Raw genomic sequence first — 115,343 nt, forward strand, 5'->3', positions numbered from 1 at the left:
TCCCCGCAGGCTCTTCGCGGGTCAGGCGTTGCGCGTCCGGGGCGGCGGCGGCCAGCTACTTCGTGACCGACGCCGAACCCGGCGGCGCCCCGCCCCAGCGGGTGGCCGACGCCCTGGCGGTGTTCGCCAGCGACCAGGCCGGCGAAATCGCCGGCGGTGAGGCCGACACCACGCCGAACCCGACCAGCGTCCGCGCCGCCGTGGCGCTGGCGCCGCAACCGGTGACCTCGTCTTCGGGTCTGCCGGCGACCGCGCCGGTCGGCGATCCCTCCGCGGTCAGCAATCTCTACGCCGAGGCGCTGCGCGCGCTGGAGGCCTCCGAGCCGGGCGGCCTCGACAAGCTGCGCAAGGCCGCGAACCTTGGTCATTCGCCGGCGCAGTTCTATCTCGCCAAGCTGTATACCGACGGCGGCGCGGGCCTGAAGAAGGATCCGGTCGAGGCCCGTCGCTGGACCGAACGGGCCGCCGAGGGCGGCAACCGCGCCGCCATGCACAACCTTGGCATCGCGCTCGCCCAGGGGCAGGGCGGTCCGAAGAACCTGACCCTGGCGGCCGAGTGGTTCCGCAAGGCGGCCGATCTCGGCCTGGTCGACAGCCAGTACAATCTGGGCGTCCTCTACGAGCAGGGGCGCGGAGTCACCCAGAACGCGGCCGAGGCCTACAAGTGGTATCTGATCGCGGCCCGCAGCCGCGACGAGCTGGCGCTCGACAACGCCGCGCGGGTGCGCGCGGGCCTGTCGGCCGAGGCGCGCGCGGTCTCCGAGCGCTCGGCCCAGGGATTCCGGCCAGTGTCGCCGGCCGTGTCGGCCGCCGCGGCGCCGGCCGCCGCGAGCAACGACGTGGCCACCGCCCAGCGCGCGCTGTCGCGGCTCGCCTATTACCAGGGGCCGACCGACGGCAATGTCTCGCCGGCCCTGACCATGGCGATCGCCGCCTACCAACGGCATCAGGGCATGGCGGCGACCGGCTCGCTCGATCCCGTCACGCTTTCGCGGCTTCAGGTCTTCACGCGGTGACGCGCGCCGGGTAAGGGGCGCCCTTGGATTTCTACCTCCCCATTGCGGAAGTCTCGGTGAACGCGCCCCTGCTGATTGCGCTGGGCGCGGCGGTGGGGTTCATTTCGGGCCTGTTCGGGATCGGCGGCGGCTTCCTGATGACGCCGGTGCTGGTGTTCTTGGGCATCCCACCGGCGGTCGCCGTGGCCAGCGAGGCCAATCACGTCGCCGCCTCCTCGACCTCAAGCGTCATCTCCTACACGCGCCGCAAGGCGGTCGACTTCCGCATGGGCGGGGTGCTGGCGGCCGGGGGCGCGGTCGGGTCGCTGCTGGGCGTCGAGGTGTTCCGCTGGCTGCGGCTGCTGGGCCAGGCCGACCTCGTGGTCTCGCTGTCCTACCTGATCTTCCTGGGCGTCATCGGCGCGCTGATGCTGTGGGAGTCGCTGGGCTCGATCCTGCGTCGCCGTCGGGGCGATACGCCCAAGCCGCGCAAGGACCGCCGCCCGCCCTGGCTCTACGGCCTGCCGTTCAAGGTCCGGTTTCCGCGTTCACGGCTCTACATCAGCGTCATCCCGCCGGTCCTGCTGGGCGTGTTCGTCGGCATCCTGTCGGCGATCATGGGTGTCGGCGGCGGCTTCGTGCTGGTGCCGGCGATGGTCTACATCCTGCGCATGCCGGCCGGGGTCGTGGTCGGCACCAGCCTGTTCCAGATCATCATCACCACCTCGCTGACCAGCGTGCTGCAGGCCGGGCGCAACCAGACCGTCGACGTGGTGCTGGCGACCCTGCTGCTGATCGGCGGCGTGCTGGGCGCGCAGGTCGGGGCGCGGGCCTCGTCGCGGTTCCGCGCGGAGGAACTGCGGGCGCTGCTGGCGCTGATCGTGCTGGCGGTGGGCCTGCGGATGGGGCTGGGCCTGTTCTTCACGCCCTCCGAGCCCTTCGTGCTGATGGCGGGGAACGGCTGATGGCGATGGACGCCGCCCCGCCGCCATCCCTGCCGCCGACGCCGCCGCCGGCCGCCGTTTCGGCCGCGCTGACCACGACCAATGTCCGGGTGACCTCCAGCTTCCGCGGCGCGCGCATCGTGCTCTACGGCGCGGTGCTCGATACCAGCCAGAAGCCGAGCGACGTCGTGGTCATCGTGCGCGGGCCCGAGGCCCCGGTCCGCATGGCGCGCAAGACCCGCATCGCGGGGGTCTGGGTCAATTCGCGGCCGGTGGTGTTCGACGGCGCGCCGGGCTTCTACATGGCCGCCTCGACCCGCCCCCTGAACGAGATCGCCAGCTTCAGCACCCTGCGGCGGCTGGGCGCGGGGATCGACCACCTGCGGATCAACGCGCCGATGGAGCAGCGGATCGAGACCCGCTACGGCGTGCGCGACGTGGTGGTCAGCGGCCTGGGGGCGGACTATCTCGACTGGCGACGGGCCGTGGTGCGGCTGAAGGAGGCCAGCGGCCTCTACGCCGCCGACTCCCGCGGGGTCAGCTTCGTCGACAAGGGCCTGTTCAAGGCCGAGATCGACCTGCCGACCGGGGCGCCGATCGGGGTCTATTCGGCGGACATCTTCCTGTTCCAGGACGGCCAGCCGGTGTCGAGCCGGACCCGCGGCCTGACCGTCGAGAAGGCCGGCATCGAGCGGGCGCTTTACCTGTTCGCCCATCAAAGGCCATGGTCGTACGGCCTGGCTTCGGTGGCGATCGCCCTGGCCGCCGGCTGGGCGGCCTCGGTGGCCTTCCGGAGGAACTGACTGCTTGGAAACCGACGGCCACGTGCACGCCGAGACGTCCGCGCCGCGCCCGCTCTGGGTGATCGCGCTGCTCGGGCTGGCGCCGTTCCCGATCTCCGCCCTGACCTATGTCTACGGCGACGCCGATTTGAGCGGCCCGGGGCTGACCGTGCTGCTGACCTGGTCGGCGATCGTGCTCGGGTTCCTGGGCGGCATCCGCTGGGGGCTGGAGAGCGGGCGGGCGACCCCGCGCTGGACGCGGCTGGCGACCTCGGTGGTCTCGCCGACCGTGGCCTGGACGCTGATCTTCGCCCGCGGCTCGGTGGAGACCGCCTGGCTGCTGTGCGGTTTCCTGGCGGCGTTCATCCTGCAGTGGCTGTACGACCACGCCGCGCCGGACGTCCCGGCCCGCTATCCGCGGCTGATGACCAGCCTGACCCTGGGCGCCTGCCTGTCGCTGGGCCTGGCGCTCGAACAGGCGATGCGGCTGTAGCTAGTCTCCGGCGACGGAGCGCCAGCCGACGGCGTGCACCCGCCCGGCCCCCAACGCCCCGCACAGCGGCGGGCGCGCGAACAGTCCTGAAAACGCCTCGTCGCGGATGCTGAGGCCGCCGGCATAGGCCCCGAAGGCCGGCACGATCATCCGCGCGCCGTCGGTGACGAAGCAGCGGCGGCGCACGCTGCCGCGCGAGGCGACCACGCGGGCGCACGGGTGCAGGTGGCCGGCGACCTCGCCGTCCTGGCGGCCGGGCGTCGGCTCGTGGCGCAGCATCAGGCTCTCGAGCGCGATCTCGGCCACGACCTCGCCGGGCAGCCGGCGCGGGCCGTCGGCGTCGTGGTTGCCGACCACCCAGATCAGGCGGGTCTGGCCCGAAAGCGTGCGCAGGCCCTCGGCGTCGTCGCGGGCCAGGCGGTCCTCGGAGGCGCGGTCGTGGAAGGTGTCGCCGAGCAGCACGACGGCGGCCGGCTGGGCGGCGATCACCTCGGCCTGCAGCCGGCGCAGGGTGTCGCGGGTGTCGTAGGGCGGCAGCATCTGGCCGCGCATGGCGTAGGCCGAGCCCTTCTCCAGGTGGAGGTCGGCGACCACCAGCGTCCGCGCGGCCTCGATCCACAGCGCGCCGCTGGGGCGCAAGGTCACGGCGGCGCCGTTCAGGGCGGTGCGCAGGCCGCCGCACGGGCTGGGCGCGAAGGCGTAGGGGGCGGGGGCGGCGAGCGCGCTCACGACATGGCCTCGGCGATCAGGTCGTCCTGGGCCTCGGCCAGGATCATCTCGCCGGCGTCGCCGGGCGAGCGTTCCTTGCCGATCTCCAGCAGGATCGGCACCGAGAACGGCGACAGGTGCGCCAGCGGCGCATGGCGGATGGCGCCCTTGATCCGGGCCAGCATCTGGCCGAGCCGGGCGACGTCGATCAGGCCGGTGGCGGCGTCCTCGCGGGCGCAGCGCAGCAGCAGGTGGTCGGGTTGGTGGCGGCGCAGCACGTCGTAGATCAGGTCCGTCGAAAAGGTCACCTGGCGGCCGGTCTTCTCGTGGCCCGGGAAGCGCCGCTCGATGAGTCCGGAGATGATCGCACAGCCCTTGAAGGCGCGCTTCATCATGAAGCTTTCGGCGAGCCAGGCCTCCAGGTCGTCGCCGAGCATGTCCTCGCCGAAGAGCTCGTCGAAATCGAGGCCGTCCATCGGCTTCAGCGCCCAGATCGCCATGGCGTAGTCGTTGCAGACGAAGCCGAGCGGGGCGCAGCCCAGCCGCTCCAGCCGCCGGGTCAGCAGCATGGCCAGCGTGGTGTGGGCCAGCCGGCCCTCGAACGGATAGACCACCAGGAAGAACCGTTTCCCGCGCGGGAAGGTCTCCAGCAGCATCTCCTCGGCCGGCGGGATCAGCGACAGGTCGCGCTGGGCCTCGAGCCATTCGCGCACGTCGGGCGGCAGAACTTTCCAGTGCGCCTGGTCGAACATCAGCTCGCGCACGCGGCTCGCCAGGAAGGTCGAGAGCGCGAACTTCGAGCCGCCCCAGGAGGGCATCTTCGGGTCCTTGTTCGTCGCCGGGCTGACCAGCACCTCGGTTCCGGTGACGGCGACCAGGGCCCAGACCTGGCCGGCGAAGACGAAGGTGTCGCCGGGATCGAGCATCTCCAGCATGCCCTCCTCGACCTCACCGATCTTGCGGCCGGCGCGGCCGCGGCCCATCGAGATGCGCACCGCCAGCATGGCCGGCGAGACGATGGCCCCGACGTTGAGCCGGTGGCGCTGGGCGGTCTCGGCGTTGCGCACGGTCCAGCGGCCGTCGAGGGTCTTCACGATCCGGCGGAAGCGGTCGTAGGTCTTCAGCGCGTAGCCGCCGGTGGAGACGAAGTCGACGACCTGCTCGAAGTCCTCCCAGGGCAGGTCGCGATAGGGCCCGGCGCTGGTGATCTCGTCATAGAGGGCCACGAGGTCGAAGGGCTCGGAGCAGGCGCAGCCCATGACGTGCTGGGCCAGCACGTCGAGCGCGCCGACGCGGCTGGCCTCGCCGTCGAAGCGGTTCTCGGCGATAGCCTCGCGGGCGGCCTGGCACTCCAGCATCTCGAAGCGGTTGGCCGGCACGAACAGGGCGCGCGAGGGCTCGTCCAGGCGGTGATTCGCGCGGCCGATGCGTTGGACCATGCGGCTGGCGCCCTTGGGGCTGGCCAGCTGGATGACCAGGTCGACGTCGCCCCAGTCGATGCCGAGGTCCAGGGTCGAGGTGCAGACCACGGCCCGCAGCTCGCCGCGCGCCATCGCCGCCTCGACCTTGCGGCGTTGCTCGGCGGCCAGGCTGCCGTGGTGCAGGGCGATGGGAAGATTGTCCTCGTTCAGCCGCCAGAGCTCCTGGAAGGCGAACTCGGCCTGGAAGCGGGTGTTGACGAAGACCAGGGCGGTGCGGGCGCCCTTGATCGCCTCGTAGACCTCGTCCATCGCGTGCTTGGCGGTATGGCCGGCCCAGGGGACCCGTCCCTGCGACAGCAGCATGTCGACGATCGGCGGCGCGCCGGCCGGGCCGCGGACCAGGGCCACCTGCTCGTGGGTGTCGGCGGCGCGGCCATAGCCCATCCAGCGGCGGATGACGTCGGGATCGTCCACCGTCGCCGACAGCCCGACCCGGCGCAGATTCGGCGCGAACTGCTGAAGGCGCGCAAGATCCAGCGCCAGCAGGTCGCCGCGCTTGGAGCCGTGCAGGGTGTGGATCTCGTCGAGGATCACGCACGACAGGCTCTCGAAATAGAGCCGCGCGCCCTCCCAGGCGCAGAACAGGGCCAGCTGTTCGGGCGTGGTCAGCAGGATGTCCGGCGGCTTCACCCGCTGGCGCTGGCGGCGCGAGATCCCGGTGTCGCCGGTGCGGCTCTCGGCGACGATGGGCAGGCCCATCTGGAGGATCGGCGCCATCAGGTTGCGCTCGACGTCGACGGCCAGCGCCTTCAAGGGCGAGATGTAGAGCGTGTGGATCCCGCGCGGGGCGTTGGCCGGCGGGCGCTGGGCCAGCTCGATCAGGCTGGGCAAGAAGCCCGCCAGCGTCTTGCCGCCGCCGGTGGGGGCGATGAGCAGGGCGTCGCGGCCCTCGCGCGCCTTCGCGACCATGTCCAGCTGGTGGGCGCGCGGGCTCCAGCCGCGGGCCTCGAACCAGGCGGCGAACCTTGCGGGCAGCAGATCAGGCGGGCTCGCCGGGCTATCGGCCATGGTCCGCCTATAGCATGTTCCCGTTCCGTTTCAGCGAATTCTTGCGCCTCTGAGTCGGTAGCAGGCGCACGCGGAGGGCGTAGACTTGCGCCCGTCGCGCATAAGCTGACAGGAGCCGAGCATGTCTCAGTCGTACCCGGGTGAGTGCTTTTGCGGCGCCGTGAAGATCGAGGTCACGGGCCAACCGGCAGCCATGGGCTATTGCCATTGCAGGTCCTGCCGATCGTGGTCGGGCGGGCCGGTCAACGCCTTCAGTCTCTGGGAGCCGTCGGCGGTCAAGGTGACCGCGGGCGATGAATATGTGGCCACCTTCGCCAAGACCGAATTGAGCGAGCGAAAGTACTGCAGCAAGTGCGGCGGTCATCTGATGACCAATCATCCGCCCTTGAAGCTGGTCGATGTGTTCGCCGCGACCTTGCCGACCCTCGAATTCACGCCGGGCGTGCACGTGAACTATGCCGAGACCGTGCTGCGGATGAAGGACGGCTTGCCGAAACTGAAGGACTTCCCGGCCGAGTTCGGCGGCTCCGGCGAGGCGATCGGCGAGTAACCGCGGCCGATCGGCAGGTTTTCCACGTTCCCTTTCCGTTTCCTGCCGAAAGCGGCTAGCAAGGCGGGGTGAACGCCCCGGCTACGAGTCTGGATCTTGCGCCCGCCCTGGTGGTGCTGCCGGGGCCGCGCGCGGCTGTCGCCGATGCGACCGGCGGGCAGCCGATCCGCGCGCCGGACGCCCGTGATCTGCTCCAACGCGGCCCGGTGCTGGTGGCGCACGCCTCGATGACCGCGCGCCGGCTGGGGCTCAATGCGCCGCCGCGGATGCCCGGCCTTTTCGATGCGCTGGAGCTCTACGCTTTTACACGGCCGGCGACCTTCTGCGCGCCGTCGGCGGTGGGCCTGGCCCTGGCGCTCGGTCAGGCCGAGCCGAAGGGGGCGCAGGCGCAGGCAGAAGCCCTGCGCGCGGCCTGCACGCAGCTGCTGGCCGAAATCGCCCAGGCGCCGCAGCCGAGCCGCGAGGAAGCCCTGGCCCTGGCCGAGACCATGATGCGCGCCGGCTGGGCCTGGGGCCCTTCGGTGGTCGCCGCCCTGCGCTCGGCCCCGGTCGGCAATCAGTTCCGCACCTCGGGCATGGACGTCTGGACCCGCATCGCCGAGTGGGAGGACCAGGCGCCGCCGGGGGAGGCCAGCTCGCGGCCCATCGCGCCCGAGGACGCCGGCCAGCGGCTGGCCGAGCTGCTGCAGCGCTCGGGGCTGGACGAGACCCGCCCCGCCCAAGCCGAATACGCCCAGGAGGCGGCCTTCGCCTTCGCCCCGCGTGAGCGCGAAGGCGAGCCGCGGATGATGTTGGCCGAGGCCGGCACCGGGGTCGGCAAGACCCTCGGCTACCTGGCGCCGGCCTCGCTGTGGGCCGAGGCCAACGGGCCGTCGGTCTGGGTCTCGACCTACACCCGCGCCCTGCAGCGGCAGATCGAGCGCGAGAGCCATTCGATCTTTGCCGACCCCAAGGTGCGGGCCAAGAAGGCGGTCGTGCGCAAGGGGCGCGAGAATTATCTCTGCCTGCTGAACTTCCAGGACATGGCCAACACCGCCCAGCAGGGCGGGGCCGACTTGATCGGCATGGCGCTGACCGCGCGCTGGGCGCGGGCGACGCGCGACGGCGACATGACCGGCGGCGATTTCCCGGCCTGGCTGCCGACCCTGTTCGCGGTTCCGGCGGCGGGGCAGGCCAGCGCCGGCAACCTGGTCGACCGGCGCGGCGAGTGCGTCCACACCGGCTGCCAGCATTACCGGGCCTGCTTCGTCGAGAAGGCGATCCGCGGGTCGCGCAAGGCTGACCTGGTGATCGCCAACCACGCTCTGGTGCTGACCCAGGCGGCGTTCGACGGGGCCCGCGCGGCGCGCGGCTCCAAGGCCGACGGCGAGACCACCCAACTCAAGCGCATCGTCTTCGACGAGGGCCACCACCTGTTCGACGCCGCGGATGCGGCCTTCGCCGCAGCGCTGTCGGGGCAGGAGACCGCCGAATTGCGCCGCTGGATCCGCGGGCCGGAAGGCCGCGGCCGGCGCGGCCGCGGGCTGGAAGCGCGGCTGATGGACATGCTGGGCGACCGCGAGGACGCCCGCGAGGCGCTGATCGCGGCCATCCAGGCCGCAGCCGCCCTGCCGGGCGAGGGCTGGTCCGGGCGCATCGCGCCGCCGAACGGCGAGGTCAATCCGATCGGCCCGATCGAAGCCTTCCTGGTGGCGGTGATCGAGCAACTGCGGGCCCGCGCCGCGCCGTCCGACGTCGGCATGGAGTGTGCGGCGCGTCCGGCCCTGGATCTGGTGCGGGCCACCGCCCGCGAGGCCGCGGCCGCCCTGGCCAAGATCGAGGCCCCGCTGCTGGCCCTGGCCCGGCATCTGGAAGACCTGCTGGACGAAGAGGCCAGCCAGATCGTCACCAGCGACCGGGGTCGGATCGAAGGGGCGCTGCGCGGCCTGGACCGCCGTTGCCGGATGCTGCTGCCGGCCTGGCGCTCGATGCTGCGGGCCATCGACGAGGACGCCGAGGACGATCCGGATTTCGTCGACTGGTTCGATGCGACTTTCCTCTATGGTCGGGTGGTGGACGCCGCCTGCCGCCGCCACTGGGTCGACCCGACCGAGCCGCTGACCAATGCGGTGATCGCCCCGGCGCACGGGGTGCTGGTGACCAGCGCCACCCTGACCGATCCGACCCTGGACGACCCGTTCGCCCTGGCCGAGATGCGGACCGGCGCCGCGCGCCTGCCCGACCGGCCCAAGACCCTGAAGCTGGCCTCGCCGTTCGACTACGCCGCCAATTCGCGGGCCTATGTGGTCACCGACATCGGCCGCGACGACCCGCGCCAGGTGGCCGCGGCGATGCGCGAGCTGTTCCTGGCGGCCGGGGGCGGGGGCGTGGGCCTGTTCACCGCCATCCGCCGGTTGCGGGCGGTGCATGAGCGCATCGCCGCGCCGTTGGCCGACAAGGGATTGGCGCTCTACGCCCAGCACGTCGATCCGCTGGAGGTCGGCGCGCTGGTCGACATCTTCCGGGCCGAGGAGGATTCGTGCCTGCTGGGCACCGACGCGGTGCGCGACGGGGTCGACGTGCCGGGCCGCTCGCTGAGGCTGCTGGCCTTCGACCGGGTGCCCTGGCCGCGGCCCGACATCCTGCACAAGGCTCGCCGCGCGCGGTTCGGCGGCAAGGTCTATGACGACAACGTCGCCCGCGCCCGCATCTCCCAGGCCTTCGGCCGGCTGATCCGCCGCGCCGACGACAAGGGCGTGTTCGTGATGCTGGACGCCGCCGCCCCGACGCGGCTGTTCTCAGGCCTGCCGGAAGGCGTGCGGGTCGACCGACTGGGCCTGGTCGAGGTCATCGAGGCGGTGACGGAGTTCCTCGGGCCGGCGGCGGCGGCGGACTGACGGCTAGACGATCTAGCGAGATCGCGCCGGCGCGCGCAGCAGCTCTCCTTCGATGGCGTTGAGCAGGGGCGGGGCGGCGCGGTCGATGTTGGCGAGGATGATCGCGACGTAGCCGCGGTCCAGGTAGAGGCGCGCGCGGGTGCTGACGCCGGCGTCCAGGCCTGAGTGGCCGACGGCGAGGCCCATCGCGCCGTGGTCGATCTCGAAACCGGCGGCGTAGTTGTCCCGATCCTCGTCGGCCCAGAGGCGGCGCAGCGAAGCGGCGGAGATCAGCTTTTCCGACTGCAGCGCCAGGGCGAAGCGGTGGAGGTCGCCGACGGTGGAGTAGCCGCCGCCGGCCGGAATGCCACGGCGCAGGATGCGGATCGAGTTCTCCCGCCAGCCGAAGTCGCTGCCGGGAATGCGGGTGTAGCCGATGGCCAGGTTCTCGACCGGGTCGTCGATGAGGTAGCTGCCGGTCGCGGCCATGCCGGCCGGCGCGAAGATGTGGCGCTGGACGTAAGCGTAGTAGTCCTCGCCCGAGGCTTGGGCGATCACCGCGCCGAGCAGCAGCATGCCGGTATTGCTGTAGTTGAAGGTCTCGCCGGGGGTGGTCGTCGGCTTGGCGTCGCGGACCAGGGGCTTGAATTGGTCCAGCTCGCGAAGGCGGAAGCGGGGCTTGGTTTCGAGTTCGTCGGCGACATCGGGCATGAGGCCGCTGGTATGGGTCATCAGCTGCCAGACCGTGACCTTTCGCGCGACGTCGGGAGCGAGCCAGGAGGCGTCCAGATAGCGGTCGAGCGGGGCGTCCAGCGAGAGCTTGCCGGCCTCGACCAACTGCATGGCCGCGACGACCGTGAACATCTTGTCCATCGAGCCGATGTTGAAGCGCGTCGTCGTGGTGTTGGCCGCGTGATAGCGGCGCGAGGCCTCGCCGCAGGCCTTCTCGACCAGCACTTCGGCGCCGTCGGCGATCAGGACGGCGCCTGAGAACAGGCCGGCCGCGCAGCCCTTGTCGATGAGCTGGGTGGCGCGCGTCGTCATTTCGGCTTGGGTCACGGGCGTCGCCGGACGCACGGCCCAGGCGGGGGCCGGGGTCGGGTCGAACGCGGCGATGCGGTCGGCGGCGCCGAGCGTCAACTCGACGCCCTGGATTGCGCCATAGATGCGGTTGCGCACCGCCACCTCGATCAGGCGGGGATTTCCAGGCCGAGGACGGGCGCCGATCAGGTCCACGCCGCCGCCGTTGATCCAGCGCTGGTCGTCGAAAAAGAAGCGGAGGGCGTCGCGGGGGACGGGTTCCGCATCTCGCAGCATGAAGCGTTCAAACCCGGCTTCGCTGTTGACGGCGTCGACATAGAGCCGGCCGAAGTCGTCGGCCTTCGTCTGCGGCGGTGACGCTGCGGCGGCGACCGACGCGGCAAGGGCCGTGGTCATGGCGATAGCAATGCGCAGAACTCGCATGACGTCTCCGGCCTGGGTAGCGGTGTGGGATCATTGCAATTTAGGCGCGTGCGTCAATGGCGGCGCATCGGCCGAACCGGCGGAGCCTTGTCGTGTCATCCCGGAAAGCGCGTCAGCGCTTGTCCAGGCGCGCTTGCGGCGGCGGATGAGGCGCGGCCGCGCCGAGGTCTGTTCCATCTGGTGTTCATGGGGCCCGGTCTTGCTGCGCAAACCGGGATGAAGACGGGACGCGGTGAGCGCTACTGGCCGCCCGCGAGCCAGCCGTCTTCGCGCAGGCGGCCGACGCGGGCGCGGGAGACGGGGGCCTGCAGGTCCCCGCGCAGGGTCAGGCGCAGGTTGCGGCCGTCCTCGACGACGCCGGTGACGGCTTCACGGGCGACCCACCAGGACCGGTGGGTCTGGGCGCCTTCAAGATCCTTCAGGCCGTCCATCGCCTGGGAGAGCGACATCAGCACCAGGGCCGAGCCTTGCGGCGTGTGCACCCGGACGTAGTGGTCCTCCATCTTCAGGCACAGCACCGTGCGGCCAAGATGGGCGGGCAGCCGCTCGCGCGGGTCGGCGGAGGTCGGGTTCACGCCGCCGGCGACGCTGCGCGGACGGGTGGCCCAGAGCACGCCGGCGGTGATCAGGGTGCTGATCAGCAGGCACTGGACGTACCATTCCAGCCAGTGGACCTGGCCGACCACCGGCCAGAGCCGCACGGCCATGGCGCGGCTGAGCAGGGCGGGCAGGATGGCGAGCACCGCGACCGCCGGCGGCGTCCAGGCCCACAGCGGGACATTGCGCTGGGCCGCCCAGGCCGAGAGGCGTGGCAGGCTGAACCCGAAGGCCAGCCACCCGACCCAGAGGTTGGCGACCCAGTAGGCCATGCGCACCGGCGCCGATCCGTTGAGATAGCTGCCGAACGGACCGATGGCGCCGAGCACCAGGCCAAGCACGCTCGCCGCGGCGAAGCCCGCCGCCGTCGCCCGCCAACTCGCCCGATCGCCGCCCGTCGATTCCATGCGCTGAGCCTAGCAAAGGCGGGGCGCGGCCGCAGCCGCCGGCCCGCTCGCGAACCCGTTCGCCCGTTCACGCAGAACCGCTGGCGCAGGGCAGAGCCGGGCGGTCATCAGCGGGCTCGCAACGTCCCTTGGAGAGCGCTCGCCGATGTCCCTGCTGCCCCTGATCGCCGCCCTGGCGGCCCTGTCGTCCGGTTCGCCCGAACCGGCGTCCACCCCTGCGCCCGCCGCGGCGGCGAGGCCGAACGAGGCAGGAGGCTTCTCGCGGCTGGTCGTGCCCGACGGCCAAGGACCGGCCATCGAGGCCGGGGTGTGGGCGCCGCCCGGCGGCGGACGCGGCCTGCCGCTGGTGGTGATCTCGCACGGCAATGGCGGGGATTTCCGCAGCCATGAGGATACGGCTCAGGCCCTGGCCCGCGCCGGCTTCGTGGTCGCGGCCCTGACCCATACCGGCGACAACTGGCGCGACCAGAGCCGGGCGACCGACGTGGCCGGGCGGCCGCGGCAGCTGGCCGTGCTGATCGACTACATGCTGGGGGCCTGGGAGGGGCGAACGAGCCTCGATCCTGCGCGGGTCGGGGCGTTCGGGTTCTCGGCCGGCGGGTTCACGGTGCTGACGGCGGCGGGCGGGCAGGCCGACCTGTCGCGCATCGGCGAGCACTGCCAGGCGAACCCGGGCTTCTACGACTGCCGGCTGATCGCCGCGCGGCCGGTGGCCGTGGAGGCGCCGCGCTGGACCCACGATGCGCGCATCAAGGCGGTGGTGATCGCCGCGCCCGCCCTGGGCTTTGCGTTCAGCCGCGAGGGGCTGGCGGCGGTGCGCCAGCCGGTGCAGCTGTGGGAGGCCGGGCGAGACCAGGTGCTGCCGGCGCCGTGGTATGTCGAGCCGGTCCGCGCGGGCCTGCCGACGCCGCCGGAGTTTCATCGCGTCGAGGACGCGGGGCATTTCGACTTCCTGCGGCCCTGCACGCCGCAGCTGGCGGCCGCCGCGCCGGCGGTGTGCGCGCCGACGCCGGGGTTCGACCGGACGGCCTTCCACGAGCGGTTCAACGCCGAGGTGGTGCGGTTCCTGAAGGCGCGGCTGTGAGGTGAGGCTGCCATCCCTGGTTTTCCAGGGGTGTCATCCCGGAAAGCGCGCAGCGCTTGTCCGGGATCCATTCGCGCAGGAGGAGGCGATGGGGCTCGGCCGCGCCGGTTTCTGATCCATCCGGTGTTCATGGGTCCCGGTCTTCGGCTGCGCCGAAACCGGGATGACAGCTGGGGATACTTAGCCGATGCGGAAACTTTTGCTTGCCAGGCTTGGTGTGAGATAGTTAGCTTATGAGGAAAGTATTTTCCTGCGAGGAGCCGATCCCATGAGCCTGGTGCTGCACTTCCATCCGCTGTCGTCCTACTGCCACAAGGTGCTGATCGGGCTCTATGAACGCGGCACGCCGTTCGAGGCGCGGGTGGTCGACTTCTCGCAGCCTCAGGCGCGTGAGCAGTTCGAGGCGCTGTGGCCGACGGCGAAGATCCCGCTGCTGGTCGATGGGGACCGCGCCGTGCCGGAGACCAGCATCCAACTTGAGTATCTCGACGCCCATTATCCGGGGCCGTCGATGCTGCCGGCCGAGCCCGAGGCGCGGCTGGAGGCGCGGCTGTGGGACCGGGTGTTCGACCAGTATGTGATGACGCCGATGCAGAAGATCGTCGCCGACCGGCTGCGGGCCGAGGGCGAGAAGGATCCGCGCGGGGTGGCGAACGCCCGCGAGATGCTGGCGATGGCCTATGGCCTGATCGACGGACACATGGCGGGGCGGAGCTGGGCGGCGGGCGAGGCGTTCAGCCTGGCCGACTGCGCCGCGGCGCCGGCGCTGTTCTACGCCGGCATCGTCGCGCCGTGGGGCGAGGAGCAGGGCGCGCTTGGGGCCTATTTCGAGCGGCTGGTCGCGCGGCCGTCGGTGGCGCGGACGCTGGCCGAGGCGCGGCCGTTCTTCGAGTACTTCCCCTATCGCGAGCTGATGCCCGCGCGCTTCCTGGAGGGGGCGTGAGCGGGGGCGGCGAGGGGCTGGACCGGGTGTTCACGGCGCTGGCCGATCCGGGGCGGCGGGCGATGATCGATCGGCTGGCGGCGGGCCCGGCCTCGGCCAGCGAGCTGGCGGCGCCGACCACCCTGGCGCTGCCCTCGGTGATGAAGCACCTGGCGGTGCTGGAGGCGAGCGGCATGGTCTCCTCGCAGAAGTCCGGGCGGGTGCGGACCTACCGCCTGGCGCCGGATGCGTTCGCCGGGCTGGAGGCCTGGGTGGCGCAGCGCAAGCGGGCCTGGAACGCGCAGTTCGACAGGCTGGACGCCTATCTGGCGCAGACCAAGGATGGAGGCGGACAATGACCTCGGCGACCCATACGAGCTTCGTGATCGAGCGGCGGTTCGCGGCCCGGCCGGCGGCGGTGTTCGGGGCCTGGGCCGACCTGGAGGCCAAGAAGCGCTGGTCGGATTGCCACGTCGAGGAAGCCGAGACCGAGCTGACCATGGATTTCCGGCCCGGCGGGCGCGAGAGCTATCGCGCGCAGCTGCCCGGGGCGATCAGCCAGCGGGTCGAGAAGGTGTTCTTCGACATCGTGCCCGACGCGCGGATCGTCTTCGCCTATGACATCGAGGTCGGCGGCAAGCGGCTGTCGGCCTCGCTGGTGACGGTGGAGTTCAGCGCCGAGGGCGAGGCGACCTTCATGCGGATGACCGAGCAGCTGGCCTATTTCGACGGCCACGACGACCTGGAAGAACGCATCCACGGCACCCGCGAGGGGATCGAGCGGCTGGCGCTGGAGGTCGAGGCGGCCGGCGCCCACTGACGGCCGATCAGTGGGCCGAGCTCTTGGAGAAGATGTTGATCACCAGGACGCCGACCAGGATCAGGCCCATGCCGATCAGCGCCGGGGCATCCAGCTTCTGCTTGAACAGCACCCAGGCGATGGCGGTGATCAGCACGATGCCGACGCCCGACCAGATCGCGTAGCCGACGCCGACCGGCACCGTCTTCATCGAGTGCGACAGGCAGTAGAAGGCGATCCCGTAGCCGACCGCGGTCACCAGCGACGGGAGCAGCTGGGTGAAGCTGTCCGAGGCCTTCAGCGCGCTGGTGGCGATCACTTCTGCGACGATGGCCAGACCCAGCCAGGCGTAACCGTTCATCCCTGCTCCTCATCGAACTCGGCGCTTGTGCAGATCGCCAAGCGGGTGGAAGCATATAGCCGGTCGGGGTCACGAGCGCCCGCTCCCAAGAGGCGGGCGCCTCCAGCTTGGGAGGGCCTGCCATGGGCAGACCAGGATCCGGCGCCGCACGCGCCATCGCCCTCGTCGGCGCGGCGGGAGCCGGCAAGACAACCCTGATGGAAGCCATGCTGTTCGCGGCCGGCGCGATTCCGCGCCAGGGCGAGGTCGGCTCGGCCAGCGTCGGCGACGCCAGTCCCGAGGCGCGGGCCCGCGGGCAGTCCATCGAGTTCAACGTCGCGGGCTTCGAGTTCATGGGCGACCGCTATGCGGTGATCGACTGTCCCGGATCGCCGGAGTTCGCCGGGACCGAGGACTTCGTGCTGCCGGCGGTCGACCTGGCGATCATCGTCGCCGATCCGAACCCGACGCGCGCGCATCTGCTGCAGCCGATCTTCAAGGAGCTGGAGGCGCGGCGGGTCCCCCATGCGGTGTTCGTCAACAAGATCGACCAGGCGCGCGGCGGGCTGGACGAGCTGATGGCGGCCCTGGCCCCGGCCTCAGGGAACCGGCTGGTCGCCCGGCAGATCCCGCTGGTCGAGAAGGAGCACGTGACCGGGTTCGTCGACCTGGCGCTGGAGCGGGCCTTCGTCTACCGGCCGGGCCAGCCGAGCCGGCAGGTCGACCTCAGCGGCGACATGGCGGCGCTGGAGGCCGACGCGCGGTTCCATATGCTGGAGCAACTGGCCGACTTCGACGACGAGCTGATGGAACAGCTGCTTTCGGACCTCAGCCCCAGCCAGGACGCGGTGTTCGCCGATCTGGTGGCCGACCTGGCGCAAGGGCTGATCACGCCGGTGTTCTTCGGCTCGGCGCTGAACGGGTTCGGGATCAGGCGGCTGCTGAAGGCGCTGCGGCACGAGACGCCGGACGTGGTGGCGGCGGCCGCACGCATGGGACTGGACGGGCCCTGCGCCTACATCTTCAAGACTTCGTACGCCGGCCAGGCGGGCAAGATCGCCTACGGCCGGGTGATGCAGGGCGAGCTGGCCGACGGCCAGGAGCTGACGCTGAGCGGCGGCGACAAGGCCCGGGCCGGCGGGCTGATCACCTTCTCCTCGCCAAGCGGCAAGAAGACCGACAAGGCGCTCGAAGGCGAGGTGGTCGCGATCGGCAAGCTTGAGGCGGCGATGCCGGGCATGGTCGCCTCGATGGACGGCAAGGCCCGCAGCCTGGCGCAGCCGGCGTTCCCGCCGGCGACGCTCTACTCGATGTCGATCTCGGCCAAGGACCGCAAGGACGACGTGCGGCTGTCGGCGGCGCTGAACAAGCTGGCCGAGGAGGATCCGGCCATTGTCGTCGCCCAGGATCCGGCGACCCAGGAGACCATCGTCTCCGGCCGCGGCGAGGCGCACCTGCACGTGCTGCTGGAGCGGCTGAAGCGCAGGTTCGGGGTCGAGGCGGCGACCGGGCGGCCGAAGGTCTCCTACCAGGAATCGCTGCGCAAACCGGTCACCCAGCGCGGGCGGCACAAGAAGCAGACCGGCGGCCATGGCCAGTTCGGCGACGTGGTGCTGGAGATCAGGCCGCGGGCGCGGGGCGAGGGCTTTTCGTTCTCGCAGAAGATCACCGGCGGGGTGGTGCCCAAGCAATGGATCCCCTCGGTCGAGCAGGGCGTGCGCGACGCCATGGAACGCGGCGCCTTCGGGTTTCCGGTGACCGACGTCGAGGTGGTGCTGGTCGACGGCTCGTACCACAGCGTCGACTCCTCGGAGATGAGCTTCCGGGCGGCTGGGCGGCTGGCGATGAGCGAGGGGGTGCGGGCCGCCGCGCCCTATCTGCTGGAGCCGGTCGAGAAGCTGATCATCCACGCGCCGCAGGCCTCGACCTCGAAGATCACCCAGGCGGTGTCGGCGCGGCGCGGCCAGATCCTCGGCTTTGCGCCGCGTGAAGGCTGGAGCGGCTGGGACGAGATCGAGGTGTGCCTGCCCAGGGCCGAACGCCAGGACCTGATCCAGGAACTGCGCGGCCTGACCCAGGGGCTGGGCGAGTTCACCGCGGAATTCGACCACATGGCCGAGCTGCCCGGCAGGCTGGCCGAGCAGGTGGCCAAGGGCGAGCAGCACGCAGGGTGAGGTCAACCAAATGGTGTCATCCCGGAAAGCCCGCAGGGCTTGTCCGGGACCCATTCGCGTCGCGGCTGCGGAATGAGGCTCGGCCCAGCCAGGGATTGAACCAACGGGTGTTCATGGGGCCCGGTCTTGCTGCGCAAACCGGGACGACAGCCGGGGTCGGCTAGTGCTTGCCGCGGTCGCGGCCGAAGTTGGGTTCGGCGCTTTCCTGGCCGGCGGCGATGATGCCGCGGCGGATTTCGCGGGTGCGGGTGAAGAGGTCGTAGAGCTTGTCGGACTCGCCCCAGCGGATGGCGCGCGACAGCGCCTGGAGGTCTTCGGTGAAGCGGCCGAGGATTTCGAGCACAGCGTCCTTGTTGGCGACGAAGACGTCGCGCCACATGGTCGGGTCGGAGGCGGCGATGCGGGTGAAGTCGCGGAAGCCGCCGGCCGAGTACTTCATCACCTCGGCCTGGGTGACCTCCTCCATGTCGGCGGCGGTGCCGACGATGTTGTAGGCGATCAGGTGCGGCAGGTGGCTGGTGACGGCCAGCACCAGGTCGTGGTGGCCGGCGTCCATCTGCTCGACATTGGCGCCAAGCGCGCGCCAGAACTCGGCCAGGCGGCCGGTCGCCTCGACATAGGCCTCGTCGTCGCGGGCTTGAGGCGTGAGGATCACCCAGCGGTTCTGGAACAGCTCGGCGAGGCCGGCGTCGGGGCCCGAATGCTCGGTGCCGGCGATCGGGTGGCCGGGGATGACGAAGACGTCAGCGGGCAGGGCCTTGGCCATGGCGTCGGCGACGCTGCCCTTGACCGAGCCGACGTCGGTGACCGTGGCGCCGGGTTTCAATGCCGCGGCGGCGGCGGCGGCGGCCTCGCCCATCGCCAGCACGGGCACGGCGAGGACCACGAGGTCGGCGTCCTTGACCGCCTCTCCGATGTCGCCGGTGACCTCGTCGGCGTAGCCGAGTTCGGCGATGCGGGCGCGGTGTGTCTCGCTGGCGTCGGCGACGAAGACGTGGCCGACAGCGCCGGCCTCGCGGGCGGCGCGGATCACCGACGAGCCGATCAGACCGCAGCCGATCACCGCCATGCGCGGGTAGATCACGCTCATGCGCCGGCTCCGTTCAGAAATTCGCGCAGGGCCTCGACCACGGCGCGGTTGTGTTCTTCGAGGCCGATGGTGATGCGCAGGTGATTGGGCAGGCCGTAGCCGGCGACATTGCGGGTGATCAGGCCCCGGGCGCTGAGGAAGGCGTCGGCCTCCTTGGCGGTCTTGCCCGGCGTGGTCGGGAAGCCGACCAGCACGAAGTTGGCGGCCGAGGGCAAAGGCTCAAGACCGAGGCCGCCGAGCTGCTGGGCCAGCCAGGGGCGCCAGCGGTTCACGAGGTCGAGCGAACGGCGCTGGAAGTCATCGTCGCCGAGGGCGGCGACGGCCGCCAGCTGAGCCGGGATATTGACGTTGAACGGCAGGCGGATGCGGTCGACGGCGGCGGCCATTTCCGGCGGCATGTAGGCCCAGCCGACCCGCAGCGCGGCCAGGCCGTGCAGCTTGGAGAAGGTGCGGGTGACGACGACGTTCTCGAACTCGCGGACCATCGACATGCCGTCTTCGTAGGCCGGGTCGTCGCAGAACTCGGCATAGGCGCCGTCGAGGCAGAGCACGACGCTGGGCGGCAGGGCCGCGTGCAGGCGGCGGATCTCGGCGCCCGAATTCCAGGTGCCGGTCGGGTTGGCCGGATTGGCGACGAAGACGATGCGGGTGCGCGCATCGACCAGCTTCAGGAGCTCGTCGACGTCGATGCGGTAGCCGGGCTCGGGGGCCATGCGCACTTCCGCCTGGCAGGCCCGCGCGCCGATGGCGTAGGCGCCGAAACCGAACTCGCCCTGGACGATGTTGTCGCCCGGTTCGAGGAAGGTCTGGTTGAGCAGCTGGAAGATCTCGTCCGAGCCGCAGCCGAACAACAGGCGCTCGGGCTCCAGACCGTAGGTCGCCGCCAGCGCCTCGCGCAGGATGGTCGCGCGCCCGTCCGGATACATCTGCAGCTGGTCGAAGGCGGTGGAGAACGCCTCGCGCGCCGCGGGGCTGGAGCCGAGGATGTTCTCGTTGGCCGACAGCTTCAGCGGATGCTCGACCCCTTCGACCTTCGACTTGCCCGGCACGTAGGGGGCGATGTCGAGGATGCCCGGCTTAGGCGTCGGGCGCGGGGCGGAGGCGCGGTCGAGAACAGTGTCGGACATGGGTGCGGCAGCGGGGGTTCGGCAGCGGGGGTTCGGCGGCGACGGAGGGGAGCGCCGTCTTACACGTCGATCGGCGCCGGCGCAGCCCCGATGACGCCGGTCAGGCGGCCGGGGGCGCGGGCCAGCCGCTCGTCGCCCGGCTGATAGAAGCCCATCAGCGCGAACAGCTTCAGGCCGCCGGCTTCGGCGATCAGGTCGCCGGCGACGCCGTCGCGGCCCAGCGCGGACTCGATAGCCTGGGCCGAGCCGCCGGCGTCGGTGACCCAGTAGGTGAGGTCCGCGCCGGTGGGCTCGACCTCGACGTCGGCGACCGCCAGGGCGGTGTTCGGACCCCAGGCCGACAGGCACGGCAGGGCGGCGAACACCTTCAGCTTCGGCTCGGCCAGCAAGCGGCCCCACCAGGGGGTGTCGGACGACAGGGCGAGCACCGCGACGCCGCCGAGGGTCTTGGCGCCGGCGATGGCGTCCTCGGGGCGGGCGACCTGGCGCAGCGAGGCGGCCGCGCCGAAGCGCAGGCGCGCGCCCTCGACCGCGCGGCCGGGATCGCGGCCGCCGAAGACGCTGATGTGGAACGGGCCCTGGCGCGAGAGGCTGTCGCCGATCAGTTCGCGCCAGATGCGCACCACGAGGCCGGGGCGGGCGGCGTTGCGCGGCTTGTCGAGCAGGCTGCGGATGAGTTGGGCCTCGCGGCCGGGGCGCAGGGCGAACCTATCCGCATCGCCCGCCGCGGCCTTGGCGGCGGCGACCTCGACGGCCAGGCCCGCGCGCTCGTCGACCAGGGCCAGCAGCTGGGCGTCGATCGCGTCGATGCGGGCGCGTACGGCCTCGAGGGTCGGCGGAGCGGACTTGGGATCGGCCTTGGCCATACTTTCCCCCGAAAACGAAGGTTTGGCGCATAGGTCATCGCAGGCGAAGGCGCAATAGGCCCCTTCGCCGCAAAAAAGTTGCACTAGATACCTGTTGCCGCGCAAGGCGGCGCAGGCGGCTAGCGGGGCTTGCGGAACACCAGGACGAACTGGTCGGTCTTGCCGCGGATGGCAGGGTCGAAGACGCTGGCGGTGTGGGGATCGGCGGCGTCGGCCAGCAGCGGGCTTTCGCTCTCCAGCACGAAGCCGGCGGCCTTCAGGTCGCTTTTTACCGCCGCGGGGTCGATGCGGTGCAGGCTGTCGGCGGCGCTGATGCCCGAGCCGGGCAGGGCGGCGTGGTCGACCACCAGCAGCACGCCGCCGGGCTTCAGCGACTTGAAGAGTTCGGCGTCGACCTTGGCGGCCATCCCGGACGGGAACGGCTTCAGGTAGAGGTCGTGATAATTCTGGACGGTGACGATGGCGTCGAGGCCGTCGGGCAGGTCGAGCTGTTGGAAGCTGGCGTCGAGCGGGGTGACGTTCTTGTAGGCGTCGGCCACTTTCTTGAGGTTCTCGCCGTAGGACGCCTGGAACTTGATGAATTCGGCCGGCTGGTAGGCGTAGACGTGGCCGGTCGGCCCGACCGCAGCCGAGAGAATGCGGGTGAAGTAGCCGCCGCCGATCACGAAGTCGGCCACCTTGTCGCCGGCCTTGATGTCGGCCAGGGCCAGCAGTTCCCCGGGCTTGCGGGCGCCGTCGCGGGCGACGTCGGCGGGGGGACGCGCCGGATCGGCCAGGGCCGCGGCGATGTTGGCCGGCGGCGCGGCGAAGGCCGAGGTCGCCAGGGCCGAAGCCGATAGGCCGGCGGCGAGCACGAGGGCGAGGATGCTGGTGCGCTGGGTCATGGGGACGCCTCTCCTTTTGGCGGCAGGCTAGCTGTGCAAGGACGGTTCGGGAATATCGTTGTTATCGATTTGAGCCCGCCGACGGCTCGGCTCAGATAGGCGAGCGGGGCGGCGGGCGCCTCGCCCAAAGGGGGGATGGGCATGGGGCTGGATCGACGGAGCTTCCTGGCCGGGGCGGCGGGCGCCGGGTTGGCGCTGAGCCTCGGCGGCGCCGCGGCGGCGCAGGTCGAGGGGCTGGCGAAGATCACCGGCGGGGCGGCTCCGATCTCGCCGCAGGAACGCCTGGCGCGGATGGCCAAGGCCCAGCGGCTGATGAAGGCGCAGGGGCTGTCGGCGCTGGTAGTCGAGGCCGGCGCCTCGCTGACCTATTTCACCGGCGTGCGCTGGTGGCGCAGCGAGCGGGTGACCGCCGCGATCATCCCGGTCGAGGGCGAGACGCTGATCGTCACGCCGCACTTCGAGGAGCCGTCAGTGCGCGAGACCCTGGCGGTCCCGGCGCAGGTGCGGGTCTGGCAGGAGGATGAGGACCCGGCCCTGGTCGTCGCCGACTGGCTGAAGGCCCGGAAGCTGGCGGCCGGCAGGATCGGGGTCGAGGAGACGGTCCGCTTCTTCGTCCATGACGGCCTGGCCCGGCGGCTGCCCGATGCGACGTTCGTTTCCGGCGCCGACGTCGTGCGCGGCTGCCGGATGATCAAGTCGCCCGCCGAGCTGGCGCTGATGCAGCTGGCCGCAGACGTGACGGTCGCGGCCTACCGCTACACCCACGGCAAGGTCGAACGCGGCATGACCCAGGCCGAGGTCGGGGCGATCATGAACCAGGCCACCCGCGCATTGGGCGGGACGCCGGAGTTCGAGATGGTGCTGGTCGGCGAGGGTGCGGCTCTGCCGCATGGCTCGGAGAAGCCGCAGATCGTGCGCGAGGGCGAGATCGTGCTGATGGACTGCGGCTGCACGGTCGAGGGCTATCAGTCGGACATCTCGCGAACCTTCGTGTTCGGCGAACCGACAGGCGCCCAGCGCAAGGTCTGGAACGAGGTGGCGCGCGGCCAGCAGATCGCGTTCGAAACCGCGCAGGTCGGCGTCGCAGCCGGCGCCGTCGACGATGCGGTGCGCCGCTACTACGAGAGCCTGGGCTATGGGCCTGGCTACGGCCTGCCGGGCCTGTCCCACCGGACCGGGCACGGCATCGGTATGGAGGGCCACGAGCCGATCAACTTCGTGCGCGGCGAGGCGACCAGGTTGGCGCCGGGCATGTGCCTGTCCAACGAGCCGGGGCTCTATCTGCCCGGCCGGTTCGGGGTGCGGCTGGAGGACTGCCTCCATATGACCGAGCAGGGGCCGCGCTGGTTCTCCACGCCGCCGACCTCGATCGACCGGCCGATGGGCTGACAACCTGCTGACAGGTTCTGGCGCCGGAAGCGGCGATGATGCGTTTCGTCATCGCGCGTCTGGAGTATCGCCATGGGCAAGCACATCGCCTTCATCGTCATCGACTTCGCCGATTGGGAGCACGCGCAGCTGAGCGCAGCGGCGCGGACCTATTTCGACGGAGCGACCTCGTTCCATACGCCGGGCGGACGGCCGGTCACCTCGATGGGCGGCATGACCATCGATCCGGGCGCGGCGATCGAGGATCTGCGGCCCGAGGCCTATGACGCGCTGGTGGTGATCGGCTCGGACGGCTGGACCGGCGCCGATGCGCCCGACATCGCCCCGGTGCTGCAGGCCGCGGACGCGGCCGGCAAGGTGGTGGGGGCGATCTGCGCAGGGACCGTGGCGGCGGCCCGCGCCGGCCTGCTGGACAGTCGACGGCACACCTCGAACGCGCTCGACTTCATGCGCCATTACACGCCGGGCTATCGGGCCTGGGACCTCTATGTCGACAGCCCCGCGGCGGTGCGCGACGGCACGCTGGTGACGGCCGCCGGCTCGGCGCCGGTGACCTTCACGATCGAGGTGCTGGGGGCGCTGCATCCGGAGCGGGCCGAGAGCCTGGCGCAGTTCCGGGCGATGTGCGCGGCGGAGCTGGCGGGGTAGGTTCTGCCTGTCATCCCGGTTTGCGCAGCAAGACCGGGACCCGTGAACAGCGGATGGGCGAGGTTTCGCCGCGCGTCGCCCCATTCGGCCCGCGCGGCGCGAATGGGTCCCGGAAAAGCCCTTTGGGCTTTCCGGGATGACACGGGGCGGGAGGGATGCGGTGAGGCGTCAGTACACCTTCGGCGCCGGGCCGATGGCGACCGGGCCGAGGGTGGTCTGGCCGGCCTGGAAGGTGACGTTGGCGCGGGCGACGTCGTCGTTGCCCTGGCGGGCGGCGGCGACCGCCGAGGCGGCCATGGCGGCCTCCGGACGAATGACCCCGGTCTCGGCCATGGCGCCGAGCGCCTTGGGCGCTTCGCGCAGGGTGACGTCGAGCGTGCCGTTCAGGCGGCCGTCATAGCCGACGCTGAGCACGCCGGACTGGGCGCCGATCACCGCCTCGCCCGCGGTGATCCCGGCCTGGCGCACCGTCATGCGGCCGCCCGCCGTGGTCCAGGCGCGGACCGCTTCGGGCCAGTTCGCGCCCTTGAAGGCGCTGATCTTGGAGAGCAGCGAGTCCCAGGAGATCGAGATCGGCTTGTCGCCGGCGATGTGGGCGAACAGGCCCGAGAGCCGGGCCTTGCCGGCGTCGACCTTGAAGAACACCGCGGCCTGGTCGTCGGGGCCGGGGCGGAAGTGGAACTCGACCTTGTCGGCGGCCGACAGCGCGAACGGCTGGGCGCCGGGCGTCGGCGTGAAGGCGAGCTTGGTCCCCTCGAACGAGAAGCGCGGCAGCGGCTGGTCGAGGCCCGCGAGGCTGGCATGGATCACCTCGCCCTTGACCTCGACCGGGCCGCCGACCGGGCGGGTGAAGGTCAGGCCCTGGGGCGCGGCCAGCACCCAGGACGACAGGCCGTGCATGAAGGCCTGGGCCTCGAGCTTGGGGGCGGCCAGCGCCCAGCCGGACGGCTCGCGGACCTTGGCGTCGTCGAGCTGGATGTTGAGCCGGAACGGGTAGCCGTAGATCCGCTGGTTGCTCCAGGCGACGTCGTAGCCGGCCTTGCGCAATTGCTCGGCGCCGGCCTCCAGGCGCTTGGCCGCCTCGCCGCGCGCATAGACCCAGGCGCCGCTCCAGGCGAGCGCGGCCGCGCCGGCGAGGATGAACGGGATATAGAGCGCCGCGCGTCGGGGTTTGCGGTGGTGCGCCGGATCGGGCACACGGGTGGAAGGCGGAGCGGGATTGTCGCGGCGGGCCATGTCGGTTGAGCGTTGGGTCTTCGGTTACGGGTCGCTGATGTGGCGTCCGGGGTTCGAGTTCGTCGAGCGCCAGAGCGCCACCCTACACGGGCGGCGTCGCGCCTTCTGCATCTATTCGGTGCACCATCGCGGCACCTACCAGCGGCCGGGCCTGGTGCTGGGCCTGGCGCCGGGCGGCGCGGTGCGCGGGGCGGCCTATCGGGTCGCCGAGGAGCACTGGCCGGCGACCTACGAGTACCTGCGCGAGCGCGAACAGCCGACCGAGACCTATGTCGAGGCCAAGGCCAACATCCGGCTGGCGAACGGCCACAGGGTCGAGACCCTGGTCTTTCTGTCGGACGTGCACCATCCGCAGTGGGCCGGGGCGCTGTCGCTGGAGAAGCAGGCCGAGCTGATCGCCGGGGCCCATGGGCTGTCCGGGCGCAATGTCGACTACCTGCGCGACCTGGTCGTCCACCTCTGCGAGATGGGGGTGCACGACCCGGTGATGGAGAAGCTGCTGGGCATGGTCGAGGCGCGAGAGCTGGCGGCGCGGTGAGGATATTCCCTCCCGTTCATGAGGAGGGAAATCGCGTCACAGCTCCAGCAGCGCGTTCGAGGCGGTTTCGGTGCGCTCCTGCAGGGTGCGCATGAACTCGGCGCGCTTCAGGCCCGGCTGGATCGGTTCCAGGTATTCGAAGACGATGGTGCCCGGCTTGCGGGTGAAGCCGTGCTTGGGCCAGTGGACGCCGGCGTTGGTGGCGATCGGGTGCACGGGCACGTCGATCTCGCGGTAGAGGGCGGCGATGCCGGGCTTGTAGTCGGGCGCGGCGCCCGGCGCGGTGCGGGTGCCCTCTGGCGCGATGATCACCTGGCGGTGTTCGGCGAAGCGTTCCTGGGCGTCCTTGACCAGCTTGCGCAGGGCCGCGGAGTGGCCCTCGCGGTCGACGACGATCATCTTGGCCTTGAGCGCGTACCAGCTGAAGAACGGGATCCACATCAGCTCCTTCTTCATGACGAAGCAGGCGTCCGGCATGAAGGCGAACTGAGCGAAGACGTCGAACATGCACTGGTGCTTGGGGGCCAGCAGGGCCGCGCCGGTCGGCATGTGCTGGCGGCCGCGGACCTCGACCTTGATGTCGCAGACCACCCGCAGCAGGACGATGATGCCCTTGGCCCACATGCGCATCATGCCGGTGCACCAGCTGCGCGGGGCGGGCAGGACGACGATCGCGCAGCCGACCGCGACGAGGACGGACCACAGGTAGAACAGGAAGGCGAAGGCCAGGGAGCGCAGGGTCGTCAAAAAGGTCAGCCTTTCTTCGGCGGGGCCGGTTCGTTGCGGGGGCCCAGGCCCAGCACCGCCTCGCGGCCCAGGATCGCCAGATACTTGCAGTACTCGGTCACCATCAGCCGCGCAGCCCCGCTGGTCCGCCACCAGCGGCCGGCGTTCATCACCGAGGTCGCGACAGGGTAGGGGGTCAGGCGCTTGTCGGGCATGGCGCCGCGCAGTTCGAGCATGGCGCGCGGCATGTGGTAGTCGGCGGTGACCACGATCAGGCTGTCATAGCGCATGGCCCGCGCCCATTCCTGGGTCTCGCGGGCGTTGCCGAGGGTGTTGGCGGCGTCGAAGCCGAGGTCGACGCAGCAGTCGTACAGCCGGCGCACCGCGCGGCTGACCACGCGGATATCCTCGCGCGAGGCCTCGCGGCTGACGCCGGAGACCAGCATGCGGCGGGCCTTGCCGTCGGCCAGCAGCTCGACCGCCGCGCCGATGCGTTCGTTGGAGCCGGCCCCGGTCAGGGCGACGACGCCGTCGGCGGCCGCCGGCTCGGGGGCCGGCGTCGAGCGCTCCACCCGCTCGGCGAAGGCGAGCAGTCCGGCCGCCCAGATGGCGGCGGCGACGAGGAGGGCGAAGAGGCCTTTCACGCCAGGTCCCTGACCATCGCCTGGGCGGTGAAGCGCGCGGCCAGCGCCGCCACGCCGCCGGCCACCAGCGGCGCGGGCAGGACGAACAGCAGGTCGATCCAGGCGATCGGCAGCACCGGCGACAATCCTTGGCCTCCCCCGGCCAGACGCAATACGGCGCCCATGATCGCCGCGCCGCCGGCTCCGAACAAGCCCGCCAGGGCGGCCATGCGCGCGAAGCGGGCCTGGAACAGGCGGGCGATGAAGCTGTCCTCGGCGCCGGAGAGATGCAGCACCTCGACCACCTCCCGGCGGGCCGCGAGCCCTGCGCGGGTGGCGAAGGCGACGACCGCCGCGGCGGCCACGGCGATCAGGCCGAACACCGCCAACCCGGCCCAGCGGGCGGTGCGGGCCGAGCGCTGAATGTCGGCCATCCAGACGGAGTGATCATCGACGACGGCGTCGAGGCCCTGGGCCTTGAGCGCCTGGTCGAGGGCGGCGGCGCTGGCCGGCTGCTCTCGGGTGAGCTGGACGGCCACCAGCCGCGGCACCGGCAGGTCGGAGAGGTCGGCGTCGCCGAGCCATGGGGCGATCAGCGCCTCGGCCTTCTCGCGCTCGATGGCGCGGGCCTCGGCGACGCCGTCGACCCCGGCCAGGGTCTCGGCGGCTCGGGCCGCCGCGCCGTCGGGCGTCTCGTTGGCCTTGGGGCGCACGATGATCGTCGCCTGGCCTTCGAGCTGGTCGGTCCAGTCGCGAGCGGCGCGGTCGGCGGCGAGCACCGCCAGCAGGGTGAGGCAGGCCAGGAAGCAGAGCACCGCCACCACGAAGGTCAGCGACCCGTCGCGGGCGTCGGATTCCGGCAGGAACGGGGCGGGCCGCCAGCGGGCGACGTCGAAGTCGCTCATCGGCGGGCTCCCTGCGCGACCAGGCGGCCGTGCTCCAGGTGCAGCACCGGCATGCCGGAACGGGCGACCAGGTCCTGATCGTGCGTGGCGAACAGCACCGTGGCGCCCAGGCGGTTCAGCTCGACGAACAGCTTGAGGATGCGCAGCGCCATGTCGGGGTCGACATTGCCGGTCGGCTCGTCGGCCAGAAGAATCTCGGGGCGGTTGACCACGGCGCGGGCGATGGCCAGGCGCTGGCGCTCGCCGCCGGCCAGGGTGGCGGGCATGGCGTGCATCCGATCCTTGAGACCGACCCAGGCCAGAAGTTCGGCGACGTCGTCGCGATAGGTGTCCGGCTTGCGCCCCTCGATCCGCAGCGGCAGGGCGGTGTTGTCGAACACCGAGAGGTGATCGAGCAGCTTGAACTCCTGGTACACCACCCCGATGCGGCGGCGCAGGAAAGGCTGGGCCTCGCGCGCGATGGTCGAGACGTCCTGGCCGAACAGGTGCATGAGTCCCTTGGACGGCTTGGCCGCCAGGAACAAAAGCTTCAACAGCGAGGTCTTGCCCGCTCCCGAGGCGCCGGTCACGAAGTGGAACGACCCCGGCTCCAGCGAGAAGGTCAGGTCCTTCAAAGTCTCGGGGGCGCGACCATAGCGCATCGACACATCATCGAAGCGGACAACGGCGTGATCGGCGTCGGTGGCGCCTGTGGCGTTCGGGTTTCTGGACATGGGGGCCGAAATCGGCGACCTCGGTGGAGGTTGCTGGAGCGTCCGATTCGGCTGTCATGATACTGACCTGTCCAGACTGCGCCACCAGCTATTTCGTGGACGATTCCAAGATCCCCGCGGATGGCCGGTTGGTGAAGTGCGCCAGTTGCGGCGCGCGCTGGACTGCGACCCCTGCGCTCCCCGAAAAATCGCTGGAGCTGGAAACCTCCGAGGAGGAAGGCGCGGTGGCGCGCGAACCGGCGCCCGAGCCGGAGGCGGTCGCCGACAAGCCGGTCCGCGAACTGAGCGGCGATGAACTGCCGCGGGCGTTCCGCGCCAAGGCCGACACCGACCGGCGCGTGCGCGAGGCGGCGGCCACCGGCGTCATCTGGGCAGGCATGGCCGCGGCGCTGGTGGTGATGATCGCGCTGGCGATCATCTTCCGGGTCGACGTGGTGCGACTTTGGCCGCGGGCGGCCAGCGCCTATGCCGGCGTCGGCCTGCCGGTGAACAGCCTGGGGCTGGTGATCGAGGGCGTGCGCTTCGAGCCGTCGCTGCAGGAGGGCCACGCAGCGCTGTCGGTGTCGGGCATGATCCGCAACATCGAGAACGAGCCGGTGGTGACCCCCCCGCTGCGCATCAGCCTGCTCAACGCCGAGGGCGAGGCCGTGGCCACCAAGATCGCCCGCCCGGCCGACGCGCGCATCCCGCCCGGAGAGACCCGTCACTTCGCGATCGCGCTGCTCGACCCGCCAGCCAGCGCCAAGGAGCTGGAGGTGGCGTTCGCGCCGCGCGAGCCGGTGAACCTCAACGTCAAGCAGAGCGACCCGACGCCGGCCGCCCCGAAGGCGGCCGGCCCGGCCCTGCGTCCCGCCGCCGAGCCGCCAGCGCCCGCGCTCGCGCCGGTCGAAGCCCAGCCGCTGCCCCCGGGCAGCCCAGACGCCCTTCCGTCCCATGACTGATCCTGTCGCCCAGCCCGCTCCCACCGTCCTGCTGACCGAGCAGGAGGTGGCCGGCCGCGTCGAGGCGCTGGCCCGCCAGATCGCCCCGGCGATCGATGACGAGACGGTGGCCGTCTGCCTGCTGACCGGCGGGCTGTGGTTCGCCTCGGACCTGACCCGGGCGCTGGCGCGGGCCGGCCGCTTCGTGCGCTTCGATGCCCTTTGGCTGGCCTCCTACGGCGACGAGCGCGCCAGTCTGGGGCGCTGCGAGGTGCGCGCCGACCTGCAACGGCCGCTGGCCGGGCGCACGGCGCTGGTCATCGACGACGTCATCGATACCGGCCTGTCGCTGTCGGAAGCGCACCGGCTAGTGCGCGACGCCGGCGCCAGCCGCGTGCTGACCGCGGTGTTCGCCAGCAAGCCCTGGCCGACGCCGCGGGCGATCACCCCGGACTTCGTGGCCTGGGAGGCGCCGGCCAGGTTCCTGGTCGGTTACGGCATGGACGCGGCCGGCGCGCTGCGCGGCCTGCCCTATATCGGGGCGATGGACTAGAGCGCGACAGCTTCAAGTGGAAGCCGGTTGAAACGCCCGTCGCGCTCTCAATTTTTGAAGATAGACCCTTTTTATCCGGTTCAGGTGATCCACCTGAACCGGAAAGGGTCTAGGCGGCGCTGGCGGCCAGCACGGCCGCCTGATCGGCGCGCGCGCACCAGGCCGCGACCGTGAACATCAGCTCGGCTGGCTGGATCGGCTTGGGGTGCACGTCGTCGAAGCCCTGGGCGATCAGCCGCTCGCACTCGTCCGACATCGCGTCGGCGGTCAGCGCCAGGACCGGAACGCCGCGGTTTCCGGCCTCTCCGGCACGGATGCAGCGCAGGGCCTCGATGCCGTCCATGCGCGGCATGTGGACGTCCATCAGCACCACGTCGACATGGCCGGCGCGCAGCACGTCCAAGCCGTCGAGCCCGTCGTCGGCGAGGCTGACCACCGCGCCGGCGGCCTCGAGGATGGCGCGGGCGACGGCCTGATTGACCTTGTTGTCGTCGACGACCAGCACCTGGCGGCCTTCGAGGCTGACGGTCTCGTGCGCGGCCTCGGCCGGGGCGGGCGGCGCGCCGGCCGCGAGCGGCAGGGCGACACGGAAGGTCGAGCCGGAGCCCGGCTCGCTGTCGACGCGGATCGACCCGCCCATCATCTCGGCCAGCTGTCGGCAGATCGAGAGGCCAAGCCCCGTGCCGCCGTAGCGTCGGGTGGTCGAGACCTCGGCCTGGGAGAAGGCCTGGAACAGGTTGTCGAGCTGGTCGCGGCGCATGCCGACGCCGGTGTCGGCGACGACGATCTCGATCCCCTGGGGGGCGAGGGGCGCGATACGGACGGCGACCGTGCCCTGCTCGGTGAACTTCAGGGCGTTGGAGATCAGGTTCAGCAGGATCTGGCGCACGCGCACCGGGTCGCCGACCAGCCAGGTCGGCGCGGCCGGATCAATGTCGAAGGTCAGCTCAAGGCCTTTCTGACGGGCGGTTTCGCTCCACAGCAGGAAGGTCTGGCGGCCCATCTTCTCGAGGTCGAAGCCGACGCTCTCGAGGTTGAGCTTGCCGGCCTCGATCTTGGAGAGGTCGAGGATGTCGTTGAGGATCGCCATCAGCCCGTCGCCCGACTGGACGATCATGTCGAGATAGTCGGCTTGCCGGCGGCTGAGCTTGGTGGTCGCCAAGGCGTGGGCCATGCCGAGCACGCCGTTCATCGGGGTGCGCAGCTCATGGCTCATCATCGCCAGGAAGGCCGACTTGGCGCGGTTGGCCTCCTGGGCCTCGGCCTGGGCCTTTTCCAACGCCACGGCGTTGGCGCGCAGCGCGCGCGACACATGGATCACGCAGATCGCCAGGGCGACCAGGGCGCCGGCGGCGAAGACCGCGCCGCGGCCGCTGAAATCCCCCGAGGTCAGGGGGGCGATCGCCAGGGCGGCGGCCGGAAAAGGCACGATGGCGAGAAACGCCGCGCGGCTGAGAGCGGCGTATTTCAGCCCTTCGAGAAGGATGCCGAACATCACCAGCAGGGCGCCGAAGCGGGCGGCCTCCGAGCCGTAGATCCAGCAGCCGACGGCCATGCCGGTCCAGATGAGGCTGAAGGTGACCGCGGGGGCCAGCCGTTCCCAGCGGGTCTTGCTGCGATCCTTACGGACGTTGCGGGTGAAGCTGAGGTGACTGGCCAGCAGGACCAGTTCGAGGACGGCGCTGACGGCGATCCAGGCGCAGACCGCCTTCCAGCCGAACTGGTAGCCGAGCAGCGCCCCCACCAGGGTAGCGAGGACCAGACGGCTGATACGGCTGCGCTTGCTCTGAGCGAGCGTCGCGCCGTCCTCGCCGTCGTCCAGCATCTCCTTCAGAGCCACGTTCCGACCCGCACCCGCCCCAAGTCCCGCGACAATGTGCAGCACGGAGTTTCAAGATAGGGTTAGCGCGCGGGTTACTGCCAGGGGGCGGGGGCCTCTCTGGCGAGCATGTCCTCGTAGCTCGGGCGCGGGCGCACGACGGCGTAGGCGCCGCCCTTGACCAGCACTTCGGGGACCAGCAGGCGGCTGTTGTACTCGCTGGACATCACCGCTCCGTAGGCGCCGGCGCTGAGGAAGGCGACGAGGTCGCCGGCCTGCAGCGGCGGCATGGCCCGCTCGCGCGTGAAGGTGTCGCCGGTCTCGCAGATCGGGCCCACGACGTCGTAGACGACGGGCTCGCCCGCGCGCGGGCGGACCGGGACGATCTCGTGATAGGCGTCGTACATCGCCGGGCGGATCAGGTCGTTCATCGCCGCGTCGAGGACGACGAACTTCTTGCCTTCCGGGCGTTCGTGGATGTGCTGGACCCGGGCCAGCAGCACGCCGGCGTTGGCTGCGATCATGCGGCCGGGCTCGAAGGCGTAGCCGACGTCCAGGCCGTTCATGGTCTTGGCGATCATGCGGGCGTAGTCGGCCGGCGAGGGGGGCTCGGGCTGGTTGAAATAGGGCACGCCGAGACCGCCGCCGAGGTCGAGGCGCTTGACCGACAGGCCCTCGCCGCGCAGGCGCTCGACCAGGCCGCGCATCTTGGCGAACGCCTGGGCCATCGGTTCCAGGTCGGTGATCTGGCTGCCGATGTGGCAGGTGACGCCGACGGGCCTAAGACCCGCATCGTTCGAGGCGTTGGCGTAGAGCCGCTCGGCCTCGGAGAACGAGACGCCGAACTTGTTGTCGGACTTGCCGGTCGAGATCTTGGCGTGGCCGCCGGCCGAGACGTCCGGATTGACGCGGATGGCGATGGTGGCGCGGGTCCCTAGAGACTGGGCGACCTGGCTGGCCAGGCGCATCTCGGGCTCGGACTCGACGTTGATCTCGCCGACCCCGGCCTTGAGCGCGAAGGCAAGCTCGCCCTCGGTCTTGCCGACGCCGGAGAAGACGATCTTTTCGGCCGGGACGCCGGCGGCCAGGGCGCGGCGGACCTCGCCCTCGGACACCGTGTCGGCGCCGGCGCCGAGCTTGGCCAGGGTACGCAGCACGGCCAGGTTGGAGTTGGCCTTGACCGCGAAGGCGATCAGCGGATCGCCGCCGTCGTCGCCCTTGATGCCCTCGGCGACCAGGGCGTCGCGCAGCACCGTATAGTGCCGCTCGAAGGTGGCGCTGGAATAGACATAGACCGGGGTGCCGACCGCCGAAGCGATGTCGGCCAGGGACACGCCCTCACAGAAGAGCTCGCCGCCCTTCAGCTCAAAATGATTCATCTGGGGTTCGCGTACGGATCGGGCAGGGCGCCCTGCGGGGCGCTGGCGGTCGGGTTCTGGGCGGAGTCGATCGGCAGGGTGCGCGGCGGCGCTGGGCGGTCGTCGCGGGTGCGCGGATCGACGGTGCGGACCGCGCGGGCCGGGTCGGCGCCGGCGTCGGCGCCCGAGCCCTTGCCGAACATCGGACCGGGACGTTCGAGCTCGCCCATCTTGCCGCAGCCAGCCAGGGCGGCCGCGCCGATCAGGGCGATCGCAGCGAGGGGGTGAAGTTTCATCCGAGCTTCTCCTTCCAACGCGCGACCTGGGCGCGGACCTGCTCCGGCGAGGTTCCGCCGTAGCTCATGCGGCTGGCGGCCGACGCCTGAGGCGTCAGCACGTCGTAGACGGCCGCGGTGATCCGCGGCTCGATGGCCTGCAGTTCGGCGAGCGGCAGGCCGGGCAGATCGACGCCCAGGCCCTCAGCCTTCTTCACCGCAGCCCCGGTGACATGGTGGGCGTCGCGGAACGGCATGTCGAGGGTCCGCACCAACCAGTCGGCCAGATCGGTGGCGGTCGAGAAGCCGGCGCCGGCGGCGGCGGCCATGCGCTCGGCGTTCGGTTCCAGGTCGGCGACCATGCCGGCCATGGCGGCCAGCGACAGTTGGAGCGCGTCGAAGGCCTCGAAGGTCGGGACCTTGTCCTCCTGCATGTCCTTCGAATAGGTCAGCGGCAGGCCCTTCATGACCACGGTCAGCTGGGTCAGCGAGCCGAGCACGCGGCCGACCTTGGCGCGGATCAGCTCGGCGGCGTCGGGGTTCTTCTTCTGCGGCATGATCGACGAGCCGGTGGTGAAGGCGTCGGTCAGCTTCACGAAGCCGAACTGTGGCGTCATCCAGATCACGATCTCTTCGGCCAGGCGCGACAGGTGCACGGCGCAGAGGCTGGCGGCCGAGAGGCTTTCGAGGGCGAAGTCGCGGTCCGAGACGCTGTCCAGCGAGTTGGCGGTCGGGGCGGCGAAGCCGAGCGCCTGGGCGGTCGCGTGGCGGTCGATCGGGAACGGCGAGCCGGCGAGGGCGGCCGCCCCCAGCGGGCATTCGTTCATCCGCGCGCGGGCGTCGGCGAAGCGCGAGGCGTCGCGGCCGAACATCTCGACATAGGCCATCAGGTGATGGCCGAAGGTCACCGGCTGGGCCGGCTGCAGGTGGGTGAAGCCCGGCATCAGGGTGGCGGCGTGCGGCTCGGCCTTGGCGACCAGGGCGCGCTGCAGCGCCTGGACCTGGCGGACGGTGCGGTCGCAGGCGTCGCGGACCCAGAGGCGGAAGTCGAGCGCCACCTGGTCGTTGCGCGAGCGGGCGGTGTGCAGCCGGCCGGCCGCGGGGCCGATCAGCTCGCGCAGCCGCGCCTCGACGTTCATGTGGATGTCTTCGTATTCGTCGCGGAACGGGAAGGTCCCGGCGGCGATCTCGGCCTCGATCGCCTGCAGCCCGCCCTGGATGGCGGCTTCGTCCTCGCTTGAAATCACGCCTTGCTTGAGCAACATCGCCGCGTGCGCGCGGGATCCGGCCAGGTCCTGGGCCGCGAGCCGCTTGTCGAACCCGATGGAGACGTTGATCGCCTGCATCAATTCGGCCGGCTTGGACGAGAACCGTCCGCCCCACATGGCCTGGCCCCCGTCTTGGGGCGCTTGCGCCGGGTGTCCGGCGCCAGTCGAGGAAGAGTGCGTCATATGAACGAGAAGTCTGCCGAGAAAGCCGCTGGGGAACCCAAGGCCTTCCCGTTGAAATGGGCGCTTCGGGGCGTCGCCGTCGCTGGCGTCGCCGCGGTTGTCTACATCATCGTCCAGGCTTCCATAAACCCCCAGCGGGAAACCGACCTGAAGTCTCTGGCCAAGGGCGAGATGGCCAAGTTCGATGTCCCGCTGGAAGCGGCCGCGCCGCCGGCCGCCAGCTTCCTGGACGCCGATGGCGCGCCCAAGCGCATCGCCGACTTCCGGGGGCAGGTGACGGTGGTCAATCTCTGGGCCACCTGGTGCGCCCCGTGCGTGATCGAAATGCCGACCCTGGCCAAGCTGGCCGCCAGCTATGAGGGCAAGCCGGTGCAGGTGGTGGCGATCAGCGTCGACCGTCCGCAGGACGCCGACAAGGCCCGCGCCTTCATCGCCAAGCACGCGCCGCTTGCCTTCTATCACGACCCCAAGATGGCCCTGCCGTTCGCCTTCAAGCCGCCGGCCGCGGGCATGCCGACGACGGTGATCTATGGCGCCGACGGGGTGGAGCGCGGCCGGCTGGCGGGCGACGCCGACTGGTCCGGCAAGGACGCCAAGGCCCTGATCGACAAGGTTCTGGCGGAAAATTGACCGGCGTTCTCTGTTGACCGCCCAGCCTGGCCGTGTGCAAAAATTTGGCCCGCAATCCGGACTTGGGCCTGCAGACGTTCATTCCCCGCCCTTGCGGATCGAACCAGCCTTCCCAGACTTGAGATTGTTTCAGGGCGCGCGTCGAGCGTGCCTTGTTTGGAACGCTAGTCAGGGAGACGAAAGCGTTATGGCCACCGGGACGGTCAAGTGGTTCAACACCACCAAAGGTTACGGCTTCATCCAGCCGGATAATGGCGGCAAGGACGTCTTCGTCCATGTCTCCGCGGTCGAACGTGCGGGCCTGCGCAGCCTGAACGAGGGCCAGAAGCTCGAGTTCGTCGAGCGGGAGGAGCGCGGCAAGATCGCGGCGGTCGACCTGAAGCCGCTCTAGCGTCCATACAGAACTCAGGCGACGAGCGCCGGTCTGCGAGGGCCGGCGCTCGTTTCGTTCAGGCCACTTCCTTCTGGCGCGCCCGCTGGCCGGCCTCGGGGTCGGTCATCACCCGCAGGAGATTGACCAGGGAGGACCTGGCTTCCTGCGGCAGGCGCTCGAAGGCGCTCAACAACTCAAGCGCGCCTGGCGTGCGCATTCGGCTGAGAAGGTCGACGTCGCCTTCGCCGGCCGGGGTGTCCAGAACGTCCATCAGGTCCACAACCCGGCATCGCAACGCCCGCGCAATCTGAACGAGCCGGGAGAACGAGATCCGGTTGGCGCCGTTCTCGTATTTCTGGATCTGCTGGAAGCTTACGCCGCACTGTTCGGCAAGCGCCTCTTGCGACATGCCGATCGTCCTTCGACGGATCCTGACCGCGGCGCCGAGGGCCACGTCCATCGGATCGGGGGTCTTGTTGGAAGGTTCAGCAGACATTGTGGTCTCCTCACCCAAAGGTCCGCCGCCGGAGTGAAGGCCCCGAGGTTCGCTTTTGGATTCAAGGAAGTTAAGGCCCATAATTCTCCTTTGAAAAGAGTACTGTTGGCGCTCAGGCCGACGATTGCCGAGCATGCTCAGCGAACGCGTTTTGCGGCTTTCGAATACTCGCGGTCCGAAAGCTTTGTTCTGCGAATAAATCGATGCGTGCAAGCGGCCGAGAGGCGAGAATTCGGCCAATTTCGCCTCAGGATCGCTGTTCACCTAGACCAAACGCGGTTGCAGGACGGCGACGGCTAGGTTGAGCGCGTTCGCGGGTCGCGCCGGATATTTCACCTTACGGCTGAGTTCGGCGACGATTTGAAGCAGGGCCGTAGCGCCGTCCCCAGCTGCCGGAAGGGTTGTAGCTCTGGCGAATTCCGCAATTTGCAGACAGCCGTCGCTAGCGCGCGATTTCGCTACTACTATGGCGGGTGACGGCGGCGGCGCAGGTTCTGTACGTGGGCTGGCCGCAAGCGGCGCGGGGCGGCGCGATTTACTCATCCGGTGAAATGACCATACTCGGGCCATGTCCAAGTCTGGCTCGAGATGACGAGAGTCCCTGTCGCGTGCGTCCTCGCCCTGCTGCTGGCGGGATGCGTCTCCAACAAGATCGACGTGGTCGAGAGCGGCGTGCGGCCGGATCTGCGCGCGCGCGGCCTGGCGTTCGCGCCCGAGAGCCAGGGCGCCGGTCCGATGGCGAAGACGCTGCAGGCCGAGGGCCTGGCGGTGCGCGAGGCGCCGGGCGAGGGCTACCTGGTCGAGCTGAGCTACAGCGAGCGGCCGCAGAAGGTCGGCGCCTATGCCGGGCCGCGCCCGGCCGCCGACGCCACGCCGGACGCCTGGGTGGCCGCGCCGGAAAAGCGCCGGTGGTGGTCGCCGCGCAGCCGCCAGCTCTGCACGCTGACCGCGCGGGTCCTGGAGGCGGCGAGCGGGGCGGAGGCCTATCGCGTGCGCGCCAGCGCCATGGGGCGCGCGCCCGATTGCGGCGAGGCCGAGGCCGGCCTCAACGCGGCGGTGGCGGGGCGGCTCGCGCCGAGCTCCTGATCTAGGCGTTCGCCAGCGGCAGGCGCACCGTGAAGCTGGCGCCCTGGCCTTGCGTGCTGGCGCAGTCGATGCGCCCGCCGTGCCGCTGGACCACGGCATGGACGAAGGAGAGGCCGAGGCCGACGCCGTCGATCCGCTCGCCGCCCTTGGGACGGACCCGATGGAAGCGCTTGAACAGGTTGGCCAGCTGGGCCGGGCTCATGCCCTCGCCCTGGTCGGCGACGGTGCAGACCGCCTGCCCGTCCTCGATCCGCACCGCGCAGTCCACCCGCGCGCCGGCCGGTGAATATTTGATGGCGTTGTCGACCAGGTTGATGAGGGCGCGGGTCAGCAGGGCGCGGTCGCCCTCGACCAGCACTTCGCCGTCGGTCTCGGCGGCGACGACCGCGATCTGGCGGGCCGAGGACTGCGGCCAGAGGTCGTCGACCGCGTCGAGCAGCACCTCGCCGAGATCGAGCACCTCGGCGGCGTAGGCGTCGGCCTCGGCGCGGGCGAGGTTCACGAAGTTGTCGGCCAGGGACAGGGTGCGCCGCGCGTAGCCGGCGATGCGGTCGGCGACCGGGGCGGCGACGGCGGCCTTGGCCTCGGAACTGCCGAGCAGGGTGAGGATCGAGACCTGCGGCGAGCGCATGTCGTGGGTCAGCAGTTCGAGGATGTGCTCGCGCTGGCGGCCGGCGTCCTTGAGCGCGGTGACGTCGGTGAAACGGACGATCCAGCCGACCTGGTCGCCGCCGGCCTCGCTGAGCGGGGTGCGGCGGATTGCGAAGCTGCGACCGTCGGGGACGGTGAGCTCGGCGTCGGCGGCCTGGCTCGCCAGGTCGAGGGCCCCGGCTTCGGGCGAGAGGCTGGCGACCAGTTGGGCCACCGGACGGCCCGCCGGGTCGTCGCCGAACAGGGCCTCGGCCTCGCGGTTGGCGATCAGCACCTGGCCGGCCAGATCGGTGACCAGGGTCGCGTCGGGCAGGCCCTGCAGGGCGTCGAGCACCTGGCGGCGCAGGTCGCGTGCCCGGTCGATGGCCGCGTGCATAAGCGCCACCTGGCGGTCGATGACGTCGGTGGGCGGGCCGCCTCGGCGCTGGGCCAGGGCCGAGAGCAGGTCGGGCTCCTGCGAGAAGGCGCGCAGCTCCCGCAGCATGTAGGCGCTGGTCGCCTCAAGCCGCCGCCAGCTCCATAGCGGGTAGAGCAGGATCAGCCCGGCCAGGGCTGCGGTGGGCGGCGCCCAGACCTGCGCCTGCAGCAACAGCACGGCGCTGGCGACGATGGTCGCGGCCACCAATGCGCCGCCGAGCAGCAGGTTGGCGCGTGGCCGCAGCAGCAGGAACCCGGCCAGGGCCAGGACCAGCGGGATCAGCGAGAAGGCCAGCAGTTGACCGGGCCCGGCCGGGGTGATGGCGCGTCCGGTCAGCAGGGTGTCGAGCAGGTTGGCCTGCAGCTCGATGCCCGACATGATCTCGGTGCGGTGCGAGAGCGGTGTGGCGTAGCGGTCGCCCAGCCCGTCGGCGGTGGCGCCGACCAGGACGAGCTTGTCGCGCAGGAATTCGGCGGGGGTCGCGCCGTTGACGACGTCGATGAAGGAGACGGTCCGGAAGTGACCGGGCGGGCCGGCGAACGAGACCAGCAGCGGCGCTTCGCGAAGCAACGGCGCGCGGGCCGGGCCGGACGCGGCGCCGGCGCTGGCCGGTCTAGGGGTCCCCTCGGCGGCGGCCTGCATGAAAGCCATCAGATGCGGCCAGGCGCGGGTCCCGTCGCGCTCGACCATGTAGGTGCGGCGGATGACGCCGTCGCTGTCGAAGTCGACATTGACCTGGCCGAGGCCGGCGGCGCGGGCCGCGAGCGGGGCGATCGGCGCCAGCACCTCGTAGGGCGCGCCGTCCGGTCCAGGGACGTCAAAGGTCAGGGGCAGGAAGACCGGCGGGCCGGCCGCCAGAGCGCCGGCGAGGGCCTCGTCGGCGCCGGGCGTCGGGTCCGGCTCGACCAGCAGGACGTCGTAGGCGACCGCGCGCGGGCCGTATCGGGCCAGGGATTCGAGCAGGGCCTGGTGGCGGCCGCGCGGCCAGGGCCAGCGGCCGAGCTCGGCGAGGCTGCGGTTGTCGATCGCGACGACCACGATGTCCTCGTGCGGCGCGCGCACGCCCCAGCCCGACACGGTGTCGAAGACCACGTTGTCGGCGCGCTCAGTCGCGCGGGTCAGCACCAGGGCGACGACCATGGCCGATACGGCCAGCGCCACCAGCACCCACTCGGCGATCACCCGCCGGCGTGCGGACCAGGCCCCAAGCTTGCCGGCGCGTGCGCTCAACGGCCGATTTCGAACCGCTCGAGGGGCGTCCATTTCTCGTAGTAGCCCCCGCCGGCGAAGGTCCGCGACATCACGCGCCAGTTGTACACGCCGGGGGCCAGGTCGGTGACGGTCAATTCCTGCATGGTCAGGCCGGCCTCGTCGACGACCGGCGCCTCGGCGCCCTCGCGCAGGAGCTGGAGCCGGTAGGTGCGCTCGCCCAGGCCGCCGGCCTGCCAGCGGAATTTGTAGCGGCGCACGCCGCCGTCGCGCGAGGCTACCGGGGCTTCGGCCCGCAGCGTGTTCAGGCGCCGCTCGAAGGCGTAGGTGGCCGGCAGACCAAGCAGGCCGTTGTCGTCCAGCGCAGCCAGGCGCAGGAAGTAGACTCCGTCCGGCAACTCGCCGAGCGCGATCTCCTGGCCCCTTGCGGCGGTCTCCTCCAGCACCTCGACGAAGCCGGCGTCGACGGCCAGGCGTACCTGGTAGCCGGCCGCAGCCGTGGGCGCGACGAGCTGGAAGCGCACGGTCTGCTCGTCCTGGATCCGGCCGGGTTGGGCGAGGCCAGGGGGCGGGGCGAGCTGGATCGGGTCGGAGACGCCGTCGGCGGTGGCGACCGCGCCATAGGCGGCCGCGACGTCGGCCCCGTCATGGTCCGCGCTGACCGCGACCAGCCCCTCGATGACTTCGGTGCTGGCCCGACCCGCCTGTTCGTCGTAGGCGACGCGAAACTCGGTGCCGCGCACCGCCGACACCGACATCGGCGTACGCACGGTGTAGCTGTCGCGCGGATCGCGCAGCGGGGTGACGTCGGACTCCAGCCGACCGCCCTGGACCTGCAGGTCGCGGCGCACGACCCCGGTCATCTCCACCAGAGTCATCCTGCCCAGCTGCACGCGGCTCTGGGACGGCAGCGACAGGTGCGTGCCGTCGGGCAGGTCGAGCCGCAGGAAGGCGTTCGGCCCAGTGGCGACGACAGCGCCCTCCTTGAGCATCATGCCGGTGGAGACGGGCAGGGTGCGGCCGCCCGCGGTGACCGTGACTGCCCCGCGGAAGCCAGCAACGCGGGCTTCGATCGGCGTGACCTTCAGCAGCCGGGCCGGGACCTTCAGCCGGCTGCCGACTTTCAGCCGCCGCGGATCGGCGATGCGGTTGAGCCGCTGGACGGCGCGGTAGTCGCCGCCGGCGAAGTAGCGGCGCCCCAGCTCATAGAGCGTGTCGCCCGGCTGGACGACGTAGCTCTCCACCGGTTCAGCCGAAAGGGCCGGCGCGGCGGCGAGCGCCTGCAGCGCCAGTCCGGCGATCGCCGCCCGCTTCCAGCTCATTCCTCGGCCTCTTCCGGCGCGTCCTCGGTGAGCCGCTCGAGCCGGTAGCCGTAGCTGTACACCGGGGCGAGGCGGTAGCCGTTCTGCGGGCGCAGCTCGAGCTTGCTGCGGATGCGCGAGATATGCATGTCGAGCGTGCGGGTCGGCAGGTCGGGGTTGCGCCCCCAGATCGCCTCGAGGATGTGGCCGCGCGACAGCGCCCGATGGACGTTGCGGAACATGAGCAGGGCCAGACCGAATTCCTTGGCGGTCAGGGGCACGGGCTCGCCGTCGCGGGTCACCTGTTCGGCGGGGAGATTGAAGCGGTACTCGCCGTGCGTCTCGACCCCGCCGGTCGCGCGATCGGGATAGCTGCGGCGGAGCAGGGCGTTGACGCGGGCCAGCAGCACGCCCGACTGGACCGGCTTAACCACATAGTCGTCGGCGCCGCCGTTCAGGCCGGCGACGACGTCGGCCTCGGACGAGCGGCTGGTCAGCAGCAGGATCGGCGGGCACGGGGTGAGGTTCTTGTGCGCCCACGTCACGACGTCCAGCCCGCTCATGTCGGGCAGGTTCCAGTCGAGGACAAGCAGGTCGAAGGTCTCGCGACGCAGAGCCGCGATCAGCGGCGTCGCCAGTTGAAAGCACTGGCAGTTGTGCCCGCCGCTCACCAACAGGCGAGCGATCGCCTCTCTCTGGGCGTCGTCGTCTTCCAACGCCGCAATTCTCATACGCATGCTCGATCGGGATCGTCATCGACGCCGCAGGGAGCCGGCGCCGACAGAAGAACTACAGCCATGGTCCGGCTAGGGGCGGTAAACAAGTGTAAATGCGCCGGAAGTTTACACCTATCGGCTAGGGGCCTGGACTACCCATGGGGCGAGTTTCATCTGCCCTCGCGTGGTCCCATGAGTATCGCCGCCTATATCTCCGGCCTGTTGTTCGTCTGGCTTTTCATGGTGTTGTCGCTCGGATTCGCTCTCAAGCGGTGTCTCGCCAGCGGCCGTCCAGTGGACAATCCCTGACATGTCCGCTTTCGTGGGCGCCCCCCATCCCGGCCTCTCGCAGCAGGATCAACTGACCTACTGGCTGCTGCGGCTGAGCGAGTCGCTGCATCGGCTCAACGAAGGGCTGCTGTGGGCCGGTGCTTCCCCGGGCGAGTTCGGGCGCTTGATGACGGCTCCGCAGTTCGAGGCGAGCCCGCTGGCCATGGATGTCGCCCACGCCTCGCGCGCCATGCGCCGCTTCGCTGACCTGATGTTCGTGTCGGACCCGCACCGAGCGCCAGACAACGATCGTTCGGTCTGGGAGGACCTGATGCTGGCGCTGCGGGTGCTGCTGGCGACCTGCACCGAAGACAGCGAGCTATGGATACTCGATCCCGACGAGACGCTCAGCCCGGTCCTGACCCGCGAACTGCGGGCCACGGTCTATGCGGTCGAACGCCTCTGCGGTCATTTCGAGCGCGTGCACTAGGAGCCTTCCGCTCACGAGGGACCATCGCGAGCGGCATCGACCCAGCACGTCGGTCCGATCAGATCGGATTTTGTTCTAGACCCTGTCCCGGTCGGCTTGAATCAAGCCGGTCGGGATGAACAGGGTCGATTCCTTGAGTTTAGAGCCCTTCTTACCCACTCACGATGATCCATCGCGAGTGGGAAGGGCTCTAGGCGGCGGTCACCGGCGGCAGACGGTAGTCGCCTTCCAGCATCGCGGCCTTGGGCAGATAGGCGCGCATGAACAGGGCGAAGGGCGCGTCGGGCGCCGGCAGCCAGTTGCTTTCGCGTCCCTCGCCCGGGTGGGCGTGGCCGATCCAGATGTCGAGCGACCCGTCGTCGTTGTAGGTCAGGCCTGGCGTGCGGTCGCCGATCGCGTAGCGGTCGAGCGGGTTGTCGGCGAAGAAGAACTGCCCGTCGGGCGTCGCCTCGTAGAGGCTCAGCGACCAGAAGCTGTCCACCGCCGGCAGCCGGTCGGCCGGGAAGTGCAGGCGCCAGTCCTTGGCGCCGTCATAGAGACCGCGGCTTTCGCCCTTGCCGCGCATGTACATCGCCTCGACCGGCGGCAGGGCGGCGAGACCGGCCAGGGCCACCGCGGCGCGGTATCCGTAGCTCTGGCCGAAGTCGCCGAGGTCGGAACGCGGATAGGACCAACCGTCGACCCAGTTGACGCCGCCGATGCCGGAGGTGCGGACCATGGTGCGGGCCTGGGCGATGCCGGCCTCGATCGCTGCGGCCTGGTCGGCGCTGAAGCGGGCGGGGTCGAAGTCGCCTTGGCCCAGCCCGAGCGGTGCGATCCGCCGCAGCAGCGCCAGGTCGGTGACCGGCGGCGGGTTGGCGACCAGCAGGGCGTCGAGGCTGGCGAAGTACTCGTTCCATGGCGCGCTGCGGCGGGCGTGGACCGGCGCTTCGGAGGATTCTGGGCCCTGCAGCGAAATGCCGGCCTGGACGGCGCGGGCGGCCTCCAGATCGAACGGACCGTCGACCAGGATGCGGGCCAGGGCCCAGACATGGTCGGTCGGCGAGCGCAGGGTGTTGGGCCCCTCGCTGGTGTCGCGGGGGCCGATCAGGCGGAAGGTCACGGCGTCGGGGCCGGTGGTGCGGGTGCCGAGGATCGCGAAGTTGTTGGTGTAGGCGTCCATCAGCGCCAGCGACAGATAGCGTTGGCCGCTGGCCGGCAGGGAGATGGTGACCGGGCCGGCGCTGAGGTCGATCTGGGCGCTGGTGTAGAGGGTGTCGTTATTGGGCGTGGTCACCGCCCGCATCTTGTGATTGGCCAGGTTGCGCATGTGGCCGAAGGTGTTCAGCGATCCACCGAAGCCGGCGCGGCTGGCGCGGGTGGCGGCGACCTCGATGAGCGGCAGGCCATAGATCCAGGCCTCGCAGGCGGCCTCGCGCAGGCGGTCTAGGTCGCTGGTCGACGAGGAAGCTTGGACGCCCGACATCGTTGGATTCTCCCTGGCCGCGCGGTGTTTGACAGCGGCGGCCCTGCGGCTGGGCGACCGGGCCGCGCAAACTGCCCGCGGCGTTGCGGACTGGCAATGTGCGGAAGCGGGCCGCTAGGCTTTACGCAGCCAGAAGGAGGCCCCGTAGAGGTTCAGGCCTTCAAGCGGGCCGCCGCGGAACAGATCGGCGGCGTAGTCGGCGAGGGCCGCGTCCTGGCCGGCGTACCAGCAGGGGAACAGGATCTCGAAGGCGTCCGAGCCGAACAGCAGCGCCGCGGCGAGCAGGTACTGCTCGTTCCACAACCGAGCGACATGGCCGCCGATGTAGTCGTCCGGCAGATAGATGTCGTGGATCTGGACGATCACGCCCGGCTTCAGGCGCGGCAGGATGTCGAGGAAGAAGGCGGTGACGTCCGAGCCCTGGAAGGCGCGGTGGGACGAATCCAGGAAGAAGACGTCGCCGGGATCGAGGACGTCGAACATCGCCGGATCGCAGGTTTCCAGCGGCTTGCGCAGGACCTGGTCGCAGAGCGCGTCGATCTCGTTGCGGGGCTGCGGATCGATCGAGATCAGCTTGGTCTGCAGGCCGTAGCGGCGGACGGCGCGGTGCGCGAACTTGGTCGAGACGCCCGAACCGACCTCGACGAACCGCTTCGGGTTGGTTTGCCGCAGCATGTTGGTCAGGATCATGCCGTCCAGCGGCGGGAACCAGCCGTTCATCCAGAACGGCTGGGTGGAGTCGTAGTGGCCGTTCCAGGCGATGTCGGCGAAGTCGGCCTGGATCTCGGCGATGGCGGCGAACTGGCGCGCATAATCGGTGCGCCGCCCGTCAATCAACTCCAACAGTCGCGGGTGCGGAGGCCGCCCGGCGCCGTAACGCACGGTGGCGCGGTAGGGATAGTCGGAGAGCTTGAACTCGTGCACCGCCCGTTCGGTGGCGAAGGCGATATCGGCCGGCGGGGTCGTCGGCGGGCCGTGCACGGCGCGGCCATAGGCTTCGGCGGCCTCGTCGGAAGCCCCCACCCGATGCAGGGCGGCGGCCAGGTCCCCCCAGGCCTTGGGCGGCGTGTCCGGATCGGCGGTCGCCTGGCGCAGCAGTTCGATCCCCTCGTCGCGCCGGCCGAGCTTGAACAGGGTGACGCCCAGGAATCGCTGGGCGTGGGGATGGTCGGGCGTCTCGGCCAGCATCTGGCGGAAGATCTGCTCGGCGTGGTGCAGGAAGTGCTCGCGGAGCCGCAGTATCCCGAGTTGCAGCAGACGCTCCAACCTTGGGATATCCGACGCGGCCATGCTCAAGTCCTTCGCCGTTCCAGCTCCTGCTCCCAGCGCAGGGCGTCGGCGACGATGACCGACAGTTCGTCGAAGCGCGGGCGCCAGGCGAACTCGGTCCTGATGCGCGCGTTGTCGGCGATGACCGAGCCGAGGTCTCCCGGCCGGCGTCCACCGACGACGTAGGGGATCTGGCGGCCGGCCGCGGCGCTGACCGCGCCGACCACGTCGAGCACCGAATGGCCGCGGCCGTAGCCGCAGTTGAGCACGTGGCTGGCGCCGGGATCGTCGAGCAGACGCTGCAGCGCCAGGATGTGGACCGCGGCCAGGTCGCTGACATGGATGTAGTCGCGCACGCCGGTGCCGTCGGGGGTGGCGAAGTCGTCGCCGTGGACGATGAGGGCTTCGCGCTTGCCTACCGCGACCTCGACCGCCGCCTTCATCAGGTGGGTGGCGCCGATGCCGGACGGACCGGCGCGGCCGTGGGCGTCCGCGCCGGCGACATTGAAGTAGCGCAGCGCGCAATAGTTGAAGTCCGCGTTCGCCACGGCGATATCGGCCAGCATCCGCTCGGTCATGAGCTTTGAACGGCCGTAGGGCGTTTCGGGTTCGACGCGGTCGCGCTCGGTGACCGGTCGCTCGGGGGTGACGCCGTAGACCGCCGCGGTCGAGGAAAAGACGAAGTGGCGGACGCCTTCGCCGATGACGCTTTCCAGCAGCGAGCGGCTGGCTGCGGTGTTGTTGCGATAGTACTTCAGCGGATCGGCGACGGACTCAGGCGCGACCGTGGAGCCGGCGAAGTGCAGGACCCCGGCGATCGCGTGCTCGCGGATGGTCCGGCGCACCAGGGCGTCGTCGTCGATGGCGCCCTGGACGAAGACCGCGCGCGGGTCCACGGCCCAGCGGAAGCCGGTGACCAGATTGTCGATGACGACGGTGGGATAGCCGGCGTCGAGCAGTTCAAGAACCGCGTGGCTGCCGATGTAGCCGGCGCCGCCCGTGACCAGGATGGCGGGCTTGGCCCCGCCGATCTCAATCGCCATTGACCTTCCTCCCCAGGGCGCGGATCTCCGCCTCGACCGTAGCGCCCCACACGTTCCAGCGGAGGCGGTCCTCGAACGCCGCCCGAGCGGCGCGGGTCATGGCGAGGTAGCGGGCCTCGTCGGCCCAGATTTCGCGGATGCCGGCGACATAGTCCTCGACCTCCGCGTCGGCTGCGAACAGCAGGCCGTTGGAGCCGTGCTTGACGATCGCCCCGACGCCGCCGGTGTCGCGCGCGAGAGAGGGCAGGCTGAAGGCGCAGGCCTCGCAGTAGACGAGGCCGAACGCCTCCTGCTGGCTGGGCATGAACAGGAAGGACGAGGTGCGGAACAGCTTCTCCAGCAGCGCCGCCTGCTCGGGCTCGGTCTTGCTCAGATGGCCGTGGTGGACCACGCCCGGGACGCCGAAGGTCTCGGCCGGCTTGCAGCCGACGATGTGAAGTTCCGCGTCGCCGATGTGCCGGCGCAGGTCCTTGAACACCTTCAGCACCAGCGCCCCGCCCTTGCGAGGCCAGTCGTAGCCGACAAAGAGAAGCTTCAGCTTGTCGCCCTTCGTGACACGCTCGTAGGCGGCCGGCTCGACGTCGAAGTTGGCGCCGAGCGGGGCGATCCTGAACCGCTCGGTCGGGACCTGGTAGTACTCGGCCGCCGAGCGCGCCGCCCAGTCGGAGGTCAGCATGATCGGCTGGTTGCGGTTGATCAGGCGACGCTGCAGCGCGTTGCCGATGCGCCGGCTACGGCCGTTCAGCGGGCGGTACTTGGGATAATAGTCGACCAGCGGCCCGAACAGCGCGTCGGCGACGTGCAGCACCGGCCATTTGGGGTCGATGTAGGCGACCTTGTGAGCCGCGCCGATGGAGATCACGGCGTCGGCGTCAGCCTCGGTCAGGCGCTTGTCGAGCCAGTGGCCGAACGCGCGGGTCACCACCGGCTCGCGCGACACCAGCACCCCGATCGCCGCCAGGCTGGAGGCGTAGCGCAGGCTTTCATCGACCCGCGGGGTGTCGATCACGGTGAGGTCGTTGAACCGCCGGCTCAGTTCGCGCAGCGCATAGTAGGGTATGCCGCTCCAGGACGAGCGGTTGAAGGGACTGCCTAGCGAGACAAAGGCGATACGCACAATGACTCCCGCTCACCAGCACATTGGCGCTAGGCCGATGGCTACCAAAGGTATTTGAATAGTGTAGTTCGAATTCTGCACGTTTTCACCGCGAAGTTGGATCATGCCGAACCTGATTTCCGTCGTCATACCCGCGTACAACGCCACCCCGACGCTCGCCGAGACGTTGCGGTCGGCGCTGCGGCAGACCCATGCGGAACTCGAAGTGATCGTCGTCGACGACGGCTCCAAGGACGGAACGCGGGCGATGGCGGAGTCCTTCGCGGCCGAGGATCCCAGGGTGCGGGTGATCTCCAAGGCGAACGCGGGCGTGGCCGCCGCGCGCAACACCGGCATCGATGCGGCGCGGGGCGACTTCATCGCGCCGCTGGACGCTGACGACCTGTGGCATCCGGACAAGCTGCGGCTGCAGCTCGAGCGGTTCACGAACGGGCCGCCCAGTCTGGGCCTGGTCTACAACTGGTATCGCCGGATCGATACGTCCGGCCGGATCATCGACATCTCGGCCGCGCCGGTGGTGGAGGGCTGGGTGCTTTACCGGCACCTGGACTGGAACTTCGTGTCCAACGGCAGCACGCCGCTGATCCGGCGCAGCGCCCTGGGCGACGTGCGTTACGACCCTGGGCTCAACGCCGTCGGCGCCCAGGGGTGCGAAGACTATCTGATCCAGCTGCAGATCGCGTTGAACCACCAGTTCGCCTGCGTGCCGGCCTATCTGACCGGATACCGCCGGACCGACGGGGCGATGACCGAGGACGTCGGGCGGATGATCCGCTCGCACATCCAGATGTACCGGGTGCTGTGGCCGGACCTGGACGACACGGCCCGCAGGCTCGCACGGCGGCGGATGGCGGGCTTCTTCGCCGAGTACGCGCGCAACCGCGCCCGCCGCGGCCTGGCCCGCGAGGCGATCGGCGCCGTGGGCCAGGCGTTCGCGCACGACCCGCTCGGCGCTCCGCTCAAGCTGGCCGAGCAGGCGCGACTGACGTTCGTCTATCTCAGCCGAGGCCAGGGCGGGCGCGCGGACCGACCGATCGATCCACGCCACTTCGACGCCTATTCCGACAGCGAGATCGACACGCCCTGGGATGCGAGGCGCCGGCTTCAACGGTTCAAGAGCCTGGCTGCGCTCGACGCCGCGTACGATCCGGGCATGGTGGAGCGTCCCGCTAGTTAGGGTCCATGAGCAGCGGCGCGGGCGCGAGAGCCGGCGTGGTCTTCTGCTGGCCGATCTGCAGCTTGAACCATTCGAGCGTGCGACGGATGCCGTCCTCGTAGGGAATGTCCGCGGACCAGCCCGGAAGGATCTGGTTCATCCGCGTCAGGTCCGGCCGGCGATTGGTCGGGTCCTGAGGGACCGGCGGCATGAACTCGATCGACGTGCCGGGCACCAGCTTGGTGATGTATTCGGCGACCTCAAGCACCGAGATCTCGCGGTCGTTGCCGACGTTGAGCGGGCCCGGATAGCTGATCTGATCACGCCAGAAATAGCGTTCCAGCGCGTCGATGATGTCATCGACATAGCCCCAGCTGCGCGATTGCAGGCCGTCGCCGTAGACGGTGAGCTTGCCGGTGGTCAGGGCCTGACCGAGGAAGTTGGACACCGCGCGGCCGTCGTCGATCCGCGTGCGCGGGCCATAGACGTTGAACAGGCGCACGATGCGGATGTCGATGCCGTAGACGCGGCGGCATTCGAACAGCAGGGACTCGGTGCACCGCTTGCTCTCGTCGTACGACGAACGCGGGCCGGTGCAGTCGACCGAGCCGCGGTAGTGCTCGGGCTGGGGCGAGATCAGCGGGTCGCCATAGACCTCGGACGTGGAGGCGAAGGAGAAGCGCCCGCCGTTGGCCAGCAGGTTGCGCAGGTTCATGGCGCCGCCGAGGTTGGCCTGGATGACGCCGACCGGGTCGCGCATGTACCACGGCGGCGAGGCCGGCGAAGCGAGGTGGATGATTTCGTCGAAGCGTTCCGACGTCGAGAACTGCTCGGCGGGCGCGACCTCGATGTGCAGGCGCGGGTCGGATATATGCTTAAGGTTGTCCCTCGTGCCGGTCCAGAGATTGTCCACCACGAGAATGCGGTCGACATCGGACCTCAACAGGAGGCGATCGATCAGGTGCGAGCCAAGGAAGCCACAGCCACCGGCGACGAGTACTGCCTTTCCCACATTCACCCCCAGTTGTGAACGGTACAGCCAAGCACCACCCAGAAGAAATCTGGCTCGACGACCTGCTGGTGAGGGCAGTCGACGTCCCGAAAACGGGGTGGGCGAAAGTTACGCGATAATCCGAGACTTATAGGCTGTACATTAGTCGATTTACGTTCGGATACATCCCGAAAAAACGTCATTCTCCATTTTGGAGAATTCCGCGCGAATGCACACCATATGCGGCAGGGGTTTCTGAGCGGTTACAGTCTAGGTCGACTCCGTACGCCGCCCGTGGGGGCCGAGTGCCTCGAATTTTCTTGGCTGCGGGGCAGGCAAGCGTCGCCTTGCGACGTCGCCGCCGCCCCGGCGCTGAACTGCGGTCTGTCGTATTCTAAATATTCCATAGCAGAGATTGCTAAAACAGCGCGAGGTTGTGCGCGTGATGGTTGTATTGGGTGATGCTTATCGTAAGAATGACGTGCGGCGTACAGTCAAGGTCGGGAATTCGGGTGAAATTATCGCTGAGGTTGTCAATTGTAACTACAGTATAGATCGCGATGAATTTCATTATTCGTCATAATTTTCTATAACCAAGCTTACGTTTTGGCCCATTTCTCTTGACCTTGTGCTGAGTGCGTATCGATATGGCGGCCGAAGCGATCGTCAGCGCGGTAGGGACGCCCGCCGAGTTGCGCTTCACGGAGTTGGTCGTCCGGGGCTGGGTGAGGCTCCTTCCAGCGACCACGACCGGCGGCCAGGGCGCGGCCAGGCCAGGTAGGCGCGCGCCGTCGTGTGTGACGGACGCTGCGCGTCGGCGACGCCCGTCATCTGAAGACGCGCAGAGGTGCTGCGCATTTCCGACGTGCGCATGGGGGGTGGAGGACACCGATGAGCACGCCCCTGCAACGCGCCCGGATCGAGCCGATCACCGACAATCTGCCGCGGCCGACCTGGTCGGTGATGATCCCGACCTACAACTGCGCCGGCTATCTGGGCGAGACCTTGAGCAGCGTGCTCGATCAGGCGCCGCGGCGCGCGGACGAGATGCAGATCGAGGTGGTTGACGACGGTTCGACCGACGATCCTGAAGCGGTCGTGCGGGCCGTCGCCGGCGATCGGGTGGTCTTTCACCGCCAACCGCAGAATGTCGGGCACATCCTCAACTTCGCGACCTGCCTGAGCCGCGCCCGGGGGCGCTATGTCCACCTGCTGCACGGCGACGACCGCGTCGAGCCGGGCTTCTATGCGGCGATGCAGAAGGGGTTCGAGAGTTCGCCGGAGATCGGGGCCGCCTTCTGTCGGCATCGCTACATCGATGGCGACGGGCGCGAGCTCTCCGTTCCCGAGGCTGAGCAACCACGGGCCGGTCCGCTGACCGGCGGCGTCGAGCGGCTGGCCGAGGAGCAGCGGATCATGACCCCGTCGATCACCGTGCGGCGGGATGTCTATGAAGAGCTTGGCGGCTTCGACCCGCGGCTGGTCTGCTCCGAGGATTGGGAGATGTGGGTGCGCATCGCCGCGCGTCGCCCGGTCTGGTACGAGCCCAAGGTGCTGGCGGGCTACCGCATGCATGAGAACTCGAACACCGGCCGCCATTACCGACTCGCGCAGGAGCTGGGCTACACCCGACGCGCCATCGAGATCTTCAGCGAGTACCTGCCGCCGCCGCGGGCGCGGGCCATCACCCAGCGGGCTCGGTTGACCTATGCCGACACCGCCCTCAACAATGCGCGCAGGTTCGCGCGGAGCGGGGATCGGCAAGGAACGTGCGCGCATCTGCTGGCGGCGATCAGGCTAAGCGCGACCCCGACCGTACTGCGGCGGGCGGCCGCGATCGCATTGACCCTCACCTTCATCGCCCGGGGCGCCCACGGCGTCTGATCCGCATCGGGCTGTCCGGGTGCGGGGCGGTCAGCGCGCGCTACTACGCGCCGGCGCTGCTGGCGCTGGAGGCGGCGGGGGAGGCGCGGCTGGTCGCCGTTTTCGACCCCGATCCGACGGCGATGCAGGCGGTCTGCGCGCGACTGCCTGACGCGCGCACCTGCGCCAGCTACGAGGATCTGCTGACGGCCGAGCTTGATCTGATCCTGGTGGCCTCGCCGCCCCGGCGCCATGCCGAGCAGACCATCGCCGCGCTGGCTCGCGGGCTGGCGGTTCATTGCGAGAAGCCGCTGGCGATGTCGGGGGACGAGGCGGCCCGCATGGTCGCCGCCGCGCAGGCCGCGGGCCGGCCGTTGACCGAGGGGCTGGTGCGTCGCCGCTTCCCTTCGGTGCAGGCCATCGCCGATCTTCTGCGCCGCGGGGTGATCGGGGACCTGGCGACCGTGGACGTCTTCGAGGGCGGCCCGTTCGACTGGCCGGTCAGTTCGCCAGCCTATTTCAGCCGCGCCGAGAGCGGCGGCGGGGTGCTGCGGGACCTCGGTCCGCACGTGTTCGACCTGCTGATCGGCTGGCTCGGGGAGCCGCAACTGATCGAATGCCGGGACGACGCCCGCGGCGGCGTCGAGGCCAATGCGCGGGTCGTGCTGGATTTCGGCGGCGTGCGGGCGAAGATCCGCCTCAGTCGAGATTGGGCGCGGCCCAACCGCTTCGTCTTTCAGGGTTCGGCCGGCAGGATCATCTGGACGCCGTACGAGACCGATCGGTTGGCGCTGGAGCTCGACGGTCAGGTCGCCGCGTTGATCCTGGAGAAAGGCGGCGACTTCCAGGACGCCTTCACGGCACAGCTGCGGGCGGCGATCTCCGGCGTGCCGGAAGCGGGCCGCGGACAGGAGCCCGGTCTCGCGGCTCTGGGGACAATCGATCTGTGCTACGCGCGGCGCCAGCCGATGGCTGAGCCTTGGATCGACGTCGGCGCAGCGCCATGACCCGGATCGCGATCCTGGGCGCCAACGGCTTTGTCGGCAACCGCGCCGTCGAAATGCTGCATCTGTCGGGGCGGCAGGTGCTCCCGATCGTCCGCCGGGCCAGCGCCGCGGCGCTTCCGCGCCGGTTCGACCTGGACGTCCGGGTGGCCGATGCGGGCGACCGCGCAACCCTGGCCGCCGCGTTGCGCGGCTGCGACGTCGTCGTCTCGGCGGTGGCCGGCGACCCGCAGGCCATCGTCGGCGCCGTCGAGCCGGTCTATCGGGCCGCGCAGGACGCCGGGGTCTCGCGGCTGATCTATCTGAGCAGCGCCTCGGTCCATGGTCAGGCGCCTGCCGCCGGCGCCGACGAGGACAGCGCGCTCAGCGACCGCCAGCCGATGGCCTACAACAACGCCAAGGTCCGGGCCGAACGCCTGCTGGCCGAGCTCTCGCGTGACGGCGGAGTCGAAACGGTGGTGCTGCGTCCGGGCATCGTGTTCGGGCCACGATCGCAATGGGTGGGAGGCTGGGCCGACGAGCTGCTGTCCGGCGAGGCCTATGTGGTCGCCGGCGCGCGCGGGGCTTGCAACTCCATCTATGTCGACAATCTTGTCCACGCGATCGGCCTGGCGGCGACATCGGATCGGGCGGCCGGACGGACCTACCTGCTGGGCGACCGCGAGCAGCCCAGCTGGCGCGACCTCTACGGGCCGATCGCTGCGGCCCTGGGCGTCGACTTCGACGCGCTGCCGGACATGCCGGCATCCGCCGCCCCCGGCCCGGCGGCGCCCTCGCGGCTGGAGCAGCTGCGCCGCTCGCCGCTGGTCAAGGGCCTGGCCGGCGGTCTGCCGCGGCCGGTCCGCGTCGGGATCGGGGCTGGGCTCAAGTCGTACCGCGCGCGCGCCGCCCTGGCCGCGCCGGCGCGGGCGGGGCCCGAGGTCTCGCTGGAACGGGCCTTGCTACAGACCGGCTCGGTCTGGATTTCCTGGACTCGTGCCGAGGTGGAACTTGGTTACGTTCCCGTCGTATCGTTCGGGGAAGGGCTTCGTCGTTCCATCGCGTGGCTCGAGTCCGCAGGTTATCCAGTTGTGTCGTAAGAGGACAGGGTGGGGCGATGACAGCCAGAGTAGCGGTGATCATACCGACCTATAATCACGCACATTACCTGGCTGCGGCGATCGACAGCGCGCTGGCGCAGACCGTGCCGCCGGCCGAGGTGATCGTCGTTGACGACGGCTCGCGCGACGATCCGGCGGCGGTGACGGCGCGCTATCCGACGGTCAAGTTGATCAGGCAGGAGAACCAGGGCCTGTCGGCGGCGCGCAACACAGGCATGCGGGCGGCCGACAGCGAGTACCTGGTTTTTCTCGACGCCGACGACCAGCTGCTGCCTGACGCCCTGGCCAAGCAGCTCGAGCTGTTCGCCCAGCATCCCGACTGCGGGATGGTCTACGGCTCCTATTGCTATGTCGATGCGGTGACCCGCGAGATCACTCCCGCGCCGCTGTTCCCGCCGGGCGAGGATCCGTTTGCGACCTTCCTGCGCTGCAACTGCATCGGCATGCACGCGACGGTCATGTATCGCGCCGACCGGCTGGAGGCGGTGGGGGCGTTCGACGCCTCGCTGCGCGCCTGCGAGGACTACGACGCCTATCTGCGCATGTCGCGCAACTACGCGATCGCCGCGCGGCCGGAGATGATGGCCGAGTACTGGCAGCACGATCAGAACATGTCGCGCGACACCGCGATGATGCTGCGCTCGGTGCTCGGGGTCGTGCGCCGTTATCGGGCCGCAGCCGACGAGCGGCCGGAATGGCGCGCGGCGGTGCGCGAGGGCGAGGCCCGCTGGATCCGGTTCTATTCCGACACCTGGCTGATGAACCTGCTGGAGAACCGCAAGGCGGCCGGGCTGGTCCCGCTGATGCGGCAGGCCGTCGGGATCACCCAGATTTCGCCGCGCGCCCTGCCGGCCAGCGCCGCGCGTATGGCCATCGCCAACACCCGCCGCGGCGTGCAGTCGGCGCGATCGGCGCTGCGCCGCCGCCTGGCGCAGCGGGCGGGAGGTCCGAATGGCCCCGCCTAGGGTCAGCGTCATCATCATCGTCTACAACGGCGAGACCTATCTGGCTGAAGCGATCGACAGCGTGCTGGCCCAGACCTGGCCGGATTACGAACTGCTGGTCGTCGACGACGGCTCAGATGACGGCAGCCGCGAGCTGACGCAGAGCTATGTGGACGCCCATCCGGACCGCGTGCGGCTGCTGCGTCACCCAGGCGGCGTCAATCGCGGGATGAGCGCGACGCGCAATCTCGGTCTGACCCACGCCAAGGGCGAGTTGGTCGCCTTTCTCGACGCCGACGACATCTGGGCGCCCGGCAAGTTGGCCGAACAGGTCGCGATCCTGGACCGCGAGCCCGAGGCCGGCATGGTCTATGGACGGGCGCTGATCTGGCACGCCTGGATGCCGGACGCCGCCGAAGACGACTTCGTCTACGACCTGGGCGTCGAACCGGACCGGCTCTACCGGCCGCCGCACCTGTTCCATCTGCAGCTGAAGAACGTCTACCAGACGCCGACCTCCAGCGGCTCGCTGCTGCGCAAGTCGCTGGTCGACGGGGTCGGCGGCTTCGAGGCCGCGTTCAAGGGCATGTTCGAGGACCAGGTGTTTTACGCCAAGGCCCTGCTGGCCGCGCCGACCTATGTCGCCGACGCGGTGTGGTTCAAGTATCGGCAGCATCTGCAGAGCGCGACGGCCGAATCCGCCGCGGCGGGCGCCGACGACCGGGCGCGGCTGCGCTATCTCGGCTGGCTGTCGCGCTACCTGGCGGCGCAGCGGGCCGACCCGCAGGCGCGGCAGGCCGTGCGGAGCACGATCGCCGACCTGCGGCTGAGGATGGCTAAGAACGTGGTGCGGCGTCTGCTCGGCAAGGCGCCCCGCTGATGGCCGAAGTCTCGGTGATCACGCCGTTCCTCAACGCCGAGGCCTATATCGAGCAGGCGATCGCCTCGGTGCAGGCCCAGACCTTCGCCGACTGGGAGCTGCTGCTGGTGGACGACGGCTCCAGCGACGCCAGCCCGCAGATGGCGGCCGCCGCGGCCGCCGCCGACGGACGGATCCGGGTCCTGGCGCCCGATCTGGCGCGGCGCGGCGCGGCCGCGGCGCGCAACCGCGGCATGGACGCTGCGCGCGGGCGCTTCGTCGCCTTCCTGGACGCCGACGACCTGTTCGAGCCGACCAAACTGGCCTTCGAGCTCGCCGTGCTGGAGCGCGCGCCGCAGGCGGCGTGGATGTACGGGCCGACCCTGTGGTGGTGGGAGGGCGAAAACCCCCGCACCTGGACCGAGTCCATGCGCCGTTTCGCCGGCCGGACGCATCCGGGTCCGTCGCTGTTCAACACGGTGCTGCTGGGCCAGCAGGGCGATGTCCCGTGCACCTGCGCAGTGCTGATCCGCCGCTCGGCGATCGAGGAGGTCGGCGGCTTCGAAGAGCGGTTCGCGCTGTACGAGGACCAGAGCCTCTGGGCCAAGCTGCTGCTGCGCCATCCGGTCTATGTCGCCGACCAATTCCAGTCCCGCTATCGCCAGCATCCGGAGTCGACCTCGAACAAGGCCAGCGAGGGCGGCGACTATGATCGCTTTCGGCCGCATGCGGCGCGGATCGCGTTCCTGACCTGGGCGGCCGAGCATGCCCGCGAGCATGGGCTGATGACGCCGCAGACCGAGCGGGCCTTTCGGCTGGCCTTCGCGCCCTACGACCTGCCGGATTGGCGGCTCGGACCTGGCGATCGCCTGGCCCTGGCGGCGCGGCGGGCGACCGACGCCGCAGTGCGGGCGCGCCGCGCCGTAAGGCGATCCGTGCGCGGCGTGGTCGGCCGTTAGACCCGGCGCGAACCGCTAAGATAGAAGCCGAGACCCGAGAGGTAGCCGCGGATCTCCAGGTCCAGGAACCGGTCGCGCGGTTGCGAGCGGCGGAGCGCCCGGCGGCCGTAGCGCACCGGCAGGCTCAGGAAGGCGCGGCGCAGGTCGCCGAGGCGGCCCGTTCGCTCGAACTGGACGAGAAGCGCCGCCGAATGCCCGCGCATGTAGCTGAACAACTGGCGGGCCAGGCCGTCGTCGGATTCACGATGGTAGTGGAAGGCGACTGAGGACGGCTCGTAGCGGCAGACATAGCCGTTGGCGAGCAGCCGGTGCCAGAACTCGGAATCGCCCGAGCAGCCGGCGCGGCCCACATCCAGCCGCTCGTCGAACAGGCCGGCCGTGGCGAAGACCTGGCGACGGAACGCCATGCTGGCCCCCGCGCCGATCTCCCAGGCCGGAAAGGCCCGCCGCTCGGCCTGGAAGGCTTCGGGGGTGTAGTCCCGAGGCTCGTAGCCGCGCGCGAAGCTCCAGTAGGTCTCGAAGTGCAGCTGGGCGGGCGTGGCCAGCTCGGCCGGCAGCACCAGTCCGGTCACCGCCCCGATCTCGGGCGCGTCGAAGGCCGCGCCTAGGTTCTGCAGCCAGTTCGGGTGAAGCAGCACGTCGTCGTCAGTGTAGGCGACAATCTCGCCGCGCGCGGTCGCCGCGCCGGTGTTGCGGGCGTAGTCGAGGCCCGGCCGGTCCTCGCGGACATAGACCACCCCGGCGTCCAGGGCGGCTGCGCGGGTGGCCTCGCCGCTCGAGGCGTTGTCGACCACGATCACTTCCAGCGGGCGCAGGGTCTGGGCCGGCAGCGAGGCCAGGCAGCGGCGCAGTTCCTCGGGGCGGTCGCGCGTGCAGATCACGACGCTCACCGACGGCGGCTGCGGCGAGAGACTCAGCCGGATTCGGCGCTTGGCCGGGGCGGTGCGGCGCATGACGCCGTCGCTGCCGGTCAGCGCCTGGGCGACGGGCAGGCCCGCGTCCCAGAAGACGGTCATGGCGGCGGCCGGATCCGGCTCGGCAGACAGCGGGCGATGACTGACGCCCGGCGTCGCCACGCCGGGGCCGATCGGGTCGGCGGGGGGCGGGCTGGTCACCATCGGCGGCCGGTCAGGTCAGACGGCGACGGCGGGCATCGGCTCGGCGCGCCATTCGAACCGCGGCCGCAGCACGCCTTCCCATTCGCCGTACCAGCCGTAGCGGTCGACGTCGCTGTCGAGCAGCTCGAACAGCATCACGTCGGGAAGGTCGAGCACCTCTTCGTCGCCCTGTCGCAGGATCAGGTTGAGGCGATATTCGTCGGCGTTCAGCATGTCCCCGGGGATCAGGCAGCTGATCCGATGACGGCCGGGGGTCTGGGCCCAGGTCGACTGCGGGCTGGCGACGTCGAACACCACCACGCCGCTCTGGTTCAGCACGCGGATGTCGAAGCGCAGCGGCTGGGAGCCGCCCATCCATTCGTAGTCGAAGGCGATCTGGAATGGCGTGTGAACGTCGATGAGGTGCGGATGGGCCTCGTCGAGCGACAGGGCCTGGATCGCGTGCAGCTTGGCCGAGCCGCCGGTCGGCGCGGTCTCGGGCGTCCAATGCCGAAGGCCCGACGGCCCTTCGGCGCCGGCGCGCAAGTAGGAGGAAAGGACGTCGTGGGTGCGCCCGTCGGCCGTGACCTTGCCGCCCTGCAGCAGGATCGAGCGCGGGCAGAGCGACTGAATGGCGGTGATGTTGTGGCTGACGAACAGCACCGTGCGGCCGTCGTGCGCCAGCTCGCCCATGCGGGCCAGGCACTTCTGCTGGAAGCCGATGTCGCCGACGGCGAGGACCTCGTCGATCAGCAGGATGTCGGTCTCCAGGTGCGCGGCGACCGCGAAGGCCAGGCGCGTGTACATGCCGCTGGAGTAGCGCTTGACTGGGGTGTCGATGAAATCGGCGACCTCGGCGAAGGCGACAATCTCGTCGAACCGGCGGGCGATCTGCTGGCGCGACATGCCCAGGATGGCGCCGTTGAGAAAGACGTTGTCGCGGCCCGAGAGTTCGGGGTGGAAGCCGGTGCCGACCTCGAGCAGCGAACCCACGTGACCGCGGAAGCGGACCTCGCCGGTAGTCGGTTCGGTGATCCGCGACAGGATCTTCAGGAGCGTGCTCTTGCCGGCCCCGTTCTTGCCGATCACCCCGACGATCTCGCCGCGGGCGATGTCGAAGGACACGCCGTTGAGCGCCCAGAAATCCTCAGGCCGGGGACGCCGCTCGCCGCGCAGCAGCTGGGGTACGCGCCGAACGCCCTCGGAAATCGTATAGCGCAGATTGGTCGAGCCGGCTCCGCCCAGGCTATAGCGCTTGGTGAGCTCGTCGACCCTGATCGCCCATGGCCGTTCGTTCTTCATATGATGTCCGCGAAGCTGCTCTCGATCCTTCGGAAGACGAAGAGGCCGACGATCAGCATGACCAACGCGCTGGCGGTGGACATGGCGACCAGATCGAACGGGAAGGGCCCGGTGTTCAGCATCGCCCAGCGATAGCCTTCGACGACGCCGGTCATCGGGTTGAGGCCGAGCAGCGGGCGCCAGGCCTCGGGCGCCATGCTGGACGGATAGGCGACCGGGGTGGCGAACATCCAGAGCTGCACCATCAGCGGCATCATCTGCCGCACGTCACGGAACCGCACGTTGACCGCCGCCAGCCCCGCGCCGACGCCGACGGTGGCGACGATGGCCAGCAGGGTGAAGGGAATGACGAACACCACCTTCCAGGTCGGCCAGACCCCGTAGAAGGCCAGCAGGGCGAGCAGGAACGCGAAGGCGACGGCCAGGTCGGCCAGGCCGCGCACGACCGCGGCGATCGGCAGGATCAGGCGCGGGAAGTAGACCTTCTCGATGAGCTGGGTGTTGCCGATCAGGCTATTCACCGCCCCGCTCACCGCCTGGCTGAAATAGGTCCAGATCACCAGGGCGGTGAAGCTGAACAGCGGGTAGGGGATGCCGTCCGACGGCAGCTTGGCCAGCTTTCCGAACACGACGGTGAAGACCAGCATCGTCGCCAGCGGCTGGATGATCGCCCAGGCGCCGCCGAGGATGGTCTGCTGGTAGCGGACCTTGAGGTCGCGCCAGACGAGGAACATCAACAGGTCGCGATAGAGCAGCAGTTCGCCGAGATTGAGCGCCCGCCAGCCGCTGGTGGGGCGCACCACGGTTTCCCGCAGGATGTGCGGGGGCGAAGCCTCGTGGTCCGGGAGTGCGGCGCTGTCGGCCATGTGGTTACGAGCTCCCTCGCGGTTCCCGAGCATTGGCCGACCCGAGCGCCCGCATCAAGACTCCATTTGCCGAGGCATTGATCACATCCGATGCTTAGGGAGTGTTAATATTGAAGCGCAATGGTCAATTGCTGTTTCGCTATTGTTGATTGTCTCCCGCCACTTTTGAGGAATGCTGTGTTGATCGACAGCCGCCGGCGCCGTGCCTTGATGTCGAAAATCGACCGCCGTATCGGCGCAGGGCTGTTCCTGAGGTTCCTGAGCACCGAGCCGGTCAGCCGGCGGTTCGGCTATGACCGCGGCACGCCGATCGATCGGTACTACATCGAGAATTTCCTGGCCCGCCAGGCCGGCGAGATCCGCGGGCGGGCGCTGGAGATCGGGGACGCGGCCTACTGCCGTCGCTTCGGCGGCGAGCAGGTGACGCGCCAGGAGGTGCTGCACGTCAAGGCGGGCAATCCGGAAGCGACCATCGTCGGCGACCTGGCCGAGCCGGGGGTGCTGCCGGACAGCGGGCTGGACTGCATCGTGCTGACCCAGACCCTGCACCTGATCTACGACATGAAGGCTGCGGTCGAGGGCATGCGGCGCGGGCTGAAGCCGGGCGGGGTCGCGCTGGTGACGGTGCCGGGGATCAGCCCGGTGGCCGAGGACCAATGGGGCACGACCTGGTACTGGTCGCTGACGACGCTGTCGGCCAAGCGGCTGTTCGGGGAAGTCTTCGGGCCCGAGAACGTCGAGGTCGAGACCTTCGGCAACGCCTTCGCGGCCACGGCCTTCCTGCAAGGGCTGGCCCATGAGCAGGTCAGCAAGCGCAAGCTCGACGAGGTCGACGACGGCTATCCGGTGACCATCACGATCAAGGCCCGACGCGCGGCCTAGAGCAATTTCCGATCTGATCAGATCGGAAATTGCTCAGGACTCTTTAAGTTTCGAGCATTTTCTTCGCCGAACCGCTAGCCACTTCGGCGGAAAATGCTCTAGGCGTTGAGCGCCGCGCTCAGCCGGCTGGCCGGCCAGTCGCCGACCTGCAGCCTGGGCAGCCGCAGGTGGTTGGCGCCCTTGCGCACCACATCGGCGTCGGTGGTGACGGCGACCACGAATCCGGCCTCGCGCACCACGTCTACGGTCACGTCGCTGTAGTCGCCGAAAGGGTAGGCGAAGGTCGAGGGCGTCGCGCCCAACAGCTCGGCGCAGACCTCGCGGCTGGTTTCGATTTCCGTCCGCTGGTCCTCGCGGCTGAGCTCGCTGAGCGCCGGGTGGTTGACCGAATGGGCGCCGAAGCTGATCACGCCTTCGGCGGCCAGGGCCTGAACCTCCTGGCGGGTCATGCTGCGGTGGCTCGAGCGTCCGGCCTGCGGCATGCCGTGGCGGCTGGCGAGGTCGGCCAGCAGCGCCCGGCGTTCGACCGGGTCGAGCAGGCGCATCGCCTGCCACAGCGCCTTGTAGGCCGCCTGGCGTTGCGGATTGGGAGCGTGAAGGTCACCGGCCGGACCGAGATCGAACGCATGGCGCCGCCCTTCGATCTCGACCTCCATGGACGTGACCGGGGCGCCGACGACGATGCGCTCCAGGTCGTCCCACCAGAACTCGTGGTCGGCGGAGATGGCGCTGGTGGTCAGGAAGACCGTGGCCGGCAGACCGTGGGCGGCCAGCAGCGGCGCGGCGTTGAGGCCGTTGCAGGCGTAGCCGTCGTCGAAGGTGATGGCGACCGCGTCGCGGGGCAGGTCGCCGCGGGCGTGGCGCTCGGCGAACTCGACCAGCGGCAGCACCGTGCGCCGGCGCTTGAGCCAGGCGAGCTGCTCGTCGAAATGGGCCGGGGTGACCGCCAGTTCCCAGGGATCGTACCCCGGCTCGTTGACGCGGTGGTACATCAGGATCGCCGGGCCGGCGGGCAGGCCGAGCATGCGGCGGCTGGCGGCCTTGAGGCGGCTCCCGGCCTTGCGGGCGATACGTCTGATCCTGGACATCCGAGGCCATTTCCCAGCACAGCAATGCTTGCCGGGCGGATTAAACGCCCAAATGCCTTAGTTGAGAATGAAGTTCGCGCCGGCCTTGCGCCGCGCGCCAAAGAAAAACGGCCCGGAGCGTGAGCCCCGGGCCGTTCCCTAGTCGGTCGATGAGGCTCGCTTAGGCGAACTGGTTCATCGTGTTGTGGACGCCGCCGGCCTTCAGCGCGGCTTCGCCGGCGAAGTATTCCTTGTGATCGTCACCGATGTCCGAGCCGGACATGTTCTGGTGCTTCACGCAGGCGATGCCTTGGCGGATTTCCTGACGCTGGACGCCCTTCACGTAGCCCAGCATGCCTTGCGAACCGAAGTACTCCTTGGCCAGGTTGTCGGTCGACAGGGCCGCGGTGTGGTAGGTCGGCAGGGTGATCAGGTGGTGGAAGATGCCCGCGCGCTTGGCGCCGTCCGCCTGGAAGGTGCGGATGCGTTCGTCGGCTTCGGCCGCCAGTTCGGTGGCGTCGTAGTCCACGCTCATCAGGCCCGCGCGGTCGTAGGACGAGACGTCCTTACCGGCCGCCTTCCACGCGTCGTACACTTGCTGACGGAAGTTCAGGGTCCAGTTGAACGACGGGCTGTTGTTGTAGACCAGCTTGGCGTTCGGGATGACGGCGCGGACGCGGTCCATCATGCCGGCGATCTGCTCGACGTGCGGCTTTTCGGTTTCGATCCACAGCAGGTCGGCGCCGTTCTGCAGCGAGGTGATCGAGTCCAGGACGCAGCGGTCTTCGCCGGTGCCTTCGCGGAACTGGAACAGGTTGCTCGGCAGGCGCTTCGGACGCAGCAGCTTGCCTTCGCGGTTGATGATCACGTCGCCGTTCTTCAGGTCGGCGGGGGCGATCTCTTCGCAGTCCAGGAAGCTGTTGTACTGGTCGCCCAGGTCGCCCGGGGTGTGGCTGACGGCGATCTGCTTGGTCAGGCCGGCGCCCAGCGAGTCGGTGCGGGTCACGATGACGCCGTCGTCGACGCCCAGCTCGAGGAAGGCGTAGCGGCAGGCGCGGACCTTGGCGAGGAAGTCTTCGTGCGGAACGGTGACCTTACCGTCCTGGTGGCCGCACTGCTTTTCGTCCGAGACCTGGTTTTCGATCTGCAGGGCGCAGGCGCCGGCTTCGATCATCTTCTTGGCCAGCAGGTAGGTCGCTTCGGCGTTGCCGAAACCGGCGTCGATGTCGGCGATGACCGGCACGACGTGGGTCTGGTAGTTGTCGACCGCGTCGATGATCGACTGCTCCTTGGCCTTGTCGCCGGCGGCGCGCGCGGCGTCGAGGTCGCGGAACATGCCGCCCAGCTCACGGGCGTCGGCTTGGCGCAGGAAGGTGTAGAGTTCTTCGATCAGGGCCGGGACCGAGGTCTTCTCGTGCATCGACTGGTCCGGCAGCGGGCCGAACTCCGAACGCAGGGCGGCGACCATCCAGCCCGACAGGTAGAGGTAGCGGCGGTCGGTGGTGCCGAAGTGCTTCTTGATCGAGATCAGCTTCTGCTGGCCGATGAAGCCGTGCCAGCAGCCCAGCGACTGGGTGTACTTGCCGGCGTCCAGGTCGTAGGCGGCCATGTCCTTACGCATGATCGCGGCGTTGTACTTGGCGATCTCCAGGCCGGTCTTGAAGCGGTTCTGCAGACGCATGCGGGCCACCGACTCGGCGTTGATGCCGTCCCAGGTGCCGTTCTTGCTTTCGATGAGCTGGCTCATCTCGATGATGTGGTCTTGATAAGACATGTGCCTCTTCCGCGATCAGCCGGGGGAACTCGGCCCGGTGCTGGCGGTCACCTAGGGCGGTCGCCCGGCGGTGTGGAGTCGCTGCGAGGTGCGGATGTAAGACTTTACGGACGATCTCTGTAATGCTGTAATGTCTCGACAAGCCCCGGAGTAAGAAGTGGCCGCTGAACGGCGCCTGTATGTCGGTCCGAGCCTGCGCCGCCTGCGCCGGGACCACGGCCTGACCCAGGCGGACATGGCCGCGGACCTGGAAGTCTCGCCCTCGTACATCGCGCTGCTGGAGCGCAACCATCGCCCGCTCAGCGCTGAAATGCTGCTGCGGCTGTCGCAGACCTACAAGATGGACATGGCCGCCCTGGCCGGCGACGGCGGGTCGGACGACGTGGCGCGGCTGCAGGCGGTGCTGAAGGATCCGATGTTCGGCGACATCGACCTGCCGACGCTGGAGAGCACTGACGTCACCACCAACTTCCCGGGCATCACCGAGGCGCTGCTGCGGCTCTACACCGCCTACAAGGAAGAACAGCTGGCCCTGGCCGACCGCAGCGCCGAGGGGCCGGCCGGCGACGCCGCCCAGGGCCCGGACGCGGCCGACCCTGTGGCGGAGTCCCGGCGGTTCCTGGCCGCGCGACGCAACTGCTTTCCGGTGCTGGACGACGCGGCCGAGCGTCTGGCCCAGCAGGTCGCCGCCCATGACAGCATCGCCGCCTATCTGAAGGCGCGGCACAATCTGCGGGTCCGGCGCATCCCGTCGAGCTTCATGGTCGGGTCGATCCGCCGGCTCGACTGGCACCGCAAGGAGCTGCTGCTCGACGACTCGCTCGACACCGCCAGCCAGGTGTTCCAGCTGGCCCTGCAACTGGCCTATCTGGAGATGCGCGAGGACGTCGACGCGGTGGCGGCCGAGGGGACCTTCGCCAGCGAGAGCGGCGAGCGGCTGACCCGCCGGGCGCTGGCCAGCTATGCGGCAGCCGCGATCCTGATGCCCTATACCGCCTTCGCCAAGGCGGTCGAGGCGCGGCGCTACGACGTCGAGGCCCTGGGCCGCCAGTTCGGGGCCAGCTTCGAGCAGACCGCTCACCGCCTGACCACCCTGCAGAAGCCCGGCCACGAGCGGGTGCCGTTCTTCTTCATCCGCGTCGACCCGGCCGGCAACGTCTCGAAGCGCCTGGATGGGGCGGGCTTTCCGTTCGCGCGCCACGGCGGCGGCTGTCCGCTGTGGTCGGTGCACCAGGCGTTCAAGACCCCGCGCGAAATCGTCACCCAGTGGCTGGAGCTGCCGGACGGCGAGCGGTTCTTTTCGATGGCCCGCACCGTCACCGCCGGCGGCGGCGCATTCGGCACCCCACGGGTCGAGCGGGCCATCGCGCTCGGCTGCTCGGCCGAGCACGCTCACCGGCTGATCTACACCCAGGACCGTCCGGGACCGGAAAGCGCCACGCCGATCGGGGTCACCTGCCGACTCTGCCATCGCACCGAGTGCACGGCGCGTTCGGCGCCGCCGATCGGCCGGCAGATCCTGGCCGACGACATCCGCCGCACGAGCGCGCCGTTCGGCTTTTCCGACGCTTAGGGCAAATTCTGCCCCTGGCGCGCCAAAGCGTCGCCCCTCGCGAACAAAACGCTTCAAACCGGCGCGCTTCCGTGCAGTAAAGCGCCGGAATGGTCCGGCGCGCTGCACTGCGGCGAAGCCCAGGGACGCTTTTAGTTGGGGACACGGGTCGCATGAACATCAGCAAATCCCTCACGGTCGACGACACGCTGCACGCCTTTGTGGAAGGCGAGCTGCTGCCGGGGACGGGCGTAGCTCCGGACGCCTTCTGGGCCGCGCTGGAAAAGGTGCTGGCCGACTTCACCCCGCGCAACGCGGCCATGCTGCAGCGCCGCGACGAGCTGCAGGCGCAGATCGACAGCTGGTGGCGCGAGCGTCGCGGCAAGCCGCTGGACGTGGCCGAGGAAACCGCCTTCCTGCGTGAGATCGGCTACCTGCTGCCCGAGCCGGCGCCCTTCGAGATCAGCACCGGCAACGTCGATCCGGAGATCGCCTCGATCGCCGGTCCGCAGCTGGTGGTTCCGGTCTCGAATGGCCGCTTCGCGCTCAACGCCGCCAATGCGCGGTGGGGCAGCCTCTATGACGCGCTATACGGCACCGATGCGCTCGAACCGCCGACCGGCGGCAAGGGCTATGATCCGGTGCGCGGGGCCAAGGTGGTGGCGTTCGCCCGGAGCTTCCTGGACCGCGTGGCGCCGCTGGCCTCGGGCTCGCATGCGGACGCCGCGGCCTATGTGGTGGCCGGGCAAGGGCTGGTCGTGCGCCTGAAGGACGGCCAGGAGGTCGCACTGGCGACCCCGGCCCAGTTCGTGGGCTATCGTGGCGAGGCGGCCGCGCCGGCCGGCGTGCTGCTGGCCCACAACAGCCTGCATCTCGAGATACTGATCGACCGCGCCCATAACATCGGCAAGGACGACGCCGCGGGCGTCTCCGACGTGCTGGTCGAGGCCGCCCTGACCGCCATCCAGGACTGCGAGGATTCCGTCGCCGCCGTCGACGCCGAGGACAAGACCAACGTCTATCGCAACTGGCTGGGCTTGATGCGGGGCGACCTGACCTCGACCTTCACCAAGGGCGGCCAGACCGAGACCCGCCGCCTGGAAGAGGACCGCACCTATACCGCCGCGAACGGCGGCGCGCTGACCCTGCGCGGCCGCAGCCTGATGCTGGTGCGCAATGTCGGCCACCACATGCTGACCGACGCCGTGACCTTCAACGGCGAGCCGGTGTTCGAGACCGCGGTCGACGCCCTGGTCACCGTCGCCGCCGCCCTGCATGACCTGAAAGGCGCGCGCCGCAACAGCAAGGCCGGTTCGGTCTATGTGGTGAAGCCGAAGATGCACGGCCCCGATGAGGTCGCGCTGGCCGTGCGCCTGTTCGACATGGTCGAGGACGCGCTCGGCCTGGAGCGCAACACCGTGAAGCTGGGCGTCATGGACGAGGAGCGCCGCACCAGCGCCAACCTGGCCGCCTGCATCCACGCCGCGCGGGACCGCATCGTTTTCATCAACACCGGTTTCCTCGACCGCACGGGCGACGAGATCCACACGGCGATGGAAGCGGGCCCGGTGGTCCGCAAGGACGCCATCAAGGCCGAACCCTGGCTGCCGGCCTACGAAAAGCGCAACGTCGAGATCGGCCTGGCCACGGGCTTCCCGGGCCGCGCCCAGATCGGCAAGGGCATGTGGGCGGCGCCCGACATGATGAAGGACATGCTGGCCGCCAAGGTCGGCCACCCGAAGGCCGGCGCCAACACCGCCTGGGTGCCGTCGCCGACGGCCGCGGTGCTGCACGCGCTGCACTATCACGAGGTCGACGTGCCAGCTCTACAGGCCGCGATGCTCAAGTCGGCGACCAAGACCGGGACCGACGAGCTGCTGACCCCGCCGCTGGCGAAGTCCAACTGGAACGCTGCCGACATCCAGCAGGAGCTGGACAACAACGCCCAGGGCATCCTCGGTTACGTGGTCCGATGGATCGACCAGGGCGTCGGCTGCTCGAAGGTGCCGGACATCCATGACGTCGGGCTGATGGAAGACCGCGCCACCCTGCGGATCTCCAGCCAGCACATCGCCAACTGGCTGCACCACGGGATCTGCACCGAGGCGCAGGTGCGCGAGACCTTCGCTCGGATGGCCAAGGTGGTCGACGCGCAGAACGCTGGCGACGCCGCCTATCAGGCGATGAGCCCCGACCTGGACGCCAGCATCGCCTATCAGGCCGCGCTGGAGCTGGTGTTCGAGGGACGCGTGCAGCCGAACGGCTACACCGAGCATGTCCTGACCCGCCGCCGCCGCGAGCGTAAGGCGCAGCTGGCCGAAGCCTGACGCCGGCCAGGCCGGGATCGTGCTGCGATCCCGGCCGCCCGTCGTTGCGGACGAGGAGAGGTCACGCGGGGACCAGGCGGCCTCTTGCTGGTCATCCGGGGCTCTGCATGCTTAAGTTGTCCCGGGGTGGGCGTGGAGACCTAGCGAGATGGCTGCGAGCGGACCTGTGGCTAACGAGCCCGAGGCCGGCGGCTTGCCCGTTGGGCGCGTTGCGTCGGAATTCCACTATCCGAATTTCGACTGGCTGCGGATCATCGCAGCGACCTCGGTGCTGTTCTCCCACGCCTTCCTGCTGGCGGAGGGAACCGAGGCCAACGAGCCGTTCTATCGGCTGACCGGATCCATCGCAGGCATCTACGGGGTCTGCGTATTCTTCGTCATCAGCGGGTTCCTGATCACCCGGAGCGCCTTTAACAGCAGGACGCTGCAGGCCTATGTCGTGGCCAGGGTGCTGCGCATCTATCCCGGGCTGGCGGTGTGCGCTCTGGCGACCAGCATCATTCTCGGGGTCAGCTTCACCAGCATGGATCCGGTCCGCTTCTTCGCGGACCTCGTCCCGCTGAAGTATACGATCAAGACCATCCTGCATCCCGGCACGCCGTACGACCTGCACAGCGTGGCGTTCTATGCGGACGATCGGGCGCTGGGACGGACCTTTAACGGCTCGCTTTGGACGATCCCGCAGGAGTTGATCTGCTACGTCGTGATCGGGCTGTTGCTGGCGCTTCGCCTGTTGCGCTGGCCGGTGCTGGCGGCGCTTCTGCTTCTGACATTGCCGATGGTCGGTCCATGGCGGGTCGACAGCGCGCCCAGGCCTTTCGACGACTTCCTGCTGGTGGGATCGTCCTTTTTCGCCGGGGCCCTGGTGTTCTTCGTCTGGCGTAGAGCCGAGCGCCTGCCAGCCTGGCCGCTGCTGGCCTGCGGGGCGGTCCTCGTCGCCGCGGTAGCCACGAACCACGCCTACGACCTGTTTCCGATTTACGGCGCCTACCCCTTGCTGATGCTGGCGACCGCGCGGCGCTTCTGCCTGCCCGACCTCAAGCGGTTCGGCGATGTTTCCTACGGCATGTACCTATACGGATGGCCGGTCCAGCAGACGTTCGTGGCCCTTGCCGGCGGCGTCGGCGCCATTTCCTGGCATGCGCTTTTCGCAGTGAGCACCCTGGCGGCGGGGGTGATGGGCTATGCATCCTGGCACCTGCTCGAGAAGCGTGCGCTACAGTGGAAGTCGCGGCTGGCCGGCCGGCGCGGGCGCCTTGTCGACCTCCGGCCGCAGGGGGCGAGGTCACAGTCCAGCCCATAGGGCTGGACCGCGGCGCTCAGGATTTGAGTTCGGCCAGATAGAGATGCGTCTCGTTGCGCAGCGAGAGCTCGCCGAACCGCGCAAGCGCCTTCTCGACCTCGGCCAACAGGCGTTCGCGTCGGTCCTGCGGGATCACATTGTAGTCGGATCGGGTGCGCAACTGTCTCACAAAGCCGGCGGCGGTGACGCGCTCGGACCAGGCGTAGGCTTTGCAGGTCACTGGTCCGAATAGGCCCGAAGCATCGAAGAGCGTGCGAACGGGGCCCTCCGGCAGGTACCAGGCTTGCGGCGGGGGGCGCCAAAGGTCCGGCGCGATCTCCGCATAGATGGGCTCGAGCACCTTCAAGGCCTCCGGTGGCGGAGGCAGTGGAACGTGCCCGAAGATCGCCAGCCACCCGCCTGGCTGCAGGGCTGTCGCCGCCTTGGGAAAGCTGACGTTCGGGTCGATCCAGTGCCACGCCTGCGCGGAGGCGACGAGCCGATAGCGCGCCGGCTCGGGAGCGAAACTCTCGAACCGATCGACGTGAAAATCGACGCCGGTCAGGCGCGTCTGCGCAAGGGCGATCAGGTCGGCGCCGGGATCGACGGCCACAACCTGCCAACCGCGGGCGAGCAAGCCGCTGGTCGCCTGGCCGCTGCCGCAACCGACCTCCAGGACCCACTGGCCAGCGTCGCCGACGACGTCCGCCAGATCATCGAACAGTTCGTCGGGATAGAGCGGGCGCACGGCGTCGTACTCGGCCGCCACCGCGTCGAAGGTATCCCGTTGATCGCTCAAAACCGCCCCGCACGCAAAAGATGTAGTGCGCTCAGGCAAGCAGAGGAATCCGGCGTCTGCAATGGGCCGCGTCTGTTTCGGCAGCGGCGTCCTTCAGTGATGGAAGGTGCACGCGGCGATCATGCGTCGCGAGCGATAGCCCAAACCGGCACACCGCCGGCGCGTCGAACGTCAGCGATGGGGCGGCTCCAGCCGCCGGAGACTAGCCGGCGCGGCCCATCATGCGAGCGAGATCGAAGACCGGATAGTCGGGGCGATACTCGCCCTTCAACACGGCGCATATGTAGCGGCCGGCGTTGCGCACATATTCCTGCTGGCTCTGAGCGGCGCGCTCAAGGGCGGGCAGTGCGGGCCGGGCCGTCTCGCCGAGCGCGGTGAGGGCGTTCAGCGCCTGCAGTTGGACCTGCCAAGGCTGAGGCTCGCCCGTGAGGGCGGCGAGGATGCTCACCGCTTCGGTGTCGCCCAGGCCGGCCGCGGCCTCGGCGGCGACTACGCGAACCTGGGCGAGCGGCTCTTCGTGCATGGCCGCGGCGAGCGGCGCGCGGGCCTTCGCAGCCTCGCCGCCCAGGATCAGCAGGCCCGTCGCGGCCCAGTAGCGCATCACAGGGTTTGGGTCGGCGAGCGCCTTGCGCAGCACTGGCAGGTTCTCTGGCCGTCCGCGGGCCGCCAGGCCGGCCAGCGCCATGACCTTGGCTAGCGGATAGGTCGCGCTACGGCTTGCCTCATAGCCCTCCGGCGCCATGCCCTCGGGAATGAAACCATTGTCGACGATGGCCAACATGTGGCGATCGAGAGCCGTGCGCAGGACGGCGAGCTGGCCCTTGGCGGCCGGATCGGCGGCGAGATTGCGGACCTGATCGCGGTCGCTCGAAAGGTCGTAGAGTTCCTCGAACGGCTTGGCCTGGAAGAAACGGCTCTGGTCGGCGTTCAGCGACCCGGCGCGGTAGGCGCGCTCCCAGTCCTGATAGCCTTTGGCCAGCCACTCGAAGGCGCCGTGCATGCCCCAGGGGCGGTGGGGCATGTAGTTGCGGATATAGCGCCAGCGGCCGTCGGTGACCGTGCGCACGAGGTCGTAGCGTTCGTCCATGCGTCCGCGCATGCCGAAGGCGTAGCGCTTGGCCGGTCGGGCGCGATGGCCGAGGAAGGCCGAACCCTGCATCTCCCGGGGCGGCTCGATCCCGGCCAGGGACAGCAGGGTCGGAGCGAGGTCGATGAAGCTGACCGGCTCGTCCACCTTGGAACCGGGCGGGCGCTTGCCGAGGTGCGCCCACTTCGGCGGCAGGTAGATGATCAGCGCGCAGCGCAGGCCCTCGTCGTAGCAGTAGCGCTTGCTGCGCGGCAGCGAGCCGCCGTTGTCGGAGTAGTAGAAGACGACGGTGTCGTCCGCGAGGCCGTCGGCCTGCAACTCCGCCAGACGTTCGGCCAGCTGGCCGTCCATCCGTTCCATGAGATTGTAGTAGCTGGCGAAATCACCGCGGATCGCCGGGGTGTCGGGCAGGTAGGCCGGGACGCGCACTTGCGCGGGCTTCACCGCGCCCTCGGTCGGCCTCAGGAACAGGCGCGACTCGTGCGTGGTCTCGTAGTTGAACACCGCCATGAACGGCTTGCCGGCCGGGCGGTCACGCCAGTGGGCCTTGGCGCCCGAGGCGTCCCAGATCGCGGCGGGATCGACATCGCTGTTGTAGTCGGTCTTGGCGTTGTTTGCGCAGTAGTAGCCGGCGGCGCGCAGCAGCTCCGGGTAGGTCTTCAGGTCACGGGGCAGGGACGCTCGGGCGCGCATGTGGTCGGCCGGCGCGCAGGATTCCGGATAGAGGCCGGTCAGGATGCCGAAGCGCGATGGCGCGCAGACCGGGGCGTTGGCGTAGGCGTTGCGATAGAGCAGGCCCCTTGCGGCCAAGGCGTCGATGGTCGGCGTGCGGGCCAGAGGATCGCCATAGGCGCCGATCAGCGGATTGTTGTCCTCGCTCACCAGCCAGAGGATGTTCGGGCGCGCTGCGGGCGCCGCCAACGCCGGGCCGGCCGCCGCCGCAGCAGCTGCTGTCGCAAGCGCGCTTCGTCTGGTGAGCCTGTTCGTCACTTCTTTCCCTCGTCCTTGGCCAGGGCGTCGGCATAGGTCTCGAACTTGGCCAGTCCTGCGGCGCGATCGTAGAGGATCATGGCAGGTCCGCGCGGCTCTACCGTCTCGTTTGGCAACAGAGCCTGCAGCTTCCTGACGATGGGGGCGTATTTCGCTTCCCCGGCGAGGTTCCGCAGCTCCCTGGGGTCGGCGACCATGTCGTAGAGCGAGGCGCCGAGGCGGCCGCCTTCCCATTCGGTGTAGCGCCAGCGGTCGGTACGCACGCTGCGCCCGCCCTGGACCTGGGAGTAGGCGGGACGGTCCCAGGCCGCCTTGCGCGGCGCAGCCAGCAGCGGCGTGAGGCTGACGCCCTCCAGGCCGCCCTTCGCGGGGAGTCCGGCCAGCTCGACCAGGGTCGGATAGATGTCCAGAAGTTCGACCGGCTTGGGCGAGGCCGCGCCGTTTCCCCGGGCGCCGGGCGAGCGGATGATCAGCGGCGTGCGCAGCGAAGACTCCCAGAGGGCGTTCTTCTGCCACTGTCCGTGTTCGCCCAGCATGTAGCCATGGTCGCTCATGAAGACGACGATGGTGTTGTCCTTCAGGCCCAGCCGGTCGAGGGCGTCGAGCACGAGGCCCACCTGGGCGTCCATGAAGGTGGTCGAAGCGTAATAGGCCTGCATCATCCTGCGCCGCTCGGCCTCGGGCGCGTCGTAGTTGGCCGGCCACATGTTCGAGGTCACCAGCGGGCGAACCGCGGCATGTTCGGGCGGGGCGTCCTCGATCCGGATCTTCTCGGGCGGGTAGAGGTCGAAATAGGCCTTGGGCGCGACGTCCGGGACATGCGGGCGGTAGAAGCCGGCGGCGATGAAGAACGGCCCATCCTTGGCCTTCTCGAGCATCTTGACCGTTTCGTCGGCGATCTTGCCGTCGGTCTGCTCGGCGTCCTTGCCCTCGTCGTCCAGATAGGCCCAGGCCGCGCCGTAGGGGATGCCAGGGGTCAGGTTCTTGAGCCGGCCGGCGATTTCGGCGTCCTTGTCGCGGCCACGCGGATTGACGACCTCGGTCCAGGACGGCGCGTCGTCGGGACCGCTGGTTCCGATGTGGGTGGGCACGCCCTGGTGAAAGATCTTCCCGACTCGACCGGCATAGTAGCCCTGCTGGCGGAAGTACTGCGGCAGCGTGACCACGTCGGGCAGGGCGGCGCGGAAGTCGGTCTTGAGGTCGAATACCCGCGTGGCGTTGGGGCGGCGGCCGGTCAGGAACGACGAGCGGCTCTGGGCGCATTGCGGGAACTGGGTGTAGGCGCGCTCGAACAGCACGCCTTCGCGCGCCAGCCGGTCGAGATTGGGCGTCTTCACCTCTGGAAAGCCGTAGCCGCCGAACCGCGCGCCGAGGTCGTCGCTCATGATCAGCAGCACGTTCATCGGCCGCTGGACGGCAGGGACGGATGCTGTCGCAGCGGGCGCCGGGGCCGCCGCGACGGGCGGGGCGATGGCGAGCGACAGGCCCGCGCTCAGGGCGAGCAGCGAGGTCTGAGCAAGGCGAAATACGGACGGCATGTGACTCCCTAGCCCGCTGCGGCGGCGAAATCCAAGTGGCTTGACAACGATTACATGATTGTCAAATAGACAACGTTGTCAAGAACGACCGCGACCGTTTGGACGGTCAGTGGGCGCATGCAGCCTTGGAGGGGAAGCGCGTGGCGAAGGATCTCACACACCAGTTTGCTCGTGGCCGGACGGCCGCATGGATGGCCGGGGCGGCGCTCTGCGCCCTGGCGGGCGCCGCATCGGCGCAGCCGGTCGGAGGCGGCGTGGAAATCGAGGAAGTGCTGGTGACGGCGCAGAAGCGCACCGAGCGCTTGTTGGACGTGCCGGTGGCGGTGACGGCGGTCAGCGGCGAGGCGTTGGCGGCCAAGAACATCACCGATACGGCGTCACTGGTGCGGGCGGCGCCGTCGCTAACCTTCCAGGCGGGCAGCACGCCGGCCAACAGCTCGTTCCGGATTCGCGGGATCGGCACCTCGCTGTTCGGGCAGGGGGTCGAATCCTCGGTTTCGTTGGTGATCGACGGCGTCGTAATGGCCCGCCCGGCCCAGAGCCTCACCGATTTCGCCGACCTTGAGCGGGTGGAGGTGCTCCGCGGACCGCAGGGCACGCTGTTCGGCAAGAACGCGACCGCCGGCGTCGTGCAATTGGTGACCGCGCGGCCGAGTCACGAGTTCGGAGGCAACGCCGAGGCGACGATCGCCACCCATGACGAATACCGCATCAAGGCCAGCGTGACCGGTCCGATCTCGGACACGCTCGCAGGGCGGATCTCGGCCTATTACAACGACGTCGGGGGCTATATCAGCAATGTCCGGACGGGCGCGGACGAGGGCGGGTTCGAGAGCTTCGGCGTTCGCGGCAAGCTGGAATGGGAGCCGACGGAACAACTCAGCCTGTTGCTGACCGGCGACTATCGGATGTTCGTCGGCACCATCGGACGGCCAGTGCTGGTCTCGACCCCGAACCCGGTCATGGCCCAGCTCATCGCACCCATCGTCGCCTCGCCCAGCAATCGCTCGATCAGCTCCGACGTCCAGACGCTGTCGAAGACCAACCAGGCGATGGTCTCCCTCGAGGCGAACTACGATCTGGGCTGGGGCGCGCTGACCTCGCTTAGCGCCTATCAGCAGTACAAGGAGCACGGCCAGATCGACGTCGATGGCCTCTACACGCCGCGGCCGATCTATCTCGGGTCGCAGCCGAGCAACGGCAACTCGCGCTTCAGCGTCAATGACGGCCCGATCGACATCGGCAACTTCAGCCAGGAACTGCGGATCGCCAACAATCCCGGCCAGCGGCTGTCGTACGTCGCTGGCCTCTATTATTCGGACGTCCTGATCCATCGCGACTTCAAGCGCGCGATCGACACCTGCACGGGAACGGGCCTGGTGCTCGGTCAGCCGTGCGCGACCTATGTCACGCGCTCGGGCTATCACAGCGCCAAGCTCAAGAGCGAGCACATCTCCGCCTTTGGCCAGGCCGAGTTCGAGTTGGTCGAGAACCTGAAGCTCATCGCCGGCGCGCGCGTGCAGCGCGAGGAAGTGACGGTGATCGGCAACCGGCCGGGGTTGCAGCTGAACCCCGGCGACCTGCCTCTGCAGGGACCGACTGGAACCCGTTCGATCGGTACCCGGACCGCAGACGATACGGCGATGACCGGCAAGATCGGGCTGCAGTATCGGTTGAGCCCAGACATGCAGGCCTATGCGACCTATGCGCGGGGCTACAAGGGGCTGGGCCTGGGCACCGAGCTGACCGAGGACTTCGTCAACGACCCGCCAGTGATGCCCGAGCATGTCGACGCCTACGAGGCGGGCCTGAAGGGGCGGCTGCCGGAAGCGGGCCTGACGTTCAGCCTGGCCATCTACTACGCCAAGTATACGGACCTGCAGATTCAGGCGAACCGCTCCGATCCGACGACGGGGGTGATCCAGTACGTGCAGACCAATGCCGGATCCTCGACGACCAAGGGGTTCGAGTTGGAGGGCGACTGGCGGCCGAACGAGAACTTCTCGCTGTCGGGATCGCTGACCTACACCAAGGCCTTGATCGAGGTGGACGGTCTGAACTGTCCGCTGCAGTTCCAGGCGGGCGCGCCGGTGCTGACGGGAGATTTCCCGACCAACACCTGCTATCGCGCCCGCCTGCCGAACGCCGCCGGCGTGCTGGTGACCGGGGCGCCGAGGCAGGACATCCGGGACGGGCGCCTGCCCAGCACGCCTGAATGGCGTCTGAGTCTGTCGCCCAGGTACGAACGGGAGTTCGCCGGGAGCGACTGGTCGGGTTTCGTGCAGGCGGACGTTACCTACCAGACCGAGCAGCAGTTCGCGGTCGAGCAGGACCCGCTGCTGCGGCAGGACGCCTACACCATGGTCAATCTGAGCTTCGGGGTGCGCGACGTGGTTCGCGGACTGAGCGCCACCCTGTTCGTACGCAACCTGCTGGACGAGACCTATTACGTCGGCATGGCCCACAGCACGACCTTGGCGAGCCCGCAGTTCCCGAATGAGGTTACGGCCTACATCCCGCGCGACGCCGAGCGGCTTTACGGCGTGACACTGGGCATGAAGTTCTAGGGTTTCCCCGCCTGGCGGGCGCTTTCCGAAGCGCCCGCCATTTTTCTCAGTCGCGGACCACACAGCGAAAGCCGATGTGGCCGGTGGACGAGTCGATCGCCTGCGGGTGGCGCGCCGCCGGCCGATAACGCTGGCAGTAGGATTCCGCGCACAGGTGCGAGCCGCCCTTGATGACCTTTCGGGGGATCATGACCTGGGGCGTCGCCGGATCGTAGCTCGCCTCCATGGCCCCGCCCTTCGGGACGCAGCAAGGGCTTGCCGCCACCAGGTCGCCAGCGTCGGCGTACCAGTCGCAGGTCCACTCCCAGACATTGCCGATCATGTCGGACAGCCCATAGCCGTTGGGCGGGAAGCTGCCGACGGGAGAGGTTCGCTCCCAACCATCGAGCTTGGAGTTGCGCCAAGGGAACTCGCCCTGCCAGTAGTTGGCGAGCATGGCTCCGCCGGGGGCCAGCTCGTCGCCCCAAGCGAACTCTGAGGCCTGGCCGCCGCGGGCGGCGAACTCCCATTCGGCTTCCGTGGGCAGCGACTTGCCAGCCCATTCGGCGTAGGCGGCGGCGTCTTCGTAGGCGACGTGGACAACCGGGTGATCGTCGAGCGCCATCGGGCCCGGCCGCCCCAGCGGCCGGCGCCAGAAGGCTCCGAACTTGAACTCCCACCATTGGCTCGGGTCCCCCGTCCAGACCGGCCCGGCGGTCGGCTGGAAGACGAGCGAGCCGGCGCGCGCCATCTCGGGCGGCATGCCCGGATAATCCTTCGGATCGGGCGGGATCTCGGCCAGGGTGCGGTGGCCCGTGGCGCGGACGAAGGCGGCGAACTGCCGGTTGGTCACCGGGGTTTCGTCGATCCAGAACGGGTCGACGCGGACCGGCCGCAGCGGGCGCTCCTCGGGGTAGAACCGCTCCGAACCCATGACGAACTCACCGCCGCTCAGGCGGCGCATGCCCCGCAGCACGCTCATGGCGCGGTCCGTTGCATGGTCGAGCCGCGCTCGATCAGCTCGAAGTCGAGGACGACGTGGTGCGGTGCTCGGCCATCCTCAGGCTCAAGCAGCAGGTCGACGGCGGTGCTGGCCATTTCGCGCAATGGACGGCGAATGGTCGTCAATTCCGGCCAGACCAGCTTGGCGTAGGGCATGTCGTCGAAACCGGCCACGGAGAGATCCTCGGGCACCCGAAGCCCGAGGCGCGCTGCTGCGACCATGACGCCGAGCGCCATGCCGTCATTGGCCGCGAAGATCGCGCTTGGCCGTACCGGGCCGCCGAGGAGTTGGCGCGCAGCGACCTCGCCGCTCTTGAAGCTGAAGTCGCCTTCGGCCTCGAGGTCTGGGCGCAGCGGGATGCCCGCCGTCTCAAGCGCCGCACGATAGCCGATGCGGCGATAGGTCGAGGCGCGTCGATCGCCGCCGGAGATGAATCCGATGTCCCGGTGTCCGAGCGCGATGAGCCGCGAGGTCATCTGTTTGGCGGCCAGTTTGTCGTCGAGGCCGACGCTTGAGGCGATGGGATCGCCGCCGTCCGGCGAGATCAGCGCGTAGCGGAGAGCGCGCTCGCGAAGCGCCTCCAGGAGGGGAGGGTGGAAAGAGAGCGGCGGGAGCACGATGACGCCGTCGACGCGGGCGTTTTGCAGTCGGGCGGCGACCTCGGTCTCGGAGCCGGGGACGACCTCTTCGACGATCAGCTGATAGCCGGCCTCGCGGCAACGGCGGATGGCCCCGGTCTGGGCCCTGGCGAAGTTGTCGAGGCCGCCGCCGCCGAACACCAGGGCCAACAGGTAGGAGCGTTTGCTGGCGAGCTGCCGCGCCGAAACGTTCGGCGCGTAGTTGAGCATGGTCATCGCCTTGTGAACCGCCTCGCGGCGCTCGGCCGTGACGCTGGGTTCGTTGTTGACGACACGGGCCACGGTCTTGAACGAGACCCCGGCCAGCTTGGCGACCTCCTTGATCGTGGGCCTGCGGGCGGGCGTCGAGGTCTGGCTCATGGGTCTCTTGTCGGCTGCCTTCAGGTTCTGAGTATTCGAGCTTTCGGGCATTGCAAGGCAATGCGGCGGCGTGCGGGCGGTTGATGCTGATATGAGGCCCAAGTCCACAAAAAATTGACAACGTTGTCTATTGGGCGGCATACCCAAGGTTCACGAGTTAGTCGGGACAATCGAGCATGATCTCCACCTTCGTCCGTGCGGGAGCTGCGGCTCTGGCCGCGGTTTCGATGCCGCTGGCGGCGCAGGCCGCGAAGCCGGCAGCGCAGCCAAACATCGTCTTCATCCTGGTGGACGACCTGCGGTTCGACGCGATGGGGTTCCTGACGCCGGGGCTGAAGACCCCGAACATCGACTACCTGGCCAAGAACGGGGTCTATTTCCCCAACGCTGTGGTGACCTCGTCGCTGTGCTCGCCCAGCCGGGCGACGATCCTGACCGGCCAGACGACCCGCAATCACCGCATCGTCGACAACAACAACGCGTCCGAGGCGGGGCTGACCTTCTTCCCGAAGTACCTGCAGGAGGCCGGCTACCAGACCGCCTTCTTCGGCAAGTGGCACATGGGGCAGGCCTCGGACGGCCCGCGCCCGGGCTTCGACCACTGGGTCAGTTTCAAGGGGCAGGGGACCTACTTCCCGACCGACGGTCTGACGCCGCAGGAGGTGGCGGACGGCAAGCGCCAGACGCTGAACGTCGACGGCAAGACCGTGGCGCAGACGAACTACATCACCGACGAACTGACCGACTATGAGCTCGAGTGGTTGGACAAGGGCCGCGACAAGACCAAGCCGTTCTTCATCTACATGTCCCACAAGGCCGTGCATTCCGACGCCAAGCCGGCGCCGCGCCATGCGGACCAATACAAGGACTTCGCCGTCACGCTGCCGGCCAGCGCCGCCGACACGCCGGAAAACCGGACCGGCAAGCCGATGTGGGTGCAGAACCAGCGCAACAGCTGGCACGGCGTCGATTTCGCCTACCACTCCAGCCGCGATGTCGCCGACTACTTCCGCGACTACTACCGCACGCTCAGCGCCGTGGACGACAGCGTCGGGCGCACGCTGGACTATCTGCGCAAGCATGACCTGGAGAAGAACACCCTGGTGGTGTTCATGAGCGACAACGGCTTCCTGATGGGCGAGCACGGGCTGATCGACAAACGCAACGCCTACGAGCCGTCGGTAAAGGTCCCGATGGTCGCCTTCGCGCCGGGAATGCTGCCCAAGGGCGTCGTCAACGAAACACGGGTGCGCAACCTGGACCTGGCCCCGACCTTCCTGGACGTGGCCGGGGTGAAGCCGCCGCCCCAGTTCGAGGGGCGCAGCGTCCTGCCGGTCGCCACCGGCGAGGTCGCGGCCAAGGACTGGGTCGAGGACGATTTCGTCTATGAATACTACTGGGAATGGACCTTCCCGCAGACCCCGACCACGTTCGCCATCGAGCGCGGCAAGCTGAAGTACATCCAGTACCACGGCATCTGGGACCTGGAGGAGCTGTACGATCTCTCCAAGGACCCGGGCGAGATGACCAACCTCATCGATGACCCGGCCTATCTGCAGGCCAAGATCGACCTGCGCGCCCGGCTGTTCGCCAAGCTCGCCAACGACAAGGGCGAGCACGTCGTGCCCTACACCGACCGCTACAGCTCGGGCCTGGTCTGGCGCGACAAGGACGGTTCGAGGGCCGCCGACTTCCCGCCGCAGTGGCAGGTCGTCCCCGATCGTCCCGACCGGCTGAACGGCGTCTTCCCCGACAGCCCCGGCAAGGCCGCCGCCGACAAGGCGGGGCGCCCCTACCTGTGGCGTCCAGGGAGATGATGGGGCGCTGGATGGCCGGCGCGGCTCTGGGGTTGGCGGCCTGGTCGATGGCGGGCGCGAGTCCGGCCCAGCCGGCCGCTGAAGGACGCTGCGCCGGGGTGGCTCCGCAGGAAGCGCAGATCGAGGGCGCGGAGGCCTTCGTCTATGCCGACGCTGGCAGGCCGCTGAAGATCCACGTGCTGCGCCCGCAGAACGGAGTCGGGCCGCGGCCGGCGGCGCTGTTCTTCTTCGGCGGCGGCTGGCGGCAGGGGCAGGTGTCGCAGTTCGTCGGTCAGGCCCGCGCCTTGCAATCCCGCAGCTATGTCGTGGCGCTCGCCGACTACCGTGTCTTCTGCCGCGACGAGACCACTCCGACCGATGCCGTGGCGGACGCGGGCCAAGCCTATCGATGGCTGCTGGCCCATGGCGAGGACCTGAGCATCGACAAGGGCCGGGTGGTGCTGGCCGGCGGCTCGGCCGGCGGGCACCTGGCGCTGATGACGGCGCTGCGCGCGCCCGCCGATGCGCGGCCCTCGGCGCTGGTTCTGTTCAACCCGGCGGTCGACCTTACCGGCGGCCTGATCCGCGTCGGAACCGGCCTTTCCGAGCCGGACGCGCGGGCGATCTCACCGGCCCTGATGGACCTGCAATCGCTGCCGCGCATGGCCATCTTCCACGGCGAGGACGACAAGCTGGTTCCGATCGCCTCGGTGCGAGCGTTCTGCGCGCGGGCGAGCGTCGCGGGCAAGGATTGCCAGCTCACCGCCTATGCCGGCCAGGGCCACGGCTTCTTCAACCGCCGCACCGCCGACGAAGGGCTCGGGGTGTCGCCCTACGAGGCGACGTTGGACCGGATGCTGGCCTTCCTGGGCGAGAAGGACGGCTAACGCCGCGGCGCTGCATTCCGGTGTCCGGCGTCTTCCCGGGGGCGCACTCGGCCCACGTCGCGCATGTATTGTCGGGCCAATTTAAGGTTGGCCGGCCAGGTCGCTGATTTCTCCACTGCGCGAGTCCGCCCCCCAACTTGGCGTGGAGCCAGACCCGGGTTTCACCTGATTTGCGTGCGACGCCGATTTGGTGACCCTGTGGGCGGAACGGGCCTCGATGGGGCCTTCAGTCAGCTTGGGGCAAACCAATCCAGGTCATGGAGGCCATCAACAACGGGATGCCGCTCAAGCAAGGCGCGTCCCCCTTCTGCGCTCGGTGTTTGCAGCAGGCTGGAGTGTGAGAGCCGCCACAACTCGAATGACGCCATCCGCCTGCTCGCGCCCAGCATCAGGCGATGGAAAGTCGAATGGAGCGAAGTATGCAACGCACATTAGAGCTCGCGAGGAGCTTGGCCCTCGGGGCATTGTTCGCTTTCGCCATGGCGACGCAGGCGACCGCGCTTGAGCAGCCGGACACGATCACCGTCTTCGTCGCCAAGAAGATCGTCACCATGAATCCCGGCCAGCCGACGGCGACGGCTGTGGCGATCCGCGGGCGCGAAATCTTGAGCGTTGGATCGCTGGAAGATCTCCAGCCCTGGTTGAAGCAGCACCCTCATCGCATCGACGTGACGTTTCAGGACAAGGTGCTGATGCCGGGCCTTATCGACCCGCACCTGCATCCCATTCTGGGCGCAATCGCATTCGAGACGACGTGGATCACCCCTGAGCCCTGGAACATCATGGGGCGAAAGACGCCGGCCACCAACGGTCAGGCCGCCTATCACATGTCCACACCAACGGCGACGGGGGCGCCAGGTTGGTCCTGGATACCCTGCAGAAGCTGCAGGACGAGAAGCCGCGCGCAGACCCGCGCTTTACGATCGAACATTATGGCTACGCTGACGACGGCACCTCTCGCCGCGTTTCGAAACTGGGCGCGCAGGTGTCCGCCAATCCGTTCTACCTATATGATCTCGGGGACCGCTATGCGGAAAGAGGCTTGGGCGCAGACCGCGCCGCGCACATTGCGCCGCTTGGCGGCCTGGTCAGGCGCGGCGTGCCGGTAGCGTTGCACTCCGACTTCCCGATGGCGCCGGCCGAACCGCTATTCCTCGCCTGGACCGCCGTCTCGCGGGAAACGATGTCCGGCAAGGTCTTCGGTCCAACGGAGCGATTGACCCTCGACCAGGCCCTCCGCGCCGTCACCATCGACGCCGCCTACATGATCGGCATGGAGACCGCACTGGGCAGCATTGAAGCTGGCAAGCTGGCCGACTTCGCGGTTCTCGACAGAGACCCCTATGAAGCGGGGGTAAGCGGCCTGCGCGACATAAAGGTCTGGGGGACGGTCTTCGAAGGCAAGCCGTTCCGGGCCAAGCCGGCTGCGAACTGAACCACCCCGACGAACGGGACGAACAAGGCCGCCGGCCTTTTGCAGCACCCGCCGACCACGGCTCAGATCAACCCGCGACGGGATCAAGCCTCTACTTGGCGTCGCGGGATCGGGCCTGAATGAACTCGACGATCAGGCGGCGCAGTTCTTCGGGCTGCTCGTTGATCATGTTGTGGCCGCAGGCCGGCAGGCCCGCGAGCCAGGTGTTTGGGCGCGTCTCGGCGATCTTGTAGGCGTTCGCCGGCACGGCGACGCGGTCTAGAACGCAGGTGATCGCAAGCATCGGCGCAGTTCCGCCCATGCTCCAGGCTTCCTTTGGCGTCGCCTCGCTGGCCTTGACCTGAGCGGCTGCAATCGCCGGAAACTGTCCTTCGTCGGCGTCCTTTGCCGCAAGGTGCTCGTTCCCGGGCGCGTACATCAGTTTCGCCTGCAGCGACAGCCATTCGGACTTGGGCACGGTCGGGTCGGTATAGCGCTTGTAGAGCGCGACCGTCTCTGCGGAGGGTTGAACCTCGCCGCCGGCCCCGACCAGAATGATCGTCGCAACGCGGTCCGGCCTTGTCTGGGACGCGGCGCGCATGACCCTGTTTCCATAGGTCTTGCCGGCAAGATGCACCTTCTGCACGCCGAGCGCGTCGGCGATCGCCCAGACATCGTTGCCGTAGCCGACGAGCGTCAAGTCGTCGAGCGAGCCCCTACTCGCGCCAATTCCACGGTAGTTGTAGACGACCGTGCGAATGCCAGTGGAGGTAGAAATGGCCTTGGCGAGGTCCATCAATTGCGACGCGGGCCGTCCATTGCCGGCAGCCATGATCAGGGTTTCCGGTCCCGCGCCAAAGACAAACGCTTCGATGGTTTGACCATGCGCAGAGATCAACCGCCGGGCGTCGTCGGCCGCGCTCGCGTGACTGGCTGACGCGATCGCGTATGCGCCGACGGCCGCCGCGACCGCGGCGATCCATCGTAAAGCTCTTACGTTCATCCGCTTCGCCTTCCACGGGGCGATGTGTCCCGCATCTCGCGAACGCTGCCCTTGCTCCGGTGCCTCAGGCCGCGCGGTAGATGCTCTTTCCTTCCTTGATCGTCTCGACGACCTTGAGCTTGATCAACTCCTCGGGTTTCACGGCGAGCGGGTTGGCGCTCAGGATCACGAAGTCGGCGAGCTTGCCGGGCTCGATCGTCCCCTTGCTTGCCTCCTCGAAGTACTGGGTGGCCGGCCAGATCGTCATGGCCTTGAGCGCCGTCAGCGTATCGACCCGCTCCTCGGGCCCGAGCACATAGCCCGAGCGTGTCACCCGGGTGACCGTCGCCGACAGCACGCGGATCGCGTCTGGGTTGGCGACTGGCGCGTCGTGGTGGGTTGTGAAGATCATGCCGAGTTTTCGGGCCGAGTTGCAGGGCGAGATGCGCTCGGCCCGCTCCGGACCCAGAACCGAGCTGCGATGCCAGTCGCCCCAGTAATAGGTGTGCATCGGGAAGAAGGAGGGCAGGATGGCGAGCTCCTTCAGTTTCGGCAACTGGTCGAGCCTCGCAGTCTGGCCATGCACCAGGACTGCGCGCCGGTCGCCGCGACCGTGCTTCGCGGTCGCCGCGTCGACAGCCTCGATCAGCCACTCTACCGCCGCGTCGCCGTTGGCGTGGGTGATGATCTGCCAGCCGTTTGCGAAAGCCAGATCGACGGCGTCGTCGATCTGCTTCTTGGTGATAGCCGCGTAGCCGCGATAGTCCGGGCCCTTTCCCTGCGGCGGCTTGTAGTAGGGCTGCGAGAGATACGCAGTCTTGCCTTGTGGCGAGCCATCGATGGTCGCCTTCGCGCCGCCGATGCGGACGCGGTTCTTGTAATTGCGCGAGGGCGCGATCTCCTTGATCGATTGAAAGACGTCGGGATAGACGACGACGTCGACATCGAGCAGCCCGGCCTCGCCCGCCTTCGCGAGCATGGTCGCGCTACCCGGCATGGCCCGGCCTTCCTGGACGGTCGTATAGCCGAAGGAGGCGTAGAACGCCGCGCCGGCCTTGATCATTTCGAGATAGGCTTGCGCGTCGAGACGGCCCAGGAGCTTCCCGGCCGCACCGAAGAACGCCGCCTCCTCGCAGACGCCGCTTGGTGTTGATCCATCGGTCTCGCGACGGAACGCGCCCCCATCCGGATCGGGCGTGTCCTTCGTTACGCCCGCCTGATCGAGCGCCTTGCTATTCAGGACCCCGAGATGGCCGGACTGATGGATGATCAGGACCGGCGTTTCCGACGAAACCGCGTCGAGGTCGGCGCGGGTCGGATGGCGCTGCTCAGCGAGTTGTGAGTCATCGTAGCCGAAGCCGACAATGACGCCGTAGCGTTCGATAACCTTGCCGTTCTCGGCGATCCAGGCGCGTAGGATGCGTTGAAGCGCGGGGATGTCGCCGCCCTCGCCGTCGGGCGGCGGCAGAAGGTTCGCTGAAAGCGCCTGCAGACCGACCATGACGACATGGCCATGCGGATCAACAAAGCCCGGCAGCATTGTCTTGCCCATGAGGTCGATGGTTGTGATCGGCCCCTTCGCTTGGCTTTCGACGTCAGCGCGCGCGCCGACGGCCACGATCTTGCCGTCTTGCACGAGCACCGCTTCAGCTGTCGGCTGAGAGTCATTGATCGTCACGATTGGGCCGCCGACATAAAGCGTGGCGGCGCCCTCCGTCGCCGCCTGCGCGTCGCTGCAAAGGAAGCTAGGCGCCGCGCCGGCTGCACCGGCCAAGGTGACGCCAGCGATCGTATGTTTCAGAGCTGCGCGGCGCGAGATGGCTTGGGTGAGCGCATTGGCCAATGGGCTGCAGGCGATACACATAAGTTTGCTCCACCTAACTTGTTCGAGGTGATCACAGCGGTCTTCGGCGTCCGGCTTGCAACGCCGTCGTCGGCAGTCGAGGCAGGCCCGCAATCGCTAGAATCCGCAGAATCCATCGGCCCTCGGGATCCCGCGCCGGAAGGCCGTAGAGGTCCCGATCGACGAACGGGAACCGCCTTGACCGTCAGTCTCTGGCGAACGCTCCTGCGGCCTCCAATTCCAGGTCGAGGTACTGCTTCTTTTCCACGGTCACGCCGACGCCGATGATCTTCCCGGCGTGTAAGGGCCCCAGTCCGCCTTTGAATCCCGCGCGTCGAGCTTGATGCTGCCGGTAAACTGCTTGGCCATGATCAGAGATATCCGCGTTCTAAAGGGCGCCCGTGCGCCAGCAACGCGCATGTTCGTGCCCGCTGGCGCGGGACGACATCGGCGGAAACCCTAAGGCGCGAACGCGAGCCAACCTAGGTATGCGCCGCAGTCCTGGGCGCGAGGCGGTAGGCGCCGTTTAGGGGCGGGGCGCCCCCGGCGCGGCGTCGCCGGTCTGGCGCCAATACGGGGGCTCGGATAGGCCACGGGCGGCCTCAAGTTCAGTTCGACGGTCGGCGTTGTTCGCTCCGTGTCCGCTTTGGCCTGCCCGCCGAGGTTCGCTTAGCGCGGCCACAGCTTCCGGGCCGCAGTTCCAAAGTTCCCGAGTTGGTATATGGCGACGCCACGGGCCTTGAAGCTGAACGGCTGAAATGGCTCGGCCTTCAGTTGCTTTGCGAAGGCTTCCGTGGCGACTCCCACCGTTACATGCGGCATGTAGGCGCCTCCGCTGGATTTGGGCACGAAGCCAGCGACCCATCCGATCGTCTCGTCGTTGGCATCGGAGCCAACAAAGGCAGCCGCCGTTCCGACGTCCACGGAGTAGGGCTGCACTGCATCGACCACTCTCTGGTGCAGTCGCAGGAGTTCGGGTGATCGCTCCACCGTCACCGCCGTGACAGCGACGCCGCCCCAGATCACATAGTCGAGCCCGGTCGCCTGCATACGGGCTTCGGTCGGATGCTCAGTCGCAAGAACCCTGCCCACCGCAGCGGTGACGGTGTCGAAGTCCCCCTGCCGAACGAAGCGCTGCAGCAAGGTGACGTGCGGCGCGTGCAGGGCGTCCAGTTCGTAGCCCTTCGGGTAATTTCCGCGGAGCCGGCCGTTGAGCATGTTGGCGGCGTCGATCATCGTCTGATCTGGCTCAAGCAGCACATCGATCGCGATGACCTGATCGTCTGCCGAGGCGGCCGCCGCTACGCCGCCAGGCGCACTGGCCGCGACAAAGCCGAACGCCAGCGCAAATAGGCGCGAAAGGTTCACGTGCACGGCCTCTGCCTAGGACTGGGCGAAGAGATCCTCGGTTGTCAGGATTGGGAGTGCAATCCGGGCAAACCCTTGGCGGGCTCGACAAGTGGACGGCGGCCTCCTGGATATCGTCGCGCTAATCGGACACGCCCCGATTACTCGTGGGGCCGCCGACTGGGCGACCAAAAGCTTGCGCTTTATCAATTGATAGTTTGCCGGCTGAGCGTAGCTATGATCGATGCAGGAGGCACCTGAGGGTCCGAAACTGTGATCATCAGTCCGATCCTCGATGAGATCAGCGACGCGATCTACGCCCTCGATTCCGATTGGCGATTCATTTTCTTCAACAAGCAGGCCGAGCGGTTCTTCGGGCGCGAGCGGAAAGATGTCCTAGGGCGCTCAGTCTGGGATTGCTTCCCCGCGGCGAGGGGAACCGAGTTCGCAGATCTGCTCGAGAGGGTCATGCTGAGCCGCGAGCCGGCGCACCTCGATGTGCTCAGTCCCAGCACTGGCCGCTGGACCGACACCCGCATTTTCCCGCTTGCCGAGGGCGGCATCGTCGCAAACTGGCGCGACATCACTTCGGAAAAGCAGCAGCAGGCCGATTTGGCCGAGGCGGTCGAGGCCCGCGAACGCGCCATGCGGGAGCTCCGCACGGTGATCAACCATGTGCCGGCGATGATCGCCTACTGGGACAGCGACCTGAAATGCACGTACGCCAATGAGAGCTACGTAGAGTGGTTCGGCCGATCCCCTGAGGAAATGATCGGGCTGTCGATCCAGGAATTGATGGGCGAGTCCCTGTTCCTGAAGAACGAGCCCTACATCCGCGCCGCGCTACAGGGGCGCCGCCAGGCCTTTGAACGAACGCTCACCAAACCATCGGGCGAAGTCGCCCACACCTGGGCGCAATACATCCCCGACCGGGATGATCACGGCCGGGTCCGCGGCTTCTACGCCATGGTCACAGACGTGACGCCGCTAAAGCTGGCCGAGGAGAGCCTCCGCGCCACCAACTCGGAACTCCAGCTTGCCCGGGACGAGGCGCAGGCCGCCACGGCTGTGAAGAGTTTCTTCCTCTCCAATATGAGCCACGAGCTTAGAAACCCGCTGACGGCCATCATCGGCTACGCCGAACTCCTGGCGAAGAAAGGCTCCCTGGATGAGACGCAGCGGAAGTACCTGACCCGCCTTCAGGACGCTAGCGCCGCCCTGCTGACGACGGTCAACGACGTCCTCGACTTCTCCAAGCTGGAAGCCGGCGAAGTGGTGATCGAGCGGCGCGCCGTCGACCCGCTCGCCATCGGGCTGGCTGCGCTGGAAATGTTCGAGCCGCAGATGGAGCGCAAGGGGCTGACGTGGAGCTTTGAGGCGGCGGACGCGCCTGTCCTTGTGATCGCCGATGAAACGCGCCTTCGCCAGATCCTCGCCAACCTGATCGGCAATGCCGTGAAGTTCACTGCGGTAGGCAGCGTGGCGGTGCGCTGCCTTTATGATCGCACGTCCCGCCAGTTGCGTTACGAGGTGATCGACACCGCAGGTGGACGCCTCGACAAGCCGAACCCACGGCGGAACCGGCCTTGGCCTGGCCATTTGCAAGGGCCTGGCCGAAGCCATGGGCGGCAAGGTGGGCGTGCTTAGCGTCGTCGGCGAAGGGAGCTGCTTCTGGGTGCAGGTTCCCTGCGAGCCAACCAGCCTAGAGGCCCTGGAACGGGTGGATCTCGAGGACCCGCTTCCCCATGCCGACGCCTTGCGGGGGCTGCGCGTGCTCGTCGTCGACGACGAGGCGGCGAACCGGGAACTGGTGCGTCACATGGTCGAGCCGCTCGGTGTCCTGGTCACTGAAGCGGACGGCGGCGCCGAGGCGGTGGCCGCCGCGCGCTCCGACACGTTCGACATCATCCTCATGGACGTACGGATGCCGAACATCGACGGCCCCGCTGCGGCCCAACTCATCCGCTCCGGGGCCGCGGGCAAAGCCACGCCTCCCATCGTGGCTTTCACGGCCGACGTCGGCGGCGACACGCCGCCGCCCTGGCGCGGATGTTTTGACGCGATGCTCGCCAAGCCGATCGTCGGCAGAGACCTGATTTCGCTCCTCATCGAACACCGCCCGAAGTCCTCGGCTGCAAAGACCTAGGGCTGCCTGGCCGTGTCGGCGGATCGGAGACGGCCTCCCTTCACGGCCACTCGTGACCCGCGCCCAAGAGCGCCTACCGCGACGCGCAAACGTCGCTTCGTAGAGCGGTAGTGTTGCCGGCCGAGCTTTGCTACTCGTCGACCAATGGAATGGTCGGATCTCCGAGCGCGACGCTCCACGCTTCCAGGGTCGGTTGATACGGCGCCCGCAGCGTGGGTTGAGCGGTGGAGCCGAGCGAAGCCTCTCATCGCCTCACAATCGGACGAGTGTCCCAATGGCGACGAAGCCTTAGGGCCCAGGCCGGCGCGGGCGCCTTGATCGGGTCACCCGGGGCCGAGGCGCTGTTGCGGCGCGCCGTCGAGTCGGCGCCCGGCGATGTTCAGGCGCATGTGGATCTCGCCTCGTTGCTCACGCGCCTCGGGCGAGCGAGCGAGGCGGTCGGCATCCTGGAAGAGGCGCTGATCCGACAGCCGGCGGCCGTCTGGCCGCTTTCTCTGAAGGCGGCGGTTCTCGAAGGCGACGGTCGGATCGATGAGGCCCTCGACGCGCACCGGGCGGTGTTGGCGCGCGCGTCACGGGCGGCGCTTCCCTGGACGAACTACGGCCGGGCCTTGGCCGCAGTCGGAGATCTGCAGGCGGCGATCGAGGCGTACCGACAGTCGCTGGCGCTTGAGCCGAGCCAAGGGTTTGCTTGGTGGGGTCTGGCCAATCTCCGGACGCTTCGGCTGGATTCGCAGGACGTGACGCGCATGGAGCGGGCACTGCCCGGGGTCGCCGACAGTCTCAGCCGCACGCAACTGCACTACGCGCTCGGCAAGGCCCTGGGGGACCTGGAACTGTTCGCCTCGTCGTTCGAGCATTACGAGGCTGGAAACCGGCTGCGGGGGGGCTTCACCCGCTACGCCTCGGATTCGCTGGGCGAGGCGGTCCGCCAGACTGAGGCGGTCTTCACGTCAGCCTTCCTTGAGGCGCGGCGAGGACAGGGGGCCGAAGCGTCTGATCCGATCTTCATCGTCGGCATGCCGCGATCGGGCTCCACCCTCGTCGAACAGATCCTCGCCAGCCATCCGCTGGTCGAAGGCCTGGGGGAACTGGCCGACCTCGACGAGGCGGCCGCTGCGCTCGGCCAACCCGAGACGCTCAGGACGCTCGACGCCGCCGCGGCAAAGGCGCTCGGTGAAGGCTATCTCGCCGCGGCCGGTCGCCGCCGGCGGACGGCGCGGCCCTTCTTCACCGACAAGATGCCGGCGAACTGGCGACACGTGGGCCTCATCCAGCTCATCCTGCCGAACGCGAAGATCATCGACGTTCGCCGCGAGCCGATGGCATGCTGCTTCTCCAGCTTCACGACCTACTTCAATCGGCAGACCAGCTTTCCGGCAACGCTCGCCGAGCTCGGCCAGTACTACCGCGGCTATGTCCGTGCGATGGATCACTTCGACGAGGTCCTGCCTGGGCGGATCCACCGCCTGCAGTACGAGCGACTGATCGACGACCTGGAGGGCGAGACGCGGCGCCTGCTGGATCACCTGGGCCTGCCGTTCGCGACCGAGTGCCTGCGCTTTCACGAAAATCCGCGCGCTGTTCAGACGCCGAGCGCTCAACAGGTTCGACGGCCGATCAATCGTGATGGTCTCGATCGCTGGCGCAGCTACGAGCCATGGCTCGAGCCACTCAGGCGCAGCCTGGAAGCGCCGTCGCCCGAATCGCCGTGAAGGCCGGCTCGGCCGCCGCCCCTTAAGCCGGGGAGCCGCGGACGCCCACGGCTGTGCAATTTTCAGTTGTTTACAATCTAGCCGATTGGTCGGGCTGCACGGCGCGATCTTGCGAATATTGCTCGTCTTTATTGTCTTCGCATCACACTGTTACGAGTGAATTGGGCGACGTCGGCGTCTTGAGTAGATGAAAATTCACGCTCTCCGTTAGTTATTCATACACCCTCGAGCTACAGCTTTCCGCCAACATACTACCGTAGATTGGTGTAGCGGCGGTTTGCTGTTGACGCGCCTGCGCCCTTGGCGCCGGCCGTCGATGGCGCGCGCGTGGGGGCGTTCATGACCAGTGGTGAGACGGCTGCTAGGGTCCGTAACCTTCGTTTCCGGAGGGGGCATCGGCATCTGCTCTGTGGGGTCTCGGTCAGTGTGCTGGCGCTGGCGAGCCTGCCGGCGGCGGCCCAGGACGCCGCCCGATACTGGGACGCAAACGGCGCCATGCCGGGCAGCGGCGGCAGCGGAAACTGGAACACGACAAGCGCGCTCTGGAGCGGGAACAGCAGCGACGTTCTCGGCCCATATCAGGCTTGGAATAACGCCGGGCTCGACAACGCCTTCTTCGGCGCCCCTGCCGCCGGAACGACCGCGACCGTCGGCACGCTCGCGCTGACCCAGCCGATCACCGTCCACAACATGACCTTCCAGTCACTCAACGGCTGGGTCTTGAACGGCGGAACGCTTACGCTCGGCGGGATCACGCCGACGATCAGCAACGCCGGCACGGTGACGATCAACTCCGCCATCGCCGGCGTCGCGGGCCTGACGAAGGCGGGGGCGGGCCTGCTCACCCTGAACGGCGCGAACACGTTCAGCGGCGGGATCACGCTGAGCGGCGGCGCGCTTACGGTCGACAATGACGCGGCGCTCGGCGCGCTCGCCAACGCGATCGACGTCACCGCGAACTCGACGCTCAGGATCAACGGAGGCTCCACCGCCCGCTCGATCAACATCGCTGGGGGCCGGGTCCTCACCGTTGGGGGCGTGGGCGTCGGCAGCGCCCTGTTCACTGGCGGCGGCGGCCTGGACCTCAGCAACGCGACACGCCTTACGAACGACGCCAACACCTACACGGGCTCGACGATATTCCGTGGGATCAATGGAGTGGGCAATATCTACTTCTCGTCCGTCCGGAACCTCGGCGAAGCGAGTGCGCTGGGGGCGCCGACGGACGCCGCCGCTGGGACGATCGTCTTTCAGCAGTCGAGCCAGTATTCCGACAATATCATCTATACTGGCGATGGCGACACTTCGGACCGCAACTGGGACTTCAACGGAAACAGCGCGTGGTTCAATAACGAAGGAACCGGCGCGCTCGATCTCACGGGAGCCGTAGACATCTCGGTGGGCGGCGGCTTTCGAGCCATTGGCGGAGATTTCGACCTCAGCGGGGTCCTGAGCGGCGGCGCCTTTAGTTTCAGCTCCTCCGCCGGTCGGAAGATCACGGTCTCGGGCGTTGCGAACACCTTCACAGGCGCAGCCTCGATCGGCGGCTTCGTCGAGGTCGCAAGTCTCGCCAACACGGGGACTGCGAGTTCGCTGGGCGCGGGCTCGTCCATTGGTCTCAATGTCGGCACGTTGAGCTATACCGGGACCGCGGCGTCCAGCGACCGCACCTGGACGATCAGCGGCGCCAGCAACCTCCTCAATAACGGAACCGGCGCCTTGGCGCTTGGCGGCGGCCTGTCGTTCGTGGCGGGGGGCGTGGTCGACACCTTGACCCTCGGTGGTTCGTTCGCCGGTGAGAACACATATTCCGGCGCGATCTCCGGCGCGGGCAACATCGTCAGCGACGGCGCCGGAACCTGGGTCCTGGGTGGGGCGAACACCTACGCCGGCACGACCACCGTCACCTCGGGCACGCTACGCGCAGGCCATGCATCCGCGTTCGGGACGACCGGCAAGATGACCGTCAACGGCGGCGTCCTGGACCTGAACGACTACAGCCTGACCACGTCCGAGCTTCATGGGACCGGCGGCTCGATCACCCTAGGCGCGAACCCCCTGACGACCCTCGCTGTCGATGGCGCACTGGCTAGCGATTTCGCCGGAGCTATCGCCGGCGCAGGCGGTTTGACCAAGCTCGGGACGAGCACGCTGACACTCACCGGCGCCAATACCTACACCGGACCGACGACCATCGGCGGCGGTACGCTCGCCCTGAACTTCGCCGGCGCCGGAGCGCCCGCAAGCAACATCATCGCGGGCGGGTCAGCGCTCAAACTCAGCGGCGGAAAACTGCAGGTGATCGGCGCGGCGGGCGTCACCAACGACCAGACCTTCGCCAGCACGACGGTCAGCGCGGGCGCCAACACCATTCTCGCGGAGTCGGGCGCTGGCGGGACCACGAACCTCCACCTGGGCGCGATCTCGCGCACCAGCGGCCTGGTGAACTTCATCCTGCCCGCCAATGGCGCCATCACGACCGCGAGCGCCAGTCTGGGGGGATGGGCGACGGTCAATGGGACCGACTATGCGAAGGTGGTGGGCGGCAAGATCCTGCCGTTCGCCGAGGCCGACTACACGGACAAGGACGAGGTCGCGACCTGGCTCGATGGCGAGTTCATCTCCGATAGCGATGGAGATGGCCAGGGCTATTCCGGCACGCTCACCGGCAGCATGCAACTGGGCGGCCTGCAGTTCACCGAGGCCGCCGCCTCGAACGTCAACGTGGCCGCGGGGCAAACCCTCGGCGTCGACGGGGCGATCATTGTGGCGCCCTCGGTTGGGACCTTCGGCCAGACGATCAGCGGCGGCAGTCTGCGCGGCGCGGCGGGCGGCGTGCTTGGCGTCCAGCAGAATGGCGGCGGTCTCTTCACCATTGGTTCCACCATTGTCGACAACGGTGGTCCGACAGGCTTCACCAAGGGCGGGGCCGGCCGCGTTCTGCTCACCGGGACCAACACCTATTCCGGCGTCACGACCCTCAGCGCCGGACGGCTGGAGATCACCAGCCTCGCCGACGGCGGGGCGGTCAGCAGCATCGGCCAATCATCCGCTGCTTCGGCCAATCTGGTTCTCCAGGGCGGGACGCTCGCCTGGGTCGGCGGGGCGGACGCCGCAACCAACCGGGGCTTCACCCTTGTGAACGGCGGCGCAGGCGACCCAAGGATTGAGGTCAGCGCCCCCCGCACCGTCGAATTTTCCGGGCTGGTGACAAGTCTCGACGATGCCGGCCTGACCAAGTCCGGCGGCGGGACGCTCGTGCTCTCCAACGCCGCCAACGACTATATCGGCGTCACCAGGATCATGGGCCTCGGCGGAAGCGGCGCCCTTGCGGTCAACACGCTGGCCGATGGCGGCGAGGTGAGCGGTATCGGCCGGTCGTCGGCAGCCTCATCCAACCTCGTGTTGGAGACGGGTGGCGAGCTTCGCTACACCGGCGGCACAGACAGCACCGACCGTGGCTTCACCCTCGACAACGGCGGGAAAATCGGGGTGTCGCAAGCCGCGGCGACGCTGACCATCAGTGGTGTGGCGGTTGGGAGCGGCGCCCTGCACAAGGAGGGCGCCGGCACGCTCGTGCTGGGGGGCGCCAATACCTATTCCGGGCCCACCCTCGTTAACGCGGGCGTTCTGCGAGCAGGTTCGACGCAGGCGTTTGGCGGCCCCAGCCTCATGACGCTCGCCAATACGACGGGCGTGGTTCTCGACCTTGCCGGATTCAGCAACAAGGTGGGCGGCCTATCGGGCGGCGGCGCGGCCGGCGGCAACGTCACCCTCGGCGCCGCCACGCTCACCATCGGCGGCGCGAACGCTGTTTTCGACGGCACGATCGCCGGAAGCGGCGGCCTGCGTAAGGAGAACACCAGTTCGCAGACGCTCGCGAACTGCGCCAGCACCTATACCGGGCCGACGACCTTGGCGGGCGGAACGCTGTCGGTCGCCTGTCTCGCCAACGGTGGGCAGGCGAGCAGCATTGGCGCGTCGGGGCCTGCATCGGCGAACCTGACCTTCAACGGCGGTACGCTGCTCTACACTGGCGGAACGGTCGCCATCGACCGCGGCATGCTCCTGCAAGGGAATGGCGCTCTTAACGTCCAGAGCGCGGGCGCGACGCTCGAAATCGGCGGAACGATTACCGGCGCGGGCAACTTCGCGAAGTACGGCGACGGCACGTTGGTGTTGTCAGGCGCCAACACCTATGCGGGTGGAACGAACGTCTACGGCGGGACGCTCCGTGTCCTTTCGCAGGGCGCCCTCGGCGCCGGCGGCGTGCGGATGGGGCTGGCCGGTACGCGGTTGGACCTGTCGGCGGTAGCCGGTGCGGCGGTCTCCGTTGGCTGGATCGACGACAGCGCCGTCAACGCTGACGCCGCGAGCGTCGGTGACATCGACCTGGGCGCCACCACGCTCACGATCACCCCTGGGGGGAGCGCCCTCGGCGTCGGAGGCTCGGCGAGCTATGCCGGCGTCCTCAGCGGGACGGGCGGGATCGTCAAGGCCGGGGGGGGCATCCAACAGTTCTCCGGCTGCAACAACGCCTACACCGGCGCGACGACGATCAGCGGCGGAGTGCTTGCCGTTGACTGTCTGGTCGACGGCGCAACCGCCAGCAGCATCGGCGCCTCCTCCTCCGACGCGGCCAGTCTGGTCCTCAACGGCGGCACGCTGCGCTACGTCGGAACGGGCCATTCGACCGACCGCCTGTTCACGCTCGGCGCCTCGACGACCAGCGCCATCGACGCCTCGGGAACCGGCGCGGTAGTGTTCTCCAACACCGCACCGATCGCCTTCGGCAGCGCGAACAGCGCTCAGACGGTGACCCTGACGGGGACAAGCACAGCGGACAACAAGCTGGGCCTCCAGCTTACCGACAACGGGACGGGCAGGACTGGGCTCTCCAAGACCGGCCTGGGCGTCTGGATCCTCACCAATCCGGGCAGCACCTATACCGGCGTCACGTCGATCACCGGCGGCGTGTTGGGGGTGGACAAGCTCACGGATGGCGGCGCGGCCAGCAGCCTGGGCCAATCCTCCAACCTCGCTTCGAACCTGGTGATCGGCGGCGGCGCCACGCTGCGCTACACCGGCGCCGGCGATACGACGGACCGCCGCTTCACGCTCGGCGTCGGAACGACCGCCATCGAGTCCTCGGGCTCCGGCGCGGTGGTGTTCGGCAACACCGCGGCCGTCTCCTATAGCGGCAATGGCCTGCGCGTCGTTTCGCTGGGCGGCGCCAACGCCGACGAGAACATCATGGGCGCGGCCATCGGTAACCAGACCGCCGCCAATGTCAGCTCGCTGGCCAAGAACGGCGCGGGCAAGTGGATCCTGACCGGGAACAACACCTATACCGGCGTCACCAACATCAATAGCGGGATCCTGGTCCTCGGCGCCGGCGGGACGACCGGTTCCATCGCCAGCCAGACCGTCAACAACTTCGGCGTGCTGGGCTTCGACCGCTCCGACGCCCTGACCTATGGCGGCGTCATCTCGCAAAGCGGCTCGGTCGAGCAGCTGGGCGCAGGCAAGACGACCCTCACCGGAACCAACATCTATACGGGCGGAACGACGATCAGCGCCGGCGCGCTGGAGCTGGGCGCGGGCGGCGCCACCGGCTCGATCCTCGGCGACGTCTCGAACGATGGCGTCTTCATCTTCAATCGAAGCAACACCTACGCCTTCACCGGCCTGGTTTCGGGCTCCGGCGAACTGCGGCAAGCCGGCTCCGGGACCACCGTGCTCTCCGCCGACAACAGCTATGTGGGCGCGACCGACGTCATGGCCGGCACGCTGCGGATCAACGGCGACCAGTCGGCGGCCACGGGCCTGACGACAGTGTTCGGCGGCGCGACGCTCGGCGGGGCGGGCGTCATCGGCGGCGACGTGCTGGTGCAGAACGGCGGCGCGATCTCGCCGGGCAACAGCCCGGGCACGCTGACCATCAACGGCGACCTGACGCTGAACGGCGGCTCGGTGCTGAACATGGAGTTCGGCCAGGCCAACGTGGTCGGCGGCCCGCTCAACGACCGGATCGTCGTGAACGGCGATCTGACCCTCGACGGCGTGATCAACGTCTCCGTGCCGACCGGCGGCGCCTTCACCGCCGGGGTCTATCGGGTGATCGACTACACCGGCGGCCTGACCGACAACGGGCTGACCGTCGGGACCCTGCCGGGCGGCGCTAGCGCCACGGTCCAGACCGCGGTGGCGGGCCAGGTCAATCTGGTCAACGGCGCAGGCCAGACCCTGTACTTCTGGGACGGCCCGGCCGGCGCCAAGAACGACAGCGTCATCACCGGCGGGACCGGAACCTGGCGTCTGGGCGGCGGGGCCAACGACTGGGCCAACGCGGCCGGCTCGGCGAACAGCGACTTCGCGCCCGACGCCTTCGCGGTGTTCCAGGGGGCCGCTGGGACGGTGACAGTGGACAGCGCCGGCGGCGTGGTCGGGGTCTCCGGGATCCAATTCGCGGTCGACGGTTATGTTGTGAGCGGCGGCGGCTTGACGCTGGCCGCGGCCGAGACGCCGATCCGGGTTGGCGATCTCACGCCTGCGGGCGCGGGCATGACCGCGACGATCAACTCCGTGCTCTCGGGCGCGGGGCGCCTGGTCAAGGTCGATGCCGGGACCCTGGTTCTCACCGAAACCAACACCTACACCGGCGGTACGCTGGTCAACGAAGGCGTGCTGCGGATTTCGCAGGAAGCCAGCCTCGGTGCGGGCGGACTTACCCTGGACGGCGGGACGCTGCGGATCGACTCGGGCAGCCTGGGACGGGGGATAACCCTGGGCGCGTCCGGGGGCACGATCACACCCAGCGTGAGCACGACGGTCTCGGGCGCCATCACGGGCGTCGGCAAGCTCACCAAGAGCGGGACGGGGATCCTTCGTCTGACCGGGACCAACACCTATTCTGGGGGCACGACGATCTCGGGCGGGGCGCTGACCCTCGGCGACGGGGCCGCGGCGGGTTCGATCACAGGCGACGTCCTCAACAACGCGCAGCTGATTTTCAACAGTCCGGGCGAGCAGACCTTCGACGGGGTCATCTCCGGCAGCGGCCAGGTGCGCAAGTCCGGCGCCGGCACGGAGATTCTCACCGGGGCCAACACCTATGCCGGCGCCACGACAGTGTCGGCCGGGACGCTGCTGATCAACGGCGACCAATCGACGGCGACCGGCCTGACCACCGTGAGCGCGGGAACGCTGGGCGGTTCGGGAACCATCGGCGGGGACGTCACGGTCGCGGCGGCGGCCGCGCTCGCCCCGGGCGGCGCGGCCGGGATGCCGGGCACGCTGACCATCAAGGGCGATCTCGCCCTGGCGGACGCCACGACCAGCCTGAACTACGAGTTCGGCCAGGCCAACCTGCCGGGCGGAACGTTCAACGACCTGATCAAGGTCGGCGGCGACGCCTCGCTTGGCGGGGCGACGATCAATGTGACGTCCAGCGCCCCGAGCTTCGGCCCGGGCCTCTATCGGGTGATCGACTACACCGGGACCCGGACCGGCTCCCTGACCCTGGGCGCGCAGCCCGCGGGCGCGAGCTTCTCGGTCCAGACCTCGGTCGACAAGCAGGTGAACCTCGTCAACACAGCCGGCCTGACCCTCAACATCTGGGACGGCGACGCCGGCGGGCGTAACGACGGCGACATCGCCGGCGGCGCCGGAACCTGGCAAGGCGGGACCGGCAACGACAACTGGACGCTCGCTGACGGCTCGGTCAACGCGCCGTTCGCCGACAGCTCCTACGCCGTCTTCACGAAGACCGGGGGCGTCGTGACGGTCGACGCCGCTTCCGGCGGTCCGATCAATGTCTCGGGCATGCAGTTCGCGGCGAGCGGCTACGAACTGACCGGCGACCAGATCAACCTGACCGCGGCGGAGTCGAACATCTGGGTCGGGGACGGCACGTCCAACAGCGCGGCCATCTCCACGGTCATCAACGCCGATATCGGCGGCGCGGGCGGGTTGGTCAAAACCGACGCCGGTACGCTCCGCCTGTTCGGCGCCAACACCTATGCCGGCGAAACCAAGGTCAACGGCGGTGTGCTGGAGATCGGCGGCGACCAGTCGGGCGCGACGGGGGCGACCTTTGTGTCCAGCGGCGGCGTGCTACAGGGCGACGGGACCATCGGCGGCGACGTGACGGTGAACGCCGGCGGGACGCTGGCGCCCGGCGCGGCCTACGGGCGGCTGACCATCAACGGCGACCTGATCCTGACCGCAGACGCCGTCCTGGCCATGGAGCTGGGGCAGGCGGGCACGCCCGGCGGGGCGCTGAACGACCTGGTCGTGGTCGGCGGCGATCTCACCCTCGACGGCGTCCTGAACGTGACCGAGAGCGTCGGCGGCGCGTTCGGCCCGGGCGTCTACCGGCTGATCGACTATGCGGGCGCGCTCACCGACAACACGCTGAATATCGGCGCCCTGCCGTCGGACTACGGGACCATCCAGACCTCGATCGCCCGGCAGGTGAACCTGGTCGTGAGCGCGACCCCGCCCGGGCCGGGCCCCGGTCCGGGCCCTGGACCCGGCACGGGCGAGCCGGGAGGTCCAGGAGAGCCGGCCTCGCCGTACAATTTCTGGGACGGCGACCAGGGCGCGGCCGGCGACAAGGTCGTGAGCGGAGGCGACGGGATCTGGCGGGCGTCGCCGGCGAACTGGACGACGTCGACCGGCGTGGCCAACGGCGCCTTCACCCCGGCGAGCTTCGCGGTCTTCGCAGCGCAGGCGGGCACGGTCACGGTCGACGGTTCCGAAGGGCCGATCCGTGTCAGCGGCATGCAGTTCGCTTCGGACGGCTACCAACTGGCGGGCGACGCCGTCTCGCTGGAAGCCGGCGAGGCGATCGTGCGGGTGGGTGACGGCACTGCCCTCGGCGGCGCCTTCTCGGCGTCCATCGGCGCGGCGCTCACCGGCGCCGGCCAACTGCACAAGACCGACGCGGGCACGCTCGTCCTGACCGGCGAGAGCGACTACGCCGGCGGCACGCGGATCAGCGGCGGGACCTTGCAGCTTGGCGACGGCGGAAAGGGCGGCTCGATCGCCGGAGGCGTCCGTAACGATGGGCGCCTGGTCTTCAACCGCGCCGACGACCTGGCGTTTACAGGCGTGATCAGCGGCGGCGGCGTGATCGCCCAGATCGGCGCGGGCGTGACCGCCCTCAGCGCCGACAGCTCGGCGTTCGGCGGCCGGACCGAGGTCCGCGCCGGGACCCTGGCGGTGGACGGCAAGCTCGGCGGCGGCGTCGAGGTCTTCGACGGCGGCCGGCTGGCCGGGCATGGCGAGGTGGGTTCGCTGCTCAACCAGGCCGGCGGGATCGTCGCGCCTGGCGGGTTCGGCGTCCTCACCGTGGTCGGCGACTACGAAGGGCGGGGCGGGACCCTGCAGATCGACGCGGTGCTCGGCGGCGACGACTCCCAGGTCGATCGCCTGCGGGTGCGCGGCGCCACGTCGGGCTCGACGCTGGTCGAGGTCGCCAATCGCGGCGGCCTCGGGGCGCCGACCTCGAACGGCATCCTCGTCGTCGACGTCGACGGCGCGTCGGACGGGGTCTTCGCCGTCGCAAAGGGCGACTTCCGCCTGGGCGGTGAGAACGCGCTCGTGGCGGGGGCCTACGCCTATGTCCTCCGAAAGGACCAACAAGGCGGCGACTGGAAGCTGCGCTCAAGCGTGAACGAAGTCACAGGGCCGCCGCGGCCGGTCGATCCGGACCGGCCGGTCGGCGAACCGGGCGCGCCAGTCGACCCAGGGCAGCCGCAGGTAACGCTCTATCAGCCAGGCGCGCCGGTCTACGAGGCCTACGCCCAGACGCTTCAGATCCTGAACGGCCTCTCGACCATGCGTCAGCGCGTCGGAGCGCGGCAATGGTCGGGTGAAGCCGGCATGGGCGTCTGGGGCCGGATGGAAGGCGGGCGCGTGAACATCGAACCCGCGGTCTCCACGACGAACGCCAAGCTGGAAACCGACCGCTGGAAGGTGCAGTTCGGGATCGATCAGGCGCTGGCCGAGGATCTGGCGGGCGGCAGCCTGGTCGGGGGGCTCACCGCACACTATGGCGAGGCAAGCACCTCGGTCGCCTCGCCCTTCGGCGGCGGATCGCTGGAGGCGAAGGCGCTCGGGTTCGGCGCGACCCTGACCTGGACCGATGCGCACGGCGCCTATGTGGACGCCCAGGCGCAGGCAAACTGGTTCGAAACCGACCTGCGCTCGAACATCCTCGGCGACCGCGCCGAGAACGCCGAAGGCAGCGGCTACGCTCTTTCGGTGGAAGCCGGCAGGACTGTAGCGGCGGGACGCGCCTTCAGCTTCACGCCCCAGGCCCAGATCACCTACTCCACGGTGGACTTCGACAGTTTCGTCGATCCGCTGGGGGCGAGGGTGGCCGCCGATCAAGGCGACAGCCTTCTGGCCCGCGTCGGTCTCGCGCTCGACCGCGACTGGAAGGTCACGAACTCGGGCGGAGAGGGGCGTGTCTACGGCCTTGCAAACCTCACCCACGAGTTCCTCGACGGCTCGCGGGTGGATGTGTCGGGGGCGCGGCTCGTCAATCGCGCCGAGCGGACCTGGGGCGGCGTGGCCGTCGGCGCCAGCTACGGCTGGGGCGCGGGCCGCTACCTCGTCTATGGAGAGGCCTCGGCCGAGACCCCGCTTTCTGGGTTTGGCGACAGCTATGCGCTCACCGGCACAGCCGGCATCCGCATCCGGTTCTAGGGGATCGAGAGGCGGCCGCGCGCCGCCTCTCGGCGCCTTTGCGACGCCAGACAGCTTGGAGTCGGCCGAATTTCCGGCTTCAGAAGCGTCCGGGAAAAGGGGTGCGCGGAGGTTGAGCCGGCCCAAATTCGCCGACACAGAGCCTTGCTCAGGAGGCGAGCCAAGAGTCGCTTCCAAGCGCAGGATAGGCGCCGCGATCGGCGCTTGGGCCGAAGCCATCATCAAACTGTTACGCAGAGCGTCTTTAGGAGCGCAGCCTGCATTTGCCGGGGGCTGCCCGGGCCTGCAGCCCAATGGAGAACCGGCGGTCGCATCCCATGAACGGCGAGCGGGACATCATTACGGCTTGGATCGCCCGGGAAATCGTCCCCCACGAAGGCGCCATGCGCAAGTGGCTGGCGCGGCGCTGGCGCGGCGCGGTCGATGCGGAGGACGTCATCCAGGAAGCCTATTGTCGCCTCGCCGGACTGGCGCAGGTCGACCATATCGACAATCCGGCCGCCTATTTTCACCGCACCGTCCATACCGCGGCCACCGACATGGCGCGGCGGGCCGGCGGAAATAACCTCGTCTCGGTGAGCCAAGACGACTGGTTTGGCGTCATCGATAACAGGCCCCTGCAGGATCGCACGCTGGAGGCGAGCGAGGAGCTGCGGCGGGTGAACATGCTGCTGTCGAACCTTTCCGACACCTGCCGACGGGTCATCGAGCTGCGGCGCATAGAGGGGCTGACCCGCAAGGAGACCTCCGAGCGGTTGGGTGTGAGCGAAAACGAGGTGAAGAATCTGTTGGTGCGCGGGCTGCAGAAGGTCCTGAAGTCGATGGCCGAACAGGACGCCGAGGGCGAAGGCGAGGCGAGCGCCCCACGGAGGGTGCAGGCGAATGGCTAGCGCAGCTTCAGCGGGCGTCATCGACGAGCAGGCCGCGCAGTGGGCGGTCGAGGCCGCGTGCGGCGAGCTTACGGCGCAAGCGCGCGCCGAGCTGGAGGCGTGGCTGGCGGCGGACCGGCGCCACCGCGGCGCCTATGCGCGGGCGCGGGCGGTGTTCATGGCCATGGAAGACGCCGTCGTCGGCGCCCGGCCCCCGGCAAGGGCGCAGCAGCCGGTGCTGGTGCATGAGGCGCCGGGGCCGCGCGCCATGAGGCCTGCGCGCCGGCGCAGAGGGAGAATGTTCGGCGCGGCGCTGGCCGCCTCGCTTGCCGTGGTGGTGGCGGTCGGGGCGCTGGTCGCCGCGCGTCCTCTGTCGGTCGGTCCGGCTGCCGAGCAGGTCGTCCGGCTGCAGGACGGCTCGGTCGCAACGCTGCAGGGCGATGCGCGGATCGACGTGGCGCTGTCGCCGGACGCCCGGCGCATCACCCTGCTGAGCGGCAGCGCCACCTTCCGGGTGGCCAAGGACCTGGCTCGCCCGTTCGTGGTGCGGGCCGGCGAGGTGAGCGCCCAGGCGACAGGGACGGTCTACTCGGTGGGACGGGTCGGCGAGCGGGGCGGAACGGTGAAGGTGCTGGAAGGCAGCGTGCTGGTCTGGCCCGGCGAGGCGCGGGAAGCGGCGGCGCTGCTGCGCGCCGGCCAGTCGCTGACCCTCGACCCGCCAGCGCCCGCGGCGCGGCCCCGGGTGGAGAAGGTGGCGAGCCGGGCGCCGGCGCGGCCAGCCGCGCCGGTGCAGATCGCCCTCGACGACACGCCGATCGCAGAGGCGGCGGCGCGCTTCAACCGCATCAACAGGACCAAGATCGTGCTGGCCGACCCGGAGATCGGCGACATCCGCATCGTCGGCCTGTTCAAGGCGGACGATCCAGAAGAGTTCGCGCGCATGGCGGCGGCGGTGTCGGGGGGCGAGGTCGAGCGCGGCGACGGGACGATCGTAATAAAACTGAGATAAATCAGAGCAGAACATTTCACAGATCTGGCCCGATCCAAATCCGGGAGAGCCCCTGTCGAGAGATTGAAAGACGTCAATCTTCGGGGGTCCACTAAGTGCGTTCCATGTTCCAGTCGACTGCTTCCGCCGCCGCGGTCGCAGCGATGCTCTGCGTTCCGGCTTTGGCTCAGGCCCAGACGCGCAACTTCGATGTGGCGGCGCAGCCCGCCTCGAGCGGCATCCAGGAATTCGCCCGCCAGGCGGGAATCCGGATCATCGCCACGGCCGCCGACACCCGCGAGCGCCGGACCAACGCGGTGCAGGGCAGCCTCGACACCCGCACGGCGATGGAGCGGCTGCTGTCGGGCACCGGGCTTTCGGTGCGCAGCTTCGACGGCTCCACCGCGGTGCTGAGCGCCGCCGACGGGCGCAGCGAGGCGGACGCCGAGGTCGAGACGCTGGTCGTCACCGGCAGCCGCATCGCCCGCCCGGAGCTGGACTCGTCCATGCCGGTCAGCGTCGTTTCGTTCGACGCGGCCAAGGATTTCGGCCGGTTCACCGCCTACGACGCGCTGAAGCAGGTGCCGGCCGTCGCGCCGGGCCTGGGCGAATGGAGCTCGCGCAGCCAAGCCTATGACAAGGGCGTCGCCAACATCAATCTGCGCAACATGGGCGCGAACCGATCGCTGGTGGTGGTCGACGGACACCGCTGGGTCTCGGGCGGCGCGCGTACGATGGCGGTCGACCTCAACACCATTCCGTCGGCGCTGATCGAGCGGTTCGAGGTCGTCACCGGCGGGGCGGCGGCGATCTACGGCGCGGACGCGGTGACCGGCGCGGTCAACGTCATCATGAAGAAGCAGATGGACGGCGTTTCGGCCTCGGCGACGGCCGGGGTCTCCGAAGACGGCGACGCCGAACAGTACCAATTCTCCGCGGCGACGGGCTTCAAGTTCGCGGGCGACCGCGCCCGCGTCGTGATCGGCGGCAACTACATCTATACCTCGCCGGTGCTGGCCACGGACCGCTACCCGAAGAACTGGGCCTATCAGGTCAATCCGGATAACACCGGGCCGAACGACGGCATCCCCGACAACATCATCGTCGACACCAAGCAGTTCTACCGGTCGAACTACTCGACCTTCTGCCTCTTCGACCGCCAGGGATGCGGCACGACGCGGAACGGGGACTGGTACCAGCTGATCAACGGCCAGGTGGTGCAGATCCCGCGCGACTCCTATCGCGTCATCACCACCGGCGAGCTGGGCACCCAGGCGGGCGGGCCGGACACCGCCTTCGGAACCCTGACCAACATCACCATTCGCGATGAGTCCAAGAAGGCGTCGGCCTACGCCAACCTGTCCTACGACCTGACGCCGGACATCGTCTGGAACACCTCGTTCGGCCTGGCCCAGAGCTGGGTCAGCGGCAGCAGCTCATGGCCGCACTATCGCGACGATTTCCGGCCGACCAACTGGTGGGGGATCAATCCAGCGACCGGAGCGGGCCACTCGGGGGAAATCGCGCGGCTGACCGATCCCTTTCTGCCGGAATCGCTGCGCCAGTTCATGGTGGCCAATGGCCTGACCTCGATCCCCCTGAACCGCCAATACACCAACCTGCCGATCCAGCAGGAGATCCACGACCGCACGGCCTTCACCCTGGGCTCCGACATCGGCGGCCCGCTGACCGGGCGGCTGAACTGGCAGGCCTTCGCCCGCTACGGCCAGGTGAAGGACGAGGTCCGCTACACCAACATGCTCGGCAAGCGCGAGTGGCTGTACGGGCGCGACGCGATCATGCTGGACGGGCAGGTCGTCTGCGCCGACGCCGGCGCACGCGCGGCCGGGTGCGTGCCCTTCGACTTCTACACCACCGACGCGCCCAGCCAGGCCTGGGTGGACTATGCGATGTACGACCGCCACGAGCGGACGAAGAACCGTATGCTGAACGCCGGGGTCGGCGTCGACGGCAGCCTGTTCACGCTGCCGGCCGGCGAGGTGCTGGTGGCCGCCGGGCTTGAGTGGCGGCAGGAGAAGCTCAGCACACGCGATGATCCTGATGCCGCCAAGCTCAGCAACATCATCTGGGCGCCGGGCATGGACCACTCGGTGCACCCGTCGATGGACGCCACCCGCAACGTTTCGGAAGCCTACGCAGAGCTGGTTGTCCCGGTGCTCAGCGACGTTCCGTTCGCGCGCAAGCTCACGGTCGAAGGGGCCTATCGCTACTCCCACTATAACGACAACCCGTCGACGGACACCTGGAAGGTCGGGTTCAACTGGGCGCCCATCGCCGGCCTCACCGTGCGTGGGGCCAAGTCGTACAGCGTGCGCGTGCCCAACTTCGGCGAGCTCTTCTCGCCTGTCGGCGTGCAGAACCTGGGCAATATTTCCGACCCCTGTGAAGCACGGCTCATCACCCAGGACAAAGACCGGGCGGCCAATTGCGCCGCCACGGTGCCAGGGTGGACCGGGCCGCTGCCCGACGCCAACCTCAACGCCCCAAGGATCTTCACCGGCGGCAATCCGAACCTGACGCCGGAGACTGGCGACACGCATTCGTTCGGCGTCGTCCTGCAGCCGAGCTTCGTCCCCGGCTTCGACCTCACGGTCGACTATTGGGCGATCGACATCGAGAATGTCGTCACCTCGATCGCGTACACCACCATCATGAACAACTGCGTGGACGCTAGCGGGGGCCCGGACATGGGCTACTGCCGGTTCGTGCATCGCCACGCGACCAGCGGACCGGGCCATCTGGCCGGCCAGGTGGACTATGTGGAGGCGCAGTTCGCCAATCTGGCCGCCCGCCGCTCGCGCGGGATCGACTATTCCGCCAACTACCGCGTTCCGGTCGGCGACGGCACGCTGCGGCTCAGCTTTATGGGATCGCAGCTGCTCGAACAGACCACGGTCGCCCAGTCCGGCGGCGCGGGCAGCGATGCGGCCGGGCAATGGAACAATCCCAAGTTCAAGGGCACGCTGACGGCCGGATACGAGATCGGGCGGTTCAGGCTCGGCGTGAACACCACCTACACCTCGGCCAGCCGCTTCAACATCAACGACCAGTCGGACGAGACGCGGGAGAGGTCCGAAGTCCCCGCGTACTTCAATCACAACCTGAGTCTGACGTTCAGCCCGACGGATCAGTACAGCGTCCAGTTCGGGGTGCGGAACTTCACCAACAACAGGATCGACCATCCGGTCCTGCAGTGGACCTACGCCGGCCCCAACCAGACTGAAGGAAACGCACAAGGCGTCGCCTTCATGGACGCGGTCGGCCGCTACTTCTACCTCACCCTCAAGGCGGATTTCTGACCATGCGGACGCTTATCTCGATCATCGCTTCCGCCGTGGTGCTGATGCCGGGCGTGGTGGCGCACGCAGCCGAGGCCAGCCGGCCGATCGTCATCGCTCACCGCGGAGGCGCGTTGCTGATGCCGGAAAACACCTTGCCGGCCTTCGATCACGCCATCGCGCTCGGCGCCGAAATGCTTGAGTTCGACATGGTGGTGACCGCCGACGACCAGCTCGTTGTGCAGCATGATCCCACGGTCAACGCGACCTACTGCACGCCCGAGCCCGGCTCCGGCGTCTCGCCGGGGCCTATCCGGTCGATGAAGCTGGCGGACGTGCTCAAGTTCGACTGCGGTTCGAAACACCGGGCCATCTATCCGACCCAGAAGCCGGTCCCCGGGGCGCGCATGCCGACGCCTGACGCGGTGTTCGCCCGCTACAAAGACACACCGGCGCTGTTTTTCGGCGAGACCAAGATGCCCAAGCCGGCGGAGGGGCAAGTCGATCCGGTGGCGTTCGCTCGCCTGGTCGAGGCCGCCGTTCGCAAGCACGGCCTGGAAGACCGCTTTATCCTTCAGTCCTTCGACTGGAGGACGTTGGAGGCGATGCACGACATCAATCCGCGCATCCGCACCTGCCTGCTGGGCGCCAAGGCCGAAAAGGGCGCGTATCTGCCGCTGCTTCGCCAGCATCACGCCAGTTGCCTCACCTTGAGCTCGAGGGTCACGGACGCCGCTGAGGTGAAGCAGCTGCGCGACGCCGGGGTGATGGTGATCTCCGATGTCGTCGATGACGAAGCCGGCTGGCGCATCAATCGCGAGCTAGGCATGAGCGCGATCTTCACGAATGACCCTGCGGGCCTAGTCGCATTCCTCAAGCGCTCGCCCAATTGACCCACGACGCGCAGGGTCGATCTGCCCCGGCCTCCGTCTTGAGGGGCCCGAAGCGGAGCTCTGGCGCCGGCTATTTCTCGTCAGGACTTCAGCTTGATCTTCCTTTCAACCTGGGCGTCGGCCTTCTCGGCCTTTTTCCGCAGCTCGAAGACCTGACGCATGTGGAGCAGATCGTGCTCGCTGAGCCGTTTTTCGGCCGCTACGAACTGCTCTTGTTCCTCCTCACGGATGTGATGCAGATACTCCTCCTTGAGCCCGGCGAAGCGCCGCAGCCAGCCGGAAGAGGACATGTCGCGCGCAGCTAGGTCGGCGAGCATGTCCTCGATCTCCTTGTGCTCGGAGATCGCATGACGGGCGAAGTCGGTTGTCTGCGGGTCGCGCAGGACGCTCGACCACAGCGCCTGCTCTTCGGCCGCCGCGTGAGCCTTGAGTTCGTGGACGAGCTCCTCGAAGAGCTTGCGGCGCGTGGCCGAGGCGCCTTGCGTCTCCTCGATCATCGCCAGCAAGGCGCGGTGGCGATCGTGATCCGCCACGAGTCGGCCAAAGACGTCAGGATCACCACGGAAGGCGGTTCGAGGCGTGCTGCCGATGCGTACGGCCAGATCCGGAGCGATCGCCTTGGCCTTGGCGATGGCTGAAGCCTTCGCCTGCGCCTCAGAATCTCGCCTGCTCGCCTGCGCCATGCTCGCATCTCCTTAGGGCTCGCCCGAAACATCGGGCTACTTGGGCGACTTGGGCTACGCGGACGAGGGCCAAAGGTTCCTGCCGTGCTCGGGGGCGAGCGCCGCGGCCGCCCCCTCCGTCGGGGCTGATGCGGATGCGCGCTCACCGGGCGGAAGGGTGAGCGTGAAGCGGCCGCCCCCGACCACGACATCAGCGGGATTCGAAACCTCGGCCTTAGCTCGGGGTTATCGTCGAGCCGGCGGCCCTGAGGACGCTGGTTCCGGGGTCGCAAGACCCGCCGCCAGGAGACCGCATGCCACTCGACGCCACGCCGCCCAAATCCGATCCCCGTGTCGCCACCGGTGTTCCGGGTCTAGACGAGATCCTGGGGGGCGGATTGACACGCGACCGCATATACTTGGTTGAAGGCACGCCGGGCTCGGGCAAGACAACCCTGGCCCTTCAGTTCCTGCTGAAGGGGCGAGAGCTCAACGAGAGCGGGCTCTACATCACGCTATCGGAGACCGAGGCCGAGCTTCGCGCCGCCGCCGCCAGTCATGGCTGGTCGCTGGAGGGCATAGATCTCTTCGAACTGGTCAGCGAAGAAGGCCTCGATCCCGACAGTGAGCAGTCCGTGCTGCATCCTTCCGATGTTGAGCTCGGCGAGACCACACGCGGCGTGATGGCGCAGGTGGAAAAGACCAAGCCTATGCGCGTGGTGTTCGACAGTCTGTCTGAAATGCGCCTGCTCGCGCAGAATCCCCTGCGTCACCGCCGCCAGATTCTGGCCCTCAAGCATTTCTTCTCGACGCGCAAGTGCACGGTCCTCCTGCTCGACGACCAGACGTCCGAGGACGGCGACCTGCAACTGCACAGCATCGCCCATGGCGTCGTCAGTTTGGAGCGGACGGCGCAGGAATACGGCTCTCAACGCCGGCGGATGGAGGTCGTGAAGATGCGCGGCATCAAGTACCGCGGCGGCTTTCATGACTTCGAGCTGGACACCGGAGGCATCAGGGTTTTCGAGCGTCTAGTGGCCGCCCACCATGCCGCGGTCTTTGAGGAGGAGGTGGTCTCCACTGGCGCGCCCCGACTCGACGAGTTGATGGGCGGCGGGCTGTCGCGGGGCACCAACACCCTGATCAGCGGTCCTTCCGGGGTGGGCAAGACGACGACCGCCGTGCGTTGCGCGCTGAGCGCCCTCGAGCGCGGGGAGAAGGTGGCTTACTACCTGTTCGACGAAGGTCTGCCGACCTTGTTGGCGCGCTCGAAAGCCATGGGCATGGAGTTGCAGCCATACTTGGATAAGGGCCAGCTGGAGCTGCGCGCCGTCGATCCGGCAGAGCTCTCGCCAGGTGAATTCGCCTTCCTTGTCCGTGACGCCGTTGAGCGTGTCGGCGTGGGCACGGTCGTGATCGACAGCCTCAACGCTTACATGCAAGCCATGCCCGGCCAGAAGTTCTTGCTTCTGCAGATGCACGAGCTCCTCACCTATTTGAACCAGCAAGGCGTGGTCACCCTGCTCATCCTCGCGCAGCACGGCTTCATAGGCGAAGTCCACAGCGACATTGATCTCAGCTATCTCAGCGACAGCATCTTGCTGTTCCGGTTCTTTGAGGCCGCCGGGTCGGTGCGCACCGCCATCTCCGCAGTCAAGAGCCGGACGACCGCGCACGAGAAGATCATCCGCGAAATCCGCCTGACGAGCGAAGGGATCGAAATCGGCGAAGCTCTGACCGACTTTCAGGGCGTGATGTCGGGTCTGCCGTCCTACGAGGGCAAGGTCGCGATGCTTGGCGCGGAGGCGCCGGTCGCGAATGGATGAGCGGATTCTGATCCTCGCCCCCCGGGGCCGCGACGCGCCCGTGATCGCTGAGACCGTGGCCGTTCTTGGCCACAAGACGCTGATCTGCTCCGACGTGAACGCCTTGACCGCGGCGCTCCAAGGCAAGGCCGGCGCCGCCATCCTTACAGAGGAGGCGCTTGCTGAGCAGGGGAGCTCGGTATTGACGGATTGGCTGTCGGCCCAGCCGCCATGGTCGGACTTTCCCTTCATTGTCCTCGTCACCAAGCAACCTGGACGGCGGACCCAAGCCGACGCCGAACGGCTGCAGGGCATGGGAAACATCGTGCTGCTGGAACGGCCCATCAATGCCGAGACCTTGGTCAGCGCGGCACGATCGGCTGTTCGCGCGCGCCGGCGGCAGTATCTGGCGCGGGACGATCTAGAAAATCGAACCAAGGCGGAAGAGCAGTTGCGCTTCGCCTTGGAGGCTGGCCAGCTCGGCGCTTGGGATCTGGATCTGGAAAGCCACGTCCTCACCACCTCTCCCATAGCCAGGGCTCATTTTGGACGCGCATCGGATCAGGCCATGACCTTGGCCGACGTTGTGGCGGCCGTGCATCCTGAAGACGCCTCTCGACGTCGCGCTAACCTCGATTTCTCCATTACGGAGGGCGGCGACTATCAGGTCGAATATCGCGTGATCTGGCCTGACGGGTCTATTCACTGGCTTCAGGTGCGAGGCCGCCCCAATGACCCGGCGCCGGGCAAGCCCCGGCGGATGTCGGGCGTGACGCTGGACGTAACGGCGCGCAAGGCCGCCGAAGCGGCGTTGATCCTAATGAACGAGACTCTCGAGCGGCGGATCGCCGAGAGCATTCGCGAGCTCAAGCGCTCCAATTCGCGGCTGGTCAACGAGATCAGTGCACGTGAGCAAGCCCAGGCCGCTCTGATCCAAGCTCAAAAAATGGATGCGATCGGCCAGCTGACCGGGGGCATCGCTCACGACTTCAACAACCTGCTGACCGCGATTGTCGGCAATGTCGACATGATCGAGCGGCGCAGCGACGACCCGCGCATCGCGCGCATGGCGGCCAATGCCCGTGAAGGCGTCGAGCGCGCCACCAAACTGACGGCCCAGCTGCTCGCTTTCTCGCGCAGCCAACAGCTCGATCTGCAGGCCGTGGAGGTCGACGCCCTGATCGCTGGGATGGACGATCTGCTCACACGAACCCTGGGGCATAAGGTGGAGGTGCGAACCGATCTGCGCGCGGGCACGATGCGCGCCACCGCCGATCCCAACCAGCTGGAACTGGCGATCCTCAACCTGGCGATCAACGCCCGCGACGCGATGGGCGAGGGGGGCGTGGTGACCTTAGGGAGCCGCCTGGCCGATGACTGGCACGAGGGTCTGCAGCCGGGTCGGCACGTGGTCATTTCAGTACGCGACACCGGTCACGGCATTCCAGCGGATGTGATGCACAAGGTGTTTGATCCCTTCTTCACGACAAAGAGCGTCGGCAAGGGTACGGGTCTGGGGCTGAGCCAAGTCTATGGCATCGCCACCCAGTCGGGCGGTACCGTGCGCATCGACAGCACCGTCGGCGTCGGTACGGTGATCGAGATCTGGCTGCCGGTCAGCGATGCGGCAGAGCGGCTGCGGCCAAGCGAAATGCCGGTGAATGAGACGCCGCTGAGCCAGGGCGAACGAGTCCTTGTGGTAGATGACGATCCTGGGGTTAGGCACTTCATCGTCCAGTGCCTGAAGTCGCTCGGGTACGCGGTCACCGAGGCGGCCAGCGGCAAGGAAGGGCTCAATCGCCTCGACGCTGATCGCCCCGATCTGTTGGTGGTGGACTTCGCCATGCCTGGCATGACCGGCGCGCAACTGGCCGCTCAAGCCCGTCTGGGGGCCCCCGACTTGGCCGTGCTCCTCGTGACCGGTTATGCGGACGCCCGCGCAATCAAGGATCTCGTTAGCTCCGAGGAGGTTCTACGGAAGCCGTTCAAGGTCAGCGAACTGGCGATCGGTGTGAGGCGCGCTCTGGAGGAAGCCGGCGTGGTGGAGGCCTAGGTCGCCATGCAATGCCTGAAGCGGCCGAGCGCAGGGTTCGTTCAATTGCAGCTCCGCGCGCCGCCAAGACCGGACGCCTAATCGCAAGATGACGCGCGACCTCTTGGTCGGGAGCGGGCCACATTTTGCGTCAGGCCATTTCGCGCATCATCACAGCTTCAAGCTTCTTGATGGACGGCACCGTGAAACGACGCCCCAGTGAACCGTCGCGAAGGTAGATTTGAACATCCGAGTGCTCCCCGGCCTCTGCGAGGCCCTGCGCCAACCTGATCGCAGCGCTCTCCGCGGAAGCCCCGCTCTTGAAAAAGAGATCGTTCTCGACGGCGTCGCTGCGCACCATCCAGCCACCTTCGGCTGGGACGATTTCAATGGTTTTCATTGATACCTCCAAGCTGAACGGCTCCATGATTTAGAAGCCGGACAACTGCCGTCAAGGAGTGGCCATTCGTCAGGTCGAGCGGGATGCTCAGGGCCTCAGTCCCGACGCCGATCATGTAGGCCGCGAACGAATCCGCTAGCTGTCCGGCTTGCGGACCCGCCACAGGTCGCGGCCCTGGCCGCCGAGGCCGGGCGGCTGAGCCGCGAGGTCGGCGCCCCGAGCGCGCGGGGCTAGTCCGGAACGCTGGCCTTGCTGACCATGATGGTGACCGTCACGCGGCGCGCCTCACTGGCGCTCTTCGGCGGATCGGGATCATCGACGATCGAGGACTCGCCGAGCGCGGTCGAGGGCACGAACTGGCCCGGCAGCACGCCGGCGTTCTCAAGCAGGTAGGTCTTCACGGCGGCTGCGCGGCGGGCGCTGAGGCGCTTGTTGGCGGCCGCATCGCCGGTGGGATCGGCGCGGCCGACGATGGCCAGCCGGTAGCCGCTGGGGATCGCCTTGGCCTTGGCGGCGATGGCCTGCAGCTCGTTCTTGCCCTCGGCGGTCAGGGCCGCGCTGCCGACGCCGAAATAGACGTTAGCGCGACCGGCGGCGACCAGGTTGCCGATGTTGTTGAGTCGCGCCTCCTGCTGGGCGACCGTCTCCTCGGTCTCGGCCAGGCCCGCCTGGATCTGCTGGGCGGTCTTCAGGTCGGAGGTCTTGAAGGTGATCGCGTCGGCGCTGACTTCCTGGCCCGTGGAAACGCCGGTGACCTCGATCGCCAGCCCGCGGATCAGGTCGCTGGCCTGCCGGTCCTCGCGGCGCAGGATGCCCGCGCCCTGGGTGCCTTCGATGCGGGTGCCGGCGCTCAGGTTGACCTGTCGGTCGCCGGCCGGCGTGCGCACCACGATCCGGTTGTCCTTGTGCGAGACGATCATGCCATTGAAGGTCTCCGGGCCGGCGGCCTGGCCGAACGAGGCGGCTGGGGCGACCAGCAGGGCGGCCCCTGCCATGAGAGCTGCAGCTTTGCGGATCATCGCACTTCTCCATGCCTGCAAAGCGCAGGTTGGAGCTGTGCTAGCGCTAGGCTCGCGCCCGCGACATCGGATGAACACCTGAGCCGGCCAGGGGGTCGCCCTGAGCCAGCGCAGACGCTCAGCCCCTCAGAACTTGTAGTCGACGCCGATGCGCAGAAGGTTGGCGTGGGTGGGCCTCGGTCCCCGAGCCGCTGGCTTGGCCGAGCAGCGGGCGCAGGGGGCACATCGACCAGTCGAGCCCGCAGGACACCTCGATGCAATCCTGGCTGCCAGCGCTGCGACGTCGCCTAAACAGGCTGAGGTCGAATTTCGCTAATGATTTGGGCGGCTTCCTCGACGCCGCCTTCTTGCGAAATTAGCCACGCAACCTCCTTGGCTCGGCTCTGGATCTCTGCTCGATCCGCCTCGATGACGGCGCTCGCCAACCTTTCCGGCGTGAGCCTACGGCGGTCCAGCGCTCGTGGCCCAAGACCGACGCTTTCGATCTGACGAGCCCAGAACGGCTGATCGGCCATGAACGGGCAGGCGATTATCGGCTTTCCAGCACGCAACGAGCTCGCGGTCGTACCAGCCCCGCCGTGATGAAGGGTCGAGTTGACCCGCTCGAAGAGCCAATCATACGGCGCTTGTTCGGTGAACAGGCAGGTCTCTGACAAACCGCGATCCACCAGGGAGCCGCCTGCTCCGACGAGCAGCCCTCGTTTCCCAGCACGGGCCAGTCCCTCAGTCACGGTCGTGGTCAACTGCACTGGGTCGAGACCTGGCAGGCTACCAAATCCCACCGCGACCGGCGGATCGCCTGCCTCCAGGAAAGAGCGCAGCCGCTCCGGCGGTTCATACTGCGGTGTGTCGAGGAACCAGAAGCCTGTCACATGGACCGATGGCGGGAAGTCGGACGGTCGAGACAAGAGGTGACGGCTGTAGGCGTACAGCGTGGTTGCAGGCTTCGGAGGCTTTCCGCGGGGCGGGAGCATAAGGGTGTGTTCACGCCAATCCCGGATGGGCTTGGCGAATAGGACGTCGGCGCTGTTCGTCATCAGGCCATGACTCGCTCGATTGAGCGGCCCCAGGTTGGCGAACGGAAGCATAGGACTGGGATAGGCACGGGTCGGCGTGAAGCCAGGAATAGGCGAAGCCAGTACGAACGGCTTACCGAGCGCTCCGGCGATATGGGGCATCGCGATCGACTTGGGATGGGCGACGATGACGTCCGGCTGAAACGCGCGGGCGACGGCCCACTCCCTCTGCATCAGATCCTGCATGAGCGGTCCGACGTATTTCAGAAGCTTGAATCCAGCGCTGAAGCCCTGTCCTGCGGCCACCGCCGCCTTGCCCTCGGGGCTGTCGAGCAGATCCAGAAACCCGCCTGGCAGTTCGGCGAAGTCGATGTTGCGAGCCGCAGCCAAGGGGGCGAACTGTGATGGCGCGCCGAGTTGCACCTCATGCCCCTTCGCCTTCAGTGCGCAGGCCAAGGCGATGAAGGGCTGAACGTCGCCGCGGGTCCCGAGGGTGTGGAGCGAAATACGCATGGGCTCTCCCATCACCCCTAGCGGGCGACGAGGGCGCGAGATAAACAGACCGTTGGTCGGTTTTCAAGCGGGGGCGACACCGTGAGCGCACGCACCAAACAGCAGCGAGGCCGGGACCGTCGCGACCAACTTCTGGACTGCGCCGAAGATCTGTTCTTCACGAAGGGCTACGAGGCGGCCAGCATTCAGGACCTGATGCAGGCCGCTGGCGTCTCGAAGGGGGCCGTATATCACCACTTCATCTCGAAGGAGGAAGTGCTGGAGGCGATCAGCGTCAGGCTCGCCGAGGCCGCAGCCGCAAGCGTGGCAAACATAGCATCGGACCCGTCGCTAAACGCCGTCGACAAGCTTAACTGCATCTTTCAGGCGCTCCGGAGCCGCAAGGCAGTCGAATGGCCGAGGTTTGCCGGGAGCTACGAGGGGCTCTTCGCCCCCGGCAACGTCGCGCTTTTCCACCGGATCAACCGCGCAATGAACCAGGTCATGACGCCGCTTTTTGCCAGGGTCCTGGCGGAAGGCGTCACCCAGGGGCTTTTTCGGATTGCGGACCCCCAGGCCGTCGCAGAAATGATCCTGGCTGTGCAAGGCGCGATGCACCCAGCTTTGGTGGAGGCAGCCGCCAGCGACGGAGGCGTCTCGGGCGCAGCGGGCGCCGCCCTCGTTCAGACTCGCATGGCGCAGATCGGGATAGCGATAGATCGGTTGCTAGGACTTACAGACCGTACGATCCACTTCGCGGAAGCTAGCGGGAACTCGGCGAGTCTCTAGAGGAATCGAAGCGGGCTATCCAAACGTCGGCTGCGGCTGGAAGGCGGACGTTGGGTCGCAGTGCGCGCCGCCTCCGATCCCCTCTTGTTCTTTTGTCACAAGAGCCGTTTCAGGGGGGCACGTCAGGACCGCCCATCGCGCGCCGCTAGAAGACGCTGGCGCGCTAGCAGTTCTTCGCCAATCACCCCGAATGGCGCGACACCACGCCGGTCACCGGCCGCTTTCACTGGAAGTGGTACTACGCCATGCATCAGGTCGGGGACGAGGCGGTGGCCGAGCAGGTTGCGGACTATCGGGCCCACCTTCTGGCCCGCCAGAACCTGAGCGAGAAAGTCGGCTGGATGCTGCCCAGCGTCGGCGCGCAGGTTCTACTTCACAGGATCGCCGACACCGATCTGGTGGCGCAGCTGGCCTACCAGGACAGCATCGCCGCCTTCCACGAACGGCTGCGACGGTTCTTCTATCCCTATCTGTTCACAGATCGGCCGTTCACCCGCGCCGATTTCGACCGCCTGCCGAACTATGAGGCGCGGACAGCGACCGGCAGCCTGCCGTCGCTGTCACTCGGAGCCTTGGTCGCCGGCGCCTTGCTGGCCTGCGCCGGCGCCGCGGTGGCGGTACGAGGGATCGTGCGACGGAGATGAGAGCCGGGGCAGCGCGCGGCTCCGTCCCGATCGGCATAAGGGCGAACGGGCCAACACGACTTCGGCGATCAGTGAAGCCGCACGAGCGTGGGGGAGCGGCGGCGAGAGTCTGCTTCCCGCCCTGGCCGCCCGACCGGTCGACGGCCCGAAAGCAGACGCACCATGCGTCAGGCACGGGTAGGAAGCGGACGTGCGCGAGATCGCGCGTATATGTTGCCGGCATGGCCGACGTCCTCCCCAGTATCGATCTCAGCGACAGGGAGCTCCGAGAGGTCACGCGGTACGCTGCGGCTTGTGCACGGCCGGCATTGGCGATCTTCGAGCATGCCCGCCCGCGCGACGAGC

The 115,343-nt window shown here is 68.7% G+C and carries 92 protein-coding genes and 1 pseudogene (1 of these 93 running past the window's edge); 48 read left to right on the plus strand and 45 right to left on the minus strand.

The genetic code is table 11. From position 1 onward, the window contains the following. The 4 genes from OUA97_RS08465 to OUA97_RS08480 all read left to right on the plus strand — a co-directional run. Positions 1 to 1,016: SEL1-like repeat protein (locus tag OUA97_RS08465; RefSeq protein WP_267231419.1), on the plus strand; the 1,016-nt coding region annotated here is incomplete at its 5' end. A gap of 23 nt (positions 1,017 to 1,039) precedes the next feature. Further along, a complete protein-coding gene (locus tag OUA97_RS08470) occupies positions 1,040 to 1,960 on the plus strand; it encodes a sulfite exporter TauE/SafE family protein (protein WP_267231420.1) in 921 nt (306 codons plus the stop codon). After that, entirely contained in the window at positions 1,960 to 2,742 is a 783-nt protein-coding gene (locus tag OUA97_RS08475) for a TIGR02186 family protein (RefSeq protein WP_267231421.1), read from the plus strand. The genes OUA97_RS08470 and OUA97_RS08475 overlap by 1 nt, the downstream gene beginning before the upstream one ends. Positions 2,743 to 2,746: 4 nt before the next feature. Beyond that, positions 2,747 to 3,214, plus strand: coding sequence for a DUF3429 domain-containing protein (locus OUA97_RS08480; protein WP_267231422.1), 468 nt, complete (start codon positions 2,747 to 2,749; stop codon positions 3,212 to 3,214). Here the strand turns inward: OUA97_RS08480 and pdeM are convergent, their stop codons facing one another. Both pdeM and OUA97_RS08490 read right to left on the minus strand, forming a co-directional pair. After that, a complete protein-coding gene (gene pdeM, locus OUA97_RS08485; RefSeq protein WP_267231423.1) occupies positions 3,215 to 3,943 on the minus strand; it encodes a ligase-associated DNA damage response endonuclease PdeM in 729 nt (242 codons plus the stop codon). Then, positions 3,940 to 6,411, minus strand: a complete 2,472-nt coding sequence (locus OUA97_RS08490; protein ID WP_267231424.1) for a ligase-associated DNA damage response DEXH box helicase — start codon at positions 6,409 to 6,411, stop codon at positions 3,940 to 3,942. The genes pdeM and OUA97_RS08490 overlap by 4 nt, the downstream gene beginning before the upstream one ends. A 121-nt stretch (positions 6,412 to 6,532) precedes the next feature. Here OUA97_RS08490 and OUA97_RS08495 point away from each other — a divergent pair, with 121 nt between their 5' ends. Together OUA97_RS08495 and OUA97_RS08500 are read left to right on the plus strand one after the other, a co-directional pair. Then, the gene (locus OUA97_RS08495) at positions 6,533 to 6,961 is read left to right on the plus strand and encodes a GFA family protein (protein ID WP_267231425.1); all 429 of its coding nucleotides are present in this window, start codon (positions 6,533 to 6,535) and stop codon (positions 6,959 to 6,961) included. 68 nt (positions 6,962 to 7,029) lie between these two features. Next, positions 7,030 to 9,837, plus strand: coding sequence for an ATP-dependent DNA helicase (locus OUA97_RS08500; RefSeq protein ID WP_267231426.1), 2,808 nt, complete (start codon positions 7,030 to 7,032; stop codon positions 9,835 to 9,837). A 12-nt stretch (positions 9,838 to 9,849) separates the two neighbouring features. Here the strand turns inward: OUA97_RS08500 and OUA97_RS08505 are convergent, their stop codons facing one another. Together OUA97_RS08505 and OUA97_RS08510 are read right to left on the minus strand one after the other, a co-directional pair. Continuing rightward, positions 9,850 to 11,253, minus strand: coding sequence for a serine hydrolase domain-containing protein (locus OUA97_RS08505; protein WP_267231427.1), 1,404 nt, complete (start codon positions 11,251 to 11,253; stop codon positions 9,850 to 9,852). A 266-nt stretch (positions 11,254 to 11,519) separates the two neighbouring features. Further along, complete coding sequence (locus tag OUA97_RS08510; protein WP_267231428.1) at positions 11,520 to 12,284, minus strand: LytTR family DNA-binding domain-containing protein; 765 nt, start codon at positions 12,282 to 12,284, stop codon at positions 11,520 to 11,522. A 145-nt stretch (positions 12,285 to 12,429) separates the two neighbouring features. Between OUA97_RS08510 and OUA97_RS08515 the strand changes: the two genes are divergently transcribed. The 4 genes from OUA97_RS08515 (at position 12,430) to OUA97_RS08530 (ending at position 15,110) form a co-directional block, all read left to right on the plus strand. Beyond that, positions 12,430 to 13,368 (plus strand): alpha/beta hydrolase family protein, encoded by a 939-nt coding sequence (locus OUA97_RS08515; RefSeq protein WP_267231429.1) that lies wholly within the window; start codon positions 12,430 to 12,432, stop codon positions 13,366 to 13,368. Positions 13,369 to 13,636: 268 nt separating this feature from the next. Continuing rightward, complete coding sequence (locus OUA97_RS08520; RefSeq protein WP_267231430.1) at positions 13,637 to 14,311, plus strand: glutathione S-transferase family protein; 675 nt, start codon at positions 13,637 to 13,639, stop codon at positions 14,309 to 14,311. Beyond that, positions 14,308 to 14,649, plus strand: coding sequence for an ArsR/SmtB family transcription factor (locus OUA97_RS08525; protein ID WP_267231431.1), 342 nt, complete (start codon positions 14,308 to 14,310; stop codon positions 14,647 to 14,649). Before OUA97_RS08520 ends, OUA97_RS08525 begins: the two co-directional genes overlap by 4 nt. Then, the gene (locus OUA97_RS08530) at positions 14,646 to 15,110 is read left to right on the plus strand and encodes an SRPBCC family protein (RefSeq protein WP_267231432.1); all 465 of its coding nucleotides are present in this window, start codon (positions 14,646 to 14,648) and stop codon (positions 15,108 to 15,110) included. The genes OUA97_RS08525 and OUA97_RS08530 overlap by 4 nt, the downstream gene beginning before the upstream one ends. Before the next feature lie 7 nt (positions 15,111 to 15,117). Here OUA97_RS08530 and OUA97_RS08535 read toward each other — a convergent pair whose 3' ends face one another. Next, entirely contained in the window at positions 15,118 to 15,450 is a 333-nt protein-coding gene (locus OUA97_RS08535; protein ID WP_267231433.1) for a DMT family transporter, read from the minus strand. A 122-nt stretch (positions 15,451 to 15,572) separates the two neighbouring features. Here OUA97_RS08535 and OUA97_RS08540 point away from each other — a divergent pair, with 122 nt between their 5' ends. Continuing rightward, the gene (locus tag OUA97_RS08540) at positions 15,573 to 17,603 is read left to right on the plus strand and encodes an elongation factor G (RefSeq protein ID WP_267231434.1); all 2,031 of its coding nucleotides are present in this window, start codon (positions 15,573 to 15,575) and stop codon (positions 17,601 to 17,603) included. Between the two features lie 160 nt (positions 17,604 to 17,763). Here the strand turns inward: OUA97_RS08540 and OUA97_RS08545 are convergent, their stop codons facing one another. The 4 genes from OUA97_RS08545 to OUA97_RS08560 form a co-directional block, all read right to left on the minus strand. Further along, positions 17,764 to 18,693 carry a prephenate/arogenate dehydrogenase family protein gene (locus tag OUA97_RS08545; RefSeq protein WP_267231436.1) on the minus strand — a complete coding sequence of 310 codons (930 nt, stop codon included), beginning with the start codon at positions 18,691 to 18,693 and terminating at the stop codon, positions 17,764 to 17,766. Continuing rightward, positions 18,690 to 19,820 carry a histidinol-phosphate transaminase gene (gene hisC, locus OUA97_RS08550; RefSeq protein ID WP_267231437.1) on the minus strand — a complete coding sequence of 377 codons (1,131 nt, stop codon included), beginning with the start codon at positions 19,818 to 19,820 and terminating at the stop codon, positions 18,690 to 18,692. Before hisC ends, OUA97_RS08545 begins: the two co-directional genes overlap by 4 nt. A gap of 59 nt (positions 19,821 to 19,879) precedes the next feature. Then, a complete protein-coding gene (locus OUA97_RS08555; RefSeq protein WP_267231438.1) occupies positions 19,880 to 20,686 on the minus strand; it encodes a chorismate mutase in 807 nt (268 codons plus the stop codon). A 119-nt stretch (positions 20,687 to 20,805) separates the two neighbouring features. After that, a complete protein-coding gene (locus OUA97_RS08560) occupies positions 20,806 to 21,570 on the minus strand; it encodes a class I SAM-dependent methyltransferase (RefSeq protein WP_267231439.1) in 765 nt (254 codons plus the stop codon). Between the two features lie 141 nt (positions 21,571 to 21,711). Between OUA97_RS08560 and OUA97_RS08565 the strand changes: the two genes are divergently transcribed. Both OUA97_RS08565 and OUA97_RS08570 read left to right on the plus strand, forming a co-directional pair. Continuing rightward, positions 21,712 to 22,959 (plus strand): M24 family metallopeptidase, encoded by a 1,248-nt coding sequence (locus OUA97_RS08565; protein WP_267231440.1) that lies wholly within the window; start codon positions 21,712 to 21,714, stop codon positions 22,957 to 22,959. Between the two features lie 72 nt (positions 22,960 to 23,031). Then, the gene (locus OUA97_RS08570; RefSeq protein WP_267231441.1) at positions 23,032 to 23,607 is read left to right on the plus strand and encodes a DJ-1/PfpI family protein; all 576 of its coding nucleotides are present in this window, start codon (positions 23,032 to 23,034) and stop codon (positions 23,605 to 23,607) included. A 168-nt stretch (positions 23,608 to 23,775) separates the two neighbouring features. Here the strand turns inward: OUA97_RS08570 and OUA97_RS08575 are convergent, their stop codons facing one another. Continuing rightward, positions 23,776 to 24,843 carry a DUF2125 domain-containing protein gene (locus OUA97_RS08575; protein WP_267231442.1) on the minus strand — a complete coding sequence of 356 codons (1,068 nt, stop codon included), beginning with the start codon at positions 24,841 to 24,843 and terminating at the stop codon, positions 23,776 to 23,778. Here OUA97_RS08575 and OUA97_RS08580 point away from each other — a divergent pair. Further along, complete coding sequence (locus OUA97_RS08580) at positions 24,842 to 25,381, plus strand: gamma-glutamylcyclotransferase (protein WP_267231443.1); 540 nt, start codon at positions 24,842 to 24,844, stop codon at positions 25,379 to 25,381. The two genes, OUA97_RS08575 and OUA97_RS08580, sit on opposite strands and share 2 nt — an antisense overlap. Before the next feature lie 36 nt (positions 25,382 to 25,417). On the opposite strand, the gene OUA97_RS08585 is transcribed toward OUA97_RS08580, so the two are convergent. The 4 genes from OUA97_RS08585 to ftsE are packed head-to-tail and all read right to left on the minus strand — an operon-like array spanning position 25,418 to position 28,348. After that, the gene (locus OUA97_RS08585; protein ID WP_267231444.1) at positions 25,418 to 26,128 is read right to left on the minus strand and encodes a lysophospholipid acyltransferase family protein; all 711 of its coding nucleotides are present in this window, start codon (positions 26,126 to 26,128) and stop codon (positions 25,418 to 25,420) included. Between the two features lie 5 nt (positions 26,129 to 26,133). Then, positions 26,134 to 26,751, minus strand: a complete 618-nt coding sequence (locus OUA97_RS08590) for a YdcF family protein (RefSeq protein ID WP_267231445.1) — start codon at positions 26,749 to 26,751, stop codon at positions 26,134 to 26,136. Continuing rightward, positions 26,748 to 27,635, minus strand: a complete 888-nt coding sequence (locus OUA97_RS08595) for a cell division protein FtsX (RefSeq protein ID WP_267231446.1) — start codon at positions 27,633 to 27,635, stop codon at positions 26,748 to 26,750. The genes OUA97_RS08590 and OUA97_RS08595 overlap by 4 nt, the downstream gene beginning before the upstream one ends. Beyond that, positions 27,632 to 28,348, minus strand: coding sequence for a cell division ATP-binding protein FtsE (gene ftsE, locus OUA97_RS08600; RefSeq protein ID WP_267231447.1), 717 nt, complete (start codon positions 28,346 to 28,348; stop codon positions 27,632 to 27,634). Before ftsE ends, OUA97_RS08595 begins: the two co-directional genes overlap by 4 nt. Before the next feature lie 56 nt (positions 28,349 to 28,404). Between ftsE and OUA97_RS08605 the strand changes: the two genes are divergently transcribed. Together OUA97_RS08605 and OUA97_RS08610 are read left to right on the plus strand one after the other, a co-directional pair. After that, a complete protein-coding gene (locus OUA97_RS08605; RefSeq protein WP_267231448.1) occupies positions 28,405 to 29,289 on the plus strand; it encodes a DUF3426 domain-containing protein in 885 nt (294 codons plus the stop codon). Next, the gene (locus OUA97_RS08610; RefSeq protein ID WP_267231449.1) at positions 29,282 to 29,821 is read left to right on the plus strand and encodes a phosphoribosyltransferase; all 540 of its coding nucleotides are present in this window, start codon (positions 29,282 to 29,284) and stop codon (positions 29,819 to 29,821) included. Before OUA97_RS08605 ends, OUA97_RS08610 begins: the two co-directional genes overlap by 8 nt. 109 nt (positions 29,822 to 29,930) lie before the next feature. Here the strand turns inward: OUA97_RS08610 and OUA97_RS08615 are convergent, their stop codons facing one another. The 4 genes from OUA97_RS08615 to argH all read right to left on the minus strand — a co-directional run bounded on the left by OUA97_RS08615 (position 29,931) and on the right by argH (position 34,724). Beyond that, complete coding sequence (locus OUA97_RS08615; protein ID WP_267231450.1) at positions 29,931 to 31,661, minus strand: ATP-binding protein; 1,731 nt, start codon at positions 31,659 to 31,661, stop codon at positions 29,931 to 29,933. A gap of 74 nt (positions 31,662 to 31,735) precedes the next feature. After that, positions 31,736 to 33,019: a diaminopimelate decarboxylase gene (lysA, locus tag OUA97_RS08620; protein WP_267231451.1), complete on the minus strand. Its 1,284-nt coding sequence runs from the start codon at positions 33,017 to 33,019 to the stop codon at positions 31,736 to 31,738. Further along, entirely contained in the window at positions 33,016 to 33,294 is a 279-nt protein-coding gene (locus OUA97_RS08625) for a hypothetical protein (RefSeq protein WP_267231452.1), read from the minus strand. The genes lysA and OUA97_RS08625 overlap by 4 nt, the downstream gene beginning before the upstream one ends. Beyond that, the gene (gene argH / locus OUA97_RS08630; RefSeq protein WP_267231453.1) at positions 33,291 to 34,724 is read right to left on the minus strand and encodes an argininosuccinate lyase; all 1,434 of its coding nucleotides are present in this window, start codon (positions 34,722 to 34,724) and stop codon (positions 33,291 to 33,293) included. The genes OUA97_RS08625 and argH overlap by 4 nt, the downstream gene beginning before the upstream one ends. Between argH and OUA97_RS08635 the strand changes: the two genes are divergently transcribed. Both OUA97_RS08635 and OUA97_RS08640 read left to right on the plus strand, forming a co-directional pair. Further along, positions 34,725 to 35,354, plus strand: coding sequence for a TlpA family protein disulfide reductase (locus OUA97_RS08635; protein ID WP_267231454.1), 630 nt, complete (start codon positions 34,725 to 34,727; stop codon positions 35,352 to 35,354). It begins immediately after the preceding gene. Positions 35,355 to 35,541: 187 nt separating this feature from the next. Continuing rightward, on the plus strand, positions 35,542 to 35,745 hold the full coding sequence (locus tag OUA97_RS08640) for a cold-shock protein (protein ID WP_183772915.1): 204 nt from the start codon (positions 35,542 to 35,544) through the stop codon (positions 35,743 to 35,745). Between the two features lie 58 nt (positions 35,746 to 35,803). Here the strand turns inward: OUA97_RS08640 and OUA97_RS08645 are convergent, their stop codons facing one another. Beyond that, positions 35,804 to 36,463 carry a helix-turn-helix domain-containing protein gene (locus OUA97_RS08645; protein WP_267231455.1) on the minus strand — a complete coding sequence of 220 codons (660 nt, stop codon included), beginning with the start codon at positions 36,461 to 36,463 and terminating at the stop codon, positions 35,804 to 35,806. A gap of 348 nt (positions 36,464 to 36,811) precedes the next feature. Here OUA97_RS08645 and OUA97_RS08650 point away from each other — a divergent pair, with 348 nt between their 5' ends. Next, positions 36,812 to 37,309, plus strand: coding sequence for a hypothetical protein (locus OUA97_RS08650; RefSeq protein WP_267231456.1), 498 nt, complete (start codon positions 36,812 to 36,814; stop codon positions 37,307 to 37,309). Position 37,310: 1 nt separating this feature from the next. Here OUA97_RS08650 and OUA97_RS08655 read toward each other — a convergent pair whose 3' ends face one another. Genes OUA97_RS08655 through OUA97_RS08665 form a run of 3 tightly spaced genes read right to left on the minus strand, consistent with a single transcriptional unit; the run spans position 37,311 to position 41,625 of the window. Further along, positions 37,311 to 39,608, minus strand: a complete 2,298-nt coding sequence (locus OUA97_RS08655; protein ID WP_267231457.1) for a CHASE2 domain-containing protein — start codon at positions 39,606 to 39,608, stop codon at positions 37,311 to 37,313. Continuing rightward, positions 39,605 to 40,909, minus strand: coding sequence for a FecR domain-containing protein (locus OUA97_RS08660; protein ID WP_267231458.1), 1,305 nt, complete (start codon positions 40,907 to 40,909; stop codon positions 39,605 to 39,607). The genes OUA97_RS08655 and OUA97_RS08660 overlap by 4 nt, the downstream gene beginning before the upstream one ends. Further along, on the minus strand, positions 40,906 to 41,625 hold the full coding sequence (locus tag OUA97_RS08665) for a response regulator transcription factor (protein ID WP_267231459.1): 720 nt from the start codon (positions 41,623 to 41,625) through the stop codon (positions 40,906 to 40,908). Before OUA97_RS08665 ends, OUA97_RS08660 begins: the two co-directional genes overlap by 4 nt. 289 nt (positions 41,626 to 41,914) lie before the next feature. Between OUA97_RS08665 and OUA97_RS08670 the strand changes: the two genes are divergently transcribed. Further along, on the plus strand, positions 41,915 to 42,364 hold the full coding sequence (locus tag OUA97_RS08670; protein ID WP_267231460.1) for a hypothetical protein: 450 nt from the start codon (positions 41,915 to 41,917) through the stop codon (positions 42,362 to 42,364). Between the two features lie 190 nt (positions 42,365 to 42,554). Here the strand turns inward: OUA97_RS08670 and OUA97_RS08675 are convergent, their stop codons facing one another. From OUA97_RS08675 to OUA97_RS08690, 4 genes are all read right to left on the minus strand, one after another. Beyond that, a complete protein-coding gene (locus OUA97_RS08675) occupies positions 42,555 to 43,829 on the minus strand; it encodes a DUF1254 domain-containing protein (protein ID WP_267231461.1) in 1,275 nt (424 codons plus the stop codon). Positions 43,830 to 43,943: 114 nt separating this feature from the next. Then, complete coding sequence (locus tag OUA97_RS08680; RefSeq protein WP_267231462.1) at positions 43,944 to 45,119, minus strand: class I SAM-dependent methyltransferase; 1,176 nt, start codon at positions 45,117 to 45,119, stop codon at positions 43,944 to 43,946. 2 nt (positions 45,120 to 45,121) lie between these two features. Beyond that, positions 45,122 to 46,141 carry a UDP-glucose 4-epimerase GalE gene (gene galE / locus OUA97_RS08685; protein ID WP_267231463.1) on the minus strand — a complete coding sequence of 340 codons (1,020 nt, stop codon included), beginning with the start codon at positions 46,139 to 46,141 and terminating at the stop codon, positions 45,122 to 45,124. Continuing rightward, entirely contained in the window at positions 46,131 to 47,258 is a 1,128-nt protein-coding gene (locus OUA97_RS08690; RefSeq protein WP_267231464.1) for a glycosyltransferase family 4 protein, read from the minus strand. The genes galE and OUA97_RS08690 overlap by 11 nt, the downstream gene beginning before the upstream one ends. Positions 47,259 to 47,361: 103 nt before the next feature. Here OUA97_RS08690 and OUA97_RS08695 point away from each other — a divergent pair, with 103 nt between their 5' ends. Then, positions 47,362 to 48,435: a glycosyltransferase family 2 protein gene (locus tag OUA97_RS08695; protein WP_267231465.1), complete on the plus strand. Its 1,074-nt coding sequence runs from the start codon at positions 47,362 to 47,364 to the stop codon at positions 48,433 to 48,435. Here OUA97_RS08695 and OUA97_RS08700 read toward each other — a convergent pair. Beyond that, positions 48,428 to 49,426 carry an NAD-dependent epimerase/dehydratase family protein gene (locus OUA97_RS08700; protein WP_267231467.1) on the minus strand — a complete coding sequence of 333 codons (999 nt, stop codon included), beginning with the start codon at positions 49,424 to 49,426 and terminating at the stop codon, positions 48,428 to 48,430. The genes OUA97_RS08695 and OUA97_RS08700 overlap by 8 nt on opposite strands. A gap of 870 nt (positions 49,427 to 50,296) precedes the next feature. Here OUA97_RS08700 and OUA97_RS08705 point away from each other — a divergent pair. From OUA97_RS08705 to OUA97_RS08730, 6 genes are read left to right on the plus strand one after another with little or no spacing between them, the layout of a single operon-like run. Next, on the plus strand, positions 50,297 to 51,289 hold the full coding sequence (locus OUA97_RS08705) for a glycosyltransferase (RefSeq protein WP_267231468.1): 993 nt from the start codon (positions 50,297 to 50,299) through the stop codon (positions 51,287 to 51,289). After that, on the plus strand, positions 51,175 to 52,275 hold the full coding sequence (locus OUA97_RS08710; protein WP_267231469.1) for a Gfo/Idh/MocA family protein: 1,101 nt from the start codon (positions 51,175 to 51,177) through the stop codon (positions 52,273 to 52,275). The genes OUA97_RS08705 and OUA97_RS08710 overlap by 115 nt, the downstream gene beginning before the upstream one ends. Further along, a complete protein-coding gene (locus tag OUA97_RS08715) occupies positions 52,272 to 53,351 on the plus strand; it encodes an NAD-dependent epimerase/dehydratase family protein (protein WP_267231470.1) in 1,080 nt (359 codons plus the stop codon). The genes OUA97_RS08710 and OUA97_RS08715 overlap by 4 nt, the downstream gene beginning before the upstream one ends. 17 nt (positions 53,352 to 53,368) lie before the next feature. Beyond that, on the plus strand, positions 53,369 to 54,337 hold the full coding sequence (locus OUA97_RS08720) for a glycosyltransferase family 2 protein (RefSeq protein WP_267231471.1): 969 nt from the start codon (positions 53,369 to 53,371) through the stop codon (positions 54,335 to 54,337). After that, positions 54,324 to 55,196, plus strand: coding sequence for a glycosyltransferase family 2 protein (locus tag OUA97_RS08725; RefSeq protein WP_267231472.1), 873 nt, complete (start codon positions 54,324 to 54,326; stop codon positions 55,194 to 55,196). Before OUA97_RS08720 ends, OUA97_RS08725 begins: the two co-directional genes overlap by 14 nt. Further along, entirely contained in the window at positions 55,196 to 56,134 is a 939-nt protein-coding gene (locus tag OUA97_RS08730; protein ID WP_267231474.1) for a glycosyltransferase family 2 protein, read from the plus strand. The genes OUA97_RS08725 and OUA97_RS08730 overlap by 1 nt, the downstream gene beginning before the upstream one ends. On the opposite strand, the gene OUA97_RS08735 is transcribed toward OUA97_RS08730, so the two are convergent. From OUA97_RS08735 to OUA97_RS08745, 3 genes are read right to left on the minus strand one after another with little or no spacing between them, the layout of a single operon-like run. After that, positions 56,131 to 57,249, minus strand: coding sequence for a glycosyltransferase family 2 protein (locus OUA97_RS08735; RefSeq protein WP_267231475.1), 1,119 nt, complete (start codon positions 57,247 to 57,249; stop codon positions 56,131 to 56,133). The two genes, OUA97_RS08730 and OUA97_RS08735, sit on opposite strands and share 4 nt — an antisense overlap. A gap of 18 nt (positions 57,250 to 57,267) precedes the next feature. Beyond that, the gene (locus OUA97_RS08740) at positions 57,268 to 58,533 is read right to left on the minus strand and encodes an ABC transporter ATP-binding protein (protein ID WP_267231476.1); all 1,266 of its coding nucleotides are present in this window, start codon (positions 58,531 to 58,533) and stop codon (positions 57,268 to 57,270) included. Next, positions 58,530 to 59,399, minus strand: coding sequence for an ABC transporter permease (locus OUA97_RS08745; RefSeq protein WP_267231477.1), 870 nt, complete (start codon positions 59,397 to 59,399; stop codon positions 58,530 to 58,532). Before OUA97_RS08745 ends, OUA97_RS08740 begins: the two co-directional genes overlap by 4 nt. Before the next feature lie 210 nt (positions 59,400 to 59,609). On the opposite strand from OUA97_RS08745, the gene OUA97_RS08750 reads away from it, so the two are divergent. Further along, positions 59,610 to 60,281 (plus strand): methyltransferase domain-containing protein, encoded by a 672-nt coding sequence (locus tag OUA97_RS08750; protein WP_267231478.1) that lies wholly within the window; start codon positions 59,610 to 59,612, stop codon positions 60,279 to 60,281. A 98-nt stretch (positions 60,282 to 60,379) separates the two neighbouring features. On the opposite strand, the gene OUA97_RS08755 is transcribed toward OUA97_RS08750, so the two are convergent. Continuing rightward, positions 60,380 to 61,369 (minus strand): polysaccharide deacetylase family protein, encoded by a 990-nt coding sequence (locus OUA97_RS08755; RefSeq protein WP_267231479.1) that lies wholly within the window; start codon positions 61,367 to 61,369, stop codon positions 60,380 to 60,382. Between the two features lie 160 nt (positions 61,370 to 61,529). After that, positions 61,530 to 63,122 (minus strand): isocitrate lyase, encoded by a 1,593-nt coding sequence (locus OUA97_RS08760; RefSeq protein ID WP_267231480.1) that lies wholly within the window; start codon positions 63,120 to 63,122, stop codon positions 61,530 to 61,532. 157 nt (positions 63,123 to 63,279) lie between these two features. Here OUA97_RS08760 and OUA97_RS08765 point away from each other — a divergent pair, with 157 nt between their 5' ends. From OUA97_RS08765 to OUA97_RS08775, 3 genes are all read left to right on the plus strand, one after another. Further along, positions 63,280 to 64,695, plus strand: a complete 1,416-nt coding sequence (locus OUA97_RS08765; RefSeq protein WP_267231481.1) for a helix-turn-helix domain-containing protein — start codon at positions 63,280 to 63,282, stop codon at positions 64,693 to 64,695. A gap of 152 nt (positions 64,696 to 64,847) precedes the next feature. Further along, positions 64,848 to 67,001 carry a malate synthase G gene (locus OUA97_RS08770; RefSeq protein ID WP_267231482.1) on the plus strand — a complete coding sequence of 718 codons (2,154 nt, stop codon included), beginning with the start codon at positions 64,848 to 64,850 and terminating at the stop codon, positions 66,999 to 67,001. Positions 67,002 to 67,149: 148 nt separating this feature from the next. Continuing rightward, positions 67,150 to 68,304 (plus strand): acyltransferase family protein, encoded by a 1,155-nt coding sequence (locus OUA97_RS08775; protein WP_267231483.1) that lies wholly within the window; start codon positions 67,150 to 67,152, stop codon positions 68,302 to 68,304. Between the two features lie 16 nt (positions 68,305 to 68,320). Here OUA97_RS08775 and OUA97_RS08780 read toward each other — a convergent pair whose 3' ends face one another. The 3 genes from OUA97_RS08780 to OUA97_RS08790 form a co-directional block, all read right to left on the minus strand. Continuing rightward, positions 68,321 to 69,121: a class I SAM-dependent methyltransferase gene (locus OUA97_RS08780; RefSeq protein WP_267231484.1), complete on the minus strand. Its 801-nt coding sequence runs from the start codon at positions 69,119 to 69,121 to the stop codon at positions 68,321 to 68,323. 163 nt (positions 69,122 to 69,284) lie between these two features. Beyond that, positions 69,285 to 71,159, minus strand: coding sequence for a sulfatase-like hydrolase/transferase (locus OUA97_RS08785; RefSeq protein ID WP_267231486.1), 1,875 nt, complete (start codon positions 71,157 to 71,159; stop codon positions 69,285 to 69,287). Beyond that, on the minus strand, positions 71,156 to 72,697 hold the full coding sequence (locus OUA97_RS08790) for a sulfatase (RefSeq protein ID WP_267231487.1): 1,542 nt from the start codon (positions 72,695 to 72,697) through the stop codon (positions 71,156 to 71,158). The genes OUA97_RS08785 and OUA97_RS08790 overlap by 4 nt, the downstream gene beginning before the upstream one ends. Before the next feature lie 140 nt (positions 72,698 to 72,837). Here OUA97_RS08790 and OUA97_RS08795 point away from each other — a divergent pair, with 140 nt between their 5' ends. Beyond that, complete coding sequence (locus OUA97_RS08795; RefSeq protein WP_267231488.1) at positions 72,838 to 75,264, plus strand: TonB-dependent receptor; 2,427 nt, start codon at positions 72,838 to 72,840, stop codon at positions 75,262 to 75,264. Between the two features lie 46 nt (positions 75,265 to 75,310). On the opposite strand, the gene OUA97_RS08800 is transcribed toward OUA97_RS08795, so the two are convergent. Both OUA97_RS08800 and OUA97_RS08805 read right to left on the minus strand, forming a co-directional pair. After that, positions 75,311 to 76,225 carry a formylglycine-generating enzyme family protein gene (locus tag OUA97_RS08800; protein WP_267231489.1) on the minus strand — a complete coding sequence of 305 codons (915 nt, stop codon included), beginning with the start codon at positions 76,223 to 76,225 and terminating at the stop codon, positions 75,311 to 75,313. Next, on the minus strand, positions 76,222 to 77,244 hold the full coding sequence (locus OUA97_RS08805; RefSeq protein WP_267231490.1) for a LacI family DNA-binding transcriptional regulator: 1,023 nt from the start codon (positions 77,242 to 77,244) through the stop codon (positions 76,222 to 76,224). The genes OUA97_RS08800 and OUA97_RS08805 overlap by 4 nt, the downstream gene beginning before the upstream one ends. Positions 77,245 to 77,420: 176 nt before the next feature. On the opposite strand from OUA97_RS08805, the gene OUA97_RS08810 reads away from it, so the two are divergent. Both OUA97_RS08810 and OUA97_RS08815 read left to right on the plus strand, forming a co-directional pair. Beyond that, positions 77,421 to 79,061, plus strand: a complete 1,641-nt coding sequence (locus tag OUA97_RS08810) for a sulfatase (protein ID WP_267231491.1) — start codon at positions 77,421 to 77,423, stop codon at positions 79,059 to 79,061. Positions 79,062 to 79,072: 11 nt separating this feature from the next. Continuing rightward, positions 79,073 to 79,927 (plus strand): alpha/beta hydrolase, encoded by an 855-nt coding sequence (locus OUA97_RS08815; RefSeq protein WP_267231492.1) that lies wholly within the window; start codon positions 79,073 to 79,075, stop codon positions 79,925 to 79,927. A gap of 431 nt (positions 79,928 to 80,358) precedes the next feature. Here OUA97_RS08815 and OUA97_RS08820 read toward each other — a convergent pair whose 3' ends face one another. Continuing rightward, positions 80,359 to 80,649: a hypothetical protein gene (locus OUA97_RS08820; RefSeq protein WP_267231493.1), complete on the minus strand. Its 291-nt coding sequence runs from the start codon at positions 80,647 to 80,649 to the stop codon at positions 80,359 to 80,361. A 50-nt stretch (positions 80,650 to 80,699) separates the two neighbouring features. Between OUA97_RS08820 and OUA97_RS08825 the strand changes: the two genes are divergently transcribed. Continuing rightward, entirely contained in the window at positions 80,700 to 81,362 is a 663-nt protein-coding gene (locus OUA97_RS08825) for an amidohydrolase family protein (RefSeq protein ID WP_267231532.1), read from the plus strand. Positions 81,363 to 81,453: 91 nt separating this feature from the next. On the opposite strand, the gene OUA97_RS08830 is transcribed toward OUA97_RS08825, so the two are convergent. The 3 genes from OUA97_RS08830 to OUA97_RS08840 form a co-directional block, all read right to left on the minus strand. Then, complete coding sequence (locus OUA97_RS08830; RefSeq protein WP_267231494.1) at positions 81,454 to 82,344, minus strand: alpha/beta fold hydrolase; 891 nt, start codon at positions 82,342 to 82,344, stop codon at positions 81,454 to 81,456. A 64-nt stretch (positions 82,345 to 82,408) separates the two neighbouring features. After that, complete coding sequence (locus OUA97_RS08835) at positions 82,409 to 84,187, minus strand: amidohydrolase (RefSeq protein WP_267231495.1); 1,779 nt, start codon at positions 84,185 to 84,187, stop codon at positions 82,409 to 82,411. A 648-nt stretch (positions 84,188 to 84,835) separates the two neighbouring features. Next, entirely contained in the window at positions 84,836 to 85,534 is a 699-nt protein-coding gene (locus OUA97_RS08840) for a 2'-5' RNA ligase family protein (RefSeq protein ID WP_267231497.1), read from the minus strand. Between the two features lie 252 nt (positions 85,535 to 85,786). On the opposite strand from OUA97_RS08840, the gene OUA97_RS08845 reads away from it, so the two are divergent. From OUA97_RS08845 to OUA97_RS08880, 8 genes are all read left to right on the plus strand, one after another. Continuing rightward, positions 85,787 to 87,160, plus strand: a complete 1,374-nt coding sequence (locus OUA97_RS08845; RefSeq protein WP_267231499.1) for a sensor histidine kinase — start codon at positions 85,787 to 85,789, stop codon at positions 87,158 to 87,160. Continuing rightward, positions 87,060 to 87,659, plus strand: a complete 600-nt coding sequence (locus tag OUA97_RS08850) for a response regulator (RefSeq protein WP_267231500.1) — start codon at positions 87,060 to 87,062, stop codon at positions 87,657 to 87,659. The genes OUA97_RS08845 and OUA97_RS08850 overlap by 101 nt, the downstream gene beginning before the upstream one ends. A gap of 314 nt (positions 87,660 to 87,973) precedes the next feature. After that, positions 87,974 to 89,374 (plus strand): tetratricopeptide repeat-containing sulfotransferase family protein, encoded by a 1,401-nt coding sequence (locus OUA97_RS08855; protein ID WP_267231501.1) that lies wholly within the window; start codon positions 87,974 to 87,976, stop codon positions 89,372 to 89,374. A gap of 426 nt (positions 89,375 to 89,800) precedes the next feature. After that, entirely contained in the window at positions 89,801 to 100,090 is a 10,290-nt protein-coding gene (locus tag OUA97_RS08860) for an autotransporter-associated beta strand repeat-containing protein (protein ID WP_267231502.1), read from the plus strand. A gap of 317 nt (positions 100,091 to 100,407) precedes the next feature. Next, the gene (locus OUA97_RS08865) at positions 100,408 to 100,980 is read left to right on the plus strand and encodes an RNA polymerase sigma factor (RefSeq protein ID WP_267231503.1); all 573 of its coding nucleotides are present in this window, start codon (positions 100,408 to 100,410) and stop codon (positions 100,978 to 100,980) included. Next, a complete protein-coding gene (locus OUA97_RS08870; protein WP_267231505.1) occupies positions 100,973 to 101,968 on the plus strand; it encodes a FecR family protein in 996 nt (331 codons plus the stop codon). The genes OUA97_RS08865 and OUA97_RS08870 overlap by 8 nt, the downstream gene beginning before the upstream one ends. Positions 101,969 to 102,072: 104 nt before the next feature. Continuing rightward, positions 102,073 to 105,267, plus strand: a complete 3,195-nt coding sequence (locus OUA97_RS08875; RefSeq protein ID WP_267231506.1) for a TonB-dependent receptor — start codon at positions 102,073 to 102,075, stop codon at positions 105,265 to 105,267. Between the two features lie 2 nt (positions 105,268 to 105,269). Further along, positions 105,270 to 106,139 (plus strand): glycerophosphodiester phosphodiesterase family protein, encoded by an 870-nt coding sequence (locus OUA97_RS08880; protein WP_267231508.1) that lies wholly within the window; start codon positions 105,270 to 105,272, stop codon positions 106,137 to 106,139. Positions 106,140 to 106,219: 80 nt separating this feature from the next. Here the strand turns inward: OUA97_RS08880 and OUA97_RS08885 are convergent, their stop codons facing one another. Then, positions 106,220 to 106,822 (minus strand): hemerythrin domain-containing protein, encoded by a 603-nt coding sequence (locus tag OUA97_RS08885; RefSeq protein ID WP_267231510.1) that lies wholly within the window; start codon positions 106,820 to 106,822, stop codon positions 106,220 to 106,222. A 293-nt stretch (positions 106,823 to 107,115) separates the two neighbouring features. On the opposite strand from OUA97_RS08885, the gene OUA97_RS08890 reads away from it, so the two are divergent. Both OUA97_RS08890 and OUA97_RS08895 read left to right on the plus strand, forming a co-directional pair. Beyond that, the gene (locus tag OUA97_RS08890; RefSeq protein ID WP_267231511.1) at positions 107,116 to 108,627 is read left to right on the plus strand and encodes an ATPase domain-containing protein; all 1,512 of its coding nucleotides are present in this window, start codon (positions 107,116 to 107,118) and stop codon (positions 108,625 to 108,627) included. Positions 108,628 to 108,667: 40 nt separating this feature from the next. Continuing rightward, complete coding sequence (locus tag OUA97_RS08895; protein ID WP_267231513.1) at positions 108,668 to 110,659, plus strand: PAS domain-containing hybrid sensor histidine kinase/response regulator; 1,992 nt, start codon at positions 108,668 to 108,670, stop codon at positions 110,657 to 110,659. 130 nt (positions 110,660 to 110,789) lie between these two features. Here the strand turns inward: OUA97_RS08895 and OUA97_RS08900 are convergent, their stop codons facing one another. The 3 genes from OUA97_RS08900 to OUA97_RS08910 form a co-directional block, all read right to left on the minus strand. Beyond that, complete coding sequence (locus tag OUA97_RS08900) at positions 110,790 to 111,038, minus strand: hypothetical protein (protein ID WP_267231514.1); 249 nt, start codon at positions 111,036 to 111,038, stop codon at positions 110,790 to 110,792. Between the two features lie 230 nt (positions 111,039 to 111,268). Continuing rightward, positions 111,269 to 112,057, minus strand: coding sequence for an OmpA family protein (locus tag OUA97_RS08905; protein WP_267231515.1), 789 nt, complete (start codon positions 112,055 to 112,057; stop codon positions 111,269 to 111,271). A gap of 287 nt (positions 112,058 to 112,344) precedes the next feature. Then, a complete protein-coding gene (locus OUA97_RS08910) occupies positions 112,345 to 113,586 on the minus strand; it encodes a glycosyltransferase (RefSeq protein WP_267231517.1) in 1,242 nt (413 codons plus the stop codon). A gap of 81 nt (positions 113,587 to 113,667) precedes the next feature. On the opposite strand from OUA97_RS08910, the gene OUA97_RS08915 reads away from it, so the two are divergent. The 3 genes and pseudogenes from OUA97_RS08915 to OUA97_RS08925 form a co-directional block, all read left to right on the plus strand. Beyond that, entirely contained in the window at positions 113,668 to 114,354 is a 687-nt protein-coding gene (locus OUA97_RS08915) for a TetR/AcrR family transcriptional regulator (RefSeq protein WP_267231518.1), read from the plus strand. Positions 114,355 to 114,533: 179 nt separating this feature from the next. Beyond that, a pseudogene (locus OUA97_RS08920) lies at positions 114,534 to 114,998 on the plus strand (DUF3526 domain-containing protein); the annotation flags it as partial. 221 nt (positions 114,999 to 115,219) lie between these two features. Next, positions 115,220 to 115,343 carry the 5' portion of a putative immunity protein gene (locus OUA97_RS08925; protein WP_267231519.1) on the plus strand. Its footprint extends 416 nt past the window's final position, so the window shows 124 of its 540 coding nt (coding positions 1-124); its start codon is at positions 115,220 to 115,222; its stop codon lies off the right edge, out of view.

Origin of the sequence: Phenylobacterium sp. 58.2.17, assembly GCF_026411515.1 — a bacterium.
Lineage (GTDB): Bacteria > Pseudomonadota > Alphaproteobacteria > Caulobacterales > Caulobacteraceae > Phenylobacterium.

Excerpts from the sequence above, each read along its gene's own strand:
- OUA97_RS08475 (WP_267231421.1), top strand. The coding sequence starts at position 1,960 with ATGGCGATGGACGCCGCCCCGCCGCCATCCCTGCCGCCGACGCCGCCG.
- OUA97_RS08490 (WP_267231424.1), bottom strand. The coding sequence starts at position 6,411 with ATGGCCGATAGCCCGGCGAGCCCGCCTGATCTGCTGCCCGCAAGGTTC.
- OUA97_RS08495 (WP_267231425.1), top strand. The coding sequence starts at position 6,533 with ATGTCTCAGTCGTACCCGGGTGAGTGCTTTTGCGGCGCCGTGAAGATC.
- OUA97_RS08505 (WP_267231427.1), bottom strand. The coding sequence starts at position 11,253 with ATGACCACGGCCCTTGCCGCGTCGGTCGCCGCCGCAGCGTCACCGCCG.
- OUA97_RS08510 (WP_267231428.1), bottom strand. The coding sequence starts at position 12,284 with ATGGAATCGACGGGCGGCGATCGGGCGAGTTGGCGGGCGACGGCGGCG.
- OUA97_RS08515 (WP_267231429.1), top strand. The coding sequence starts at position 12,430 with ATGTCCCTGCTGCCCCTGATCGCCGCCCTGGCGGCCCTGTCGTCCGGT.
- OUA97_RS08520 (WP_267231430.1), top strand. The coding sequence starts at position 13,637 with ATGAGCCTGGTGCTGCACTTCCATCCGCTGTCGTCCTACTGCCACAAG.
- OUA97_RS08530 (WP_267231432.1), top strand. The coding sequence starts at position 14,646 with ATGACCTCGGCGACCCATACGAGCTTCGTGATCGAGCGGCGGTTCGCG.
- OUA97_RS08535 (WP_267231433.1), bottom strand. The coding sequence starts at position 15,450 with ATGAACGGTTACGCCTGGCTGGGTCTGGCCATCGTCGCAGAAGTGATC.
- OUA97_RS08540 (WP_267231434.1), top strand. The coding sequence starts at position 15,573 with ATGGGCAGACCAGGATCCGGCGCCGCACGCGCCATCGCCCTCGTCGGC.
- OUA97_RS08545 (WP_267231436.1), bottom strand. The coding sequence starts at position 18,693 with ATGAGCGTGATCTACCCGCGCATGGCGGTGATCGGCTGCGGTCTGATC.
- hisC (WP_267231437.1), bottom strand. The coding sequence starts at position 19,820 with ATGTCCGACACTGTTCTCGACCGCGCCTCCGCCCCGCGCCCGACGCCT.
- OUA97_RS08555 (WP_267231438.1), bottom strand. The coding sequence starts at position 20,686 with ATGGCCAAGGCCGATCCCAAGTCCGCTCCGCCGACCCTCGAGGCCGTA.
- OUA97_RS08560 (WP_267231439.1), bottom strand. The coding sequence starts at position 21,570 with ATGACCCAGCGCACCAGCATCCTCGCCCTCGTGCTCGCCGCCGGCCTA.
- OUA97_RS08565 (WP_267231440.1), top strand. The coding sequence starts at position 21,712 with ATGGGGCTGGATCGACGGAGCTTCCTGGCCGGGGCGGCGGGCGCCGGG.
- OUA97_RS08570 (WP_267231441.1), top strand. The coding sequence starts at position 23,032 with ATGGGCAAGCACATCGCCTTCATCGTCATCGACTTCGCCGATTGGGAG.
- OUA97_RS08580 (WP_267231443.1), top strand. The coding sequence starts at position 24,842 with ATGTCGGTTGAGCGTTGGGTCTTCGGTTACGGGTCGCTGATGTGGCGT.
- OUA97_RS08575 (WP_267231442.1), bottom strand. The coding sequence starts at position 24,843 with ATGGCCCGCCGCGACAATCCCGCTCCGCCTTCCACCCGTGTGCCCGAT.
- OUA97_RS08595 (WP_267231446.1), bottom strand. The coding sequence starts at position 27,635 with ATGAGCGACTTCGACGTCGCCCGCTGGCGGCCCGCCCCGTTCCTGCCG.
- ftsE (WP_267231447.1), bottom strand. The coding sequence starts at position 28,348 with ATGTCCAGAAACCCGAACGCCACAGGCGCCACCGACGCCGATCACGCC.
- OUA97_RS08605 (WP_267231448.1), top strand. The coding sequence starts at position 28,405 with ATGATACTGACCTGTCCAGACTGCGCCACCAGCTATTTCGTGGACGAT.
- OUA97_RS08610 (WP_267231449.1), top strand. The coding sequence starts at position 29,282 with ATGACTGATCCTGTCGCCCAGCCCGCTCCCACCGTCCTGCTGACCGAG.
- lysA (WP_267231451.1), bottom strand. The coding sequence starts at position 33,019 with ATGAATCATTTTGAGCTGAAGGGCGGCGAGCTCTTCTGTGAGGGCGTG.
- OUA97_RS08625 (WP_267231452.1), bottom strand. The coding sequence starts at position 33,294 with ATGAAACTTCACCCCCTCGCTGCGATCGCCCTGATCGGCGCGGCCGCC.
- argH (WP_267231453.1), bottom strand. The coding sequence starts at position 34,724 with ATGACGCACTCTTCCTCGACTGGCGCCGGACACCCGGCGCAAGCGCCC.
- OUA97_RS08635 (WP_267231454.1), top strand. The coding sequence starts at position 34,725 with ATGAACGAGAAGTCTGCCGAGAAAGCCGCTGGGGAACCCAAGGCCTTC.
- OUA97_RS08640 (WP_183772915.1), top strand. The coding sequence starts at position 35,542 with ATGGCCACCGGGACGGTCAAGTGGTTCAACACCACCAAAGGTTACGGC.
- OUA97_RS08650 (WP_267231456.1), top strand. The coding sequence starts at position 36,812 with ATGACGAGAGTCCCTGTCGCGTGCGTCCTCGCCCTGCTGCTGGCGGGA.
- OUA97_RS08660 (WP_267231458.1), bottom strand. The coding sequence starts at position 40,909 with ATGAGCTGGAAGCGGGCGGCGATCGCCGGACTGGCGCTGCAGGCGCTC.
- OUA97_RS08665 (WP_267231459.1), bottom strand. The coding sequence starts at position 41,625 with ATGCGTATGAGAATTGCGGCGTTGGAAGACGACGACGCCCAGAGAGAG.
- OUA97_RS08670 (WP_267231460.1), top strand. The coding sequence starts at position 41,915 with ATGTCCGCTTTCGTGGGCGCCCCCCATCCCGGCCTCTCGCAGCAGGAT.
- OUA97_RS08675 (WP_267231461.1), bottom strand. The coding sequence starts at position 43,829 with ATGTCGGGCGTCCAAGCTTCCTCGTCGACCAGCGACCTAGACCGCCTG.
- OUA97_RS08680 (WP_267231462.1), bottom strand. The coding sequence starts at position 45,119 with ATGGCCGCGTCGGATATCCCAAGGTTGGAGCGTCTGCTGCAACTCGGG.
- galE (WP_267231463.1), bottom strand. The coding sequence starts at position 46,141 with ATGGCGATTGAGATCGGCGGGGCCAAGCCCGCCATCCTGGTCACGGGC.
- OUA97_RS08695 (WP_267231465.1), top strand. The coding sequence starts at position 47,362 with ATGCCGAACCTGATTTCCGTCGTCATACCCGCGTACAACGCCACCCCG.
- OUA97_RS08705 (WP_267231468.1), top strand. The coding sequence starts at position 50,297 with ATGAGCACGCCCCTGCAACGCGCCCGGATCGAGCCGATCACCGACAAT.
- OUA97_RS08715 (WP_267231470.1), top strand. The coding sequence starts at position 52,272 with ATGACCCGGATCGCGATCCTGGGCGCCAACGGCTTTGTCGGCAACCGC.
- OUA97_RS08720 (WP_267231471.1), top strand. The coding sequence starts at position 53,369 with ATGACAGCCAGAGTAGCGGTGATCATACCGACCTATAATCACGCACAT.
- OUA97_RS08725 (WP_267231472.1), top strand. The coding sequence starts at position 54,324 with ATGGCCCCGCCTAGGGTCAGCGTCATCATCATCGTCTACAACGGCGAG.
- OUA97_RS08730 (WP_267231474.1), top strand. The coding sequence starts at position 55,196 with ATGGCCGAAGTCTCGGTGATCACGCCGTTCCTCAACGCCGAGGCCTAT.
- OUA97_RS08740 (WP_267231476.1), bottom strand. The coding sequence starts at position 58,533 with ATGAAGAACGAACGGCCATGGGCGATCAGGGTCGACGAGCTCACCAAG.
- OUA97_RS08745 (WP_267231477.1), bottom strand. The coding sequence starts at position 59,399 with ATGGCCGACAGCGCCGCACTCCCGGACCACGAGGCTTCGCCCCCGCAC.
- OUA97_RS08750 (WP_267231478.1), top strand. The coding sequence starts at position 59,610 with ATGTCGAAAATCGACCGCCGTATCGGCGCAGGGCTGTTCCTGAGGTTC.
- OUA97_RS08755 (WP_267231479.1), bottom strand. The coding sequence starts at position 61,369 with ATGTCCAGGATCAGACGTATCGCCCGCAAGGCCGGGAGCCGCCTCAAG.
- OUA97_RS08760 (WP_267231480.1), bottom strand. The coding sequence starts at position 63,122 with ATGTCTTATCAAGACCACATCATCGAGATGAGCCAGCTCATCGAAAGC.
- OUA97_RS08770 (WP_267231482.1), top strand. The coding sequence starts at position 64,848 with ATGAACATCAGCAAATCCCTCACGGTCGACGACACGCTGCACGCCTTT.
- OUA97_RS08775 (WP_267231483.1), top strand. The coding sequence starts at position 67,150 with ATGGCTGCGAGCGGACCTGTGGCTAACGAGCCCGAGGCCGGCGGCTTG.
- OUA97_RS08790 (WP_267231487.1), bottom strand. The coding sequence starts at position 72,697 with ATGCCGTCCGTATTTCGCCTTGCTCAGACCTCGCTGCTCGCCCTGAGC.
- OUA97_RS08800 (WP_267231489.1), bottom strand. The coding sequence starts at position 76,225 with ATGAGCGTGCTGCGGGGCATGCGCCGCCTGAGCGGCGGTGAGTTCGTC.
- OUA97_RS08805 (WP_267231490.1), bottom strand. The coding sequence starts at position 77,244 with ATGAGCCAGACCTCGACGCCCGCCCGCAGGCCCACGATCAAGGAGGTC.
- OUA97_RS08810 (WP_267231491.1), top strand. The coding sequence starts at position 77,421 with ATGATCTCCACCTTCGTCCGTGCGGGAGCTGCGGCTCTGGCCGCGGTT.
- OUA97_RS08815 (WP_267231492.1), top strand. The coding sequence starts at position 79,073 with ATGGCCGGCGCGGCTCTGGGGTTGGCGGCCTGGTCGATGGCGGGCGCG.
- OUA97_RS08820 (WP_267231493.1), bottom strand. The coding sequence starts at position 80,649 with ATGCAGGTGCGGGTCGATAAGGCCCGGCATCAGCACCTTGTCCTGAAA.
- OUA97_RS08830 (WP_267231494.1), bottom strand. The coding sequence starts at position 82,344 with ATGAACGTAAGAGCTTTACGATGGATCGCCGCGGTCGCGGCGGCCGTC.
- OUA97_RS08835 (WP_267231495.1), bottom strand. The coding sequence starts at position 84,187 with ATGTGTATCGCCTGCAGCCCATTGGCCAATGCGCTCACCCAAGCCATC.
- OUA97_RS08865 (WP_267231503.1), top strand. The coding sequence starts at position 100,408 with ATGAACGGCGAGCGGGACATCATTACGGCTTGGATCGCCCGGGAAATC.
- OUA97_RS08870 (WP_267231505.1), top strand. The coding sequence starts at position 100,973 with ATGGCTAGCGCAGCTTCAGCGGGCGTCATCGACGAGCAGGCCGCGCAG.
- OUA97_RS08875 (WP_267231506.1), top strand. The coding sequence starts at position 102,073 with ATGTTCCAGTCGACTGCTTCCGCCGCCGCGGTCGCAGCGATGCTCTGC.
- OUA97_RS08880 (WP_267231508.1), top strand. The coding sequence starts at position 105,270 with ATGCGGACGCTTATCTCGATCATCGCTTCCGCCGTGGTGCTGATGCCG.
- OUA97_RS08885 (WP_267231510.1), bottom strand. The coding sequence starts at position 106,822 with ATGGCGCAGGCGAGCAGGCGAGATTCTGAGGCGCAGGCGAAGGCTTCA.
- OUA97_RS08890 (WP_267231511.1), top strand. The coding sequence starts at position 107,116 with ATGCCACTCGACGCCACGCCGCCCAAATCCGATCCCCGTGTCGCCACC.
- OUA97_RS08900 (WP_267231514.1), bottom strand. The coding sequence starts at position 111,038 with ATGAAAACCATTGAAATCGTCCCAGCCGAAGGTGGCTGGATGGTGCGC.
- OUA97_RS08905 (WP_267231515.1), bottom strand. The coding sequence starts at position 112,057 with ATGATCCGCAAAGCTGCAGCTCTCATGGCAGGGGCCGCCCTGCTGGTC.
- OUA97_RS08910 (WP_267231517.1), bottom strand. The coding sequence starts at position 113,586 with ATGCGTATTTCGCTCCACACCCTCGGGACCCGCGGCGACGTTCAGCCC.